A 115343-nucleotide genomic window follows, 5' to 3' on the forward strand; every position below is an offset into this window, starting at 1 on the left:
TCGCCGGCCTGGGCTTGCTGGGCTTCATGGCGCGCCGCCGCAAGTCCGGCGCCGCGTAAACCGGCAATAGCGGTATTGAGTTAGTAGTTTCTGCTGCGGCGCGTCCATCACGACGCGCCGCAGTTTTTCATTTTTACAACATCATTCTGAATAGCTGTTATTACTATGGCACAATGTTTCTGCAGGTTATCGCAGCGCGACCGTGACCATAGTCTCTTACTGTTTATTGCAACTGCCTGAGATAGGACTTGAGTTCCTCATGACGCCACCTTCTGACGCGCACGCCGCCGTCGATGCCTCCCCCTCCACGGCCCGTGCCGACACGCTTGCCGACGCCATCGTCTTCCTGGCCCGCTTTCTTGGCACCGGCGTGCAAGCCGAGCGCCTGCGCGCCAGCGTGACCGCGCATGGCGATCCGGCCGCCGCCGATTTTCTCGAGCAGGCGCTCAGCCATGCCAGCCTGGCCGGCACGCCGCTGCCGATGGACAAGCCGCGCCGCGCCACGGAAATGCCGGCCTTGCTGGTGAATGGCGCCGGCCAGGCGCTGGTGGTGCTGGGCATCGCCAATGAAAAATATGAATGCCATGTGCCGGGCATCGCCGGCACTTCCTGGCTCGATGCGGCGACGCTGGCGCAGGAAGTGCCGGACGGGCGCTGGGTGGCCGTGCGCCCGGTGATGTTTTTCGACCAGCGCAGCCTGCTCTACAACATGCCGGCGGCGGGGCGCTGGTTCTGGGACGTCTTCAACCGCAACCGCTGGGTCTTCCGCTGGGCCTTGCTGGGCACGCTGGTTTTGAATGTCATCAGCGCGCTGGTGCCGTTCTACGCGATGGCCGTCTACGACCGCGTGATCCCCAACAACGCCACGTCCAGCCTGTGGGTGCTGACCGTTGCCGTGGTGGCGCTGACGGGCTTCGAGCTGGCCATGCGATTGCTGCGCGGCGAGCTGGTGGAAACGGCGTCGCGGCGCATGGACGTGGCCCTGTCGTCGAATATCTTCGCCCAGTGCCTGCGCCTGCGCGCGGCCAGCCGGCCCGCCTCGGGCGGCGCCCTGGCCAATACCGTGCGCGATTTCGAATCGGTGCGCGAATTCTTCGCCTCGACCACCCTGACCACCCTGGGCGACTTGCCATTTTTGCTGCTGTTCCTGCTGGTCATCGCCCTGGTCGGCGGCTGGCTGGTGCTGGTGCCCCTGGCCGCCATCCCGATTCTGCTGCTGGTGGCCTTCGCCTCGCGCGCGGCGCTGGCGCGCCACGTGGCCGCCTCGATGCAGGAGAGCGGCCAGCGCACGGCGCACCTGTTTGAAACCATGAATGGCCTCGACACCATCAAGGCGCTGGGCGCCGAGGCGTGGAGCCGCCGCAAATGGGAAAGCCTGACGGTGGCCATCGCCGCCAACAGCGTCGAGACGCGCGAAATCGTCAGCCGGGTCAACTACATCAACACGGCCGTGCTGGCCCTGTCCGGCGTGGCCGTGGTGGCCGTCGGCGCGCTGCTGATGGGCGAACACCTGCTGACCCTGGGCCAGATCATCGCCGTCAGCATGCTGACGGGGCGCGCGCTGGCGCCCGTGAGCCAGATCGCCGGCCTGATCATGCGCTGGGAGCAGACCAAGCTGTCGTACGAGGCGCTCAACAAGATCATGGAAGCGCCCACCGACGACGATGCGGCCAGCCTGCAGGCGCCGCCGCTGTCCGGGCGCATCGAGTTCCGCGAGGTGGGCTTCGCCTACCCGAACTCGCCGCCGCTGCTCGATAAACTGAATCTGCAAATCCGTCCCGGCGAACGGGTGGGCGTGATCGGCAAGCTCGGTTCCGGCAAGAGCACCTTGCTGCGACTGCTGCTGAACCAGTATGGCCCGCAAAGCGGCAGCGTGCTGTTCGACGACCTCGCCAGCACCCAGCTGGAACCCCTGAGTCTGCGCCGCCAGATCGGCTACGTGCCGCAGGACGTGACCCTGTTCCATGGCACCCTGCGCGAAAACATCGAACTGGGCCGCAGCCAGGCGGACGACGCCGGCCTGCTCGACGCCATCCGCCTCGCCTGCCTGGACGACATCATCACCCAGCTGCCCAATGGCGTGGCGACGGAAGTGGGCGAGCGGGGCGAGCGCCTGTCCGGCGGCCAGCGCCAGGCCGTGGCCATGGCCCGCGCCCTGCTGGCGAAACCGCCGATGCTGCTGCTCGATGAGCCGAGCAGCATGTTCGATCCTGCCACCGAGCAGCGTCTGATCGCCCGCCTGCGCACCTTGCAGGACACCACCATCGTGCTCGTCACGCACCGCATGGCGATGCTGGCGCTGGTGGACCGGCTGATCGTCTTCGACAAGGGGCGCATCGTGGCCGATGGCCCGCGCGATGAAGTCCTGCGCGTGATCAATGGGCAAAGCAATGGACAAAGTAGTGGACAAAGCCCGGCTCAGAACCAGGCCGCCAGGCCTGCCGCCGTTGCCACCACGACGGGAGCACCGGTATGAGCGCCCTGAATGCCCGTCCGCTGCCGCAGGCGCACCCGGACCCGGAACGCGAGCCGCGCCGCATCATCATCCGCATGCTGGCCCTGACGGCCGTGCTGCTCGTGCTGACCCTGGCATGGGCCACGTTCGCCCAGCTTGACGTCTCCGTGAATGGCCGCGGCGCCATCACGCCGCCGTCGCATCTGCAGGAAGTGCAAAGCCTGGAAGGCGGCATCGTGCGCGAAATGCTGGTGAAACCGGGCCAGCAGGTGCGCCGCGGCGACTTGCTGCTGCGCCTCGATACGGCGCAGTACGACGCCAACCTGGGCGCCAGCCTGCAGAACCGCCTGGCCGCGCTGGCCGGCAGGGCGCGCCTGGACGCGCTGCTGACGGGCGGCACGCCCCGGTTCGCGCCGGAATGGCAGCGCGAGGCGCCCGAGCTGATCGCCAAGGAAACCCAGTTGTGGCGCGACGGCCAGCGCGAATTCGCGTCGGCCACGGCGGCCGCGCGCGAAGGCGTGACGCGCCGGCGCGGCGAACTGGCCGAGGCGCACAGCCGCATCGCCCAGCTGGACGCGGGCATGAAGCTGGCGCTGGAAAGCCTGTCCATCGAGGAGCGCTTGTTCAAGGAGGGGGCCGGTTCGCGCGGCGATTACCTGAACGCGCAGCAGCGCGTGCAGCAGCAGCGCACGGAACTCGACAGCCTGCGCAGCTCCGTGCCGCGCCTGGTGGCCACCCTGGCCGAGGCGCAGGCGCAGGCCGGCGAAGTGGAAGCGCGCATGCGCGGCCAGTGGGGCGCGCAGCGCAGCGAATACGAGACCAAGGCCGGTGCCCTGGCCAGCACCGTCAAGGGCCAGCAGGACCAGGTCAGCCGGCGCGACGTGACGGCGCCCGTCGACGGCGTCGTCAACCGCGTGCTGGTGGCCACCGTGGGCGGCGTGGCGCAGCCGGGCAAGCCGATCCTGGAAATCGTGCCGGCCGATTCCGAGGTGCTGATTTCCGTGCGGGTGAAGCCGTCCGACATCGGCTTCATCCACGTGGGGCAGGGCGCGTCGGCGAATGTGCTCGCGTATGACGCCACCACGTACGGCCGCATGAAGGCGCAGGTGGTGCGAGTGGGCGCCGACGCCATCCCCGACGAGCGCAACGAGCCGTATTTCGAGGTGCAGCTGAGTACCGACCGCAGCCAGCTGACGGCGCACGGCAAGGTGCTGCCGATTACGCCCGGCATGCCGGTCGACGTCGGCATCCTGACGGGACGCCGCTCGGTGCTGCAATATGTGTTCAAGCCTGTGCTGCGCGGCTTGCAGTCTTCCCTGCAGGAGCGTTGATGCGTGCCTTGCTGATATTTGTCATGCTGGCGTGCGCCGGCATCGTGGTGGAAGCGCAGGCCCAGCTGCCCGGCACCTTGTCCGTCCAGCCGGCGCCCATGCGTGGCTTGCCGGCCCTGCTGGCGCGCGCCGTGCCGCGCGACCCGCAGGTCATCGCGGCGCAGGCGGCGCTGGCCACCACTGAGGCGCGCTACAAGCAGGCCCGTTCGCGCCTGTTCCCGAATGCGGCGCTGCAGGCCAGGCGCGGGCGCAGCAACGACCTCGATGGCACGCTGGACGTGCAACGGCGCACCCACGAAGTGGAGGCGAGCCTGCGCTGGAATGTGTACAACGGCGGCGCCGACCGCGCCGAACTCGATGCGGCCGACCGCGAGATGGCGGGCGCCGCCTTCGACGTGGAGCGGGCGCGCGCGGAAAGCGCGGAAAAGCTGGCCGAAGCGTATTTCGACATGCAGCGCCTGGAACGCAGCCTGCTGCAGTCGCAGGAACGCCTGCGCGACGTGACGCAGCTGGTGAAGCAGGTGGCGCGCCAGGCGGAGCTGGGCAAATCGTCGGAAGTGGACCGCGAGCTGGCGCAAAGCTCGCAGCTGGACGCGGAACTGGTGCACGACGGCTTGCTGACGGACCGCCTGGCCGCGCAGATCAAGCTCGAGGCGCTGGCCTTCGAGCCGGTGGCGCAGTTTGCCGATTTTGTCTTTGCGCCGCTGCCGGCGCGGGCGCTGGAGGACGCCGACGCGCAGCAGGCGCAATTGCGCGCCGCGCGCGAGCGGGCGGCGGCGGCCCAGCTGCGCGTGCGCAGCGTGGCGGCCACCCTGGCGCCGAAAATCGACCTCGATGTCAGCCATCTGCTGAATAACAAGACGACGCCGCCGCCGTCGACGATCCAGCAGCGCGGCTGGTCGGTGGGCGTCAGCTGGGAATTCCCGCTCGGCGGCGGCAACCTGGCGCAGCGCGACGAGAGCATCAGCCGCGCCCAGGCGGCCGAGGCGGACGTGGCGCGCGCCGAGCAGGGCACGCGCGCCGACCTGGCCAGCATGCTGCCGCGTATCGCCAATGCGCAGCGCACCCTGGCCCTGCTCGACGAGCAGGAACGCAAAATGGCGTTTGTCGTGCGCGGCGGCACCATCCAGTACGAGGCGGGCCGGCGCAACCTGCAGCAGGTCATCCAGACGCGCGACAGCTACTTCACGATACAGCAGCGCCGGATCGACCAGCAGCACCGCCTGACCCTGGCGCAGATGCGCCAGTACGCGCTGGCGGGACAGTTGCTGCAGGTGTTCGGACTGGCGCAATAGGGCGCTGGCGCCGGATTTGGCGCCAGCGTGCGCTGTTTCACGCACAGTTTCATGCATGAAATGGCCATTGTGTGGCACACTGCGCGCTCGCATATCATCGTTGTCGCGGGAGCGCATGAGCATCATCAAACAATTTCCTTTTGAGTGGCAGGTCGGCGTGCGCTATACGCGCGCCGGGAAACGCAGCGGCCGCAACAGCTTCATTTCCTTCATCTCCCTCATTTCCGTGGCCGGCATCGGCCTGGGCGTGGCCGCCCTGATCGTCGTCCTTTCCGTCATGAACGGCTTCCAGAAGGAAGTCACCGACCGCCTGATGTCGGTGCTGGCGCACGTGGAGGTGTTCGACACGAGCGGCTCCATGCCGAACTGGCAGGCGCAGGAGCGCGCCGCCTACGCCAACCCGCAAGTCAAGGCCGTGGCGCCCTTCGTGGAAACCCAGGGCATGCTGCTCAATGACGAAACCATGCGCCCGTCCGTCGTGCGCGGCGTGCTGCCGCAGCAGGAAGCCACCGTTTCCAGCGTGGCCGCGCAGATGAAGCAGGGCAGTTTCCAGGAGCTGACCCCCGGTTCCTACCATATCGTGCTGGGCATCGACCTGGCCAAGGCGCTGGGCGTGCAGGTGGGCCAGAACGTCACCCTGATGCTGGAACGCGAGCCGAGGGCGGGCGATCCGGCCAATGGCCTGGTCATGCCGCGCATGCGCGCGCTGAAGGTGTCTGGCATCTTCGAAGCGGGCCATAACGAACTCGATGGCAGCCTGGCGTTCGTCAACATGCAGGACGCCGAGCAGCTGCTGCAGCTCGATGGCCCGTCCGGCCTGCGCCTGCGCCTGCACGACATGAACCAGGCGCCCCAGGTGGCGCGCGAACTGAAGGCCTCGATGCCGGGCCAGCTGTGGATGCGCGACTGGTCGCGCGCCAGTGCCAGCTGGTATGCGCTGGTGCAAAGCCAGAAGAACATGATGTTCATCATCCTCAGCATGATCATCGCCGTGGCCGCGTTCAACCTCGTCTCGACCCTGGTCATGTCGGTCACCGACAAGCAGGCCGATATCGCCATTCTGCGCACCCTGGGCGCTTCGCCGTTCTCCATCATGAAGATCTTCATGATCCAGGGCGCGCTGGTGGGCTTGCTGGGCAGCGCCCTGGGCGTGATCGGCGGCGTCGTGCTGGCGCTGAACGTGGGCGTGATCGTGCCTTTCATCGAAGGCATCTTCGGCCTGCATTTCATCTCGAAAGAGGTGTACCAGATCAGCGCCGTGCCGTCCGATGTGCACTGGTTTGACGTGGCGCAGATCGGCCTGATCGCCTTTGGCCTGGCGCTGGTCGCCACCATCTACCCGAGCTGGCGCGCCGCCCGCGTGAAACCCGCCGAGGCGCTGCGCTACGAATGATCGCCGCCGTTTGCAAGCTGAAACGAAACCTGAAACGATAAAGACCGCCGGAACAATGAGTATTTTCAAGAATTTGCCTTTCGAATGGCTGGTCGGCCTGCGCTACACGCGGGCCGGCAAGCGCAGTGGCCGCAACAGCTTCATCTCCTTCATCTCGCTCATTTCCATGGCCGGCATCGGCCTGGGCGTGGCCGCGCTGATCGTCGTGCTGTCCGTCATGAATGGCTTCCAGAAGGAAGTGACGGACCGCATGCTGTCCGTGCTGGCCCACGTGGAAGTGTTCGACAACAGCGGCAGCATGCCGGACTGGCGCGCCGAGAAGGCGCAGGCCTTCAAGAATCCGGCCGTCAGGGGCGCCGCGCCGTTCGTCGAAACGCAGGGCATGCTGCTGCGCGACGACGCGCTGCGCCCCGCCATCGTGCGCGGCGTGCTGCCCGAGGAAGAGCCGAACGTCTCCGACATCGCCGGCCAGACGCGCATGGGCAGCTTCAAGGCCCTGCAGCCGGGCACCTTCAATATCGTGCTGGGCATCGAGCTGGCGCGCGCACTGCGCGTCAACCTGGGCGACAAGGTCACCCTGATGCTGGCCCAGGGCCAGGTCACGCCGGCCGGCGTGCTGCCGCGCATGCGCAGCTTCACCGTCAGCGGCATCTTCCAGGCCGGCCACAATGAATTCGACGCCGGCCTGGCCTTCATCAATATCGAAGACGGCCAGCGCCTGTTGCGCCTCGACGGCCCGTCCGGCCTGCGCCTGCGCCTGGCCGACATGAACCAGGCGCCGCAAGTGGCGCAAGAGCTGAAGAAAACCATGCCGGGCGACCTGTGGCTGCGCGACTGGTCGAAGCTGAACGCCAACTGGTTCGCCGCCGTGCAGACGGAAAAGCGCATGATGTTCATCATCCTGACCCTGATCATCGCGGTGGCCGCCTTCAACCTGGTCTCGACGCTGGTGATGACGGTGACGGACAAGCAGGCCGATATCGCCATCCTGCGCACCCTGGGCGCTTCGCCGGCGTCCATCATGAAGATCTTCATGATCCAGGGCGCGCTGGTGGGCATCCTGGGCACGCTGCTGGGCGTGGGCGGCGGCGTGCTGGTGGCGCTGAACATCGACGTCATCGTGCCCTTCATCGAACACCTGCTGGGCGTGCAGTTCCTGTCGAAAGATATCTATTTCATCAGCACCGTGCCGTCCGACCTGCGCTGGCCCGACGTCAGCAAGATTGGCGTGCTGGCCGTGATCCTGGCCTTTTTGGCGACCCTGTACCCAAGCTGGTGGGCCGCGCGCGTGAAACCTGCGGAAGCCCTGCGCTATGAATAACCCACTGACTACGACCATGACCGATCTGAATAAACCTGCCTCCAACGGCGCTTCCGCTGATACTGCCGTCCTTTCCTGCCGTGGCCTCGGCAAGACGTTCACGCAGGGCAGCTACAAGGTACAGGTGCTGGCCGGCATCGACATCGACATCCATCGCGGCGAAAGAGTGGCCATCGTCGGCGCCTCGGGCTCGGGCAAATCGACCCTGCTGCACCTGCTGGGCGGCCTCGATACGCCGACCAGCGGCAAGGTGAGCCTGCTGGGCAGGGATTTCGCCACCCTCAGCGAAAAGGCGCGCGGCGACCTGCGCAACGCCTCGCTGGGCTTCGTCTACCAGTTCCACCACTTGCTGCCCGAGTTTTCCGCGCTGGACAACGTCGCCATGCCGCTGATGATACGGCGCATGCAGCGCGCGCCCGCCACCGACCTGGCGCAGCAGATCCTCGCGCGCGTCAACCTGGCCAAGCGCGTGACGCACACGCCGGGCGAGCTGTCCGGCGGCGAACGCCAGCGCGTGGCACTGGCGCGCGCGCTCGTCACGCAGCCGGCCTGCGTGCTGGCCGATGAGCCGACGGGCAACCTCGATCACGCCACGGCCGAACAGATTTTCGACCTGATGCTGGAACTGTCGCGCACCCTGGGCACGGCCTTCGTCATCGTCACGCACGATATCGAACTGGCCAAGCGCTGCGACCGCGTGCTGCGCCTGACGGACGAAGGGCTGCAGCCGTACCAATACTAAGGAGCCGCCATGCTGTGGATCGACACGCACTGCCACCTCGACGCGCATGAATTCGGCGATGAATCGCTGCAGGTGGCGGCGCGCGCGGGCGCTCAAGGCGTGGCGATGATCGTCCTGCCGGCCGTCGAACGGGCCAATTTCGCCATCGTGCGTGGCCTGGCCCATGCGGCGCCCAACGCCTGCTATGCGCTCGGCATCCACCCGATCTACGTGCCGCATGCCACGGAAGACGATTTGTCGGCCCTGCGCGCCGTCGTGGAGCTGGCCATGGCCGATCCGCGCTTTGTCGCCATCGGCGAGATCGGCCTCGATTTCTTCCTGCCCATGCTGTGCGAGCCGGCCATGCGCCTCAAGCAGGAGCACTTCCTGCGCGAACAGCTGAAAATCGCCCGCGATTTCGACTTGCCCGTGCTGACCCACGTGCGGCGCTCGCAGGACATCGTCCTCAAGCACGCGCGCCAGATCCGCCCGAACGGCGGCATCGCGCATGCGTTCAACGGCAGCTTCCAGCAGGCGCAGGGCTATATCGATCTGGGTTTCAAGCTCGGTTTCGGCGGCGCCATGACGTTTACGCGCGCGCTGCAGATACGCCGCCTGGCCGCCGACTTGCCGCTCGACGCCATCGTGCTGGAGACGGATGCGCCCGACATTTCCCCCAGCTGGCTGCATCCGGGCCGCAACAGCCCCGAAGAATTGCCGCGCATCGGCGCCGTGCTGGCCGAACTGCGCGGCCTGGATATTGCGCAAGTGGCGGCCGAGACCAGCGCCAACGCGCGCGCCGCGATGCCCCGATTACCCCTGATGGAATGAGACCATGAACAAGAAAATGCGCGCGGGCGCCCTGGCAGCCTGCCTTTCCGGCGCGTTGGCGCCCGCCATGGCGGCGGCCGGCGCCCAGTGCGACGGCTTGCCGCGCCTCGACGTCGCCACGCCGCCCGGCTTTTGCGTGGCCGTGCTGGCAGACGGCCTGAAATTTCCCCGTGGCGTGCTGCCGCTGACGAATGGCGACATCCTCGTCACGGACATGGCGGGCTGGACACCCAAGCAGGGCAAATTATGGCTGTTGCAGCGCAAGGCGGCTGGCCCCGGCTATGAACGCAAGTTGCTGCTTGACAAGCTGGACCGCCCGAACGGCATCGTGCAGGGACCGGATGGCATGGTGTACGTGGGCGTGGTGGGCCGCATCTTCCGTTTCGACTTGCGCGACCCGACCCGCGCCATCACCGACGTCATCGGCGGCACGGCCAGGACGCCGGGCTTGCCGGGCCTGGGCCTGCATTTGCTGACGAACATGCGCTTCAGCGCGCAGGGCGACCTGTACGTGAACGTGGGTTCCAGCACCGACCATTGCGAAGGCGCGGATGGCAAGGCGCCCGATCCGGCAAAGGCCTGTCCCTCGGCCGAAGGCGAGCAGGCGCTGGGCGCCATCCGCGAATACAAGATGGCCTGGCCGGCCGGCAGCGTGACGAGCTGGCGCACGCATGCGCGCGGCTTGCGCAATTCGATGGCGCTGGCCTTCCACCCGGCCACGGGCGAACTGTGGCAGGCGGAAAACGCGCGCGACGCCATCCAGGCCGCCATGCCGCAGCTGAAAAGCGATGAAAACCTGCCGCACGAGGAATTGAACCTGATCAAGGCCGACCGGCATTATGGCTGGCCCTATTGCTACGACGATAATGTGGCCAGCCCGGAATACCCGAAGACGGCCTGCGCCGCCCAGTATGCGGCGCCGCAGCGCTTGCTGCCGGGCCACGCGGCACCGCTGGGCATGACGTTCTATACGGCCAGCCGCTTCCCCGAGCTGTATAAAAACAGCCTGATCATCGGCTACCACGGCTACCGCAGCAACGGCCACCGCCTGGTGGCCTTGCTGCCGGATAAGGCCGGCGCGCCGCTGGGCAAGTCCGTCGAGTTGATCGGCAACTGGGAGCGCAAGGGCAAGCAGGGCCGCGGCGCCCCCGTGGACGTGAAGCAGGGCCAGGATGGCGACATCTACCTGGCCGACGACCACAACGGCCTGGTGCTCAAGCTGCACTACGAGGCGCCGGCCAAGCCCTAGCCAGCGCGCGCTACAGCGTGCGGAACGACACCGTCGGGCCAGGCGCGCCGATCTGCACCAGGTGCAGCCCCGACTGCGCGCCGCTCCACCACTGGCTGTCCGGCAAGGTGTCCGGCCCGAACTGGTTGTTGCCCGCAGCGGCAAACAGGTCGCCGGCGTCGCCGCGGTTCGATGAGTCGCGCTCCAGGTCGCACAAGCCGTCGGCCTGCACCAGCGAACATTCATAGTGGCGTTCGGCCGTCATCTGTTCATTCTGGTTGTCGCCCAGTTCATCGATGTGCCATATGGCCAGCCCTTGCGCGGGCAGGGCCAGGTCGCGTCCGCTCGCCTGGCGGTTTTCGATGATGAAGTACTCGGTGGCGCTCTTGCGGTGGATGTAGAACTGGTTTTTCTCGGCCGCCGCCGCCGCGCTCATGCCGGGATCGAGACGCACGGTGGAGGTGGCCCAGCCGGCGCGGTATTTCAGGTAGGCATTGACCTGGGTGGGATTCTTCTTGTCGACGTTGGCGCCCGTGCACATCAGGCAAAAGCTGCCCACGCCCGACGATTCGGCGCCGTAATCGTACAGGTCGGGGAAATCGCAGATCAGGTGGCCGTTTTCATGGCAAAACGTGCCCAACGACAATTCCTTGTCCATGTCCGTGATCTGGTAGTCGAAACTGCAGGTTTCCGGCCCCAGCTTGTATGGCGTGAGCAGGTGGAACGAGTGCGGCCACAAGCCCTTGGCCCAGTTGTTGACCCGCTTGCCCGCGTAGAAGACATTCGTCGCATACACATATTCCTGCTCATCCGTCGACAGGGTTGAGAAGTCGAAGCCCTGGGCCTTGAAATGGTCGAGCGCTTCCTTGATCAGTTCGCGCGCCCGTTGCGGCTGGCGTATTTTTTCATTCGTGTAGTAGTCGCGTGGCTGGCGCGCCGTGTAGTACGGCGTGACGAGGTTGGTGTAGCGCATGCGCCCGGCTGAATTATCGAAGAAGTAGTCGTAGACGGAGCCATGGTTGCCGAAACCGCTGTAGCCGGGCTGGTTGCAAAAGTCGCTGACCTGCTGCTGCGTGATGGTGCCGGGCACGTCGGGGAAATCGATCAGCAGGCACAGGCCGACAAAGTCGCCCACCGTTTCGCGCTTCGGCGGCGCCGGCATCATGGCGGGCGCCAGGCTGTGCGCGCGCAAGTCCGCCTTGTATTGCTTGCGCCGCTGTTCCCAGCGCGACGTGCCCGGCTTCAGGATGGCGTTGTCGCGCACGCTGGCCCTGGCCGCCTCGGGCTTGACGCGCAGGCCCGGATCCAGCCCCAGCGCCTGCACGGCCACCTGCCGTGGCCGCGCGCCCGCCGATTCCAGCTGCTCGGCATCCGCGCTCAGCTTGGCATACATATAGTAGTTGGTGGCCGGATTTTCCACCACCGTATAGCCATTCTGGGCTTCGAATACGGCGTGGTACTGGTTGCCCCAGCCGCGTACCGTCAGCGCGCTGCCGTCGGGCTGTCTGAAGGTGAACTCTTCCCCGTGAAATGGTGTAGACATGGCATGTTCCTGTTCTCTTTATCGTTTCGACACGGCCAGTCCGCTCCAAGCGGCGGACCAGCCTGACCTTGCCCGGCCAGCGGCTCGCAAATCGCTGGCGGGTCTTGATGGACAGGTGGTGGAGGGGAAGGTTCATTGATGGGTTGGCAAGACGGTCCAATCCGCAGTGCGCACGCGGACTTTCATCCAGCCCTGCGCTTGCGCCCGCTCATGGTCCGCCCATGGCGGCGTCCTACAATGGAGCATGCTCGTGTCCATCCCGGCACGGCGTTGCTTCGTTGCTACTCGAGCGGGAGGTTGACGTGAAACCTGCATTCATCACGCTGCGTGAGAATTACTCGAGCGTGGACGCCGTCGGCCAGGTGGCCCTGTTTGGCGAGATCGGCTGGGAAGACCTGATCGACCAGGAAAACTTCAGGAATACCTGCGCCATCCGCGTCAGCCTGGCCCTGATCAAGTCCGGCGTCCGGCTGAAGGGGCGCATGGCCATCCGCAAGGGGCCGTTCAAGGGCGCGCTGATCGAACCGGGGCAGGCCAGGCTGTCGCACATGCTGGCCAGTCCCGCGCTGTGTGGCGCGCCCGAAAAATTCTGCAGGGCGACGGCGCTTGCCGGCGTCGGCCAGCGCCAGGGCCTCGTCGCGTTCTTCCGCATCCCCGGCTACCTGGACGGTGCGGGAGGACATATCGACATCCTGCTGCCGTCGGCAGGCAGCAAGGAATGCGGTAGCGCATGCTACTGGGATTGCGGCGAGGTGTGGTTCTGGGAGCTGCGGTAGATTATTTGAACTTCTTGCCCGAACGTCCGCGCGAGGCCGCGTTGTGCGCGCGCAGGATGGAATCGACGCGCTCGGAGGCGTCGCGCGACAGGTTTTGCGCCACCGCGATATCGGGGAAGAATTCGGGCAGGCGGTAGCTGAGCCACGCATACGCCGAGTAATAGCGGCACGTGTCTTCCACCTGCTGCAGGTTTTGCGTGCCGCCGCCATACGCGTGCTGGCGCAAGGTGGAGGTCTTGCCCTGCGACAGATTCCTGGCCCAGTGTTCCCACGCCGTTTGCAGCGACGGCACCTTGCTGGAGATCGGCACCAGCGACAAGGTGAATTTGTCGGCCACGGACAGGGGCAGGGTATCGAGCCACAGCGCGCGCTCTTTCTGGTCTTCCGTGATGCGCGGGAAGAAGAAGCCGTCCGGCACGTCGATATTGTGGATGAAGCGGCGCAGCAGCTTTGACAGCGACAGCTCGCCCGTCACGGAGGAAATGCGGTGCAGATGCTCGAGCGATGGCGCCACGGCAAAGCCGCTGGTGTTCAGCGGATGCAGCTTCTCCTTGAGCAGGGCGCGCATCACTTCATGCGTCTCGTTGTCGTAGCCGGCCACGAGTCCCTCTTCGTGCACGCCGTAGCGGCCCGCGCGTCCGGCGATCTGGCGCGCCAGCGCGGCGGAAATCTCTTCCTCTTCGCGGCCGTTGTACTTGACGCAGGTGGTCATGACGATGCGTGCGATCGGCATGTTCAGGCCCATCGCCAGCGCATCGGTGCCGACGACGATATCGGCCGTGCCGTCGCGGAAGCGCTGCGCCTGCGCGCGCCGCACTTCGGGCGACAGGTTGCCGTAGACGGTGGCCACCGACAGCCCCGTTTCCGTGATCATGTCGCGCCACATCAGCACTTCGCGGCGCGAGAAAGCGATGACGGCGTCGCCGCGGCGCAGGTTGCGCACCTTGCGCACGGCGTTCGCCTCCATCGACAGGGGGGCCATGCGTTTCAATACATGCACTTCCAGCGGGCAGTCCAGGCGTTCGGCCAGCGCCTCGATGGCGCGCCGCGCTTCCGGCGCTCCCACCAGGTACACGGTGTGGGCCGGCGCGCCGCAGACGGCGGCCGTCCAGGCGGCGCCCCGGTCCGGGTCGGCCAGCATCTGGATTTCATCAATGACGGCCACCTCGACGACGGTTTTCGTGTCCAGCATTTCCACCGTGCTGGCCACGTGCGTGGCGCCGTCGACGACGCGCCGTTCCTCGCCCGTGATCAGGCTCACGGCCAGCGGCTTGCCATGCGGCGCGGCTTCCTGCAGGCGCTCGTAGTTTTCCAGGGCCAGCAGGCGCAGGGGGGCCAGGTAGATGCCGCTTTTCGCCTTCACCAGCGCTTCCATGGCGCGGTGCGTCTTGCCGGAATTCGTTGGTCCCAGCAGGGCGATGAAGCGGCGCGGCAAACGGCGCGCCATCTCGAACGAGGCCGGATATTCGGCCAGGTTGATGCTCTGGCGCGTGCGCGCCGCATGCTGTTCTTCCTGCTGGCGCTCGATGGCGTGGTTGAAGCGCTGGCGGATGCGGTCGAAGACCATGCCGGCCGGCTCCGACGTCTGCATGTCGCCCAGCGTATGCAGGAAGAGCATCGGGTCCGTGTCCACGTCCTCGCACTGGCCCGCGATATCGGCGACGAAATCCATCACGTGCTGGCGCAGTTCCTCGAAGATGGCGGCGCTGGCTCGTTCGCGTATCAGGGCCAGCTTGGCCTCGCGGTCCATCTTGCGCCACTTGGCCGGCCGCGCCAGTACGCCCTGCGCCGGCACCAGCGCATACGGCACGCGCAGGCCGCCCGCCTTGACCATGCCGGAAAAGCGCACGAAGACGCGGCCTTCCATCTTGACCAGGCGGATATGCTCGGCCAGTTCCCCCAGTTCCGCGACCAGGGTGGCGTCGTTATTGTCTTCGGTGCTGTCGGCGAGGTCGGTGGAAGTGTCGGGAGGAAGTGCGGAGGAAGTCATGTCGTGCCTGGGTGTTGAAGTAAGCGAGGCCGATTATACCGTCGATGGCGGACAGCTTGCTTCCAGGCATCCATTTTCAGGCAGCCTGCGCGCGCACCAGGCGCAAGCCCCAGCCCGTGGCGATGGTGCCGTCCGCGCGCTGCAGGCAGCGGACGGCGTCAAGAAAGGCTTGCCGCAGGCGCTGCCTGGCCACGTCGTCGAGCCGGTCGATGTCATAGGTGTCGAGCAGCGCGGCCCACAGTGCGTGCGGCGTCGGCGACCAGGGCACGTCGATGTCGTCGAACGCGACGTGCGCGAAACCGCCATCGAGCAGCTCGCGCCAGCCGGCTTCCGAGCCCGCGCGCCTGTCGCCAAAGCGCAGCGGCGGCAGCGCGTCGTTGGCGATCGGCTTGAAGACGTCCATGAAAGCGTCGTTCACTTCGCCCAGCAAAAAGGTCCTGCCGACGATGGCCGCAAACTGGCCGCCGGGGCGCAGCACGCGGCGTATTTCGCGCATCACCTGTTCCATGTCGTCCATCAGCATCAGCGCCATGTGCGACACGAGGCAATCGACGGAGGCGGGCGCCAGGTCCAGCGCCTGCGCGCGTCCCTGCTGCAGGCGCACGGATGGGGGCAGGGTGGCGCGCGCCGCGGCCAATTCGGCGGCGCTCATGTCGATGCCGATCAGCTGCAGCTGCGGCCTGGCAGCCAGCAAGCCCAGCAGGTGGCCGTCGCCGCAGCCGAGATCGAGCACTGTCAGTGGTGTATCCGTATCCGCTATGAGGCTGCTCAGCACGGCATAGGACGACGCATGGTGCGCGCTGGCCGAGCGGGCCGGCAAGTGGCCGAATGCGGCGCTGGTGACGCCTGGCTGGCGTTGATGGAAGTCCTGAAGATACTGCTCAGCAGTGGAAAGCTCGTTCATGCGCGATTCGATCAAGGGCACCCCGGGGCACTGACGGGCATCCTAGCATGAGGGCCAGAAAATGGACGAACGCTGTCGTAATTGCGATGGCGTCGCTATATCTTTTTAGTGGATATTTAGCGTAGAAGAAATATTTTTATTTTATCAATTTCCATATTGCATTATTTTTTATTCAATTGTAAACTTGTTGCAAATTTACAATTCGCCATCAGTACGTTCCCCTCACTTTCTTTCCCTAGAAATGCTAAAAATTTCCGCGGTTTCAAACCCTATGCGACAGCAAAAACAAGAATTCCTTGCCAAGTTGTGTTTCGTTTCCATTTATTCCCTCATTGCCTTTGCATTGCCGCATGCAGCCCATGCGACCGTGCATACGCCAGGGAAACTGAGTGTCAGTGATTTAGGGGCGGCAACCTATACTGTGCCAATTGCCGTGCCTCCCGGCACCGCCGGCATGGCGCCGGCACTGGCGCTGTCGTTTAATAGCCAGTCGAGTGGCGGCATCATGGGGAAGGGATGGTCGCTGAGTGGGTTGTCGAGCATAGCGCGCTGCGCGCAAACCCCGAACCAGGATGGTGGCGTCTTAGGCGCCGTGCAACTCGATGCGAATGACCGTTTTTGCCTTGACGGCCAACGCCTGATGGTGAGCAATGCCGGTGCATACGGTGGTGACGGCACGGAGTACCGCACGGAAAATGATGGATTCTCCAAAATCGTCTCGTATGGCGGCGCAGGTAACGGTCCGGCCTGGTTCAAGGTCTGGACCAAGGCCGGCAGGGTACTGGAATATGGCAACACGGCCGATTCCCGTATCGAAGCGCAGGGAACGGACACGGTACGCACCTGGGCCATCAACCGGGAGCAGGATGTCAAGAGCAATTATTTGACAGTGGCGTACACGGAAGACAATGCGAATGGTGATTTCTACCCGGTGCGTATCGACTATACGGGGAATGCGAATGTCGGCATGGCGCCCAATAATGTGGTGCGTTTTACCTATGAGGCCTTGCCGCGGGTAATTCCAGCCTATCAGGCCGGCAGGCTGGTGCAGTCCACGGTGCGCTTGAAACAGATTGCCCTCGACGGCGCCGGCGTGAACACGGCCAATTATCGGCTCAATTATCTGGAAGACGCATTGACGCAGCGCTCGCGTCTTAATGGAATCACGCAATGTGACGGTGGCCAGGCGAACTGCCTTCCACCTATCAATTTCGACTGGCAGGATCCTGGCACATTTGCGCAAAAGTACGGCACCTGGATGAATACGGGAGCGCCGATACATACCATGGCCGACATAAACAACTATGGTTTTCTTACGCTGGACTTGAATGGTGATGGTAAGACCGATCTGGTGCAGACGGTGGAAAGGGATGGCAGAACATGGTTGTTGCCCATGTATTCCAATGGTACGGGATTTACATTGGGTGCATGGTTTGATACGGGAATGGGCTCTCCCACCAGCCTGCTGGTTGCCGACGTGGATGGCGATGGCGTATCTGAACTGGTGCATATTAAATCGTATTACACCACGCCTGGAAACCAGCAGGACGTAACGCGCAAGATGATGATATTTTATCCGACCGCTTCCGGGTTTCGTATTGCCGACGCTGGAACTTATCGTACGGAACGAATCGGGAATGCCATTGCCATGGATGTTGATGGGGATGGGAAATCTGAAATAGTGGAGTATAAATACGATCAATATGACAATTTCAATCTCAGAATATCCATTTCTAAATTTGATGGCAATGCTTTTTCTCCGCCGGCATGGAAGATAAATAACTCGCGCCCTAGTCAGATCAGTATGCCGCCGAGCCGCTATCCAACGATGGTAAATGTGATACCGATGGATATCAATGGCGATGGCAAGATGGACCTGGTGCAGACGTGGACGGAAATATCGTCGCCAGACAATGTATGGCTGTTATCGATTATTTCCAATGGAACCGATCTTGTGCCTGGCGTATGGCTGAACACGGGACTGCAATGGCGCTTCCCCGATAGGGACGCTATGCCAGATGGCTTGGAAAGTATCATTCCCCTGGATATGAATGGCGATGGCATGACGGATTTGATGCTGTCGGGACATGCGCATGTTAGCGATCCCATCCCCGGTAAGCTGGTGAATCTGCATCCCTTCTATTCGAACGGCATCAGCTTTGTGGCTGGGAAGAAGGAAGTCTTGCGTGGGGTGACGAGTAATACGCCCTATGGAAAAGCAGGCCCTTCGCCAGGCAACATTATTTCAATCGATATCAACGGCGATGGGAAATCAGATTTGCTGCAAATATGGCAAGGCGATGGATCTGGATTCGAAGATCTGGAGCTTCTTTTGGAACCGGTGATTTCTCTTGGTAATGGTTTTTTGCTGAACCAACCTATTTACCATACAGGGCAAAAGTGGGGCACGGTGGATAAGTTAACGCCGGATGTGGATGAGGGATATGTGTCATACCCGGACGGTCCTGGACTCATTGTTCTCGATATCAATGGCGATGGAAAAATGGATTTGGTGCAACAAAAATACAAATTGAAGCCATTTAGCGCGCCTACTGATAATGTTTCCCTGCTGCCTTATCTCGCCGACAGCGGCATCGGCGACCTGCTGACGGGCGTGACGAATGGCCTCGGTGCGAAGACTAGCATCCGCTACGCACCGCTGACCGATCCCGCTACCTATGTGCGCGATACGACTACCAGCTATCCGTATATGAATATGCTGATGCCCCTGTATGTGGTGGCATCGGTCGACCATCCGAACGGCATCGGCAGCAGCGAAACGGTCAAGTACCGCTATGGCGGCTTGAAAAAAGACCTGAGTCGCGGCGAACTGGTCGGTTTCCGCTGGAAGGAAGAGCAGCAGGTCTCGACCGGCTTGACGAGCACGGTCGAGTACCGCCTGGACTGGCCCTACACGGGCATGGCCACGAAAACCAGCACGAGTCTGGCGGGCGCGGGTAGCGGTAATCTGTTGAGTCAGACGACCGCCACGTTTGGCTGCATGGATACGCTCGCGGCGGTGCCGTGCGCCGTGCGTCCTGGCCGCAGTTACTTTCCCTATGTCAGCGAAAGCGTTGTTCAGCAGTGGGATTTGAACGGCGCGGCTTTGCCGGTGAAGAAAACCACGGCGCAATATGACAGCTGGGGCAACCTGATCCGCAGCACCACCACGGCCAGCGATGGCGCCAAGACGTTTACCACGTATACGGAAAACGCGTTTTATCCGGTCGACCGCAGCCGCTGGCTGACGGGACAGCTGGCGCGCACCATGGTGAGCAATACAATCCCGGCGTATACAGGACCGGCCCTGCCGACGGGCGATGGCAGCACGCCGGGCAGCGGCAATGGCGGCACCGGCGGTACGCCGCCCGGCACCGGCACGCATATCAGTACGGTGGGCTGGGTGGCCGGTTATCCGCAACCGGCCCGGGTCAACGTGGGCCAGTCGACCACGCTGCAAGTGCAGGTGAACGGTACGGCGCCGCTGCGCGGTACGGTGACTTTTTTTAACGGCGACACGGCGCTGGCCGTCATTGCGCTGGACGGCGCTGGCAGGGCCGGGTTCAGCACGGTGCTGAGCGGTTTTGGCGGCCGCGCCATCCGGGCGGTCTATTCGGGCGACGCAAACAACGCACCCAGCGCCGCCAACGCGACGGTGGTGGTCGGTATGGATATGACGCCCATCTTCATGCTGATGATGGATGAGTAAGCCGAATGAATAGCACCATTGCCCCATCCACCACCATGACCCACACCTTGCAGAGAACTGGTATGCGCCACCGTATCCAACAGCTGATTTTTACGCTATTCCTTCCCATCGGGGCGATTGCCCAGGCGGCCACGCCGACGGCCGTCATCATCAATCCACCCACCACGACGGTCACGCGGACCGTGAGCTTTACTTACGATGCTGATGGCTTGCTGAATGGTGAAATTCGCGAGCCGAACGATGCCCAGCTCCGCCTGGAGACGGCCTATTCCTACGACGCCTGGGGTAACCGCAGCGAAACCAGGGTAGTGTCGCCGGCCAGCGGTACGGCAGCTATCGTCGCCACGCGCAACAGCGCTGCCTACGACGGTCGGGGCCAGTTCCCGGTAACGCAGAAAAATGCGCTCGGCCATACGGGCACGAGCACTTACCATCCCCAATACGGCACGCCGACGAGCGTGACCGACGCCAACCAGCTGTCCGTGCAATTTCAATATGACAGTTTTGGCCGCAAGATCCTGGAAATCAATCCAGATGGTACGCGTAAAAAATGGACCTATGCCTTGTGCGGGCCGTATACCTGCAGTGGCCGCGCCAAATATTTCATCAAAATGCAGCCGTATGCGAGCGATGGCGTCACGGTGATCGGGCCGTGGCAAACAAGCTATTTCGATGAATTAGACCGCGATATCTTGAGCGAAACGCAGGGGCTCGACAGTACTGTCATGATTTATACGGCAAGGGAGTATGACAGCCGCGGCAACCTCGCGCGCAGCAGTCGGCCGTATTCCGTCTATCAACCCAATGAGCAGTGGACCAGCAATCAATATGATGCCCTGAACCGCATTGCCTCGACCACAACAGCCGATGGGGCGGTGACGCGCTATGCCTACAATGGCTTGCGTACCAGTGTCAGCAATGCGCTGAACCAGACGACGAGCCGGGTGCTTGATGCCAATGGGAAGGTGGTGCAAGTGGTCGACAACCTGGGGCAGGCGATTAGCTATCAGTATGATGCGTTTGGTAATTTGTGGCTGACCACGGATCCCAAAGGTAACATGAACGTGATGGCGTACGACAGCCTGGGCCGCAAGACGAAGATGTACGAAGCCGATACGGGCGGCTCGCTGTATGCGTACGATGCCTTGGGCAGGATGGTGCGGCAAACGGACGCCAAGGGGCAGGTCACGACACTCGGCTACGATGTGCTGAACCGGATGACATCGCGCGGCGAGACCGACTTGATTTCCAGCTGGGTTTTCGACAGCTGCGTCAAGGGTATCGGCAAGCTGTGCCAGGTTTCGGCCGACAATGGCTACCGCGAAGTGGTGGCGTACGACGGCTATGGCCGGGTCGGCAGCAGCAGCACGACAATCGATGCCATTTATACGGCAAGCTCGGAATTCGACCAGCACGGACGGCTCGTCAGGCACACATATCCTACCGGGCTGGCGCTCAAATATGTCTATTCGAGTTTCGGTTTTCTGACGGAGGTGCGCAACCAGGCCAGCGATGCCCTGTACTGGCGCGTGAACCAGATGGATGCCGAAGGCCATGTGCTGGCGCAAACCTATGGCAACCAGATCGTCACGAATGCTGTTTACGACAATGCCACGGGCCAGGTCAAGGAGCAGTACGCGGGCGCCGGCAAGGGTGTGCAGAACCTGGCCTACCGTTTCGACCAGATCGGCAACCTGCAGTCGCGTAGCGACAGCAACCAGAACTTGTCTGAAACGTTCTTGTATGACGGCCTGAACCGGCTGAGCAGCGCTACCGTGAACTCCGGCAGCGCCGGCCTGGCGACACAGACCTATGGCTACGATGGCATCGGCAATGTCACGCAGCGTTCCGGCGTCGGTACCTATGCTTATCTGGAAACAAGTAACAAACCGCATGCCGTGTCGTCCATCGCATTGACGGGCGGCGGCAAACGGCATTACACATACGACCTGAACGGTAATCTGACCGATGAGCTGCAAACCACAGCGACAGGTGCCACCGTCGCGGCAATGGGGCGCAAGATCAGCTATACCAGCTTCAATATGCCGCTGATGATCGCCACGCCGTCGAGCAGCATGAACTATGTGTATGGACCCAGCCACCAGCGCACCAAGGCAATCGCCCCGGGACTGGCCACGGTATATCTGAACGGTACGCATAGCGGTAATCTACAGTACGAGAAAGATATCAAGGCCAATGGCGAGATCGAGCACCGCCAGTTCATCACTGCCAACGGCGTGGTGATCGCGGTCGTCAAGACCGTCGGCGGCAAGAATACGACACAATATTTCCACCGAGATTTCCTCGGCTCGCTGGTGGCCGTAAGCGACGAGACGGGCACGGTAATCGAGCGCTTTGCCTACGATGCGTCTGGCAAGCGCCGCTTCCCTGCTGGCGGACAGGATGCGCAGGGCACGCTGGTGGGCGACACAAGCAAGCGCGGCTTCACGAATCACGAGCACCTCGACACGCTGGGGCTGATCCACATGAACGGCCGCGTCTACGACCCGCTGGTGGCGCGCTTCATGAGCGCCGATCCGGGCGTGCCGCACCCCGATGATTTACAATCGTACAACCGCTATGCATATGCGCGCAACAATCCGCTGGCCTATGTCGACCTGAATGGTTTCGAGGATGACCGCTGGATGAATCTCGGCGAAGGGACGGGCGCGAGAAATAGAATTGCCAAGTTCGAGGCCGAGATGTTTGGTATGAACGCACATCTGTTTACTCCCTTGTTTGCTGCAGATAATTCATCGTCGTTAGTTAGCGTTGTCAGCAAGCCTTCCGCTAAAGTTACTGCAAGAAGTGTGTCGCAAGACAGTAACGAAGAAGAGAGTGGAATATGGAAGACAATTAAGGCTGGTGTGGCTGATATCTATAACACTCTTGGTTATATTTCGATTGAGAAAAATAATTTAAAATTATGTTCGGTGAACGGAGGCGGTTGTTTCGAGTCGTCTAATCCAAAGATGAACCAAGAGGCTGCCAATGGTATTTTTTCAGTAATGCAGACTGTTTTGATTGTGGCTCCTGCTGGAGCTCAACGGAAGGTGGTTACTATTGGTCAGAAATTTGAAAATGATCTTCTTTTTACCTTCGGAAGTAGACCAGTGGCACAGACTATAAATAGGCGGTTTGGGCCTTATCATAGAATAGGTGATTCACCGGCTTCAATTGAAAGTATCAAAAATTCTGGGCAACTTGTGGGGAATCCGGCAAGAAATTACATGCCGTCGCCTTGGGCAAAAGTAAAGGCATATGAAGGGCCGCTTCCGCAAGGGCGACAAGGCTTTGAGTTCTATACTAATGTAAAGCCAGATGCAGGACATGTACCAGGACAACCAGTTTGGATGGGGCCCCGGGAAGGTGTCTCGGAGGTTAATGGGCAAGCTGTAATTCAATGTTCCGTTGTTAGGATTGGATGTTAAATGAATACTGAGGTATCGTTAGTCTGGCCGAGTGGGGATTGTAAGCCTGTTTTGGCTACAAAAAAAACGCCCATGGATCTTGCTAGAGTTGTTGAGATTATACGATTCAGAGATAAAGATGATTTGGATTGGTTTGATGGTGCAAAATTAAAAATCGATGAGGTGGGTGATGTATTGATAATGAGACATGATAATAATCCTTTGGGAATTACCGTTTTTTATGTTGATGCTGGATGTGATTCATCGAGTGTAGAAGAGAAGATTGTTCAATATTTTAATTTTATAAATGACGATGTGGTATGGTGGTCGAGCAGGGGAATATAAATTATGAAGCCAGTTATAAAAAATTATTGGGAAAATTCCTAGATTGTCAAGCCATCCAAGGTTTTTATTCTTTTTCGAATTTTTATAGTTGTCACTAGTAATTTTTTTAACGACCAGATTGCACTGGAATGATAGTGGGAGCCTGGTTTAGGCTTGTTTATTTGGTGCTACTTTGCACCAAATCAAACTTGCAGCCCGCATTGCTATGCGCGCCGGCGTCGCGCCGTTGATAGTGGTGAACCTGAGTCAGCGCCGCTTCGGCCTGCCATGCGCTCCTTCATACTCGGCTTTTTCGCTGGCGCTTTCTGGCTGCAGACGCAGGCGGAACTGCCAGCGCATGCGGGCGCGGCGCTGCTGCTGGCCTGCTTACTATTTCTGGGGCTAGGCTACGCCGCACGTGGCCGGCATGCGGTCTTGCGTCTGTCTCTGGGATGTCTCTTCGGCGTCATCTTCGGTTATTTCTGGGCCGCCTTCCTGGCGCACGCGGCGTTCTCATTCCAACTGACATTGCAAGACGAGGGCGAGGACATGACCGTCGTCGGCTCCATCGCCAGTCTGCCATACCATTTCGAGCAGGGATTAGGTGAACAATTATGTTGAATAACATAGGTTTTTTTGCTGTTGACGAAGCCGCTGCCGACAAGATCATTCTCGATTCGCAGCGGGAAGGCATGCGAGTTTTTTGTCTTCCTGAGAAAATTTCGTCCAAGGACGAATTCTTTGATGGAGTACGTAATACATTGCCGTTGGACCCGCCATTACATAGCAATAGAAGTTGGGAGGCGCTCGCCGATTCATTATGGTCCGGACTGGATGGGCTGGAAGATGAAAACATTGTGATTGTGTGGCGAGATACTAAGTGCATGGAGACGCATGCCTCTGAGGATTTCTCCATCGCCATTGATATTTTGAATGATTTACCTGGCACACTTGCTGACCCGAAATTGACAGTGGGTATGCCAAAGAAATTGCTGGTACTTCATGTGGTGTAGTTGAACCATGGCGCAGTACCTGCTGTGAGTGAGCTATTCCGCTCTGTCCTGCGCCATATCAAACCTGCAGTCCGCATTGCCATGCGCGCCGGCGCAGCGCCGTTTATAGTGGTGAATCTGAGTCAGCGCCGCTTCGGCCTGCCATGCGCACCTTCATACTCGGCTTTTCCGCTGGCGCTTTCTGGCTGCAGACGCAGGCCGAACTGCCTGCGCATGCGGGTGCGGCGCTGCTGCTGGCCTGCTTGCTGTTCCTGGGGCTAGGCTACACCGCGCGTGGCGGGCATGTGGTCTTGCGCCTGTCCCTGGGATGCCTGTTCGGCGTCATCTTCGGTTATTTCTGGGCCGCGTTCCTGGCGCACGCGGCGCTCTCATCCCAGCTGGCATTGCAAGACGAGGGCGAGGACATCACCGTCGTCGGCACCATCGCCAGCCTGCCCTACCATTTCGAGCAGGGCGTGCGCTTCAACTTTGCCGTCGAAAAGGCGGTCAGTGCCAAGGTGCCGCCCCTGATCGCCCTGTCCTGGTATGCGGGCTTTCGCAATGCCGCGACGAATGAAGTGGGCAATGTGCAGCCGGGCGAACGCTGGCGGCTGACGGTGCGCCTGCAGCGCCCGCATGGCAATGCCAATCCCATGGGTTTTGACTACGAAGTGTGGCTGCTGGAGCAGGGCGTGCGCGCCACCGGCTACGTGCGGCCGCAGCCGCGCGCGGACATGCCGAACCGGCGCCTGGCTGCCTTCGTGCCCGGCTTCGGCAATGTGGTGGAAGCGAGCCGTGCGGCCCTGCGCGCACGCATCGTGCGCAGCCTGGAAGGCAAGCAGTACGCGGGCGTGATCGTGGCGCTGGTGGTGGGCGACCAGCGCGCCATCCCCCAGTCGGACTGGCAAGTGTTCAACCGCACGGGCGTCAGCCATCTGATTTCCATTTCGGGCTTGCACATCACCATGATCGCGGGATTGTTCGCCTTGGGTGCGGGCGCATTGTGGCGGCGCTCGTTTTTTATTGGCTGGCAACTGCCGTTGCGGCTGCCGGCGCAAAAGGTGGCGGCGCTGGCCGGCGCGCTGGCCGCGTTTTTATATGTGCTGCTGGCCGGCTTCGGCGTCCCGGCGCAGCGTACCTTATATATGTTGATGGTGGTGGCGCTGGCCTTGTGGCTGGGGCGCATCACCAGCATAGGCCACGTGCTGTGCCTGGCGCTGGGTGCGGTCGTGCTGCTCGACCCCTGGGCCGTGCTGTGGCCTGGTTTCTGGCTGTCGTTCGGTGCCGTCGCCACCATGCTGTACGCTGGCGTGGGACGCACCGCGGCGCCGATGTCGGCGCAGGCGAGCCGCTGGCGCCGCCTGCGCGCGGCCGTGGCGCTCGGTGCGCAGACGCAATATGTGGTGACGGTGGGACTGGTGCCGCTGACGATGCTGCTGTTCTCGCAAGTGTCGCTGGTGTCTCCTGTCGCCAATGCGCTGGCCATCCCCGTCATCAGCCTGATCGTGACGCCCTTGTCGTTGGCGGGCAGCCTGCTGCCGGCGCCGCTGTCCGATGGTTTGCTGTTGCTGGCGCATGCCATCGTGCAGATGCTGGCGCAGGTGCTCGATTGGCTGGGGGCGCGCCGCTTTGCCGTGTGGACGGCACCCGCGCCGCCGATGTGGAGCTTTTGCTGGGCGCTGTTCGGCACCCTGTGGCTGCTGGCGCCGCGCGGATGGCCGCACCGCTGGGCGGGCATGCTGGGCTGGCTGCCGCTGCTGACGGCCTTGCCGTCGAGCCCGCCGCCGGGTCGCTTGTGGGTGACGGCGTTTGACGTGGGACAAGGCATGGCCCTGCTGGTGGAAACGCACGGGCACCGCCTGCTGTACGACACGGGGCCAGCCTACGGCCCGGAATCGGACGGTGCCAGCCGCGTCATCGTGCCGTATCTGCGCGCGCGCGGTATTGCCAGTCTCGATGGCGCGATCATTTCGCACAGCGATCTTGACCATGCGGGCGGCGCCATGTCGCTGCTGGAAAATATCCACGTGGGCTGGCTCGCTTCGTCGCTGTCCGGCGGCCACCCGGCCATCGAGGCGCGGCGGCAGTCTGGCCGTCCCTACCTGCGCTGCGTCGCGGGCCAGAGCTGGACGTGGGAAGGCGTGCACTTCGCCATGCTGCATCCATTGCCCGCCAGCCACGACGACATCGCCTTGAAGCCGAACGCCCGCAGCTGCAGCGTGAAAATCACGGCCGGCCAGCACGCTATCCTGCTGGCCGGCGACATCGAGGCGGCGCAGGAGGCGCAGCTGGTGGCGCGCTCTGCAGAAGGTGAACTGGCGGCCGACGTGCTGCTGGCGCCGCATCACGGCAGCGGCACGTCTTCCACGCAGGCATTCCTGGACGCCGTGCATCCGACCCTGGCGATCTTTCAGGTGGGACACCGCAACCGCTATAAACATCCGAAGGCGCAGGTGTATGCCCGCTATGGCGCGATGGGGATCACGCGGCTGCGCACGGATGTGGAAGGGGCGCTGGTGCTGGAGTTTGGCGAAGGTATCGCCGTGACGCAGTACCGGGCCAGCCGGCCGCGGTATTGGCAGGGGCGGTAGGGCCAGGCGCGCATTGCCCAGCTTATTGAGTTAAATGCAATATCTCTCTATGATGGCGAGCGTAGCGGCGCGCGGCGCTGCCTGACGATGCTGAAAGGATAAGGATGGCGCTGTTTAACTGGTGGAAGAAGGAAGCGGCTATGCCGCAGCTCGGCTTCGAGGAGCGGATTCGTTCGCAGAGTACGCAGGCGACGTCCCGGCAGTTTGACTTGCGGGGGCGGCAGACTGACGCCGTTCGCCAGCAACATCCATATCTATTTCATGTGACCGACGTGGCAACGGCCGAGGCCATCGTGAACTCGCAGCAACTGCAGGGCATTTTTACCTACGTTACGCTTTCCCAAGAATTGCAAGGCGCGGCACAACAGGCCGAAAGAAAAGGTTGTGCGCTGATTTTTCAATTCCAGGGGCTGCCGATTGTCGGGGAAGCTCCGTCAACGAAAGCGAAGGAGGTGGCTTACCACCATGTCGGTTCCGACGGCTATGTGGAGACGTTTATTGCTCACGGCACATTGGCACAGCTTACCCTGGTTGCGATTTCATTTCGCGGCGAGGCGCCGCTCTACGATGTCGCCTGGGTGCTGCATGCGCCGCTGGCCGTTTACGTGAAAAAATAGCCGCCATGATTGGACGCGCCGGGCCAGCCGCCGCGATGAGCAAGGAGCATGAATGACTGACCCCGGCACAACTTACCTTGTCGGCCCGGCGCAGGCCGCCGACATCGACGCCATCACGGCCTTGCTGCAAGCCAACTCTCCCTCGCACGGCGGCAGCCTGACGGGCGAGTTTTCGCGCGACAAGGTGGCCGCCATGGCCGATGGCACGTCGCCCGTCATCGTGGCGCGGCGCGTGGCCGATGGGCCGGTCGTTGGCGTGCTGTTCAGTGCGGCGACAGCCACCGCGCAGGCGCCCGTAGTGCTGGCCATGCTGGCCGCGTATGCGGGAGGAAAGGGCGCCTATGTGTACGGCCCCGTCTGCATTGCGGAATCGGAACGGGGGCAGGGCTTGCTGGCGCTGCTGTATGCGGCCCTGCGCGAGCAGCAACAGGGTGCGGAGGCCGTGCTGTTCATCCGGCGCGACAATCTGGCGTCGCTGCGCGCGCATGCACGGCTGGGCATGCGCGAGGTGGCCGGGTTTGTCTGCGATGGCGCCGAGTTTGCCGTGTATAGCGATGCGATCGTCGCGGAATAGTCGCTAACTTATGCGTTCATCGGGTATGTCCAGTCCCCGCTGCCGCACGTATTCGAGGAACAGCCGCGCCCCCTTGGCCATGCGCGAGGTGCCGTAGACGGCGTGGATGCTGGGGTCCAGCTCCTTCGACGAGGTCAGCCGGTACGCCGTGCAGACGCGCTGCAGGGTGCCGGCGGCCACGGCGGGTTCGGCCAGCCAGCTGGCCAGGCGCACGATGCCGGCGCCTTCCAGGGCCGCCTGGAAAGTGGCGATGCCGGAGGTGAAGCGGAAGCGCGGCTGCACCTGGTAGCGCACGTTGCGTTCGCCGGAGACGAAGTGCCAGTCGCGCAGGATGCGCGGCGCCGAATGCATGATGACGTCATGGCCGGCCAGCTCTTCGGGCTCTTCGGGCGCGCCCATGCGGGCTATATAGTCGGGTGAGGCGTACATGTAGCGGCGGTAATTCCACAGGGGATAGCCGATCAGTTCGCTGGACTGGGGAAAGGCGCCGCGGATGGCGAAATCGAGCTTTTCCTGGATGGGGTCGATCGACTTGTCCGAAAAATGGATGTCCACCGACACGTTCGGGTAATCGCGCGAAAACTGCGCCACCACTTTCGGCAAAAAGCCCAGCGACAGAATTTCCGGCGCCGAGAGGCGCACCCAGCCCTGCGGCGAGTTGCTCAGCTCGGCCAGCTGATCTTCCGCCTCGGCCTGCGTTTCCAGCAAGTGCTTGGCCGATGCGTAATAGGTTTCGCCGGCCGTCGTCAGGGTGAACTGTTTTTGCGTGCGCAGGATCAGCTCGGCGCCGATGGCGTCCTCGAGAAACTGGATGGCGCGCGTGACGGCCGACGGCGAGCGTCCCAGCATGCGCGCCGCGTGGATGAAGCTGCGCTTCTCGACGACGGTGCAGAAGGCGCGGATTTCCCACATCAGTTTCATCGACATCGTACGGCCCCGGCAGCAAAAGAGGCCAGTAGACCGCACGGGGCGCATTCCGTCAAGCGTTACGCCTGATTGCGTTTTCCGCAATATGAAGTTGCATCCAGAAAAATGCCCTGCGCCTATACTGCCCCTGTTGCCCATTTCCTGCTGCCTATCATGCTGACCATTTCGCTGCTGTGTTTATTTGCCTTCTTTGCCGGCCTGATCGATGCCGCCGTGGGTGGGGGCGGACTGATCCAGCTGCCGGCCCTGTTCAACCTGATGCCGAACATGGCGTCCACCTCCTTGCTGGGCACCAATAAGCTGGCGTCGGCCTGCGGCACCACGTTCGCGGCCCGCTCCTTTGTCGGCAAGGTGCATATCCCGTGGCTGCTGGTGCTGCCGGCCGTGGCCAGCGCCTTCATCATGTCCTTCATCGGCGCGGCCGCCGTATCCTATGTGCCGCAGCAGGTGGTGCGTCCGATGGTGCTCGTATTGATCATCATCATGGCCATCTACACCTTCATCAAGAAGGATTTCGGCACCACGCGCGAGGCGCGTCCCATCGGCGGGCGCGAACGCATCCTGGCCATCGTCATCGGCGGCGCCATCGGCTTTTATGACGGCCTGTTCGGGCCGGGCACGGGCAGTTTCCTGATCTTCCTCTTCATCCGCGTCTTCGGCTTCGATTTCATCCTCGCTTCGGCCTGCTCGAAACTGGTGAATATCGCCACCAACGTGGCGGCGCTGGCCTTCTTCATTCCCGCCGGCCACGTGGTCTACGCCGTGGCCGCACCCATGGCCGTGTGCAATATCCTGGGCGCCCTGACGGGCACGTGGATCGCCGTGCGCCGTGGCGCCGCCTTCGTGCGCATCCTCTTCCTCGTGCTGCTGGTGTTGCTGATCGTGAAGCTGTCCTACGACATTTTCTTCAAGTAATCAGTTCAAGTAAGCATTTAAGCCGAACCTCGCCATGAAAACCATCCAGGGTGTGCTGTGGGACAACGATGGCGTGCTGGTCGATACTGAACAGCTGTTTTATGAAAGCAACCGCGACTTGCTGTTGCCCTACGGCATAGACCTGACGCCGAAGCAGTTCTTCGACTGGTTCCTGGACAATAACTATGGCGCCTGGCATGTACTGCTGGGGCAGGGCCACGATATCGCACTGGTCGACCGCCTGCGCCTGGAACGCAAGCGGCTGTTTGCCGACCGTTTGCGCCAGGCGCGCCGCTTGGCCCTGCCGGGCGTGCAACAGGTGCTGGCAGCCTTGCGTCCGCATGTCGCGATGGGCGTCGTCACGAGTGCATATGAACAACATTTCGAGATCAGCCATGCCGCCACGGGCTTGCGCGGGCATTTCGACTTCGTGCTGACGCGTGAAATGTACCTGGAAAGCAAGCCGGCGCCCGATGGCTATCTGCTGGGCTTGCAGCGCCTGGGCCTGGATGCCGCCCACTGCGTGGCCGTGGAAGACTCGCCGCGCGGTTTGCGCGCCGCCAACGCTGCCGGCCTGGAGTGCATCGTCCTGCGCAACCAGATGAACCGTCACCACGCTTTTGACGGCGCGTTTTGCGTGGTCGAGTCGATGGCCGAGCTGGGCGAAGTGCTGGCTTCGTTCGTGCCCGGCATGGCCGTGGCGCAGCGGCAATTAGAGGCCTTCCTCTGATACGTCTTGCCGGGCTGCCATTACAATTGCCTATCGCATTTACCGGCCCAGCCCCACGATGACACTCCCGCAGCTGCACTTTGCCCACGCCAACAGTTATCCCGCCGGCACTTACCGCAAGCTGTTCGGCTTGCTGGGCCAGTATTTCCAGGTACAGGCCCTCGACATGCACGCGCACGACCCCGCGTATCCCGTCAGCACGGGATGGCCCGAGCTGGTGCGCGAGTATATCGACGACCTCGAGCGCCGCTACACGGCCCCCGTGATCCTCGTCGGCCACTCGCTCGGCGGCATGCTCAGCGTGATGGTGGCCAAGCGGCGGCCCGATCTCGTGCGCTGCGTGGTCTTGCTCGATTCGCCCGTGGTGGCGGGCTGGCGCGCCTTGCTGGTGCGCCTGGCGCGCAACACGGCGCTCGGTGAACGCTTCTCGCCGGCACGCTTTTCCGCCAAGCGGCGCAAGCTGTGGCCCGATGCGCAGGCCGCGTATGAGCACTTTGCAGCCAAGGACATGTTCGCCATCTGGGCGCCGCAAGTCTTGCGCGACTACATCGCCAGCGGCCTGGCGCCGCATCCGGACGGGGTGCAGCTGCGCTTCACGCGCGAAGTGGAAACGGATGTATACCGCAGCTTGCCGCACCATATCGGCAGCCTCGTGCGCGATGGCTTGTCCGTACCGATCGGCTTTATCGGCGGCACGGCATCGGTGGAATGCCGCCAGGCGGGCTTGACGGCCACGCGCAAGCTGGTCGGTCCGTTTTTCCGCCAGGTGCCTGGCGGCCATTTGTTCCCGATGGAAAACCCCGAGTTGACGGCGCAGGTGGTGCGCGAGATGATCGCTGCGTTGCTGGCGAAACACTAGACTATTGGCAATGATTTTCAGGGGGCAATGGCCAACGGCGGTGGATTTTCGCGTAAAATCCTGCCATCCGGGCCGCGCCTGCTCAAGGCGTGCCGCCCCAGCCATTCCGATATTCTAGAAAGATGCCCCTGCGATGACGATTAAAAGCGATAAATGGATACGCCGCATGGCGGAAACAACCGGCATGATCGAGCCGTTCGAGCCGGGCCAGGTCAAGGAACGCGACGGCAACCGCATCGTGTCCTACGGCACGTCCAGCTATGGCTATGACATCCGCTGCGCCGACGAGTTCAAGCTGTTTACCAACATCAATACCACCATCGTCGATCCCAAGGATTTTGACGCGAACAACTTCGTCGACGTGTCGGGCAAGGGTTATTGCATCATCCCGCCGAACTCGTTCGCGCTGGCCCGTACGGTCGAGTATTTCCGCATTCCCCGTAATGTGCTGACGATTTGCCTGGGCAAGAGCACCTATGCGCGCTGCGGCATCATCGTCAACGTCACGCCGTTCGAACCGGAATGGGAAGGTTATGTGACCTTGGAGTTTTCCAACACGACACCGTTGCCGGCGAAGATCTACGCCAACGAAGGCGTGGCGCAAGTGCTGTTCTTTGAATCCGATGAAGTGTGCGAAACGTCGTACAAGGACCGTGGCGGCAAGTACCAGGGCCAGGTCGGCGTCACCTTGCCAAAAACCTGAGCGACGGCGGGCAGGCGCCAGTCCTGCCTTGTGTCTGCTTAAAGCTGTTTCAGCAGCCAGGCTTTCAGCGGCGGCGATGCCTGGTACAGCGGAACATGGCCGCGTAGCAAGATTTGCGTGCTGCGCCGGTAAGCCGCGCTGCGGATGGCCAGTGTATCGCCATCCTGGCGCGCCACGATGCCGGTGCCCAGGATGCCGGCCGGATTTTCTATGCCCACCGCGATTTCCGCCTCGTTCGCTCCCACGGCCGGCAAGCCGCGCGCCATGGCGTGCGCCACCGTGCCTGGTATCAGGCAGGCGGCCGCCAGGCAGCAGCCGCCCGAGACGGCCAGCGAAGCGTGGCCCGCCTGCGGCGTAAAGTAACGTACAGCAATATTTCCCTCTCCCGACGCCGGCCCCACGATGCAGAACTTGGGGATGGTTTCGCTGCGCCCGAGCTCATCCAGGCTCATCGGCTGGCCATCGCCCCGCCGCAAGCCCATCAGTTGCCCCGCCGCGCTCCACACCTGGCGGATGGCGTGCATGAAAGCCGCGTCCGCTTCCAGTTCCGCGATGGCCTCGCGCGCCGTCTTGCCGAACTGGCTGGCCAGCGCGATGACCATGGGCACGGCCACATCCACGCACGAGACGTCGTAGCCGAGCACCTTATCCTGCGCCTTGCCCGTCGGTAAGAGCTTGCCCGTCTTGGCGCCCACGGGTTGCTGCAGGAATAGATCGACGCGGGGAAAGCTGCCGGGCACGCCGGGTATGCCGGTCGCCGCAAAGCTGCCGTCCGGTTCGCGCGCCATGCGCGAGGTGGTGATGACGCCCGTGTTGGTGTTGCGGATGTCGATGGCGTGCGGGCCGATGGCCAGTGCCTCGATGACGCCGCTATCGAGGCCCCACAGTTGCAGGGCGGATGACATATTGCCGCAGTTCACGCTCCAGTCGATCCCGGCATGGCCGCCGGCCAGTTGCGCCAGGGTGCTGACGAGGCGCGCCTGGCCCGCATGCTGTTCCACTTCGACAAGAAAGACTTTATTGCTGGTCGGTGCGCCGCGCCCCAGCCCCGTGATTTGCCGGTTGCCCGGCAACTGGCCGGACATGGGCGCGCCCATCAGGTGGCGCAGCAATTCCTCGCGCAAGGCCAGGTCGGTCGGCACGGACGCCGCGTGCAAGACCAGGCCCGTCGAGGTACCGCCGCGCATGTGATGGACGGAAAACTCGATGACGCCGCAGCGCAGGCGGGGCAGGAAGTCGGGCAGGGCGGGCAGCAAGGATGTCGTCATCATTGATCAAGGCCAAGGAAGGGAAGTCCCAGTGTGCCAGCTTTGCATGCCGGGAGGCAAGCGTGCGTCGGAGCGGCGTCTTTACCTGGCTTTACACGCGCGCCACTACATGCGCACCTGCCCGTGCCGTTAACATTGGTATCGACACACACAGGAGGCATCATGGTAGCGGCAATCGGTACAGGCGGCGCGGTCAGCGCGGCCAGTGGCGGCAGTTCGGGCGGCAGCTCGCAAATCGCGGCGCTGCAAAAGCAGATCACGGCGGCGCAAAAGGAATTGACGGAGTCGCAGAAGGGTGAGCAGACGGAAACGTCGCAAAAGCTGCAGCAGCAGCTGGCGCAGCAGATCCAGGCCTTGCAGGCGCAAATTGCCCAGTTGCAGGCAGCCGCCGCGCAAAAGGCGGCCCAGCAAAGCACGCAGGCGGCCGGCAGCGCCGATACGGCCACCAGCCCGGCCGCATCGGCCTCGTCCACCCTGGGCAGCATCATCGATACGCAGGCGTAACAGGGCGGCTGGCCATCCCCTGCGCCAGGCTGGCCGTGATGGCTCAGCCTGGCGTTTTCACGGGCAGCAGCATTTCCACGCACAGCCCGCCGCCGTCGCGCAGGCTGGCCCCGATGCGGCCGCCATGGGCGCCGATCACGTGCCGGGCGATGGCCAGGCCCAGACCATGGCCATCCGTGCTGTGCCGGGTAGGGCTGGCGCGGAAGAACGGTTCGAAAATGCTGGCGAGGTCGGCCGTGGCCACGCCCGGCCCCCGGTCCAGCACGGCGATGCGCAGCATTGCCTGCCTGCCATCGTCTTGGCGCGACATCGCCACGTCCACCGTGCCGCCGTCCGGGCTGTGCTTGACGGCATTGCGCACGACATTTTCCACGGCGCGCGCCAGCAATTCCGGCTGGCCCGTGACCATGGCATCGGCGCTGGCCGCGTCGCCCGCCACGGCGATGGCCACCTGGCGCGCCCCGGCCTCGTAGCGGGCGTCTGCCACGATATCGTGCACGAGGTCGGCGATGGCGACGTCTTCGCTGTGCGGTTGCGCCGCGCCCCCCTGCGCGGCGCCCGCTTCCAGCCGGGACAGGGTCAGCAGTTCGCCGATCAGCTTGTCCATGCGCTCGCTTTCGCGTTCGATGCGCTGCATCGAGGCGGCCATCTTTTCCGGCTGCTGGTGGGCCAGGCCGATGGCCGCCTGCAGGCGCGCCAGCGGCGAGCGCAGCTCGTGCGAGACATCATGCAGCAAGCGCGTCTGGCTATCCATGAGGTGGCGCAAGCGTCCCGTCATGCGGTCGAAATCACGGCCCAGGTCCGTCAATTCGTCGCCGCGCTTGCCGCTGGCGTGGAAGCGCGGCGCCAGGTCGCCATGCGATGCGGCCTCGAACGCCTGCCGCAGGTCGCGGATGGGACGGGCAAAGTACCAGGCCAGCAGGAAGGCGAACAGCAGGCTGGCGGCGATGGCGGCGGCGAGGGGAATGAAGGTGCGGTAGGGACTGTCCAGGCGCGGGCCGGGCGGCGGGCCCCGTTCGAACTGCGGGCGGGGCGGCGCGGCGCCTGCTGCGCCTGACCGTGGCCCTGGCGGCATGCCGCGCGGACCGCTCATGGTGACGGCATTGAGGGTATCGCGCGCGGCGCCTGCCTCGGCATTGCGGAAGCGTTCGGAGGAGGGCAGGAACAGCAGGTAGCGCTTGCCGTCGCTACCGCCCGCCTCGCGCACCACGGGGTGCGACTGCGGCTGCGCCAGCAAGGTGCGCGCCTTGAGCAGCATGGCGGGGTGGACATTGCGTCCCATCAATTCGTGCCCTTGCGCATCGACGGCAAACACGCGCAGCCGCTCCATCTTGCCGAGAAACTGGCGCAGGGCCCCGCTGCCGCCCGCTTCCAGCGTGGCGCTGGCCGCTTCGATGGCCATTTGCGCGGGCGGGCTGGTGTCGATGTCGAGCGCCCGTTCCTGCAGGGCGGCGCGGTTTTTCAGCCAGAAGGTGCCGCCGATGCCGATGGTGGCCGTCACCTGGGCCAGCATGATGCACAGGAAAAACTTCCAGAACAATCGGCCCACGGCTTACTCCTTGATCAGCTGGTAGCCGAGCCGGTACACGGTTTGCAGGCAGGAACGGCCGTCGGCCAGGCTGCCCAGCTTGCGGCGCAGGCTGCTCAAATGCACGTCGATATTGCGGTCGAAGCGGGCCATGGGCCGCCCCAGGCCCAGTTCCGACAATTGATTCTTGCTCACGGGCTTGCCCGCGTGGCGCACCAGCACTTCCAGCAGGTTGAATTCCGTGCTCGTCAGTTCCAGGTGCGTGCCGGCCCAGGCGGCGCGGCGCTGCTCCGGCCACATCGTCAGCTGGCCCACGGTCAGCGGCGCCGTGCCCCCGTTGTCGTGCGGCGCCGCCTGCGCACGGCGCAGGATGGCGCGGATGCGCGCCGTCAGTTCGCGCGGCGTGCATGGTTTCGTCACGTAATCGTCGGCGCCCAGTTCCAGGCCCACGATGCGGTCCGTGTCGTCGCCGCGCGCCGTCAGCATCAGGATGGGCAGGGTGCTGCCGGCGCGGATGCGGCGCAGCGTTTCCAGGCCATTCATGCGCGGCATCATGACGTCGAGGATGGCGATCGCATATTTGCCCGACAGGGCTTCGGCCGCGCCGCTTTCGCCGTCGTGCACGGCCTTGGCGTCGAACCCTTCCTGCGTCAGGTACTCCTGGAACATGCCGACCAGCTCGACGTCGTCGTCGATTAACAAAACCTTGCTCATGCCTGTACTTTTTCGGTGGATATCGCCCGATGATAGCAGCCAAACGCGGGTGTTCACGGCCGTTTTACCCACTTTTACATGCCGGCGCGCCCGTTCCTGCGACCATTGCCGCCCACATGCCTGCTTACATTCCTTTACACGCTTTTACGCCGCCCTAACGCTGCTTTACATGGCGGACGCCGACAATCAAGGCTGATCGCCACGAAAGGAATGTCCCATGAAATACCTGAGCATAGTCGTCTCCCTGTTGCTGCTGTCGGCCTGCAGCATGCCGCTCGTCGCCCTGGCCCAGCAGGCGACGGCTTCCGACGGCCCGCCGCCGCATCCGATGGAGGGCGCGCCGCCGGGAGCCGGACGCGGTCCCGGTTCCGGCCCCGGTCCCGGTCCCGGTCCCGGCTTCGGCCACGGTCCCGGGGCGGGCTTGCCGCCATTCCTGCGCGGCGTCGAGCTGAGCGAAGCGCAGCAGGACAAGGTCTTCGCCGCCACTTATGCCCAGGCGCCGCTGCTGCGCGAACAGCACAAGATCGCCTTCAAGGCGCATGAGCAGCTGCGCGAACTGGCCGCCTCATCCGCCTATGACGATGCCAGGGCCGCCACGCTGGCGAACACGGCGGCCCAGGCGATGGCGCAGATCAGCTTGCAACAGGCGCGGCTGGACCAGCAATTGCTGGCCGTGCTGACGCCGGAACAGCGCCAGCAGCTGGCCCGGCAGCGCGAAGACGGCCCCGGACCACGCGGCCAGGCCGTTGAACGCGTCCAGCTGGCTGCGCGCCAGCGCTAAGCTGCCCGATACAGTGGCCTGAACCATGGAACGCCAGTTCGCCCTTGCTGTCAGGAAAGCGCTCGCGGAACGGGCCGTGCAAGCCCTGTTCCTGTGCGCCAGCCTGAACCCGGCATTGGCGGGCTTGCCCCACTTGATGGAGTATTTATGGACTTACATGACCACGGCCTGGCATCCGACCTCGAAATGATGGCTGCGCTGGCGGCCGAGCGGCGCCAGGTCTTGCGCTGGCTGCTGGCGGGCGCGGCCGGTTTGCCCCTGATCAGCTGCGGCGGCGGTTCCGACGCCGGCACGACGGCCGTGGCCGGCAGCGGCGCAGGCACGGTCGCGACGCCCACCGTCCCCGCCACGGGCGCCTGCGCGGTGATCCCCGAGGAAACGGGCGGGCCGTATCCGGCCGACGGCACGAACACGCATGGCGGCAGCATCGTCAACGTGCTGAACCTGTCGGGCGTCGTGCGCAGCGACATCCGTGCCAGCTTCAACGGCGCCACGGGCGTGGCGGCCGGCGTGCCTTTGACCATCAACTTGCAATTGCTCAACGCCAGCGGCGGCTGCGCCAGCCTGGCCGGCTACGCCATTTACCTGTGGCATTGCGACCGCGACGGCCTGTATTCGCTGTACTCGAGCGGCGTGACGGCGCAGAATTACTTGCGCGGCGTGCAGGAAACGGACAGCGCCGGCGCGCTGAGCTTTACAACCATCTTTCCCGGCTGCTACGCAGGACGCATGCCGCACGTGCATGTCGAGGTCTATCCCAGCCTGGCGAAGGCGGCCGGCGCCGCGAGCCGCATCAAGACGTCGCAGTTCACGTTCCCGATGGCAACATTGAACGAGGCCTATACGGCCAGCGGCTACACGGCCAGCGTGCGCAACCTGGCGCAGATCAGCTATGCCACCGACAACGTCTTCAGCGACGGTACCAGCCTGCAGATGGCCACGGTGACGGGCAGCGCCACGGATGGCTATGTCGTTACCCTGAGCATCGCCGTCAACGGCTAGGCGCCGAGTGCTCAGGTGGCCATGAAACCCAGGTCGCGCCGGCTGAAGTTGCCGATGTTGGGGAACACGCTGGCCAGCTGGCTGTCGGCCACGCCGAACCACCTGGCCAGGGTGGCGCCGTACTGGTCCACCGACGTGGTGGGCAGCAGGGCGCCGGAGCCGACGTCGAGTTCATGGCCCACGCCCGTGGCGGGGAAGGCACCGTAGATGTCGCGGCCCTTCACGGCGCCGCCTACGACGAAGTGGTGCGCGCCCCAGCCGTGGTCCGTGCCGTCGCCATTGCTGCTGAAGGTGCGGCCGAAGTCCGACGCCGTGAACGTCGTCACCTGGCGCCGCATGTCGGCGCCCTGCAGCGCGGCCAGGGCCGTGTCGAAATACGCGAGCGCATGCGCAACGCGCGCCATCAGGTCGGCATGCAGCGCCTTTTGCCGGTCATGCGTGTCGAAACTGCCCAAGGTCACGTAAAACACCTGGCGTTTCGCGCCCAGCGGGCCGCGCCCGCCGATGATGCGCGCCACCGTCTGCAATTGCACGGCCAGCGGATTGGCGCCGGACGCGCCCGTGTTCGGATTGACATAGGGCGGGGGATTGGGCACGCCGCCCGGGCCGGCCGGCAGCATGGCGCCGCTGAGGATGCTTTGACTGGAGATGGCGCGCTCGATCATGGCCACATGTTCCTGTTCCATCATGTCGCTGCCGGCCGTCGTGATGATTTCGCGCAAGGCGGCCGGTCCCTGCGCCGTGCCGAACAGGCTGCCGCCAAGGTTGATATTGCGAATCGGCACCGCACCGGACTGACCCACCTGGAACTGGCGCACCTGGCGCCCGCTCAGGAACAGCGCGTTCGATGCCGCGGACACGGCCGTGAACATGGCGTTGCTGTTGCCGGTGCCCACCAGGTCGCCCAGGCGACCGCCCCAGCCCACGCTGGCGCCTTCCGGCAAGCCCGACTGCCAGGTCGATTGCTGGTCGTTGTGCGAAAACAGCTTGGGCGGCAAGGCCACGCTTCCCGCCTTGTATTGCGCCAGGGTGACGGGCTGGATCAAGGTGCCCACATTGGCGACGACGGCGGCGCGGCCGTCATCGAACAGGCTTTTCAGCGGGCCGAGCGCAGGATGCAGGGCAAAGCTGCGCCCCGCTTGCGCGGTGGCCGGCACGATGGGCAGCACGCCACCGGCTGCGCCGACGGCGGGCAGGTGGATCGAATCATTGCTGCCCGTGTTGCGCAGGCGCAGGTATTCATTCCAGGAAGGCGTATCGGTCGCCAGCACCGTGTTGAAGGCATCGTTGCCGCCAGCCATGAACAGGCACACGAGCGCCTTGTAGTCATCGGCCGACTGGGCGGCGGCCTGGCCCATGGCGGCCAGGTTGAGGGCGAATGGCGCGGCCGTGCTGCCGGCCAGGCCCAGCATGGAACCGAGGAAGCGGCGGCGGGAAAAAGCGGGGAGTTGGGACATGCGGCTTCCTTATTTCTGGACCAGGTATTCAGGCGAGGCCATCGACAGGAAGATGGCCAGGCGTACGCGGTAGGTTCGTGCGAGATTGACTTGTGCGGCATTGCTGCCGTTGGCGGCCGGAATCGGCACGCTATTCACGGCGGACAGGATGGTGCCGCGCAGCTTGGCCGACATGTTGCCGGCCAACAGCAGCAGGTCAACGCGGTCGAGCAAGGCTGCCGGCTGGTCGGCCAGGGCCAGTTCGGCCGCATAGTCCGCCTTCACTTCGGCGCTTTCTCCCACGCCGCCGCTGATGGCATCCTGGATGAAGTTCAGATAGCCGGTGACGGACGGCTCCGCCGTGATCTGCATTTCCGGCGCCACCAGGCCCGCAGTGGCCAGCGGCGAATTGGGCGGCACATAGCTGGGACGGAAATAATTGAAGACGGATGGCGCATTCATGGGATTCTGGCCCAGGCCCGTGAGCGGATCGCTCAGATAATAGATGCGGTATTGCGAGGCGGCATCCTTGGCGTTAAAGGCGCGCATCCAGTTGCCCAGGCGTACCAGCGGTTCACGCAGCTTCCCCGTGCGCAAGGTCGTGCCGGCCGGGGCCAGCGCTTCCGGATCGAGCAGCACGGCGCGCAGCACGGCCTGCATGTCGCCGCGCACGCCCGCGCCATTGTTGGCAAATGCGGCGGCGACCCTGCCTACATAGGCGGGGCTGGGATTGCTGGTGACGAGGCGCTGGATCAGCTGGCGGCCGAAGAAGGGCCCCGTGTTCGGATGGTTGAACAGGGTGTCGAGGGCTTGCGCCAGGTCGGCTTCGCCGCTGGTGGCGCCCGAAATGCTGACTCCCAAGAAACGTTTTTCACCGGTGGAATGGAAGGCTGCGTAATTCTGCATCGGTTTCCAGTCGCGGTCCGGGTCGGCAACGCTGCCGTTGAAACGGGTGGCGCCCTGGTCCGGCCCGGCCCAGCTCCAACCCGTAAACACTTTCGCCAGGCCGCTCACGTCGTCGCGCGAGTAGGTGTCGATGGGCTTGCCTCCGGACAATTTCAAGCTGCCGTCCGCGTTCAGCTGGTACAGGCCGATGGTGAAGAGCTGCATGACTTCGCGGGCGAAATTTTCATCCGGCGTACGCGTCGCCGACTCCTTCTGATTGCGCAGGTGCGACAGGTACAGCCCCATCATCGGGTGCGTGGCGACGCCTTGCAGCAGCGCGCGGAAGTTGCCGAACGCATGTTGCCCCAGCATGTCGTAATAGCTGGCAACACCCCGCGTGTGCGGCCACACGGCTTCGTTTTGCGTGGAAATGACAAAAATTTCCGACAAGGCGAATGCCGTGCGTTGCCGCAGCTGGTCGTCGCCGCGCACGGCCTGCTGCCAGAACGTTTCATAGAAATCCGGCGGCAGGGCCTTGCCGGCCGTCGCGCCCGCCGGTGGAAACTTCGCATCGATATATTTGCGATGCAAGGTTTGTGGCCTGGAAAACTGGTATTTGAACCAGGCGTCGCTGTCGCTGGCGGCCAGCGCATCGATGGCCGCCATATTCGGGCCGAACGTGGCCCGGCCCAGGAAACGCGACGCCTGCTGGCGCGTGAAGGTCGTCGCCTGCCCGGCGGGCGGGATCGTCAACGGTGGTGGCGGGACGGTTTCCCCGGGGACTGCCGGCTCGCCCGGCGTCACATCCGGGGGCGCCACCGTGGCGGGCGGTTCCACCGTTGCCGGTGGCACCACCGAGACATCGGGTTTCTGTACCGGGGTGGCCGGACTGTCGCCACCACCGCCGCAGGCGGCAAGCAAACTCAGGAGTGTTACGGCTGCGAATAAGCGGCGCAAAGTAGGGAAGGTCATTTAGTTTCTTTATGGCAATCAAATTCTGACCTCGTAATTGTAGAGCTTACTTACTGGAAGTGCGTTCTCAAAAGAATATTTATGTCTTGTCCATCTTTTAAATTGATAAGTTTTTTGACGAAGTTGCCGGATGATAGCTTCAATTTGAAGGAACTTTATTTTTTGCAAATGGAAAAATATTTTTGCGTGCACGCCTACTTGTGGTCGATGCATGACGTAAAAATTCCCTCGCATTAAGCTTGTTTAAAAATTCATGGACACAGCGAAAATAGCTTCGCCGGAAACCATGGTTTTTACGCCATCGGCGAAATGCCGTTCGCCGCCGCGCCCTCCATTCCCCCGACTCCCTGCTGGCACGGCCCTTGCAATAACAGGGCATGGGCCGCGTGCCTTCCTTGTGTTTTGCCGGAGCCTGCCATGACCAGCCGCCTGCTTGCCTACCGTCCCGAAATGGAATTGCCCGAATCGCCGGACACGCTGCCCTTGCAGCACGAGGATGAACTGGCGCTGGCCGCGCAGCTGCTGGAAGTGCAGGCACCGGGGCGCTTCGACGCTTTCCTCGCGCGCCAGCTGGCGGGCACGGTGGCGGGGCGGCAGGTGCGCGGCACGCCGCTGGAAAGACCGCTGCGCCAGCTGCTGGGCAGGGTGGTGGCGCCCATGCTGCCCCTGCATGGCGGTTCCGCGCAGGCGCTCAAGCAGCGTGCCGCGCACATCTTCGGCATGGAACTGGAAGGACTGAGTCCGGAAGACAAGGAATTCGAACTGGCGCGCCATGTCGTGCATCTGATCGACGCCGTCAATACGGAGCTGGCGCAGCAAGGGCGCGCCGCCGCCGCGCGCACGCCGGCGGCGCGGGTGGAAGCGGCAGTGCTGCAAGCGGCGCGCACCCTGGCGCCAGGCTTGCTCAAGCATGCGGCGCAAACGCCAGGGCCGGGACGGGACGGTGGCTACTGGCGCCGCGAAGGCGGGCACATCGTCGTGCTCGATGGTTAGCCGGGTGGTCATGCCATCCGGCACGGTAGGGTCAACTGAGGTTTCAACTTTTAGGAGTTCATCATGCATGACATAGATCGTACGACCCTGGAATATGGGCAGGAGATGTCGGGCTTTGAGGCGGAACAGTTCGAATTTGGCCAGGGCGAGTGGAGCGGCGAGGGCGGCTCGAACGCCATGTTTTCCGAGGCGGAAGAAATGGAGCTGGCCAATGAATTGTTGTCGGTCAGTAATGAGGCCGAACTCGAGCAGTTTCTCGGCAATTTCCTGCGCAAGGCCGCCTCCGTGGCGGGCGGCATCATCAAGTCGCCCGTGGGCCAGGCCATCGGCGGCGTGCTCAAGGGTGTGGCGAAGAAAGCCATTCCGCTGGCTGGCGGCGCCATCGGCGGTTATTTCGGCGGCCCGCTGGGCGCCAAGATCGGCAGCGGCCTGGCTTCGGCCGCCGGCAGCGCGCTGGGCCTGGAGGCGGAAGCGTCATCGAACGAGGACCGCGAATTCGAGGGCGCCAAGCAATTCGTGCGCCTGGCCGCCGATACCGTCAACCGCGCGGCCCAGGCACGCGGTTCGGGCGATCCGCGCGCCATCGCCCAGGCGGCGGCCAGCGCCGCGGCGCGCCAGTTCGCGCCCGGACTGCTGGCGCGTCCGGGCAGCCAGGTCGCCACGCAGAACGGCGCCGGCAGCCAGGCGCCGGGCGCCGCGCGCAGCCAGGCCGGCATGCGTCCGGCCAGCGGCCGCTGGGCGCGGCAGGGCCACAAGATCGTCCTCTACGGCGTCTGAGATCATGGCCATCGGCGCTTACGCTGCCTGGATGCTGGCGCAGGAGGCGCGCTCGCTGCTGACGCGGCTGGCGCGGCTGGAGCCGTTCGCGCTGATCGAGCCGACGGTGCTGGCGGCCGCCCTGATGCCCAGCGCCCAGTCGGCCATCGAAAGCCAGCTGGTGCAGGGCCGGCGCGAATTGCGGCGCATGGTGGCCCAGTTCCAGTGGTGGCTGCGGCGCGAGCAGGCCGACGGCGCCAGCATGGCCACGGCCGCCGAGGCGCAGCGCCGGTTTATCTTCCTGCGCCTGAAATTCAATGCCGCGCTGACCCAGTTCGACCTGTTCAATGAGGTCATCACGCAGCGCAGCGAACACAAGACGGGCGTGTGGCTGGCCGGCCTCGACATCGTCGCCGCCGACGCGCTGGCGCTGCCTGGCGACGTGTATCAGGCGCCGCCCGTGATCTGCTACCTGGACCGGGGGCCGGGGGCGGCCATCCGCCGCGCGCGCACGCGCCTGCCAGGTGGCGGCGACAATCCCGTCGCCATCATCCGCCTGCCGCGCGAACGCATGATCGGCAGCAGCATCGCTTCGTCGCTGGTGCACGAGGTAGGGCACCAGGGCGCGGCGCTGCTGGACCTGGTGGCTTCGCTGCGGCCCGTGCTGCAAGCGATGCAGCATGGCGGCAGCGGCGCCGTGCACGTGTGGCAGCTGTGGGAACGGTGGATATCCGAGATCGTGGCCGATTTCTGGTCGCTGGCGCGCGTCGGCGTGGCCGCCACCCTGGGCCTGATCGGCGTCGTCAGCCTGCCGCGCGTGTTTGTCTTCCGCCTCAACGTGGACGATCCCCACCCGGTGCCGTGGCTGCGGGTCAGGCTCAGCTGCGCCATGGGCCGGGCCCTGTATCCGCACCCGCAATGGAGCCGCCTGGAGCAGCTGTGGCTGTCGTACTACCCGCTGGCGGGCCTGCCCTTGTTCCAGCAGCGGCTGCTGGAACAGCTGCAAGCGAGCATGGCGGCCCTGGTCGGCCTGCTGGTGCAGCACCGGCCACCGGCCCTGCGCGGCGCCTCGCTGGCCGAAAGCATGGCCGTGCAGGCACGCCAGCCGGCCAGGCTGGGCCATTTGTTTCGCAGCTGGAACCTGGCGCCCGGGCAGATGTACGAGGCCGCCCCCACCCTGGTGTTTGCCGTGCTGGGCCAGGCGCGCGCCAGCGGCAGCCTGAGTCCCGAAGACGAAAGCGAGCTGCTGGGACGCCTGCTGACGCACTGGGCCTTGCGCAGCACCCTGGACACGTCGGAACTGTGCGCCGATGTCGTGCGGCATGGCCGCCAGGCTGGCGGGACGGTGCCGCCCCCGGCATCCCGTTTGATTATCCATTGAGGAGAATGACATGAGCAGCAAGATGAGCAGCAAAATGAGCGGCAAGGGCGGGGGGGCGGGCCAGGCGGGCCCGAAAAACCGGGGCGGCAGCATCGCCGTCACCGTGCACGAGCACGATAGCGGGGGGCGGGTCGTCAACGCGGCCGTCAGCCTGTACCGGGGGCTGGATGCCGATTGCCATAATTTCAATGCCGCCACGTGGGTGGCCGATCCGGCCATGCTGGTCGGCGTGCGCTGGACCGATGGCAATGGCTGCACCGTGTTTTCCGACCTGGCGACGGGCAGTTACGTGGGGCGGTACGGCAATTTTCCGGCCACGGCGCCCCAGTGCGTGACGGTGCAGTCCGGCTGCAGCGCCGTGCTGTGCTTCAAGCCCCAGCTCAACCCGCAGGTGGGGCTGACGTTTGAAACGGCCGACTGCCATCCCAGCGACTGCAATTTCGGCCGCGTGGGCGACCGCGCCATCGCCAGCGTGTCGTTTGACGGCGATCAAAGCGCCGATGGGCGCGACCTGGTGCAGGTGCTGGCCGCCTCGCCGTGGGTGCCCATGCGCGGCACGCCAAATGCGTTTTCCACGCCCGTGCGGCGCGCCGGCATGCACCGCTTCGGCGCGCAGATGATGCTGTCGCAGCGGCCGGAGCTGCTTGGTGCGCTGCCCGTGCCGGAGGGCCTCAGCCCGAATGCCATGCTGGCCGTGGATGCCGATTACGAGACGGAAGAGCGCCAGCCATCGCCGATCACGGGCAATGTGGGGGTGTCGCTGACGCGCACGGAAACGGAGCCGACCGAGGATTTGCCGCTGTGGACCCTGATACGCAACAGTACCGAGGCCATGTCGTTTACGAACTACCTGCATTTCATGGACAGCCTGTTCTGCGGCGACCTGGCGAGCGTGCGCGGCTTCGAGCAGGAACGCTTCGTCAAGAAGGCCGACATGTTCCAGCAGCTCAAGCAGCGCCGCGCGCTGCCGTTTTCCGATTCCGATTCCTACCGCGTGCTGAAAGTGGCGACGGAAGCGTTCGTAATGGTCAATTGCGGCGTGCTGAACCAGCCGCTGGCCTTCAATCCGGCCGAGGACAACGCCTACCTGGACCGGCGCGACATTCCTCAGGGACGCGACCTGGAAACCGTGCTGCGCAACGACTACCTGGAAAACATCGACGGCTTCCAGACCTTGCCGTATCTGGCCGTGATCCGCCGCAAGCTGCCCGACATCCCGATCAGCATCCCGCGCGGCCAGGAAGGCGAAGTGGACCTGTGCTTTGGCATCATCCAGGAAAAGCTGGCCAATCCCTGCCTGCTGGAACTGATCTGGTCGTACTGGCATGAAGAGGGCATGCTGGTGCAGACCATGAATGCCATCACGCAGCGCTTCCAGAACCTGCGCGCGCCCGGCGGCGGCCTCGACCCGCTGTCGAATACGGAAATCGACATGTTGCGGCCCCTGAATAACTTGCTGTGGGGATACACGCAAGATGAGCAGCACCGGCTGACCGTGGTGCGCCGCAATTACGAGTACGACCACCATTACGGCGTGCGTCTCGACGGCAAGGCGGTCCAGCACTTCCGGCCAGCCGACAGCCGCTCGAAGTTCCTGGAAGCGTTCCACCACCTGCTGCGCCTGCTCACCTCGTTCTACAAGCAGGACGACGACACCACCGTCAAGGCGGACGCCTTCCCCGTGCTGAATGCGCTCAAGGAAATCCATTTGATCCTGTCGCAGGGCGCGCACAACCAGTTCGGCGACTTGCCGTCGACGGCGCGCATCGAGATGCTGATGCAGCAATGGATGCTGGCGCGGCCCGAATTCCGCGAATTCCTGCCCACGCGCGTGATGGTGGCGTATCCGGAACCGTGGATGGACCGCGTCGACGCCATGAAGAAACTGCAAGGCTGGACCGATACGAGCGTGATGCACTTCCGCAACCTGGCCATCTTCGGCGAACAGTTGCTGCTGTCTGTGCGCTATGGCAACTGGAGCGACATCTATGAACCGACGCAGGCGTTCAACTGGGCACGCTTCTGGCGTCCGCAAGTGCAGGGCTACATCCACGGCTACCGTGCCGCCACCGGGGTCGACCTGTCCGTCGACAGCAGCGACCCGGTGGTCGAAGCGACCATGCCCTCGGTGCTGCTGCGCCAGCGTTTGAGCCAGCAGCTGCGCAGCGTCTAGGGTGGGAGCGGGGCGGGTGCATGCTCGACTTTACCAGCGCCCTCTACCTGGGCATGCGCCACCCCTCGGCCCAGCTGGCGCCGTGGAGTTGCCTGACCCTGGGCCAGCCGGCGGCCCTGCGGGAGCCGCCGGGCGCGCAGGCGGTGGCGGCCGACCTAGCGGCGCTGCAGGGGTGCGAGGCGGCTTGCGTGCTGCCGTCGACGCTGCACCTGTTCTGGGACCTGTTCGGCATGCTGGCGGCCGAACGGCTGGTGATCCTCGTCGACGGCGGCAGTTATGCCATCGCGCGCTGGGGCGCCGAGCGGGCGCAGGCGCTGGGCTTGCCGCTGCAGGTGTTTCCGGCCGGCGACGTGGTGGCGCTGCGCCGGCTGGCGGCGGCCTGGGGCAATGGCGGGCCGGTCGCCAGGCGCGGCGGCCGGCGGCCCCTGATCCTGGCCGATGGCTATGTGCCCGGCAGCGACGCGGCGCCGCCGCTGGCCAGCTACGCGGCCATCGCGCGGCACGGTGGCGGCTACCTGCTGCTGGACGATACGCAGGTGCTGGGCGTCTCGGGGCCGCACGGCGGCGGGTCGGCACGGCAACATGGTTTGCGGGACGGACACGACGGCAATGGCGGTCACCTGCTCGTCGGCGCTTCGCTGGCCAAGGGCTTCGGCGTGCCGCTGGCCGTGCTGGCGGGCAGCGCCAGCCTGCTGCGGCGCTTTGCGGCGCAGAGCCAGACGCGCGTGCATGCCAGTCCGCCATCGGCGGCCGTGCTGGCGGCGGCGCGGCGGGCGCTGGCGCTCAATGCGCGGCATGGCGATGCCCTGCGCGCCAGGCTGGCGGCCAATGTGGCGCAATGGCGGGCCGCGATGGCGGCGGCCGGTATCGCTTGCCGTGGCGGCAGCTTTCCCGTGCAGCGCCTGCCAGGCCGCGCCAGCCTGCAGGACGCCTTGCGCGAGGCCGGCGTGCTGGCGCTGGCGCAAGCGGGGGGCGGCAGCGGAGCACTGACTTTTTTGTTGCGGGCGGACCATGCACCGGCGCAGTTGGTGCAGGCCATGGCGCTACTTGAACATCACACGAGGAGGCGATATGAACGAGGCATTTGAAATGCTGTCCTTTATGGGGCAGCCTCAGGCAGCTGGCGGGCAGGAGCAGGAGTGGGCCGGCGAATGGGCGACAGAGTGGGAAGGGGAGTGGACCGGGGAGGACGAAGGCGAGTGGGAAGGCGAGCGCCCGCGCCCTGGTGGCGGGCGCGGCGGCATGCGTGGCGGCGGCCTGCGCGCGCGCCCGCCGCTGCGCGGACAGCGCCGTCCCGTGCCGCCGCGCTACCAGGGGCGCCGTCCGCCGCGCCCGCCGCCGCCCTTGCCCTACCTGCCGCCGCGCTTCCGGGGCTGGGGCGGTTACGCGCCGATCTACCCGGCCATCTATCCGGCGGCCTATCCCGTGCCGGAGCCTGCATTTGGCGACCGGCAGGGGCCGGATCAGGCGCTCGACCCGGACCAGGGACAGGACCAGGGCGGCGCGGACGATGACCAGCAACAGGGCGAAATCCCGCCCACCCTGGCCGGCACCCTGGGCCGGGTACCGGAAGCGGCTGCCTTGCGCTACCAGGCGCTGGGACCGCTCGCCGATGCCTTGCGCGATCCGAATGGCCGCGGCCCCGGGCTGTATGTGATCGAATTCGATGCGGGCGGGCGCCGCCGCGCCTACAGCGGGCAGACGGATGACCTGCACCGGCGCCTGCTGCAGCACCGCCTGTGCGGCCAGATGATGGGCGTCGACCTGAGCACGCATCAGGTGTACGTGGCGGCCCTGTCCTCGGCAGCGCAGCGGCGCCGCATCGAGCAGCGCATCCACGACGACATGTTTGCCAACCGGCGCGGCGTGCTGACCAACCAGCGGCGCGAGCTGGAACTGGCCGTGCTCGGTGAATTGTGGACTTGAAGCGCCCTAACTCAGCGAAGGAGAGCATCATGCACCGACTCGAATGTGAATGCGCGCAATGCCGGCAACGTGCCGGCGCCGCGTTTGAAGTGCTGGAATTCGGCCAGGACTGGCCCGGCAAGGGCAGCGCTGCGGCCATCATGAGCGAAGAGGAAGAGCTGCAACTGGCCATGGAGTTGCTGGAAGTGTCCAGCGAGGATGAACTCGACCAGTTCCTCGGCAAGGTCTTCAAGAGCGTGTGGAAAGGCGTCAAGAAGGTGGGCTCGACCATCGCCAAGGTGGCCAAGCCCCTGGGCGGCGCCTTGAAAGCCGTGGCCAAGACGGCCTTGCCCTTTGTCGGCGGCGCGCTCGGCTCGATGATCCCCATACCGGGCGTGGGCACGGCGCTGGGCTCGGCCCTGGGGCGGGCCGCCAGCAATGCGCTGGAGCTGGAAATGGCGGCCGGGGCGCCAGCCGACCGCGAACTGGAGATGGCGCGCCGCTTCGTGCGCATCGCGGGGCAGGCGGCGCGCCTGGCCACCGAAGGCGATGGCAGTCCGCGCGCCGTGGAAAGCGCGCTGACGCGGGCCCTGCACCAGCAATTGCCGCATTTCCGTTCGGCCGCGCCAGACAGCGAGGACGAGAGCGGGCGCTGGCGCCGGCGCGGCAACCGCATCGTCGTGATGGGCGACTGGAATTGAGCGGCCAGCGGCCGGGGAGGGCGGCGTGGTTCCCGTCATCGACTGCCATTGCCATGCCGGTCCCGGCGACGGCTTGAGCGGACCGTGGGACAGCGATGCGCCGCTGCAAGCGTACCTGCGCCGCGCGCGGGCGGCCGGCATCGCCCGCAGCGTGCTGTTTGCCACCTTCCATTCCGATTACGCCATCGCCAACCACGGCGTGGCGCGCATCGTGGCCAGCGCTCCGCAGCGCTACTACGGTTTTGCCTTCGTGCATGCGCGGCGCGACCGGGGGCGCATCCTGGACCTGGTGCGCACGGCCGTCGAGCGCTACGGCTTTGTCGGCATCAAGGCGCACCGCCTGGACGCGCGCATCAGCGGCGAGCTCTGCGATGCGGCGCGCGCCTTCGGCTTGCCCGTGCTGTACGACCCGGCCGGCGAGGTGGCCGTGGCCGAATTGCTGGCGCAACAGTATCCCGACGTCAATTTCATCCTGCCCCACCTGGGCAGCTTCGGCGACGACTGGGCGGCGCAGCTGGCCTTGATCGATCACCTGGCGCGGCACGCGAACATCTACACGGACAGCTCGGGCGTGCGCCGCTTCGACTTGCTGGAGCAGGCCGTGCGGCGCGCCGGGGCGCACAAGGTCCTGTTCGGCTCGGACGGCCCCTGGCTGCATCCGGGCCTGGAGCTGCACAAGATCCACTTGCTGAACCTGCCGCCGCTGGACGCGGCTCTGATCACGGGCGGCAATTTCTTGCGCCTGGCAGGGCTGGCTTGAGGTGGATCAAGGGAGCATCAAGGGGCGGCCGGCGTGGCCGATGTCGCAGCCGCCTGCGCCGCGCAGGCGGCTGCCTTGCGGCGTATCTGCAGGGCGCGGTCGGTCACGCCCAGGCGGGCGGCGGCGCGCTGGTTGTTGCCGTGCTCTTCCGCCAGCACGAGGCGGATGGCCATGTCGGTGGCGCAGCGCGTGATGCACGACAGGTTCAGGCCCAGGCTCAGGGCGCGCCGGATGGCCGCTTCGAAATGCGGGTCGGGCCAGGGCGGCGCCAGCAGCCGCTCTTCGGGCGGCAGGGCACCGATGGTGATGGGGCCGGGACCGCAATGGCGGTGCCAGATGCGCGTGACCGTCTGGCGCAGTTCGCGCACATTGCCCGGGTAGTCGCGCAGCAGCAGGTATTCGCGCACGGCGGCGTCGAGCGGGGGCGGCGACTGTTGCGCCAGTTCCGCCAGGAAATGCCGGGCCAGCGGCAGGATGTCGTCCTGGCGCTCGCGCAGCGGCGGTGTCTGGCAATGCCAGCCCGCGATGCGGTAATACAGGTCGGCGCGAAAGGCGCCGCGCGCCACTTCGCCTTCCAGCTCGCGGTTGGTGGCGCAGACGAGGCGAAACTGCGTCGGCTGCCAGCTGCTGCCGCCCACGCGCTTGTATTTGCGTTCCTGGATGGCGCGCAGCAGCTGTGCCTGCAGGGGTAGGGGCAGTTCGCCCACTTCGTCGAGGAACAGCACGCCGCCGTCGGCCAGGGCGAAGGCGCCGTCGCGCGCGCCGGCCGCGCCCGTGAAGGCGCCCCGTTCATGCCCGAACAGCTCGCTGCCGGCCAGTTCCGGCGACAGCGTGGTGCAGTCGAGGATGGTCAGCTCGCCCCTGCAGTTGCTGAGGCGATGGATCAGTTGCGCCAGTAGATCCTTGCCCGTGCCCGTCTCGCCCGTGATCAGCATCGACGCCTGGCTGAACGCGGCCATTTCCACCACATGGTGCAGCAAGGCATTCCAGGCGGCGCTGTCGCCCACCAGGTGCCGGCGCACGGCGCTCGATGCCAGCAACTGCGTCACCGCCTGCCAGCGCTGCAGCCGCGCCAGCACCTGGCCCGCATCGACGCTGCCGGGCGGCCACAGCAGCACGTCGAGCGCGCCGGCCGCCATCACGGCCCGCTGTTGCGCGCAGCTCAGGGACTGGCCGCAGGCGGCAATCGCCAGCACGCGCGCCCGTTGGCACAAGGCGGGCAGCGTTTGCAGCAAGGTCGCATCGGCGTGCGAAAACAGGACGATGCCATGGCCGTCGCGCTCGCTGTCGCGGTGCTGCACGATAGTTACCTGAGCCTGCTTCAAGGCTGCAGCCAGCAAGGCGCCACTGCCAGCCGCCGCCTGCTGCACGATTTCCAGCCACACCTTGAGCGCCATAGCCATCCCTCCACGAGGGCAGGAGTCGCCCATCTTAGGAGCACGTCACCCCAGCCGTTTGATCTGGCGCAAGCGTGCGCGGTAGCCGGAAATGAAAAACGCCACCTGAAAGGTGGCGCTGATGCGTGCAGTTCAATGAACGTCACAACGGGTCATCCGATCGTAGCGGGCGGCAGCGAGGCCCGGCGCCCCCTCGTGGCCAGGAAGCGCAGCCGTACTTTCGTACGGTGAGCATCGCCGGCCGCAAAGCGCGGCAGGCTAGACTGGATGAGCCGTCACTAGTCGTCCATCTTGACGCAGTCGACGAAGTAACCGCGCTTGCCGTCGACTTCGCGTTTCACGAGGCCATGCACGTCCGTCTCGAAGCCAGGGAAGCGCTCGTTGAAGTCGCGCGCGAAGCGCAGGTAGTCGACGATGGTCTTGTTGAAGCGTTCGCCCGGGATCAAGAGCGGGATGCCCGGTGGATACGGCGTCAGCAGGATGGACGTGATGCGGCCTTCCAGGTCGTCGATGGCGACGCGCTCGATTTCACGGTGCGCCATCTTGGCGAAGGCGTCCGACGGCTTCATGGCCGGGATCATGTCCGACAGATACATTTCCGTCGTCAGGCGCGCCACGTCGTAGGCCTTGTAGAAGTCGTGGATCTGCTGGCACAGGTCGCGCAAGCCCATCTTCTCGTAGCGCGGGTTGGCCGCCGCGAATTCCGGCAGGATGCGCCACATCGGCTGGTTCTTGTCGTAATCGTCCTTGAACTGCTGCAGCGCCGTCAGCAGGGTATTCCAGCGGCCCTTGGTGATGCCGATGGTAAACATGATGAAGAACGAATACAGGCCGCATTTTTCAATGATGACGCCATGCTCGGCCAGGTACTTGGTGACGATGGACGCGGGAATGCCCGTGTCGCCGAACTGGCCGTCCAGCGACAGGCCCGGGTTGACGATGGTCGCCTTGATCGGGTCGAGCATGTTGAAGCCGGGAGCCAGGTCGCCGAAACCGTGCCAGTCGTCCTCGGCGCGTATCATCCAGTCGGCCTGTTCGCCCATGCCTTCGTCGTTGAAGTTGTCCGGTCCCCACACCTGGAACCACCAGTCCTGGCCCCATTCCTGGTCGATCTTCTTCATGGCGCGACGGAAATCGAGCGCTTCCATGATCGATTCTTCCACCAGGGCCGTGCCGCCCGGCGCTTCCATCATGGCCGCGGCCACGTCGAGCGACGCGATGATGGAATACTGCGGCGAGGTCGAGGTGTGCATCAGGTAAGCCTCGTTGAAGGCATCCTGGTCCAGCTTGACCGTATCCGATTCGCGCACGAGGATCTGCGAGGCCTGCGACAGGCCGGCCAGCAATTTGTGCGTGGACTGGGTCGAGAAGATCATCGATTCCTTGGCGCGCGGACGGTCCTTGCCGATGGCGTGCATGTTCTTGTAGAAATCGTGGAAGGTGGCGTGCGGCAGCCATGCTTCGTCGAAGTGCAGGGTGTCGATCTTGCCGTCCAGCATCTCGCGCAGGGTTTCCACGTTGTAGATCACGCCGTCGTAGGTCGATTGCGTGATGGTCAGGATGCGCGGCTTCTTGTTTTTCGCTTCGCGCGCGAACGGATTCGCCTCGATCTTGCGGGCAATGCTTTCCGGCGTGAATTCGTGCAGCGGGATGGGGCCGATGATGCCCAGGTGATTGCGCGTCGGCATCAGGAACACGGGAATCGCGCCGCACATGATGATCGAATGCAAGATCGACTTGTGGCAGTTGCGGTCGACGACGACGATGTCGCCCGGCGCCACGGTCGAGTGCCACACCATCTTGTTCGAGGTGGACGTGCCGTTCGTGACGAAATAGCAATGGTCGGCATTGAAGATGCGCGCCGCATTGCGCTCGGAGGCGGCGACCGGGCCGGTATGGTCGAGCAGCTGGCCCAGTTCCTCGACGGCGTTGCAGACGTCGGCGCGCAGCATGTTTTCACCGAAGAACTGGTGGAACATCTGGCCGATCGGCGACTTCAGGAAGGCCACGCCGCCCGAGTGGCCGGGGCAGTGCCACGAGTAGGAGCCGTCGTTGGCGTAATGTACGAGCGCGCGGAAGAACGGCGGCGACAGGCCGTCCAGGTAGGATTTCGCTTCGCGGATGATGTGGCGCGCGACGAATTCCGGCGTATCTTCGAACATGTGGATGAAACCATGCAGTTCGCGCAGGATGTCGTTGGGAATATGGCGCGAGGTGCGCGTTTCGCCATACATATAAATAGGGATGTCGGCGTTCTTGTAGCGGATTTCCTCGACGAAGGCGCGCAGCGACTTCAGGGCGATATCGGTGTCTTCGACGGAACCGGAACCGAATTCCTCATCGTCGATCGACAGCACGAAGGCCGACGCGCGCGATTGCTGCTGGGCAAATTGCGACAAATCGCCGTAGCTGGTCACGCCCAGCACTTCCATGCCTTCTTTTTCCATTGCGGCGGCAAGGGCGCGAATACCCAGGCCGGACGTATTTTCAGAACGGAAATCCTCGTCAATGATGACGATAGGGAAACGAAATTTCATGCATGTCTCCAAAAAAGCAAGCCGCCCCTGACGTAATGGAGGGGCGGACTAGGGCGCGTCAGCCTGGCGGTATGGGGCCGGCAGTCGCAGAAAAAAAATAAGAACGGGATTCTCGCAGAAATGCGGCGTCTGCGGGAAAAAAATATCATACAAAAAACACTTCAAGCGTGCGCTAGCGTGACGCAACGGTGTGACAGGGGTATTACAGCCATACCTTGCCGCTGGATATATGGCCCTCCAGCACGTTCAGCACCTTATCAGGCTTTGCGTTCCAGCGTGACAAAGGCATACGGCAAGCCGGATGTCTCCGACACATGCGCTTCGCGCGCGGTTTCTTGCCACACAGCATGGTCAATCGCGGGGAAAAAGGCGTCGCAGGCAAACGTCTGGCCGATTTCCGTGACGACCAGGCGCTGGGCCAGGGCCAGCGACTGCCTGTAGATCTCGGCGCCGCCGATGACATAGCCTTGCGCGCCGTCCAGCAGGGCGATGGCTTCCTCCAGCGAGCCGACGGCTTCCACGCCGTCATGGCGCCATGCGGCGTTGCGCGTGATGACGATGTTGCGGCGGTTCGGCAGCGGGCGGCCGATCGAATCGAAGGTCTTGCGCCCCATGAGGATGGGGTGGCCCGTGGTCAGGCGCTTGAAGTGCGCCAGGTCTTCCGGCAGCTTCCACGGCAAGGTGTTGTCGATGCCGATGCCGCCTTGCTGGTCCGTGGCGACGACGATGGTGAGTATGCTCATTGGTTCTGTGAAATAGGTGGGGGCAGGGCCCGATGCCCGTTATTATCGTTGAAATTGCGTTCGGGCTCCACCGGCGTCCGCAAATGCGGACGCGGCCAGGAAGGCGCGCATGGCGTCGGCCAGCGCGTCCGGCGCTTCCAGCGGGAGCATGTGGCCGCAATGGTCTGCGATCATGTGCAAGGTTGCGTCAGGGAAATGCTCCGCCATTTCCCGCAGATCGGCCGGCTTGACCAGCTTGTCGTTCTGCGCGCCCACGATCAGCACGGGAAACGGCAGTTCCGCCAGGCGCCCCATCAAGTCCGGGCGGTGGATGGTGGTGATGAACTGCGCCAGCAGCACTTCCTTGCCCAGGTCCAGTCCCATCTGCTGGATCAGGCCCGTGATGGCCGCATCGTCCAGGTGCGATGGGTGCAGCAGTTCGCGCAGGCGCTGGCGCGTGATGCCCGTATACGCATGGTGTTCGAGGATGGCGACGATGCGCTGGCGCGCCGCGATTTCCGTCGGCAGCAAACCTTTCGCGGAATTGGCGATCAAAGTCAGCGACTGGACGCGTTCGGGGTGGGCCAGCGCGTGTTCGATGGCCAGGTAGGCGCCCAGCGAAAAGCCCACCAGATGCGAGCGCGGCGCGCTGTGGCTGGCGATCAGCGCCTGCATGTCCGCGCGCGTGCGGCCCTGGTGCAAGGGGACGGCGTGCAGCTGGAAGCGCTCGCCCAGGGCGGCAGCCAGGCGCGACCACATGCGTTCATCGCACAAGGTACCGGGGATGCAATCGAGGCGCGTGATGGTTTGCTGTAAATCGGTATGGCTGTTGAAATCGGTCATGATGATGGATGCGTGCACTTGTCGAGCGGCATTATCGGTCATTTTGCCGTGCTGCTGTCCATTGCTGCGGTCCCGTGCCCGGGTGTCGGGCGGCAGATGCGATGGCATTATTTTCAATAGTGCGGCTATGGCATGCATTTACTTTATGGTAGGCTCATGGCTCGTCCGGCCATTGCGCCGGCGTCGTGTTCCGTAGCACCGAATGCAACCTACTAATTAAAAAGGAAATACCATGGCGATCAGTCTGCAAAAAGGCGGCAATGTCAACCTGAGCAAGGAAGCTCCTGGCTTGAAGAAAATCGTGATTGGCCTGGGTTGGGACCCGCGCGCCACCGATGGCGCCGCATTCGACCTGGACGGCAGCGCCTTCCTGTTGAAAACGGACGGCAAGGTCCGCTCCGATGCTGATTTCATTTTCTATAACAACCTGAAGTCGGCCGATGGCTCCATCGTCCACGCGGGCGACAACACGACCGGCGGCGGCGATGGCGACGACGAGAAAGTGGCCGTCGACCTGGCCAACGTGCCGGCCGATATCGACAAGATCGCCGTGGCCGTCACCATCCACGACGCGGAAGCCCGCAAGCAGAACTTCGGCATGGTCGGCAAGGCCTACATCCGTTGCCTGAATGGCGACAATGGCGCGGAAATCGCCCGCTACGACCTGTCGGAAGACGGTTCGACGGAAGCGGCCATGATCTTCGGCGAAATCTACCGCGCCGGCAGCGAATGGAAATTCAAGGCCATCGGCCAGGGCTTCAAGGGTGGTCTGGGGCCTCTCGCACGCTCGTTCGGCATCAACGCTTAAGAGCTACGGAAAACGGTCCATGGCGGCGTTGCGCCGCCTCGCCGTACTATGCGTACTGTCTTCGGCGACGCGCCTTGCCCTGAACCGTTGTCCGCAGCTCTTTTGGCCTTGTATCCGTACATGGAACAGCGGTCCATGGCGGCGTTGCGCAGCCATGGACTTACTGTACTCGTACTGCCTTCGACAACCCGCCTTGCCCTGGGCTGCTGTTCGAAGCTTTCACACCTGAATAAACAATCCCATGGAAAATCTGATCAAGGGGCAGCGTCTGGCGCTGTCAGGCCTCGTCACGGGCAACGCTTTGCAGCTGGGCATCAGCAGCGCCGGCCTGGCGCTGGACTTTGCCTGTTTCGGCCTCGACGCCAATGGCAAGCTGTCCGACGACCGCTACATGACCTTCTTCAACCAGCCGCGCACGCCATGCGGCGGCGTGGAGGCGGCCGCGCCGTCCGGTGACGCGGCCGGTTTCAGTTACCAGCTCGATCGCTTGCCGGCGTCCATCGAGCGCCTCGTCGTGACGGCTGCCATCGATGGTGCGGCCACCATGGCCCAGCTGGGCAGCGGCTGCCTGCGCCTGCTCGACGGCGCGCGCGAGCTGGCCCGTTTCGCGTATGCGGGCACGGATTTTGCGCAGGAAAAAGCCGTCATGCTGGGCGAGTTTTACCGCAAGGATGGCGCCTGGCGCTTCATGGCCGTGGGACAGGGTTTCAATGGCGGCCTCGACGCGCTGGTCGCGCATTTCGGCGGCGAAGTGGCGCAGGCCGCTCCCGCTCCCGTGGCGCCGAAGATTTCCTTGTCGAAAATCTCGCTGACCAAGGCGGGCCAGACGCACAGGGTGTCGCTGGAGAAGGGCGCGGGCGCGCCGAAAAAGCTCACCGTCAAGGCCACATGGACGGACAACGGCGATGGCGACGACGATAACGACGACCTCGACCTGCGTGTGGGCGTGCTCTTGCCGAACGGCCAGATGCGCTTCATCCAGGCGCCCGATACGGCGGGCAGCTTCGACAGCATGCCCTACGTGCGCCACCTGGGCGACGTGGCGGGCGCGTCGGGCAAGGAGCCGGCCACGGAAACGGTGGAAGTCAACCCGGCGCTGGCGCAGCATTATGGCGGCACCGTCGGCCTCGTCTTCAGCGTGTATTCGGCGCTGGCCAACGGCGCCGTGTCGGTGGCGTCCATGCGGCCGAAGATGGTCATGCAGTATGGCGAACAGATCGTCGAGTGCGCGTTCGACTTCCGCCTGTCCAAGGCGGCCGAGGACGATTCCGTCTACACCTATGTGATCGGCCTGGCGCGCATCACGCCCGACAGCATCATCCTCGAGCCGTCCGGCAGGACGTCGCCGCCGGACAGCGAAGCGACGCCGTGGCTGAGCTGGCAGGGCGAAGGCTTGCAGCTGGCCTTCAACGGTCCCGTCGTCTTCAAGGGCGAGGACAAGGATGATGAAGACGATTTCAACGCCGACAATCCACGCCGCTACATCGCCTGAGGCCGTGCAACTTCACATAACGCAGTATCGATACCGGAGAAACTGATGGAAACCTTGTCCAAGGGCCAGCGCTTGCCGCTGGCCAATCTTGTCCCCGATGGCGTGCTGGACGTTGGCGTCGCCGCGCAGGGGCTGGCGCTCGATTTTGCCTGCTTCGGCCTCGACGCCAACGGCAAGCTGTCCGACGAGCGCTACATGACCTTTTTCAACCAGCCGCGCACGCCGTGCGGCGGCGTGGAAGCGCGCGCGGCCAGCCATGGCGACAATGCCGCGTTCGCCTTCCAGCTGGCGCGCCTGCCGGCCGGCGTGGAGCGCCTGGTGCTGACGGCCTCGATCGATGGCGGCGGCGTCATGTCGCAGCTGCAGGCGGGCCATGTGCGCCTGCAGGCGGGCGGACGCGAGCTGGCCCGCTTCGCCTTTGCCGGCGCTGATTTTGCGCAAGAGAAGGCCGTCATGCTGGCCGAGCTGTACCGCAAGGACGGCGCCTGGCGCTGCATGGCCGTGGGCCAGGGCTTCAATGGGGGCCTCGATGCGCTGGTGCGCCATTTTGGCGGCGAAGTCGCTCAATCGGCCCCGGCCGCCCCGGCTGCGGCGTCGGCCGTCATGCAGGCCAAGATCGACCTGGAAAAGCGGGTCGAACGCGAAGCGCCGCAACTGGTGAGCCTGGTCAAGCAGGCGGGCGTGTCGCTGCAAAAGGTGGGCCTGTCGGCGCACCGCGCCAAGGTCTGTCTGTGCCTCGATATTTCCGGCTCCATGGGCCGGCTGTACAAGGAAGGCCTGGTGCAGCGCTTTGCCGAGCGCATCCTGGCGCTCGGCTGCAAGTTCGATGACGATGGCGAGATCGACGTTTTTCTTTTTGGCAAGAACGTCCACCACCCGGCGCCGATGGCCTTGAGCAACTGCAATACCTACGTGGGCCAGGCCATCACCCGCCACCCGCTGGAAGGCGACACGCGCTATGGCGCCGCCATGCAGGCGATCCGCGCGTTTTACTTCCCTGATGCGCGTGGCGGCGAGCGCACGCGGCCCATCGCGGCCGAGCTGCCCGTGTACGTGATGTTCGTCACCGATGGCGGCACCAGCGACCAGGCGACGACGGAGAAACAGTTGCGCTGGGCCAGCAACGAACCGATTTTCTGGCAATTCATGGGCATCGGCAAGGGACGCAAGTCGAAGAGCAAGTTCCTCGCCGCCTTTGCCGATTCGGATTTCCCCTTCCTGGAAAAGCTCGACGAGTTGCAGGGCCGCCTGGTCGACAACGCCAATTACTTTTCCGTCAGCTCGCCCGACGAGCACAGCGATGCGGAACTGTATGACTTGCTGATGACGGAATATCCAGGCTGGCTGAAGCTGGCGCGGGGGCAGGGCTTGCTGCGTTAGCATCAGGCGCATCGGGTGAGGCTGGAATGCCACAAGGGCAAGAGATTTGTAAATTGAAGTAAATTGCCATGCTGCGCATTTGCCTTGGCCTGGCGACTCGTGGCATGCTTTCAATGTGCCCTCACGCTGCGGCGTAGCGCCTCATCCGTAGCGTTTCCATTATTCATTACCTCATGCATAAAATCCTCTTTCACTGTCTGGCGGGCGGCAGCCTGCTGGTCGCCGGCGCCGCCCAGGCGCAAACCGCTGCCACCGCTGCCACTGGCGACGCCGTCGTCAAGCCGGCGCCGCCGGCCAAGGTCCCGGCCGTCGATGCGCCCGCTACCGTCAGCGTCACGGCCGAGCGCCCCACGGGCCGCATCGACCGGCAAGTCTACGACGTCAAGTCCGACGTGGGCAGCACCAACGGCACGGCGGCCGACGCACTGAATAACGTGCCGTCGGTGGCCGTCGATCCCGATGGTTCCGTGTCCCTGCGCGGCAGCAGCAACGTGCAGATCCTGATCGACGGCAAGCCGTCGGCCATGCTGCAGGGCGACTCGCGCGGCGCCACCCTGAACGCCATGGCGGCCGACGATATCGAGTCGGTGGAAGTGATCAACAATCCCGGCGCCCAGTTCGGTAACGAGGCCGGCGGCGGCCCGATCCTGAATCTGGTGATGCGCCGCAACCGCAAGCCGGGCGGCTTTGCCACCGTCAACGCGAATACGGGCATCGGCGGGCGCTACAACACGGCTGTTTCGGGCAGCTACAACGAGGGGCCATGGGGTTACCAGGGCGGCATCAACTTCCGTCACGATGGCCGCAATTCCGTGGGCGAGGTCAGCCGCGAGCGCCTGGACCGCGATACGGGCGCGTTTGCCCCCAGCAGCCAGCGCTCCACCAGCAATGGCTTGAATGATTCGCTGGGCTTGAACGGCACCGTCAATTACAACCTGAACGCCAATGACACGCTGGCCGCCAGCGTTTCCTACAACGGCCGCAGCAACGACCAGCGTTCGCTCGATCGCTACATCAATGGCGACAGCGCGGGCAACACCATCGGCGACTATGTGCGCAGCACCGTGCGCAATGGCGACAGCCGCAACTACAGCTGGGGCGCGCGCTACGACCACAAGGGCGAACTGCCGGGCGAGACATTGAAGATCGACCTGCGCGTGTCGTCGTCGAACAACGAGAGCGACAGCGATTACGCCAACGCCTACACGGTGGCGCCCCCGAATGCCTTCGACACGCGCGCGCGCCAGCACAGCGAGACGGGCAACCGCATCGTCGACTTCAGCGGCGACTACGAGCGTCCGCTGGCGGGCGGCACGGCCAAGCTCGGCTACAAGGTGGCCGACAACAAGAGCAGCTTCGATACCCTGTACACGGACATCAACCCCGGCAGCCTGGCGGAAACTGTCAATCCCATGCGCAGCAACCGTTTCGAGCTCGACGAGCGCACCATCGCGCTGTACGGCTCCTACCAGATGCGCATCAACGAGCGCTGGGGCGCGCTGGCCGGTTTGCGCGCCGAATACACGGACTTGAATGTGCGCCAGATCACGGGCGGCATCGAGGCCAGCAACAATTACGTCAACTACATACCGAGCCTGTTTGCCACGTATAAAGTCAGCGACGAGAGCAATCTGCGCTTCAGCTATGCGCACCGCATCCGCCGCCCGAACGCCGGCGACCTGAACCCGTACGTGGTGTACCGCGACGAGTTCAATGTGTCGTCCGGCAATCCCAAGCTGAAGCCCACGCAGACGGATTCGTTCGAAATCGGCTATGAAACCAAGCTGTTCGGCCTGGAAAGCAGCTTGCGCGCCTATCATCGCCGCGACACGGATGCCATCGTCGATTACCGTTATTTCATCAGCGATAACGTCTTGCTGACCACGCGCGAAAATGGCGAGGGCAGCCATTCCAGCGGCATGGAGTTCAGCGTCAGCGGCAAGCTGACGCCATCCCTGACCCTGAACACGAGCGGCAACCTGGCGCGCAGCCAGCAGACCAGCTCCGACGACCTGGGCAACCGCAGCACGCGCACGGCCAACTCGCTCAGCGGCAGGGCGCGCCTGAATTACCAGATCAATGCGGACAATCAGCTGCAACTGGCCCTGCAAATGCAGGGCAAGACCCTGTCCGGCCAAGGCTACCGCTCGCCGAACAACACGCTGAACCTCAGTTTGCGCCATACGGTGACGCCGCAATTGAGCCTGGTCATGAATGTGACCGATGTTTTCAGCAGCAACAAGATGGAAACCGTCATCAACAGCGCCTCGCTGCGCGAGACGAGCACGCGCCGCTTCGATGGCCGGATGATTTATGTGGGATTGTCGTACCGCCTCGGCGGCGCCGGCACGGCGGCGAAGGATGGCGAGCGCGAGCCGCGCTTCGGTCCACCGGGCGGACGGGGCCCCGGTGGTCCGGGCGGTCCGGGCGGTCCCGGCCCCGGCTGATGCCGGAGCTCAGGCGGCGGCGATTTCCAGCAGGAAGTCGATAAAGCTGTCAGCGTGGCGCTCGAAACGCCAGGCGCCGGCGCCATGCCGGGCCGTGTACACGGGCGCGTCGCCGTTGGCGATGGCGCCCAGGTCCAGGCAATACGGATCGCCGCCCGCATCGGCGATCACCAGATAGTGTTCGGGCCAGCCGGCAATGGCTGCATCGCTGGCGGGATTCCAGGCGTAACCGTGCTGGGCCTTGACCAGTTCCACCGCGCCGTACAGGTTCAAGCCCTGGAAATACTGCTCGCTGTCAATCAACACCCGCAGCGGCGAATGGCAGGCCAGGAAGCGCCGGTAATGCTCCGGCAAGGCCCAGCGCTGCGCGATGGCGGCCATGTCGGCGGCGCTGGCGATCGTCAGCCAGTTCGATGGCTGCGCCAGGTCCTGTTCCTGTTTGCGCCTGGCCGCCAGTTTTTTCTCCAGCCTGGCCGCGGCTTTTTCCAGCGCCGTGCGCGGCTCGTCCAGCGATGCATGGGTGGCCGGCGCCGCATGGCCGGCGCCATCCGGGCAGCCATCGCGCTGCCAGGCCAGCACGGCATCGAGCTTCAAACTGTCTTGCCGCCAATGGCCGGGGTCTGTCGGCAAGCCCGCATCGAAGGGCTGGCGGCTGAAGACGGCCAGGCTTTTCACGGCCTTGGCCCGCACTTCCAGGCTGGCAGTGCCGGACGCGGCCAGCGCCACCAGCGGCACATAGGCATCCTTGCCTGCGCTTTTCAGCAAGCCATCGACACTCCAGTACGCCAGCGTGGGTTGCGCCAGGGCCCAGGCGAAAAATGCCGCATGCTCATCTGCTTCCACCAGGCGCGCGATATCGCTCATGAGGAAGTTGCGCCAGTGTAGCAACTGCCCCTCCTTGGCGTAGCCGATGAGGATATCGAGCACGGCCAGCCGGTCGCTGGCGCCGTGCTTTGCCAGCAGCCGGTCTTTTAGTTTGGAAAACTTGACGCCATCGGTCTCGTCAAACAGCTTGCGGTGCAGGGCGGCCAGCGCAGTCACCGCCATCAGACGGCCATCGCCGCCTTGATGGGCGCATGGTGTTCATAGCCTTCCAGCGAGAAGTCGGACGGTTCGATCTTTTCCAGCCACTCGGGTTCGTACTTGCCCGTCTTGGCGTAAGCGGGCACGCGGTCGGCAATGACGAATCTCGGGGCCGGGAACGGCGTGCGCTTCAATTGCTCTTCCACCATGTCGAGGTGGTTTTCATAGATGTGCGCGTCGCCGATGAAATAGGTGAACCAGCGTGGCGTGTAGCCCGTCAGGCGCGCCACCAGGTGCAGCAGGGCCGCGCCTTCGGCGATATTGAACGGCGTGCCCAGTCCGATGTCGTTGCTGCGCACATACAGACACAGCGACAGCTCGCGTGTGCCGGCGTTCGGGATGAACTGGTACAGCAAGTGGCAGGCGGGCAGGGCGACGGCGTCCAGCACGGCCGGGTTCCAGCCGTGGAACAGGATGCGGCGGCTGCCGGGGTTGTGCATGATGGTGTCCAGGCATTCGCGCAGCTGGTCGACGGCCTTGTACAGCAAGACTTTCTGTACGCCCGCTTCGACGATGGGGGCGATCAGCGTAAACCCGTTGGCCTGCGCATCGGCGATCTGCGCCGGCTGGTCGGCGTCGAGCAGTTTATACGCGGGCCATTGGCGCCATTGCACGCCGTACACGGGGCCGAGGTCATCCTCGCCTTCGCGGTAGGGGTTGGCCAGCCACTGCGCATTCTCATTGGCGTTCTGGTCCCACACTTTACAGCCGAGCGCGCGGAATTCGGCCGCGTTGCGCGAGGCGCGCAGGAAGGCGCACAATTCGCCGATCACGGATTTGAAAGCCAGTTTCTTGGTCGTCACGGCAGGGAAGTTGCCGTTGGCCAAGTCGAAACGCATCATGGCGCCCGGCACGCTCAGGGTGCGGATGCCCGTGCGGTTGTCTTGCCAGCTGCCCGTTTCGAGGACGGTCTTGATCAAATCTTGATATTGCTGCATGTATTTCTCCAACGGTAAGGATGGTGATTGTAACGCAGGCGCGACAGGCGGGCCGCCGCCCGCACAGATAATTACACTACCTTATCACCTGCAAACATGACTCTGTGGTAATTTGTGTGTCCCTAAGGAAATATAGAAACGGCAGATGCTGGCACCATGTTTTTGCGACAATTTGTAAATAATAATAACGCCGCCGTGGTGGAAATGAGCAGGGCCGATTTTCTCAAGGCCAACCTGCGCCTGATCCTGGCCTGGCCCCTGCTGGGCGTGGCCCTGTGCGCCGTGCTGTGGACGGCCACCATGCTGCAGCTGGAAGCGGAAAAGAAGGTGGCGCAGCAGCAGGCGCTCGACAGCGTCTCCTCGCAGTCGAAGGCGTATGGCCAGTATCTGCTGCGCACGCTCGAGCAGATGGACCAGCTGACCCTGCAGCTCAAGTATGAATGGGAAAACTCGCGCGGCCACTTGCGCCTCGACCAGTTGAAGACGCAGGGCATGTATGCCTTGCCGCAATTTGCCATCGTCGCCATCCTCGACCGCAAGGGCCAGGCCGTGACGGCCACGGCGCCCTTGACGCGCCTGCGCACGAACGAGCGCAGCGATTTCCTGCTGCGTCACTGGCGCAGCAATTCCAGCGCCCTGCGCATCGCGCTGGGACGCGCCAACGAGGCGGCCCCGGCAGCCACGGCCACGGGCATCGACGAGACGCTCGTGCATTTCACGCGGCGGCTGGAAGACGAGGACGGCAATTTCGACGGCGTGCTGCTGATCTCCATCCATTCCAGCTATTTTTCCGAATTCTACGACAGCGTCAATTTCGGCAAGCTGGGCATGTCCGCCATGGTCGGCGAGGAGGGCGAGCTGTTCAGCACGCGCCTCGGCGCGCGCGTCCTGCCTGTCCATGCGGGCCAGGGCACGGCGTTCCTCGACACGAGTTTCCTGGAAACGGACAGCGGCGCCATGGAGTCGGGCAGCCGCGTGGCGTTTTCCGACAAGCAAAACCGCTATGTGGGCTGGCAGGCGCTGAAGGCGTATCCGTTTACGGCCGTGGTGGGTTTTGCCGACAGCGAAATGCTGCATCCCTACCAGGAAACGCGCACCATCTACATGGGGATCGCCTTTGCCGTGACCTTGCTGCTGCTGGCGTTTACCGTCATCGCCACCGTGCTGTCGTTGCGCCTGGCCTGGCGCCACCACCAGTCCGAGGGCGTGCGCAACGCCTACCGCATGGCCACGGAAGGCACGAGCGACGGCTTTTTCATCATCTCCGCCCTGCGTGGCGACGATGGCGGCATCGTCGACTTCGAGATCGTCGATTGCAACGAGCCGGGCGCCGGCTACTTCGGCGTGCGCCGCGAGCAGTTGCTGGGCATGCGGCTGCAGTCGCGCGCCCACGAGCCGTATTTCCGCGACCTGATCCATAATTACCGGGCCGCCATGGTTTCCGGTTTTTCCGAGGAAGAGATCGAATTGCCGGATGGCAATCCATTCAAGCTGCGCTGGATACGCCGGCGCCTGGTGCGCAGCGGCGACCGCCTGGCCGTCACCCTGCAGGACATCAGCACGGCGAAGGAGCACGAGCGCGACCTGCGCCGCCTGGCCAACGAGGATGGCTTGACGGGTTTGCCCAACCGCTACTGGCTGCAGCAATTCCTGCCCGGGGCGCTGGCGCGCGCGGCGATCACGCGCCACATGCTGGCGCTGCTGTTCATCGACCTCGACGGTTTCAAGGATATCAACGATACGCAGGGCCACGCGGAAGGCGACAAGGTGCTGCGCGCCGCCTCGCTGCGCCTGAAGGCCGTGCTGCGCCCGGGCGACCATGTGGTGCGCCTGGGCGGCGACGAATTCGTCGTCGTGCTCGACCCGGTGGAGGACGACAGCCGCGCCGAGCAGGTGGCGCAGCGCATCGCCATCGCCTTCGACGAACCGTTCTACCTGGGCAGCGAACGCCACAAGATGGGCGCCTCGATCGGCATCAGCCTGTATCCGCGCGATGGCGCCGAGACGGAAGTGCTGCTGAAGAACGCCGATATCGCCATGTATGCCGTGAAGGTGGCGGGGAAGGGCCATCACCGCTTCTTCCAGCCCGAATTGTTCGAAACCATCCGCAGCCGCCGCGAACTCGAGCAAAGCCTGGTGGCGGCGCTGGAACAGGACCAGTTCCTCGTCGTCTACCAGCCGCGCGTCGACGCCATGAGCGGGCAGCTGTGCAGCATGGAGGCGCTGGTGCGCTGGCGCCATCCGCAGCACGGCATGGTGCCGCCGCTGGAATTCATCCCCGTGGCCGAAAGCAGCGGCCTGATTTCGCAGCTGGGCGAAGTCGTCATCGAAAAGGTGTGCCAGCAGATGGCGCACTGGCAGGCCAGCGGCCTGGAGCTGGTGCCCGTCTCGATCAACGTCTCGGCGCGCCAGTTCGGCCGCGGCGACGTGCACCAGGTGCTGGCGTCGGCGCTGGCGCGCCATCGCATCGATGCGCGCCTGATCGAGGTGGAAATCACGGAATCGGCCATGATGGATGAACAGAACCGCGCCGTCGAGCAGCTGTCGGCCATCCGCGCGCTGGGCGTGCGCCTGCTGGTCGACGATTTCGGCACCGGCTATTCCTCGCTGTCGCAGCTGCAGAAGTTCGCCATGGACGGCTTGAAGATCGACCGCGCCTTCACCATGGAGCTGGGGCGCTCGGAGCAGGGCGAGGTTTTCGTGCGGGCCATCCTGTCGATGGCCCATGCGCTGGGCATGAGCGTGGTGGCCGAAGGGGTGGAAACGCGCGAGCAGCTCGACATCCTGCGCGCGTTGCAGTGCAACGAGGTGCAGGGCTATTTCATCTCGCGGCCCGTGCCGGCCGAACAGATGCAGGTGCTGATGCGCAAGCGCTTCCTGATACCGCTTCCCGTTCCCGTATCGCCACCGTACAGTCCTGTGCAAGGAGAGGAAAACAACACCGTTTCATAAAAAGAGCGAACGTTCGCTTTTTATTTCAAAATATTATATGCTTCGCTCATGCCGTCAGTGAATTGGAGTTCACGGCGGCAAGAAAAGTGCAAGACGGGCCAGGTTGAGACGCCCGAGACAGTGCGCCGAAGAAACTAAACACGGCAGACAAAACGCGACGCACAGCAGGTTTTGTCCAGTGTTTTTATTCATATAATAAAGAGAGACCAACTTGAAACATAAATATCTGCCCCTCCTGATCGTCGCCGCATTCGCCGGCATTTCCTCCACCGCACAAGCATCGGGTTACCGTTTCGGTTCGCAAAGCGTGTCCGGCCAGGGTTCGGCCGATGCGAACGGCGCCGAAGCGGCCGACGCCTCGACCATTTTCTACAATCCGGCCGGCCTGTCGCGCCTGGAAGGCACGCAGTTCGTCGGCGGCGGTACCCTGGTGGTGCCGCATTCGACGTATGAAGACACGGGTTCGAAGACCTTCACCGGCCGCACCCCGGGCGGCACGACCAAGGATTACGCGCCGGACGCGGTCTTTGCACCAGCCCTGTACGCGAGCAAGAAGGTCAATGAGCAATGGACCGTCGGCATGGGCCTGTTCGTGCCGTACGGCGCCAAGCTCGATTACGGCAATGACTGGAGCGGCCGCTATGCGATCACCAACATCAAGCTCGAAGCCATCGCCCTGAATCCTTCCGTTTCCTTCAAGGTCAATGAGCACCATTCCTTCGGTTTCGGCGTCACCGCCGAACACATGAAGGCGGAACTGGGCCAGGCGGTCGACGTGCCGGGTTCCGTGGCCTTCCTGGCCCAGCACGCGCCAGCCGCGTCGCAAGCCTTCCTGGCGAATATCGCCAAGACGCAGGGCCTGGCCGCCGCACAGGCAGCCGGCGCCGCCCTGAAGGGCGCGAAGGATGGCCATGCCTCGATGGATGGCGACGACTGGGGCTTCGGCTTCAACCTGGGCTACCTGTACCAGATGAATGAAGGCACGCGTTTCGGCATCTCCTACCGTTCGTCGATTTCGCACAAGCTGAAAGGCGACACGATCTGGGACTTCTCGCAAGTGTCGAACAACGCGGATGTGAATGGCTTCATCGCCAAGGCATCGAACAAGGTCAATTCCAAGGCGCTGGTGGAAGTGCGCACGCCGGAAACCCTGTCGGTCAACGCCTTCCATCAAATGGATGATCGTTGGGCCCTGATGGGCGACGTCACCTGGACCCGCACCTCGCGCCTGCAGAACCTGGACATCCAGTTCCCGCCGACGGCCGAAGGCCCGGAACGCATCCGCCAGCAGTGGAAGAACACCTACCGCGTCTCGCTGGGCACCAACTACAAGTACAGCGAAAACCTGCTGCTGCGCGCCGGTATCGCGCATGACCAGGCGCCAGTGCGCAGCGCCGAGCTGCGTCACCCGGCGCTGCCGGACAGCGACCGCATGCAGTACTCGATCGGCGCGAACTGGAAGCTGAACGCCAATTCCTCGCTCGACCTGGCTTACAGCTACATCGACTTCAAGGATGCCACGGTCAACTACAAGAATGACTGCTCGCCGGTGACCCCTGGCTGCACCGGCAACGGTGAAACCACCAAGGGCCTGTTCAAGACCCGCATGCAGTTGATTGGTCTCGCTTACAACTACAAGTTCTAAGCAAGCGATGGCGGCCGATCCGGCCGCCGGAATGTGAAAAAGGCGCCTTCGGGCGCCTTTTTTGTGCCATGCACAACTAAACTTGCTTTTCGAAAATGTTGTTTCATTATTATAATGAAGCTTGATGGACCTCTTTCATGCAGCGAAAACCGGCGAGGACGAGACATGCGTATGGATACAGATCAGCGCGAAAGTAGCGCGGAAAACACCGGGGCGATTACAGCAGGTGCAGGCGCCAGGCGGCTGGCCCAACCTGGCGTCTTCCACGGCGGCGGGCGGGCATCATGAGCGCCGCCTCACCTGTCCCGTCGCCGTTCTACACGCCGCCCGGCTTTGGCGACACGCCCGTCGGCGCGGTGATCGCCTTTGCGGGGACCATCGCCGATACCGGCATCGAAGCCTGGGGCTGGATGGTGTGCGACGGCCGCCTGCTGGGCGTCAGCCAGTATCCGGAATTGTTCGCCACGCTCGGCTATCTGTATGGGGGCGCGAACGATACCTTTCGATTGCCCGACTATCGGGGCTGCTTCCTGCGCGGCCGCGCTGCCGGCACGGATACTGATGCCGGCCAGGGCGCCGGCCCGGTACGGCAGGAGGCGGGGCCGAACAGCGCCGATGTCAGCTATCTGATCAAATTCACCTCTGGCATGCGCATGCGGATGCCGCCGCCACTGTCGGCATAGTTACGACAGGGGCGCCGCGCGCCTGCCGCGCGGCGTCATTCATTCCCCTTACCAGGAGCGCAGCATGGCAGATTTTTTGCAAGGCATGGACGTATCGGAACACAACGGATACATCGACTGGGCCAGTGTCGCCAGCCGCATGGGCGCGCCGCGGTTCGTCTATCTGAAAGCCACCGAAGGCGGCAACCGGATTGACCGCCAGTACGCCAGCAACCGTGCGGGCGCCACGGCGCAGGAGCTGTTGTGCGGCGCCTGCCATTTCTTCCTGCCCTCCACGCCGGTGGCGCAGCAGGTCGCCAACTTCTGCAATGTGGTGGGCAGCGTCCAGGGCGAATTGCCGCCCATGCTCGATGTCGAACAGGCCGGGCTGGAGCAGCCTGCCTATGCGGCCGCTGTCGCACAGTGGCTGCAGCAGGTGGGCGAGAGGCTCGGCTGCGTGCCCGGCATCTACACCCAGACCAGTTTCTGGGACGGCAGCGTGGGCTCGTTTGCGCCTTTCCTCGCCCATCCGCTGTGGATCGCCCAGTACGGCTCCAGGCCCGGTCCCGCATTGCCGTCCGGCGCCAGCGGCTACACGTTCTGGCAGTATACGAATACGGGCGTCGTCAACGGCATTGCCGGACCGGTCGACATGAGCCGCTTTGCCGGCTCGCCGGAGCAGCTGCAGGCGCTGCGCTGCGGCTAGCGCCCGCTCAGCGGGCAGCCAGCGTCTTGCCGCGCATCGCCTGGTCGAGCAGCGTCAGGGCCAGCCGCACGGTATCGTCGGGCATTTCCAGCAGCTGATCGCCCACATACCACTCCACCACGCTGTGCCCGGGCAGGGCGGCGTGGCTGGCGCGGCCGAACAGCCAGATGCCGTGGTCTTCGGCCACCTGGTTGCGGATGGCGATGGCCCGCTCGCGCGAGACGGGCAGGTGCAGGTGCAGCATGTTGGCCTGCGGGCTGGCCGGGTTGACGGCGATGGCCGGGAAGTCGCGCAGCAGCGCATACAGCCATTGCGTGCGTTCAAAGTAGCGCGGCATGGCGGCGATGCGTGCATCGAACTGCATGGCGGCGGCCACCACGTACGGCGTGCGGTGCACGATATTGCCGCCCTGGCGGCGGAACCATTCGCGCGCGCGTTCGACGAACGGCCGGCTGCCGGCCAGCATGGCGCCACCGAGGCCGCCGATACCCTTGTACAGCGAAACATATACGGAATCGAAACCGGCGCAGATGGCGGGCAGGGGCTGCTTGAAACCCGCTTGCGCTTCCCACAGGCGCGCGCCATCCATGTGCAGGTGGATGTTGCGGTCGCGGCAGTGCCGCTTGATGTCGCTCAACTCATCCCATGACGGACACTGGCCGCCGATTTCGCGCATCGGCAGTTCGACTTGCACGGCGCCCAGCGCATCGGGCACGGCGCGCAAGTCATCCACCGTCCACGGGCGGTGCGGGTCGCCGATCGTCAGGCCCTTGAAGTGCTCGAGCAATTCATGGTTGCCCCGTTCGTGGCGCAGGATGTGCGACGTCGGGTGCAGCGCCACGAGCGGGGAGCCGCGGTCCTGGCAGGCCAGGCGCAGGGCGGTCACTTGCGTCATGGTGCCCGTGATGCAGAACACGGCCGCCTCGAAACCGAGCAGGCTGCCGACCTTGTTCTCGAACTGTTCGATCAGCGCGCCTTCGCCGTAGGTATCGTGCGCGATGTCGTTGGCATCGCACCAGGCGGCCATGGCGGCGAAGGTGGCGGCCGGGGTGGGCTGGCGGTGGCCCGGCACGATGGTGTGGCAGCGCTGGCGCAGTTCGGCGTCGGTCAAGGGGCGTCTCCGTTACGGTTACAGGGTGGCCGTGGCCAGTTTTGCGCCAAAGCCGATGAACATGGCGCCCACGCCGCCGCCCATGCCGGCCGACAGGCGCCGGCGGCGGCGGAAGGTCTCGGCCAGGCGCGCGCCGACGAAAATGATGGCCGTCAAATAGGTAAAGCTGATCACCTGGCAGATCAGGCCCAGGCCGATGAACGACAGCACGGGATTCGGGAAGGCCGGATCGACGAACTGGATGAAAAACGAGATGAAGAACAAAATGGCTTTCGGATTCATCAGGCTGATGATCAGCGCCTTGCGGAAGGGATCGCTTTCCTTGACGGCGACGGGCGTCGCGGGCGTTTCGCCGTCGGCCGGCGCGGGCGCGCGCAGCTTGCGCCAGCAGCCTATCAGCATCTGCAGGCCGATCCAGCCCAGGTAGGCCGCGCCGATGTATTTCACCACGTAGAACAGGGCCGGGCTGGCCTTCAGCAGCGAAGCGACGCCGCAGGCCGACAGCACCATCAGTATCAGGTCGCCGGCGAAAATGCCGAAGGCGCCCTGGTAGGCGGGCCGCACGCCGCGCTGCGCGGCCACCGACAGCACGTACATGGAATTGGGGCCGGGCAGGATGACGATGAAGATGGTCCCCAGCAAGAAGGTCCAGAAATCGGTGATGCCCAGGTTGGCGTGGAAGATGGCGTTCATGGCGGGTCGTGTCTAGTTGATTTGTACGTGATGGAATTGCAGGGCCGCCAGGTTGGCGTAAATGCCGCCTAACGCGACCAGCGATGCGTGCGTGCCCGTTTCGACGATCTTGCCGTCTTCCATGACGACGATGCGGTCGGCGCGCTGCACGGTGGCCAGGCGGTGCGCGATGATGACGGTGGTGCGGCCCACCATGGCCGCTTCCAGCGCCTTTTGCACCAGGCGTTCCGATTCCGCGTCGAGCGCGCTGGTCGCTTCGTCGAGCAGCAGCAGCGGCGGGTTTTTCAGCAGGGCGCGGGCGATGGCGATGCGCTGGCGCTGGCCGCCGGACAGGCGCACGCCCCGTTCGCCGAGGAAGGATTTGTAGCCGTTCGGCAGGCGCTCGATGAATTCGTGGGCCGCCGCCATCTTCGCCGCGGCAATGACTTCCTCGTCGCTGGCGCCGGCGCGGCCGTAGCGGATGTTTTCCATGGCGTCGGCCGAGAAGATCACGGTATCCTGCGGCACGATGCCGATGGCGTCGCGCAGGGTGTGCAGGTCGAGCTGCTTGATGTCGACGCCGTCGAGGCGGATGCTGCCGCCCTGCGGGTCGTAGAAGCGCAGGAACAGCTGGAACAGGGTGGTCTTGCCGGCGCCGGACGGGCCCACCACGGCCACCGTTTCGCCGGCGCGGATATCGAGGCTGACATGGTCGAGCGCATGCGTGTCGGGACGCGACGGGTACGAGAACATGACATTGTCCAATGTCAGCGCGGCGCCGCTCGCGGCGCGCGCGGGCAGCGGCAATGGCGCGGCCGGCGATGTGATTTCCGATTTGACGGCCATCAGTTCCAGCAGGCGCTCGGTGGCGCCGGCGGCGCGCTGCGCTTCGCCCATCACTTCGGACAGGGCGCCGATGGCGCCGGCGACGATGGAGGCGTACAGGATGAACTGCCCCAGGTCGCCGCCCGTCATCGAGCCCTCCAGCACGGCGCGCGCGCCCAGCCACAGCACGAAGACGATGGTGCCGAACACCAGCAGGATGGCGATCACGGTCAGCAGCGCGCGCGCGCGGATGCGGCGCATGGCCGTCATGAAGGCACCTTCGACGGAGTCGCCGAAGCGTTTCGATTCGATTTTTTCGTGCGTGAACGCCTGCACGGTGGGCATGGCGTTGAGGATTTCGCCGGCCATGGCCGAGGCGTCGGCGATGCGGTCCTGCGAATCGCGCGACAGCTTGCGCACCTTGCGGCCAAACACGACGATGGGCACGACGACGAGGATCAGCAGGCCGATGATGATGCCCGACAGCTTGGGGCTGGTGACGAACAGCATCACCAGGCCGCCGAGGAACAGCAGCACATTGCGCAGGGCCATGGAGATGCTGGTGCCGACCACGGCCTGGATCAGGGTGGTGTCGGTGGTGATGCGCGACAGGACTTCGCCCGTCTGCGTGGTCTCAAAGAATTCGGGGCTTTGCGTGACGACGTGGCGGTACACGGCGCTGCGGATATCGGCCGTGACGCGCTCGCCCAGCCACGACACCGTGTAAAAGCGCGCCGCCGTCGCCAGCGCCAGGATCGAGGCGACGCCGAACAGGGCGAGGAACACCAGGTCCACATGCTGGATGCTTTTCGAGCCGGCCGCGCCGCCGAAACCGAGGTCGATCATCTGCTTGAAGGCGGCGGGAATGGCCAGCGTCGAGGCGGCGGCCACCACCAGCGCGATACCGGCCAGGAAAAACTGCTTGCGGTAGGGCGTCAGGAAGGGCATCAAACCCTTGAAGGCGGCCAGGCTGCCTTTTTTCAGTTCGCGGCTGCTGCCGCTATCGGGAGACGGTGTTGCGCTTGCGGCGGTTGCTGTACTCGTGCTGCTTGTTTCTGTGCTGGTTGTCATTGTTTTTCGCTTTGATTTACATATTCGGTACTGTTTACAACTTCATCGGCTGCACGTAGCCCGTCATTTCCAGGTAGGCGCGGCCCGCCGGCTGGCCATCGCGCTCCACCGTGACGGCGCCTTCCCAGTATACGGCGCCGGTGGACCTGCTCGAATCGAGTTCCTGGTCCGGCTGCAATGGCTTGATCTGCCAGCGCGTGGCGCCCGTGCGGATCTCCGTGGCGACCGGGTACTCGGCCTGCGTGCGGGGCGAGCGCCACAGCTGCGTGGGGGTGAAATCGACGTCGCCGGGCGCAAACTGCGTCACCTTGCCGGCGGCGTCGCGCCATGCCGCGTGCGCCCATAGTTTAGCACCTGTCTTGCTGCGGATCTGGAAGGCCATCAGGGCGCCGCCGTCATCGAGGTTGGCGCCGACCCAGTTCCAGCCGCTGGCGTCCGCGTCGAGCACCTGGCTCGACCACTCGTGATCGAGCCAGGTGGCGCCCGTCACGGCTTCCGGCTTGCCGCCCGCGCGGGCGATCGTGCCCGTGGTGCGCAATTGCGGCACGCTGTAGTAATAGCTGGCCTGCGCCGGCCGCGCGCCCTTGCGCGAGTAGCCGCCGTCGCCCTGCAGCAGCACCGGCTGCGAGGGGGCCAGGGTCAGCTGCAGGTTGAAGTCGCGGGCGGCCAGGCTGACCTGGTAGCTGCCGTCGGCTTGCCGCCGCATGCGCCAGTCGTCGAGCTTTACGTCCGTGTCGCCGACCTTGGCGTAGGCCAGGCCGAAGCCCTCGCGCGCGCTTCTTTCATCGTGCAGCAGCTTGCCCAGCTTCGGATCGGACAGGGCCGCATGGCCGATGATCAGCTGTTTCGGCGCAAACGCGCTGGGGTTGTCGGCATCGGCGGCCGTGGCGCTGCGGAAGAAGGTCACCTGGTAGCCCAGCTGTTCCCCGGCGCCGGTCTTGACCCACCCGGTGGCGTACCACCATTCCGTCTTGTAGGCCGGATGGGCGCCGAAATCGTGCGGCAGGCGCAGGGTCTGGCCCGGCGCCAGCGGCGTGACGGGGGCGAAGGCGGGTGGCGCGGCCAGCGCGGTGGCGCTGCAGAACATGAGCAAAACAGTCAAACGGCGCATTACCAGTCCTCCCTGACGGCGCGGATGGGGTCAGCGGACAGCGCCTGGCGCCCCGCGATGAGGGCCGTGGCGGCGGCTGCCGTCAGCAGGGCGCCGGCCACGGTGGCGATCAATGGCCAGGGCAGGTGCAGCTGCATGGTCCAGTGGAACGATTGCGGATTGACGATGAAGACCAGTACAAAGCTGATCAACAGGCCGAGGACAAAACCGGTGGCGATGCCCAGCGCCGTCAGCGCGCCGCCCTCGAACGCCAGGATGGCGAGGATCTGTCCGCGCGTCACGCCCACATGGCGCAGCATGCCGAATTCGCGCGCGCGGGCCAGGGTCTGGGCCGAGAACGTGGCGGCCACGCCAAACAGGCCGATGACGATGGCGATGGCTTCCAGCAGATACGTGACGGCGAAGCTGCGGTCGAAGATCTGCAGGCTCAGGGCGCGGATGGCCGACGGATTCGATACTTCCAGGCTGGCGCCGAACGGCAGGGCCTTCAGGCGCTGCTGCAGCTGTTCGCCCGTGGCGTTCTTGTCCAGCCACAGGGCCGCATCGCTGACATCCATGTCGGCGCTCAGGGCGCGGTAGTCGGCCAGCGGCATCTGGATCGCCCCGGACGAGCGCGCATAGTCGCGCCAGATGCCGGCGACAAAAAAGCCGTGCAGGCCGCCGGCCAGCGGCAGCGCGATCGGCTGTCCCGGCTTGACGCTGTACAGGTCGGCCGCCGCCTCGGACAGCCAGACGGGCCGGCTGCCAGCCGGCACGGGCAGGGAGTCGCCCACCAGTACCATGCTCTTGCCCGGGTCCTGCAAGTTGATGGGGCGCGCCAGCAGCGCCACGTTGGGCCGGTCCGGTGCCAGCGACAGCGAGCGCACGCGCTGGAAGTCGGCCCTCGCCACGCCGGGCAGGGCGGCGATGGCGGCCTGTTCGCGCGGATTCAGGCCACCGGTGCCGCCGCTGGCGGCCGTGCGCGCATACACGTCGGCCGGCAGCACTTGCAGCAGCCAGTCGTCGACGGAAACGCGGAAGCTCGACACCATGATGGCCATGGCCACCATCAGGCTAAAGCTCGACAGCACGCCGCCGAGGGCGATGCCGGCTTGGCCCGAGGCATTCGCCAGGCGCGCCAGGGTCAGGCTGCGCACGGGCGCATGCTGGCTCGTTTCCGTGCGCAGCCATGCCGCCTGCGCGGCGCGGAAGACGACGGCGGCCAGCTGCGGCATCAGGGCGATGGCGCCGATCAGCAGCAGGGCGATGGACAGGTAGCCGAACAGCGGCAGCTCGAACACGGGCGGCAGCAACGTCAGGGCGCCGGCCAGCAGCAAACAGGCCAGCGCGGGCCAGGTTTTCGCCAGGCGCGTCGTGACGACTTCCTCGCTGCCCGATTTCAGGGCGATGGCGGGGGCGGCGCGCGCCGCTTCCAGCGCGGGCGCGGCGCAGCCCAGCAAGGCCACGCCGAGACCCAGCGCGAAATACACGAAGGCGGCAACGGGCGTGAACTGGACCTGCGGCTGCACGCCGGCGAAATAGCCGGCGCCCAGGTCGCCGCCAAAGAAGCGCAGGGCCACGGCCGCCATCGCGTAGCCGCCGGCGATGCCCAGCGCGGCGCCCACGATGCCGAGGCTGGCGCCTTCCAGCAGCACCTGGCGCAGCAGCTGGCCCCGTTCCATGCCCAGCACGCGCAGCAGCGCGAACTGGCTGCGGCGGCGGATGACGGACAGCGCCTGCGTGGAAAAGACGAGGAAGGCGCCCGTAAACAGGGCGACGAGCGCCAGCACGGTCAGGTTGACGCGGTAGGCGCGGCTCAGGTTATTGTTGCGGCTATTTTCGTTCTCGTCGTTGGGCTGGCCCACGTGGAAGCGCCCCGGATACTGCGTTTCCAGCGCGCGCGTCAGGTCCGCCAGGAAGGCGTCGCGGTTGACACCCTGGCGCAGTTTCAAGTCGATGCGCGACAGCTTGCCCAGCCTGTCGAAGCGCCACTGCGCCGCGCCGATATCCATCACGGCGATGCGCTGGCCGGCGCGTGCGCGCTGCAGCGAGCCGGCCACGCGCAGCGGCACCTTGCCCGTGCCCGATTGCAGCGCGAGCGTGTCGCCCTGCGCCAGACCGAGCCAGCGCAAGGCGGCGGGGGACAGGAAGATGGCGTCGTCGGCCAGGGTGTCGAAAGGCTGGCCTTCGGCGGGCGCGCCGATCAGGTCGGGAGAGATATGGCCGGCGCGGAAGACGTCGAGCGCGAGGATATGCAGCGGACCGCCATCCTTGCCGGCTTTTCCTGCCACGCCAGCCTGCAATTCCAGCACGGGCGAAGCGACGGCCACGCCGTCGCGCTGCGCCAGCCATGGATAGATGCTTTCGTCGAACAGCGCTTCGCGCCCGGCCACCTGCACGTCGGCCTGGCCGGACAGGCTTTTCACGGCCGTGGAGAATTCATTGAAGGCGGCCGCGTTAATCAGGTGGATGGCAAAGCCCAGCGACACGCCGATGGCGATGGCCAGGATGGCGACGAGGGCGCGCACGGGATGGGCGCGCCATTCGCCCAGCAGCAGCCAGCGCGACAGCAGGCGCGGGGACGCGGGCGGGCCCGGCTGCCGGGTCAATTCAGGCACTCGATGGCCAGGCGCTCGCCGGCGCGCCGCGCCTTGAGCTGCGCCGCATCGCGGGTTTTGTCGCCGGCGCCGACGGCGTCCTGCGCCGCCCATTTCTGGTCGAGGCGCAGCTGGGCGCAGTGCTTGTCGCGCGCCTCGAGCTGCCTGGCGGCCCGTTCGCGGGCCTGGTCTTCGACCTTCTCGCGCTGCTTGCGCGCCGCTTCCATCTGGCTGGCCACCCGTTCCTGGCGCGTGGCCGCGCCCTTGTCGACGGCAGGCGGCGGCGCGGGTACCTCGAGGATTTGCAGCTGGCCCCCCGTGCACGGTGTTTCGCCATAGCTGGTCTGGCCATCCTTCACGCATTTGTACACGCCCTGCGCGCCAGCCTGGCCGGCCACGCTGGCCAGACAGGCGAACAGCATCGGCACGATAGACGACGACTTCACAATATCTTCCCAGGATTCATGATGTTTTGCGGGTCCAGCGCCTGCTTGACGGCGCGCATCAGCTGCAGTTCCAGCGGCGACTTGTAGTGCGCCAGGTCCGCCTTTTTCAGGGCACCGATGCCGTGTTCGGCCGAGATGGAACCGCCAAAGCCGTCCACCCGGTCGTGCACGATGCGGTTGATGGCATCCTGGTTGGCAAGGAAGTCGCCATCGGTCATGCCGGCTGGCGGCGCCACGTTGTAATGCAGGTTGCCGTCGCCCAGGTGGCCGAAGCATACGAGCTGGCAGCCGGGGAAGGCCGCTGCCAGGGCCGCATCCGTGACGGTGATGAAATCGGCGATGCGCGAAATCGGCAGCGAGATGTCGTGCTTGATGTTCTTGCCGGCTTGCGCCTGCGCCAGCGGAATGTGCTCGCGCAGCTGCCACAGGCCTTCGGATTGCGCCACGGAGCTGGCGACGACGGCGTCGTCGATCAAGCCGTCTTCGAGGGCCGCGCCGATGCTCGCTTCCAGCAATTCCACGGCGTGCGCCTCGGACTGGCTGCTGGACAGTTCGAGCAGCACGTACTGGCCGTGCGCTTCGGCAAAGGGGCGCGGCAGCTGCGGGAACTGCTCGGCCACCAGCTGCAGGCAGTACTGCGACATCAGTTCAAAACCCGTCAGGCTGGCGCCGCAATGGTCCTGCATCAGGCTTAACAGACGCAGGGCGTGGGCGGGCGAGGGCATGGCGGCCAGCGCCGTGATGCAGGCTTTCGGTTGCGGGTAGAGCTTCATCACCGCGCCCGTGATCACGCCCAAGGTCCCCTCGGCGCCGATGTACAGGTCGCGCAAATCGTAGCCGGTATTGTCCTTGCGCAAACCGCGCAAGCCGCTCCAGATCTCGCCTTGCGGCGTGACCACTTCCAGGCCCAGGCACAGCTCGCGCGTGTTGCCGTAGCGCAGCACGGCCGTGCCGCCCGCGTTGGTGGCCAGATTGCCGCCGATGGTGCAGCTGCCCTCGGCCGCCAGCGACAGGGGAAACAGGCAGCCGGCGGCGGTGGCCGCTTCCTGGATGGTTTGCAGGATGCAGCCTGCGTCAACCGTGATGGTGCGGTTGACGGGATCGAGCGCGCGGATGCCGTTCAGGCGCGCCAGCGACAGCACGATGGCCGTGCCGGCCGCGTCGGGGATGCTGCCCAGGACCAGGCCCGTGTTGCCGCCTTGCGGCACGACGGGAATCCGCCATTGCGCGCAGGCGCGCAGCACGCCGGCCACCTGTTCCACCGTGGCGGGACGCAGCACGGCCAGGGCCTTGCCGGTGAACCTGTCGCGCCAGTCGGTGAGGAAGGGCGCCGTGTCGGCGTCGCCGGTCAGTACGTAGGCGTCGCCCAGCAGGTCGCGGCAGGCGGCGAGGAAGTCGGTCTGGTCTGTCATTTTTTGATGCTCACTTTATTCACTTTTTCCAGCAGTTCCCTGGCCATGCGCTTGGCGGCCTTTTTATACGGGCGCAGATACAGTATGGCGCAGAAGAAGTAGATGCAGACGATGGCCGCCTCGCTCCAGGCCATCAGGGCCGACATGCGGTTCGTGTCGCTGTAGCCGCGCACCACGCCCTCGGTAAAGTACAGCAGGATCACCATCGACGACCATTGCAGGGTGTAGACGTCGCGCTTGATGACGCCATACAGGGGAATGAGCAGCGGGACGGCTTTCAGCACGACCCAGGAGCCGCCCGGCTGCAGCGGGGCGACGACGGTTTCCCACAGCACGCACCAGACGATCAGGGTGACGAGGCTGGCGATGGCGCCCCAGTGAAAATACTTGTGCAGCGCGCCGTGCATCAGGCGCCCGCCAGTTTCGCGGCGTTTTCCGCCAGGCGCCGGCCCAGGGCGATGGCCAGGCGCTTTTCATCGTCGCTGAGCGCCTTGTCGCCGTCTATGCCCGACCAGTGCGTGGCGCCGTAGGGCGAGCCGCCCGTGGCCGTCGTCATCAGTTCAGGGTGGGTGTAGGGCAGGCCCATGACCAGCATGCCGTGGTGGAAGAGGGGGATCATCATCGACAGCAGCGTCGATTCCTGGCCGCCATGCAGGCTGCCCGTGGACGTGAACACGCAAGCGGGCTTGCCGGCCAGGCTGCCGGCCAGCCAGTCGCTGGCCGTGCCATCCCAGAAGTACTTCATGGCGGCGGCCATGTTGCCGAAGCGCGTGGGCGAACCGAGGGCCAGGCCCGCGCACTCCTGCAAGTCTTCCAGCTCCACGTAGGGCGCGCCATCGGGCGGCACCTCGGGCGCCGTCGCCTCGGCCACCGTCGAGACGGCGGGCACGGTACGCAGGCGCGCATCGCAGCCAGGCACGCTTTCCACCCCCTGGGCAATCAATTCGGCCAATTGGCGCGTGGCGCCATGGCGTGAATAAAACAATACAAGAATAATCAGATTGGTTGGCTTCATCATTGGTATTATAGGGCGCTTTACAGCCTGATACGACTGCTGTCATGGCGCCGTTCTGATTTCGAACATGTTTTTAAAATATATACTTCCATTCTTTCAATACCTGTGGCGTACCCTGGGCATCGGGCTTGACGTCGTGCGCGGCCTGACCTGGTCCGAAACGCGCGACCTGCTGCAGTTCGCGCGCCGCCGCGTGCGCGAGGAAAGCCTGCCGCAAGTGGCGGGCAGCCTGACGTTTGCCACCGTGTTCGCGCTGGTGCCGCTGCTGACCCTGGCCCTGGCGATCTTCACCACCTTTCCGCTGTTTAATACCTTCCGCCACGCGCTGGAAGATTATTTCGTGCAAAGCGTGATGCCCAAGGGTATTTCGAACACCATTCTCGACTACCTGACGACGTTTGCCTCGAAGGCCACGCGATTGTCGGCCATCGGCGCGGGTGCCCTGATCGTCACCTCGGTGGGCATGATGAGCTTGATCGAGCGCGTCTTCAACCGCATCTGGCGCGTGCGCCAGGAACGCCGCTGGACCAAGCGTCTGCTCGTGTACTGGGCCATCGTCACCCTGGGGCCGCTGCTGGTGGGCGTGTCGCTGACGGTGACGTCGCGCGTCTTCATCGCCACCAGCGGCGTGGTGGGCGCCGTGCCTTTCCTCGGCACCGTGTTCTACACGCTGGTGTCGATCGGCCTGACCATGCTGGCGTTCACGCTGTTGTACATCACGGTGCCGAACCGCGACGTGGACTGGCGCGACGCGGCGTGGGGCGGCTTGCTGGCGGCGCTGGCGTTCGAGGCGGCCAAGCGCGGTTTCGGCGAATTCATCCAGGAATTTCCCACGTATTCGCGCATCTATGGCGCGCTGGCCGCCTTGCCGCTGTTCCTCGTGTGGATCTACCTGAGCTGGATGATCACCCTGGTGGGCGCCTTGCTGGTGGCCGCCTTGCCCGTGGTGAAATACGAGCGCTGGTGGTACGAGGCGGCGCCCGGCAGCGAATTCGTCGACGCCGTCGCCATCCTGAAGGTGCTGCACCAGGCTTGCCATTGCGCCGATTCGGCCCTGGTGGGCGCGGCCGAGATCCGCCGCAGCACGCGCCTGGGTTTCGAGGAAATGGAAACCCTGCTCGACAAGATGGTGCTGCAGGGCTGGGTGGGCCGGGTCAACGTGGACGGCGCCGTGCGCGTGCAGTGGGGCAAGCGCGTGGCCGACAGTTCCGACCACTGGGTCTTGCTGGGCAACGTCAACCGCATCACCCTGGCCGACGTCTACCGTCTATTCGTCTTCGGCGGCATGCGCGTCAATTCCGGCTACCCGGCCGGCTCCACCAACGAGCGCGACATCAAGGCGGCCGAAGAGGCAGCCGCGCTGGCCGCGCAGGTGGAAAATGCCGTGGAGGAGGGCCTTGGCATGAGCTTGGCCCAGCATTTCGGCGAAGTGCGCTGCGCCTGAGGGGCAGTCAGGTATTGAGCCTGTCGTACAGCAGGCTGTCGAGCGCGCCCGTCAGCGTATTGCCCTCTTCATCGAGCAGCGTGTAATCCTGCTGGCTGTCGCCGAGCGATGCGCTGCCCTCGATGCCGCACACGAGCTGGTAGGTGGTGTCGTCGATCGCCAGCTTGATCATCGCCAGGACTTGCTGGCGCTGGCCGTCGGCCAGTGCCAGCGCGTCGAGCATGGCGCCCAGCCGGGTTTGTCCCTGCCGTCCCTGCGCATACAGGGCCAGCAGCGAGGCATTGGATGCGCTGACATCATCGATGAACTTTTTCGCCTGCATGGGAACCTGGTCTTGAAGTGGCGCGGCCTGGCCGCCGCCGGGGCGAAAACTCACAGCAGCACTGGCCGCAGGGCCGCCTGCAGCGCCACCTTGCCGAATGCCGCCGTATCGCACGCGCGCACCACGCCCAGATAATACGTGTCCTCGCCGCCGTGCATGTTGACCAGGCGCAGCTGATGCGGCGCCAGGTGGGCGGCGATGGCGGCCAGGCCGTCGGCCATGGCGTCGCCATCGTGCTGGTCGGCCCAGGTGAAATCGCGCAGCGCGGGCAGGTCGATATGCCGGGCGATGCGCGGCACTTCATCGACCGCTTTCCAGTCCAGCGTGGTGCCGTGGCCCAGCACGTGGGCGGCCGTCGACCAGAGCAGGAAGAAACAGGCGGCTGCCGGCGTGTCGCCTTCGTATTCCTCCTCCGGGTCGTCTTCCGCCAGTTCTTCCAGCGTCACCTCCACGCAGCGCTGTGCCAGCGCCGCATCGCCCAGCAAGAGCAGCGCGGCCATGGCGCGCAGCTGTTCGCGGTCGGCTTGCGCGAGGATCTGCGCCGGCGTAAAGCTGTTGCGCGGCGGCGCTTTCTTCTTGCCCAGTCCCATGGCCTCGCTCAGCTGGGCCGTGATGGCCGCCTTGAAGTTGTCCACGGTGTCGAGCTGCTCCAGCAACTGGCCCGTGAAATCCATGGTCCACGCCATGCCATCCTTGACCACATATAGAAAATCGCTTTGCACGGCCACGCCGCGCAAATGGTGGGCGGGCGGGTACAGGGGCGTGAATGCCTGTTTTCCATCGGGCGTCAGCATGCACGCCAGCCCTTGCGCGTCGATGGCGAAGATCAGGTTCTTGCGCAGCCTGGGCGGCGACGAGGTGGTGGCGCAATCGATGGCTTCATACCGGCACGGTGCCAGCAGCTCGCCCTTGGCGTTGGCCAGGCCGAACAGGTAGCGCCCGGCTATGCGCTGGCTGACGATGGCGATCTTCTTTTTCGTGCCGAAGTCCTGCACGGAGCTGTAGGCGGTCGGCAGCAGCACCTTGCCCGTGGCGTCGATCACGCCGCAGACATTGCGCTCGTCGTCATCCTTCGTCTGGCGTTCGATGTCGATATGGCCATCGTCGCGCTGGCCGATATTGTCCACGCCGTCGATCAGCAGCGCGCCATCGGGCAGGCGCAGCAGACGGCTGGCGCCGTCCGGCGCGATCTGCTGCAGCAGGTGGGGGGAGATCACGTACAGGGCGCCGGGGGCGGGCGGCAGCACCACCGTGCCGTTCAGGTCCAGCACGCCGTGCGCATCGGGCTGGGCGGCCGTGGCGTAGGTGATCCAGCCATCGTCCGCGTCGTGGCTGTCCAGCGCAACCGCGTTCAGCGACAGCGGCACGATCCAGCGGCCGTACGGCGTGACCATGCCCAGCAGTTCGGGCTGTCCGGCCCTGGCCACTTCGTAGCACAGCGCGTCCTCAATCCACTTGCGCACTTCCAGGCCCTGCAGGAAGGGTAGTTCGTCCGTGTCGAGTTCCTCGACATCGGCCAGCTGCGCGCTGGTCGTGGCCGACCAGTAGCCGGTCGCGGGCGATGCGGCGCCGGCGGCCAGCAGCGGCGCCAGCGCTTCCCGGTCGCCGCGCAGCAGGGCCGAGTGCAACGCTTGCGCTTCGGCGCGCAGGGCCTCGAGCGCGGCCGCGTATGCCGGCGTGTCGATATCGTGCGGGATCAGCTGCACGCAATCGAGCACCAGCCACGGCTGGCCGCCGGCCAGCAGGGCGCCGATGGCGCTGCGCGCGACGATGGCGGCCGCGTCGCGCGGCTTGTCCATCAGTGCGGACAAGGCTTGCCAGCTGGCCTGCGCCTGCGCCATCGGCGCGGCCAGCACGCAGGCGCAGTCCTCGCCATCGCCGTAGACGGGCCAGGCGACGGCTTGTGCACCGTCGCCGATGAGCAGCTTGAACAGCATGGGCGTGTCCAGCCGCCATTCGGCCAGGCCGGTAATCGTGTCGGTGTCGAAATCGGCTTGGCCGGGCAGGACGGCGGTGCCGAACAGGGCTGCGGTATTGATCATGGATCTGTCTGAAAATGAAGGGTAGGGACGGTTCAGGGGGCGGGCGGCATGAGCCAGTGCGCGAGCGCGCCGCGATCGAGTCCCAGGCGTTGCGCCACGGCGGCCGCCTCGAAGGCCCACAGGCCGTAATAGCCGCCCAGGCCCTGCGCGCGCAGATGGCCGTTGAACCAGTCTTCCTGCACCAGCGCGCCGTGCCAGCTGGCCAGGTAGTCTTGCAGGTATTCCAGCTGCAGCGTTGCATCGTCCGCGTGCAGGCAGTCGTACAGGGCCGAGTAGGGTTCGGCGAAATACCACTCCTCGACGGCGGGACGCCGCGGATCGATGGCAGACAGCAGCGCCTCATACACGCCATCCTCGCCATCGAAGGCCGTTTGCAGCGCGGCCAGGCGCGCGGCCAGGTCGTGGCGGCCGAACAGCAGGCTGGCCCCCAGCAGTTGCAGGGTGCGCGCATAGTCGGTCAGCTGTTCGAAATCAAAGGCGGGCAAGGCGTCGTCATCGTAGGCTGCGGCCAGGGCCGCGCGCGCCGATTCGCAGGCGGCGATGGCCGCTTCCAGCGCCGTTTCCACCTCGGGCAAGGGCAAGCCTGCCGTGTAGCGCAGCGAAAACGCCTGGTAAGCGGCGCTGGCGGCCGCACAGGCCCAGTAGCCGTCATCGCCGCCATCGTCCAGCGCCTGCGCCCGTGCATACGCTGCCAGCAGGGCGTCGAGGTAGGCCAGGTTGCGCGCGAAATCAAACGGAGTGCCGAACGGCGCGGGCGGCGCCTGGCGCGGCGTACAGTGCCACGGCGCGGAGGACGGCGCGCAGGCGTTGGCGCAGTCGCGCTGGATGGCCCAGTCGGCAAAGATTTGCCGCATATACTGCGCCGTCTCGTCGTCGTGGGCGATGGCCCCGGCGCCCACCATGGTCGTGCCCAGCAGGGTATAGCCGGGAAAGCGGCTGCTCTCGTAGGCGATGGTGGTGACGCTCTGGATGGCCTTGCCGTCGCTCAGGTCGCGCACGCGGAAGTACACGTCGTCCCAGCCCGCCAGCGGCATGCCCTGCCGGGCGGCGGGCACAGTGGTCCAGCCGCCATCGGCCTGTTCCGCATAGGCGTCGAGCAGTTCGTCGAGGCCGCCGGGCCGGTCGATGCGGTTATTGGCGTCGTATTGCAGGCCCAGTGCGGCCGCGAACGCGGGCGCATGGCGGCCTTCGAAGACCAGGTATTGGGCGTTCAGGGTGCCGACCAGCAGGTCGCTGCGGCAGCCCGCCACGGTGACGGCTTGCGGCAGGCGGTACCAGTGGTAGCCCGGTATGCCGGCCATGGGGCCGCCTTCGGCCGCTTGCGGGTTATCGCAGCGCAGCTGTTCCAGCCAGGTGTAGCGTTCGTGCCGCGCCGCTTCCGTGCCGCTGCCGCGGCCAGTCAGTTCGTCCAGCAGGGTGTCCAACAACATCATGCATCTATCCTAAAAATGGGCGTGGCAAGCTGCCGCCGCCACGCGGGTACCAGTGTCCAGCGCCTCACGCGGGCGCTGTTTGCGCAAACGCAAACAGCGCGTCGAGCACGGCGTCCGGCTGCTCGGCCATCAACTCATGCCCGCTGTCGACCTGCACCGCCTGGCCATGCGCGATGCCTGAGGTCAGCAGCCGGGTCGATTTGGGCGGCGTCATCATGTCGCGCGCGCCGAAAATGAATAAAGTCGGGCAGTGTACCGAAGCGGCGGCGATTTCGCCGTTCGCGTACGCATTGCAGGCATAAAAGTCCGTATGGAACACGTGCTGCGGGTTGATGGCGGCGATGCGCTGCTTCAGGCGCCGCGCGCCGCCCATGGCATAGAAGCCCGGGCCGGGGAACGACGGCTTTTGCGCGATCGACGAATGCGACCAGATATTGACCATGTCGATGGCCGCCTGTTCATCGTGCAGCGAGGTTTCCAGCAGCGCCGGCGACACCTTCATCGGGTAGGTCGAGCCGAGCATGGCGAGCCGGCTGACCCGCTGCGGCGCCTGGAAGGCCGCTTCCAGCGCGATCAATGAGCCCATGCTGTGGCCGGCCAGCATGGCCTTGTCTGCGCCGGCCGCGTCCAGCACGGCCAGTATCCAGCGCGCCAGTTCCTCGACGCTGGCTTTCGCCGCGCCCAGGCTGCGGCCATGGCCGGGCAGGTCGACGGCCAGCACGTTCCAGCCATGGTGGGCGAAATAGCGCGTCTGCAGGGCCCACACGGAATGGTCGTTCTGCGCGCCGTGGATGAAGACGGCCGTCGGCTGATTTGGGTCAAAAGCCTTGCCGCCCGTGTAGCAGTAGGCGACGGTATGGTCGATGGTGAACAGCATTTCAGGCGCCTTTCTGCGACAGTTTCAGGCCACGGGCCAGGTCTTCGATCAAATCGTCCGCGTCTTCCAGTCCCACGGACAAGCGCATGGTGCCCTGCGTGATGCCGGCCTGCGCCAGCTGTTCGTTGGGCACGCGGAAGTGCGTGGTGGAGGCGGGATGGATGACGAGCGACTTGGCGTCGCCCACGTTGGCCAGGTGCGAGAAGATTTTCAGGCTGTCGACGAAGCGCTGGCCGGCCGCGCGGTCGCCGCGCAGGCTGAAGGTGAAGACGGCGCCGGCGCCTTTCGGCAGCAGGGTCTTGGCCAGTGCGTAATCGGGATGCGAGGGCAGTTCGGGGTAGGACACGGACTCCACGGCGGGATTGGCCAGCAGGAAGTCGATCACCTTGCGCGTGTTGGCCACGTGGCGGTCCATGCGCAAGCCCAGGGTTTCCACGCCTTGCAGCACGGCGAAGGCGTTGTGCGGGCTCATGACGGCGCCGAAGTCGCGCAAGCCCTCGCGCCGCGCGCGCAGGGCGAACGGCGCCACCGTCGATTCCTCGGCGAAGACCATGCCGTGGAAGCCGTCATACGGTTCGCACAGTTCGGCAAAGCGGCCCATCCTGTCGTAGGCCGCCTGCCAGTCGAAGGTGCCGCCGTCGACGAGCAAGCCGCCGATGGCCGTGCCATGGCCGCATAAAAACTTGGTGGCAGAATGGAACACCAGGTCGGCGCCATGCTCGAAGGGACGCAGCAGATACGGCGTGGTGAAGGTGGAGTCGAGCATCAGCGGCAGATGATGCTCGTGCGCGAGCGCGGCGACCGTCGGGATGTCCAGCACGTCGAGGCCGGGATTGCCCAGGGTTTCCGCGAACAGCACCTTGGTGTTCGGACGGATCGCGGCGCGCCAGGCATCCGGATCGCGCGGATCGACGAACGTCGTCTCGATGCCGAAGCGTTTTAATGTATAGGACAGCAGGTTGTGCGAGCCGCCGTACAGGGCGCGCGAGGCGACGATGTGCGAGCCGGCGCCGGCGATGGTGGACAGGCCCAGGTGCATGGCGGCCTGGCCGCTGGCCGTGGCGATGCCGGCCACGCCGCCTTCGAGGGCGGCGATGCGCTCTTCCAGCACGGCATTGGTGGGATTCGAGATGCGCGAGTACACATGGCCGGCGCGCTCCATGTTGAACAGCGAAGCCGCGTGATCCGAACTCTTGAAGGCAAACGAGGACGTGAAGTGGATCGGCGTGGCGCGCGCGCCCGTGGCCGGGTCGGGCGCGGCGCCCGCGTGCAGGGATAGGGTATCGAAACCGGGGTATTTCGGGCCGCTCATGGTGGTGTCTCCGCCAAATATTAGTGTGGCCAGATCGTACCCGGATTTGCCGCCGAGCAAAAGGGCATGCGTGCAGGGCGCATGGCGCCGTGCTGGCGGCTAAGTGGTGTAACTTGAAGTCGAAAAAAAGTGACCGGCGCGGGGCGGCGGTGGTAGCATATCGGGTCAGCGATATTCGGGTTGTTTCACCCTCGCGCGTGCGCCGCGCCGTGGGGAAGGCGGCTGCATGCAAGCGAAATCCTGGGCTTCAGGCGCACTCTCATTGCATGTTCACCAGGAAAGATTTTATGCCCGCACCATCGTTCGACGGCGCCCTCGCCGTACCCGGACCATCTGTCGCCGACGGCCTGTGCCACGCAGGCTGGGTCATGCAAGAGCATTTCATTCCTCCTGAACTCAGTCGCCAGCTGGCCGCCGAGTGCGTGCAATCCATGCTCAACGGCAACATGAAGGGCGCCGGCGTGGGCAGCGGCCACGCGCCCTTGCTGCAGCCGGATATCCGCGGCGACCATATCGAATGGCTGGAAGCGGGGCGTTCCGCCGCCTGCGACCGTTACCTCGAGCATATGGAAGCGCTGCGCCTGACCCTGAACCGCGAGCTGTTCCTGGGACTGGACGAGTATGAAAGCCATTTCGCCCTGTATGCGCCGGGCGCCTTTTACCGCGCCCATCTGGACCGCTTCCGCGACGACGACAAGCGCACCGTTTCCGTCGTGCTGTACCTCAACGATGACTGGCTGCCCGCGCACGGCGGCGCGCTGCGCCTGCACCCGCAGGGCGCGCCCGTGGTGGACGTGGCGCCGGTAGCGGGGCGCATGGCCATGTTCCTGTCGGGCGAGATGCTGCACGAGGTACTGCCGACGGCGCGGGAGCGCCTGTCGATAGCCGGCTGGTTCCGCCGCCGCGCGTGACGCAATGTTGCGCGCAATCCCCCTCGATTTGATTGTGCGCAAGGCTGGATTTTTCCGCAGGCATAGGCTACAGTCGCAGTAAGGGCTTAGAATAACTAAAATACCAATCACGCGGACAGGACGGCCAATATGAAAGTATCTGAAATTCTCCAAGTCAAGGGCAATATTCTCTACACGGTCACGCCTGACCAGCCCTTGCTTGACGCGGCCAATACCATGGCTGAAAAAGACATCGGTTCGCTGGTGGTCATGGAATTTGGCGACCTGGTCGGCATGCTGACCTTCCGCGAAGTGTTGAACGCGCTGCACGAAAACGCGGGCCAGATCGGCGGCGGCACCGTGCGCAAGCACATGGATGACCACCCGATCACCGTCACTCCCGATACGGAAGTGAACGAAGTGCGCCGCATCATGCTGGAAAAGCACGCGCGCTACCTGCCCGTGATGAACGCCAAGACCTTGCTGGGCGTCATCTCCTTCTACGACGTGGCGCGCGCCGTGCTGGAAGCGCAAAGCTTTGAAAACCAGATGCTCAAGGCGTATATCCGCGACTGGCCGGCCGAAACTACCGACTGAATTCATTCCTTGCAGTTAAAGCAACGCCGGCATCGCCGGCGTTTTGCATTCCAGGGGCAAGATGCGGCGTTTACGCCGCGCCCTGCAGCGCCTCATTGTTCAGCCAGCTGCCCAGCGCCGCAGCCGTCATGGGACGGGCAAACAGGAAGCCTTGCGCCATCGGGCAGCCCAGCGCCTGCAAGATCTGCGCCTGGCGCTCGTCTTCCACGCCTTCCGCGATGACGGCCAGGCCCAGGTTGCGGCCCAGCTGTATCACCATCTCGGCGATGCTGCTGCCGCGCGCGGAGCCCGTGATTTCCGTGACGAAGGCGCGGTCGATCTTCAGACGGTCGACCTGCAGGCGCTGCAGGTAGGACAGCGACGAGAAGCCCGTGCCGAAGTCGTCGATGGCGATGCTCACGCCCGTCTGCTTGATCTGCCACAACATCTTGATCAATAAATCCGGCTCTTCCATGGCCATCGATTCCGTGATTTCCAGCTCGATGAATTCGGGCGGCGCCTGCGTCTCTTCCAGCGCCGCGCGCAGCATTTCCAGGAACAGCGGATGGCGGAATTGCACCTGCGACACGTTGACGGACATGACGAAGTTGCGGTGGCCCTGTTCGCGCAGCAGCACCAGTTCGCGGCAGGCCGTGCGCAACACCCATTCGCCGAGGTCGATGATGATGCCCGAATACTCGGCGATGGGGATGAAGCGGTCGGGCGAGATGAACTTGCCGTCCGGCGTCTGCCAGCGCAGCAGCGCTTCCGCGCCGACGGGGCGGCGCGTGGTCAGGTCGATCTGCGGCTGGTACACGACAAACAGCTGGCCCTGGCTGAAGGCCGTGCGCAGCGCGTGCATCATGCGCACGCGTTCGCGGATTTCGATGCCCATGCTGCGCGAGAAATAGAAGTGCCCGGCCCGCTGCTGGCTTTTCGCCCGCTTCAGCGCGATGTCGGCATCCTTCAGCGCGTCCGCGCCCGTGCCCGCATGTTCGCCCAGGCGCACCAGGCCCAGGGTGGCGGACAGTTGCACGTCCTGGCCGTCGATGCAGAACGGCGCCTGGAACAGGGCCAGGATGTTGGCGGGATTGACTTGCGACGAGTCGCCGAGCACGCAGAAGATGTCGCCGCCCAGGCGCGCCACGGTCAGCTGCGACCCCAGTTCCGTTTGCAGGCGGCCCGCCACGGCGACGAGCAGCAGGTCGCCGAACTGGTGGCCCAGCGCATCGTTGGTTTCGGCAAAGTGGTCGAGGTCGACCAGCGACAGGGTGGCGTCGTCGCGCGCGGGGCCGGCCAGGGTGGCGTCGAGGATTTCCACCAGGCGCGTGCGGTTGGGCAGCTTCGACAGGTTGTCGTAGAAGGCCGCGTTATGCAGGTGCGACACGAGCTCGACATTGTCCAGGCCGACGGCGACATTGCTGCAGAATACTTCCAGCAGACTTTCATCGATGGCCGAGAGGGGGCGCGGCAGCAGCAGGTAGGCGGCCGCGTCGCGGCTCGACTTGCCGGCGAAGTACAGGGTGGCGTAATCGTGCGCGTACACATTGCGCCGCTGTGCCAGCGTGTGTTCGATGGCGGCCATCACGCGCGGGTTTTGCAGGCCGCACAGGGCGCTGTGCGGCAGGCCGGAAAAGCTGCCCGTGCAGGCCGAGACGAGCAATTCCTTGGCGCCGCTGTCGAGCAGTTCCTGCACGCACAGCACGCCGTCGGCGCGGATGCCCAGCAGGTCGGCGATCTGCGCCAGCACGCCGGCCGAGAAATTCTGCACACCATGCAGGGCCATCAGCTGCGTGCTGGCGTGCACGATCTGGTCCAGGCCGCGCCGGCTGCTGCTGATCGAGCGGATCTGTTCGTACGAGCGGATGGCGGCCGTCACCGTGGTAAACAGTTTGATGCGCGTCAATTCCGACTTGGTCTTGTAGTCGTTGATGTCGAAATCGCGGATGGCGTCGATTTCCGGCGCATAACCGGGCTGGCCCGTGCGCAGGATGATGCGCACGTCCGTCATCTTCAGGGTTTCGCGGATGTAGCGCACCAGGTGCAGGCCGGCGTCGTCCTGTTCCATCACCACGTCGAGCAGGATGACGGCGATGTCGTTCTCGTGCTTGAGCAGTTCGCGCGCCTGGCCGGCCGAGTAGGCATGCACGAATTCCAGCGGACGGTGCTGCATTTCCAGGTTGCCCAGCGCGAAAGTGGTGGTGGAGTGGACGTCTTCATCGTCGTCGATGATCATCACCCGCCAGACGCTGCGCGGCGCGGCGGCCAGCGGCAGCGCTGGTTGCTCATCGAGAAATACCAGGTCGTCGTGATCGTCCTTGTTGGCGTCAAGGGGGATGATCGGTGCGGGCATGTATAGCTTCTCCTGGATGACTCAGTACGGAATGTGAGCACATCAGAAATGTCCATGGCGTTGTTGCGCTGCCTCGCCGTACTCGCGTACTGACTTCGGCAGCGCGCCTAGCCCTGGGCATTTCTGATGCACTCAGGGGCAGCCAAAACAGCACTCAATTGCCGTGGCGCTTTGCCTCGCCGTACTCGCGTACTCTCTTTGGCAACGACGCCTGGCCCTGGGCATTTTGTGACGCGCTCTCGGCGCTGCACAAATCTGGTTTGGCAACCAGTATTGTGTAGCGCGCTTTGATCCAAGTATATAGCTATTTAATAAGCAAAATGTTTTTTTAAGCCTATTCTGTGGGGCAATATTTATTGTTTTGCATGATTGCAACTCATATCTGGCATTTTTCATACGAAAAAAAACGCGGGATTTAAAAATGGCGATTCCTGCGCGGCAAATGGCGGCAGCGAGGGCGGACACGCGCGCGAATATCGGGCGCTGGCGTGGCATTAGCGGCATGGCATGCCCCGCGGCTGGTAGAATTGAGTTTTCCAGTCCTCACATCTCCCTACTATGTCCGGCAACTCTTTTGGCAAGCTGTTTACTGTTACCACTTTCGGCGAATCGCATGGCCCGGCCATCGGTTGCGTGATCGACGGCTGTCCGCCGGGCCTGGTCCTGTCGGAAGCCGATATCCAGCCCGAGCTGGACCGCCGCAAACCGGGCACTTCGCGCCACGTGACGCAGCGCCAGGAATCGGATACGGTGGAAATCCTCTCCGGCGTGTACCAGGGCGTGACGACGGGCACGCCCATCGCGCTGCTGATCCGCAATGAAGACCAGCGCAGCAAGGATTACGGCAATATCGCGGAAAGCTTCCGTCCCGGCCACGCCGATTACACCTACTGGCATAAATACGGCGTGCGCGACCCGCGCGGCGGCGGACGCTCGTCGGCGCGCCTGACGGCGCCCGTCGTGGGCGCGGCGGCGATCGCCAAGAAATGGCTGCTGCAGCAGTACGGCACCACGTTCAAGGGCTGCATGAGCCAGCTGGGCGACATTGCCGTGCCGTTCCAGTCGTGGGAACACGTGCATGCGAACCCCTTCTTTGCCGCCAGCGCCGACGCGGACCTGATCGCGCGCATGGAAGACGCCATGGACCAGCTGCGCCGCGACGGCGATTCGATCGGCGCGCGCATCGACGTGATCGCGCAAAACGTGCCCGTCGGCCTGGGCCAGCCCATCTACGACAAGCTCGACGCCGACATCGCCTACGCCATGATGGGCATCAATGCCGTCAAGGGCGTGGAAATCGGCGCCGGCTTCGATTCGGTGGCGCAAAAGGGCTCGGAACACGGCGATGAACTGACGCCCGAAGGTTTCATCGGCAATAACGCCGGCGGCGTGCTCGGCGGTATCTCGACGGGGCAGGATATCAGCGTGTCGATCGCCATCAAGCCGACGTCGTCGATCCGCACGCCGCGCCGCTCGATCGATAAAGAGGGCAATCCCGTGATGGTGGAAACGTTCGGCCGCCACGACCCCTGCGTGGGCATCCGCGCCACGCCGATCGCCGAAGCCATGCTGGCGCTGGTGCTGATCGACCACGCCCTGATGCACCGCGCGCAATGCGGCGATGTGTCTGTTTCTACGCCGAAGTTGAAGTAAGTGAGGGTTGTCGGATTACGGGCCTGCGGCCCTAATCCGACCTACGACCAGATCCGACCTACGACCTTGATGGTTGCTTTCTCGTTTAAGAACGACGCTTGCGACACCTGACAAAACCGTAACGAGCGGAAGGGAGAGGTGGCTGAGAAGGGCAACCGTATTTGAGTACGGTGAGCATCGCAGCCATGCAGGTCGGCTTAGCGTGTAGGTCGGATTAGCGCCTGCGCGTAATCCGACACCATTGCCGGCGTTTCCTGTCACGCCACCTTGTTTGCCACCAACTCCAATTGGTGGCGCATTTCCACCGACTGCACCAGCAACGCCCGGATATCGTTGATCAGGTTGAATTCCGTCTGGTTCAGCTGGATCGGCGGGAAGCTGTCGTCCCAGTCGCCGTACAGGAATCCCGTCGGGTGGCCGTTGGCCGACAGCGGCAGCACGACGAAGCTGCGCGCTTCCGACAGCGTGGCCTTCCACCATTGCGGCAGCTTGGCGGCGAATTTCGGGTCGCGCGCATTGTCGATGAAGATCACGCGGTCGCTATTGAGGGCCGCGTGGAAGACGTTCGGTTCATACGTGTCGCCAAACACCATCAAATCCTGCAGGTCGGCCATGCCTTCGCCCATGCTGATGCGCGCCGAATACAAGTGGTCCTTGTGGTTGCGCACGAACGCCACCGAGCGCGAAAAATCAAAGCCCTGGTGCAGCGTTTCCAGCGCCATCGAGACCATTTGCCCGGGACTGGCGCTGCCGATGGCGCCGCGCAGGTCGGCCAGGCCGCTGATCAGCACGCGGTTGCCCTCGGCGCGCATGCGCGTGGACGCCAGCTGGCGCGCGCGCCGTTCGGCCGGCTTCGACAGCGGCGCGATCGACAGGTCGGCCGCCGCCATCATCTTGGCCTTGTCCACCGCCACGCCCAGGTCGTTGGCGGCGATGCCCAGCGTGCCCGCATAATTGTCGATCAGCGCGTGCACCTGGGCCGCGCCGGCCGCATCGTCATGCCACAGCGAGTCGGCGCAGCGCGCCGCCATCGTCGACAGGCCCGCCATCCAGTCGGCGCCGCTGACGGGGGAATTGTCGGGCGACGGATCCATCGGGCGCATGCCGTTGATCAGGTGCTGCGGCAAGCCCCAGTGGGCGGCCGTGGCATAGCCCACTTCCGGCAGCGACAGGCCGAGGATCTCGCGCGCGGCGGCCGCCTCGTTGCCGGGCCCGGCGTGCGCCTGCATGCGGGCCCAGAAGTCCGTCATGTAGAACGTCACCATCATGCGGCCCAGGGTGTGCAGCATCGAGCAGACGACGGCCTGTTCGGCCTGCAGGCTGCCGGCGCTGGTGGCCACCTGCTGCGCCACCATGCCGGCCAGCACGGCCTTTTCCATTTCCACGTGGGCGCTGACGGAGTCCGGCGAGGCCTGCGACAGTTCCTCGATCAGTTTCAGGCCCAGCGCCAGGTGGCCGATGGCGTCGATGCCGAGCACCAGCACGGCTTTCGACACCGTGTTGACCCGCTGGCCGAAGGCCGAATACATGCCGCTGTTGGCCAGGCGCAGCACCTTGTGCGTGAGGACAGGGTCCGACAGCACCGTTTGCGTGATGTCGAATTCGTGGTCATCCTCGCCGCGCATGGCGCCGAGGATGGCGCTGATGGCCTTGGCGAAGCCGGGCATGTCGCCCTGCTGGCGCGTGCGCGCCCACAGCAGTTCCAGGGTGTTTTTGCCGAGCTGGGTCGGCGCCGTGAAATGGCCAGGGTTCATTGCACACCTCCGCGCAGCTCATTGGCAGGCGGCGTGGGCACCAGCGCCGCATAGGTTTTGTCGCTCAAGGCCGATAGCGCCGCGTGGGCCGGCATCGGTTTGCCCGTCAGGTAGCCTTGCACATAGTGGCAGCCGCGCGATTCCATGAAGTGCATCTGCTCCTCCGTTTCCACGCCCTCGGCCACCACGGACAAATTCAAATGCTTGGCCAGGTCGAGAATCGTGTTGCAGATGGCCGCATCCTTGCTCGATTCCGGCAAGTCCTTGATGAAGGTGCGGTCGATCTTCAGCACGGAAATGGGAAAGCGCTTCAGGTAGGCCAGCGAGGAATAGCCGGTGCCGAAATCGTCGATGGCGATGCGCGCGCGGCGCTCCGTCATCTTGCCGAGGATGGTTTCCGCGTGCACGGGGTCGATCATCAGCGTGCCTTCCGTGATTTCCAGCACCAGGTGTTCGCCGGAGAGGCCCGAAAAGGCGATGGCGTCGTCCAGCACGTCGAGGAATTTGTCGTTGCGGAACTGGCGCGGACTGATATTGACGGAGATGTACAGCGCCCGCCTGGCCACTTCCTGGAACTGCTTGAGCTGCACGCAGGCCGCCTTCAGGGCCCAGGCGCCCAGCAGGTTGATCAGGCCATTCGCCTCGGCGATGGGGATGAAGCGCACGGGCGGCACCAGGCCCAGGGTGGGGTGCTTCCAGCGCATCAGGGTTTCAAAGCCCTGGATCTGGCGCGTGTGGGCGTCGACGATGGGCTGGTAGAAGAGCAGGAATTCGCCTTCGCGCACGGCGTGGAACATGGCCGCTTCCAGCGAGATATCGTGTTCCGACGGGCCGTTCAGGCGCGGGCTGTAGACCAGGCAGCGGGCCTTGCCCGTTTCCTTGGCGCGCGACATGGCCGCATCGGCCAGCGCCACCAGCCGCACTTCGTCTTCCGCGTGCAGCGGATAGATCGCCACGCCGACGGATGCGCCAATGTAAATCGTGTGGCCATCGACCTCGAACGGCGCCTGCAGGGTGGCCAGCAGGCGGCCCGTCACCAGCTTGATCTGCGCGTCGGTGGCGCTGCCGGGCAGCACGGCGACGAATTCATCGCCGCCCACGCGCGCCAGGGTGTCGCTGTCGCGCAGGGTCTTGCGCAGGCGCGCGGCGGCCAGGCGCAGCACGGCGTCGCCGACCGGATGGCCGAGGCCATCGTTGACCTTCTTGAAGCCATCGAGGCCGATGGTGGCGACGGAAAAGCCCTGGCCCGAGCGCGCGGCCTGGGCGATCACCATGCGGATGCGGTCCGACAGCAGCAGGCGGTTCGGCAAGCCGGTCAGGGCATCGTGCGTGGCCATGTGGCGCAGCCGTTCTTCCGTGCTGTGCTGGGCCGAGGTGTCGCGCCCGACCACCAGCAATTCGGCGACGCCGGCCGCGTTCATATAGGAAGACAGGCGCAGTTCGAACCAGATTTCCTGGTCCGGCGTTTGCAGCCGCACTTCCAGGCGTCCCGGTTCGGCCAGGGCGTCTTCCAGTGCCGCTTGCAGCGCGGCGCGCGACGCTTCGGCCGCCAGCGGCAGCAGCAAATGGCCGCCCAGGCCATTGGCCGCGCCGAACAGGGTGGCCGCGCGTTTGCTGGCGAACAGGATCAGGCCGTCCGCATCGAGCCGGAACACGACGTCGCCTGCCTCTTCCATGAGGTTGTCCAACTCGTGGCGAGCCTCGCGGTGGGCGGCGGATGGGGTACTGGAAAACATCGTGCTGGCTTTTACCTTCTTTATCAGTGCCGGCTTCCGGCGCATTGCCGGGAGCCAACGGGAGTAGTGCGTAGGGCAGCTTGCCGCAATAGCAGGCTAGAGTGACTATGGGAACGCGATCCACACGAAATGTATCATTGAAAAGCACCCGAATACATGAAATAGAGCAACATTGCTTCAGGTTTTATAAATAATCCTGTCTTCCCTGAAAAAAATCAGGAAGCTTTTTGCGTGGCCCCGTTTCACCCCTCATCGCACCGCTGCGGCGCGCTTGCCCCGCCCGCGCGTTTGCGCTAGTCTGGCTGGCAGACGGGATGCACGGTGCGCCAGCGGCGGCGAGGGCGCCATGATAACAAATCGCGGGAGACAGCCATGAATGCCTTTGACACGCATGAAGTTTTCAACCAGGCGACGCCGTTCGAGAACGTCAACCTGTTCGCCTGCGATCCGGCGCTGATCGAGGCGCTGCTGCGCGAGGGCGGCGGCGCCGCGCTGCAGGAACTCGATGCGCTGGGCGAAAGGCTGGGCCGCGCCGAGACGATCGCGCTGGCGCGCCTGGCGAATATCCATACGCCGGAGCTGCAGCAGTTCGACCGCGCCGGGCGCCGCATCGACGAAGTGCTGTTCCACCCGGCCTGGCATGAGCTGATGGCCATCCTCGTCGGCGCCGGCGCGCATGCCTCGCCATGGGCCGCGCCCGGTCCGGGCGCCCAGGTGGCGCGCGCGGCCGCCTATCTATTAGTGGGGCAGCTGGAAAACGGCACGCAATGTCCGGTGACGATGACGTATGCCTCGGTGCCGGCCCTGCGCCAGGCCCTTGATCTGCCGCAAATTGCCGAGCGCTGGCTGCCGAAGATATTGTCGCGCCACTACGACCCCCGCTCGCTGCCCGTGGAGCAGAAGCGCGGCGCCCTGGTCGGCATGGGCATGACGGAAAAGCAGGGCGGCTCCGACGTGCGCAGCAACACGACGCGGGCCACGCGCGTGCCGCCGGCCGAGGCGCGCACCCTGTTTGGCGGGCAGGCGGACGGCGCCTGGCGCATCGTCGGCCATAAGTGGTTTTTTTCGGCGCCGCAAAGCGATGCCCATCTGATCCTGGCGCAGGCGGACGAGGAGGGGCTGTCGTGCTTTTTCCTGCCCCGCTTCCTGCCCGACGGCAGCCGCAACGCCATCCGCGTGCAGCGCCTGAAGGACAAGCTGGGCAACCGCTCGAATGCGTCGTCGGAAGTGGAGTTCGCCAACGCCTACGGCTGGCTGGTGGGCCAGCCGGGGCGGGGGATCCCCACGATACTGGAAATGGCCAGCCACACGCGCCTCGATTGCGTGCTGGGCAGCACCGGCATCATGCGCGCCGCCTTGAGCCAGGCGCTGCACCATGCGCGCCAGCGGGCCGCGTTCGGCAAGCCGCTCGTCGAGCAGCCGCTGATGCAGAACGTGCTGGCCGACCTGGCGCTGGAATCGGAAGCGGCCACCGCGCTCGCGCTGCGCCTGGCGCGTTGCTTCGATGAAAAGGACGATCCGCAGCAAGCCATGCTGGCGCGCGTGCTGACGCCGGCCGGCAAGTACTGGATCTGCAAGCGCGGCCCCGGCTTCGGCGCGGAAGCCATGGAAGTGCTGGGCGGCACCGGCTACGTGGAAGACGCGCCGCTGGCGCGCCTGTACCGCGAGCTGCCCGTCAACTCGATCTGGGAAGGCTCGGGCAACGTCATGTGTCTCGATGTCTTGCGCGCGTTCGGCAAGTCGCCGGCCGCGCGCGATGCCCTGGCGGCCGAGCTGGCGCTGGCCGGCGATGACGATGCCACGTTCGCCGGCTACCGCGCGCGCCTGCTGGCCGACCTGGACGGGGCGCAAACGGATGAATTTGGCGCCAGGCGGCTGGCCGAACGCATCGTGCTGGCCGTGCAGGGCGGCTTGCTGCTGCGCCACGCGCCGCCATGCGTCGCGCAAGCTTTCCTGGACTCGCGTCTGGCGCAGGCGCCGGGCGGCGCGTATGGCCGCTTGCCGGCCGGCACCGATTGCGCGGCCATCCTGGCGCGCGCGCTGCGCGAGTATTGAGGAGGGCGGGGCAGGACGCCGCGCTGGCCCCGCGCGGCGCGGAAAGCGGATTTTTGTATGCAATGTCGAAAATTCCGGCCACAGGCGGGCTGTGGGCTGGGATAATGCTGGAATCCATCATTTTATCGACGCACAGCGCGTTTGCGGCCATGCATGCCGCCGCGCCAGAGAGTAGAGAAAGAAAAATAACATGAAACAAGATCCACGCTTCCCCAATCTGTTCATTACCGACCATCCCTTGATCCAGCACAAACTGAGCCACATGCGCGAGCACGACACGTCGACGCGCACCTTCCGCGAATTGCTCAAGGAAATCACCTTGCTGATGGGTTATGAAATCACGCGCGACTTGCCGCTGACGACGCGCGAAATCAAGACGCCGCTGGTGACCATCGACGCGCCCGTCATTGCGGGCAAGAAACTGGCCATCGTGCCCATCCTGCGCGCCGGCATCGGCATGAGCGATGGCCTGCTGAACCTGGTGCCGTCGGCGCGCGTGGGCCACATCGGCGTGTACCGCGACCCGGCCACCCACATGCCCGTGGAATACCTGGTGCGCCTGCCGGACTTGAACGAGCGCACCTTCATCCTGTGCGATCCGATGGTGGCGACCGGCAATTCGGCCGTGTACGCCGTCGACGTGCTGAAGAAACGCGGCGTGACCGACGAGCAGATCATCTTCCTGGCGCTGGTGGCCGCACCGGAAGGCGTCACCGTGTTCCAGAACGCGCACCCGAACGTCAAGATGTTCTGCGCCGCGCTCGATTCGCACCTCGACGACCACGCCTACATCGTGCCGGGCCTGGGCGACGCCGGCGACCGTATCTTCGGTACCAAGTAAGCGTTTTCAGGCGAGTATCGCGATGGCAACCTTGATCGACCCGGATTTTCGCGCTCGTTTGCGCGCCTTGAACGACAAATATGCGGCTGGCGTGCCAGCCCTGATGCAAACGATTGCCCAAGCGCAAGCACGTTGCGATGGCGAGGGGCCGCGCCTGGAGCCGCTGACGGAGCTGCACCGTGCGCTGCACGCGGTGGCCGGCTCGGCCGCCACCTTTGGTTTCGCCGCGCTGGGCCAGGAATGCAGGCGCATCGAGCAGCTGGTGCGCGTGCTGCTCAACGAGCCGGGGCCGGTGCTGACCGAGTGGCCGGTGCTGAGCGCGCAGGTGGGGGCGCTATTGCGCTGGGCGGAGCGCGATGCGGCCGCCACCCACTTCACTGCCTGAACGACCGCGTCATAGTGGGTGTGGTTGCAATGATTCATTTGATACAACGCAAAGCCCCCGCGTCGTAGATTAGGATATAGTGTGTCCATGCCGCTGGTACAGGGCGCCGCAAGACGGGGATTTGGCTATCAAAGTAGTGTTCGCAAGTTTATTTTGCGAAAGAATGGTTTTTCTCAGTTTTGTTGGTATAATTGGGCATCGTTGGATTCGAGGTAGTAGTGCAGTTTGTCTGTCATTTCTTTCTTGCTTCAAACGATATAACGGGCGCAAGCCCAACTTAACTGAAATAGGAAATTGTAATGGCAACTGGCATCGTAAAATGGTTCAATGATTCGAAGGGTTTCGGCTTTATTACCCCTGACGAAGGCGGCGAAGATCTGTTCGCTCACTTCTCGGCTATCCAGTCGAACGGCTTCAAGTCCCTGCAAGAGAACCAACGCGTTTCTTTTGAAGTGACCGCTGGCCCTAAAGGCAAGCAAGCTTCGAACATTCAGCCAATCTAATACGCTGGATCAAACGAAATAAAGAAATCCTCGGTCTCCGAGGATTTTTTTTCGCCTGAATTTCCGTAAGGCATGGGTTTTATGTGTTTTACGCGGACATTTTGCCCGTGCGCAGTCATTTGTCGGGCGGCTGCGCTGCAGCGTCGGGCGGGCAGGTCGGCCTGGCGCTTATGCGTATGCCTGCCTGCCCGCATTTCCCTGTCGTCACTGGGCTGGGAGGCGTCGGCTTAGGCTGCGCCATGCCGACCTGCGCCGCTGCTTGTCGCCGCTTTGTCTCATTGCTGACGGGCAAGCCTGCCTGGTCAGCGCAACTCTCCAAGCCGAGCTCTACGGCTTCTCCCGCTGACGTCTCGGCGCCGGACAAAGCCGTCGCGAGCGGAAGACAGGGGGGGCGAGAAGCGCAACGTAGTAAAGACCGGTGAGCATCGCCGGCCGCCTATGCCGATGCGCAGCAGGTTTGGTCTCGCATCCTCAGAAAGCCGGTTCGCGCCAGTAATCGGCTTGCGAGTACGCATGCCGCAAAAAATCCACGAATGCCCGTATGCGCAGCGGCAAATGGCGGCGCTGGGCAAACACGGCGTAAATGTCGTTGCCCGGCGCGGCGAACTGGTCCAGTACCGTCACCAGCTGGCCAGAAGCGATCTCGGCACCCACTTCCCACATCGAGCGCCACGCCAGTCCCTTGCCCGCCAGCGCCCAGTCGTGCAGCACTTCGCCATCGTTGCACACCATGTTGCCCGCCACCTTTAAAATCACATTCTTGCCGTTTTCGCGGAAGGTCCAGCCGCGCTGGCTGCCTTCGCTGCTGATTGCCAGGCAATTGTGTTTCGCCAGGTCGGCCGGGATGCGCGGCGTGCCCGCCCGTTTCAGGTAGGCGGGCGAGCCGACCAGCACGCGCTGGTTGTCGGCCAGCTTGGTGCTCACGAGCGAGGAATCGGACAGGCTGGCGATGCGGATGGCCACGTCGATGCCTTCGCCGATCAGGTCGACGAGGCGGTCGTTCAGGTTCAGCGATACCGTCACGTCGCGGTGCTCGGCCACGAATGAGGGGATCAGCGGCGCCACGTGCTGGCGGCCGAAGCCGGCCGGCGCGGAAATGAGCAGATGGCCGCTGGCTTTCACGCTGCGCTCGGCCACGGCCGCTTCCGCCTCTTGCAGCTCGCCGAGGATGCGCTGGCAATCCTCGAGGAAGGCGGCACCTTCATTCGTCAGCGCCAGCTTGCGCGTCGTGCGCTGCAGCAATTTGACGCCCAGACGCTGTTCCAGGGCATCGAGGCGGCGGCCTATCATGGCCGGGGCGATGCCTTCCGCGCGCGCGGCGGCCGACAGGCTGCCCTTGGCGACGACTTCCACGAACGTCGATATTTGTCTGAACTGGCCCATGCTTGTTCTCGTTATGTCGTCACTTGTGATAAAAACGCATAGATGAAGTGATTTTTAGTCTCGTTTCCATGCCTTATAGTGCAATACTATAGAACAAAAGCGCCGCCCGGCAGAGTGTTTTCGCGTCTCTGTCCAGCTTGCCCGCACAGTCGTTCGGCTTATACTTGGATCACCAGATTACCTTTGCTTATATTTACTAAAAACCGGAGAACTTCATGACGCAGAGCACAATCCCCCTTCCCGAAGGCATGCAAATCACGGGCGCCATCGCCCCCGGCTACGAACAGATCCTGACGCCCGATGCGCTGGCGCTGGTGGCCAAGCTGACGCGCGCGTTCGAGCCGCGCCGCCAGGAATTGCTGGCCGTGCGCGTGGAGCGCGCCAAGCGTCTCGATGCGGGCGAGCGTCCCGATTTCCTGCCAGAAACCGCACACATCCGCGACGGCGACTGGAAGATTGCGCCGATCCCGAAGGCGCTGGAATGCCGCCGTGTGGAAATTACCGGTCCCGTCGAGCGCAAGATGGTCATCAACGCGTTCAATTCCGGCGCCGACAGCTACATGACGGACTTCGAGGATTCGAACACGCCGAACTGGGACAACCAGCTGACGGGCCAGATCAATATGTTTGACGCCGTGCGCAAGACGATTTCGCTCGAGCAAAATGGCAAGTCGTACAAGCTGAACGACAAGATCGCCACCCTGGTCGTGCGTCCGCGCGGCTGGCACCTCGATGAAAAACACGTGCTGGTCGATGGCAAGCGCATTTCGGGCGGCATCTTCGATTTCGCCCTGTTCATGTTCCATAACGCCAAGGAGCAACTGGCGCGCGGTGCCGGCCCGTATTTCTACCTGCCGAAGATGGAATCGCACCTGGAAGCGCGCCTGTGGAACGACATCTTCGTCATGACGCAAAATGAGCTGGGCTTGCCACAGGGCACGATCAAGGCCACCGTGCTGATCGAAACCATCCTCGCCGCCTTCGAAATGGATGAAATCCTGTACGAACTGAAGGAGCACAGCTCGGGCCTGAACGCGGGCCGCTGGGATTACATCTTCTCGTGCATCAAGAAATTCAAGCTGGACAAGGATTTCTGCCTGGCCGACCGCGCCAAGGTCACCATGACGGCGCCATTCATGCGCGCCTACGCCTTGCTGCTGCTGAAAACCTGCCACAAGCGCGGCGCACCGGCCATCGGCGGCATGGCGGCCTTGATCCCGATCAAGAATGATCCGGAAAAGAACGACATCGCCATGGGCGGCGTGCGCAACGACAAGGCACGCGATGCCACCGACGGCTACGACGGCGGCTGGGTCGCCCATCCTGGCCTGGTAGAACTGGCCATGGGCGAGTTCACGAAAGTGCTGGGCGACAAGCCGAACCAGATCGAAAAGCAGCGTCCCGACATCGACGTCAAGGCGTCGGACTTGCTGAATTTCCAGCCGGAAGCGCCGATCACGGAAGCGGGCTTGCGCTACAACATCAACGTGGGCATCCACTACCTGGGCAGCTGGCTGGCCGGCAATGGTTGCGTGCCTATCCACAATCTGATGGAAGACGCGGCCACGGCCGAGATCAGCCGCTCGCAAGTGTGGCAGTGGATCCGTTCGAGCAAGGGCGTGCTGGAAGATGGCCGCAAGGTGACGGCCGAGATGGTGCGCGCCATGATTCCGGAAGAGCTGGCGAAGGTGCAGCGCGATGCGCCAGGCGGCGACGGCCCGACTTACGTGCGCGCCGGCCAGATTTTCGAGGAAATGTCGACGTCGGAGTCGTTTGCTGAATTCCTGACCTTGCCGCTGTACGAAGAAATCTGATCCTGATCAAGAGCTATGTAAAAAAATCCCGGCAGATGCTTTTGGCGCTGTCGGGATTTTTGTATTGATGTCTGCGCGCCTGACAACACCGTCGCGACGTGCGGCAGGTTTGCTCAGGTGTCCTCAGAAATTATTCTTCCACATGCGCAGTGCGGCAAACGCTTCCACCGGCGAGGCGTCGGCGGCCAGCTTGCCTTCCACCTTCAGGCTGGTCAGGATGGCCGGTTCGCGGTAGCGCAGGAAGGGGTTCGTCGCTTTCTCCAGTGCAATGGTCGACGGCACGGTGGCCAGGCCTTGCTGGCGCTTTTCCGTGTCGATGGCGACGCGCTCCTGCAGGGCCAGGTTGCCCGGCTCGACGGCGCTGGCGAAGCGCAGATTGGACAAGGTGTACTCATGCGCGCAAAATACCTCGGTATCGTCGGGCAGGGCGGCCAGCTTGCCCAGCGAATCGGCCATCTGACCCGGCGTGCCTTCGAACAGGCGGCCGCAGCCGCCGGCAAACAGCGTGTCGCCGGAAAACAGCCATGGGGCGCTACCGCGCTCGTCGCGCTGGCGCACATAGGCGATATGGCCCTTGGTGTGGCCGGGCACGTCGATGACCGTCAGCTGCAAGCCCAGCTCGGGCACATAGGCGACATCGCCTTCGGCAAGCGGTTCCGTGATGGCTGTGATAGCCTCATTGCGTGGGCCGAAGACGGGCACGGCGAAATGCTGCAACAATTCAGGTACGCCGCCCGTGTGGTCGGCATGGTGGTGCGTGAGTAAAATGGCGGACAGGGTCAACTGATGGGTTTTAAGCGCATCGAGGATGGCCATCGCATCGCCGGGGTCGACGACGGCGGCATGGCGGCCATCATGGATCAGCCACAGGTAGTTGTCGGCAAAGGCGGGCACGGCAAGTACCGATAAAGCGTGTTCAGGGGAATGGGTCATGAGTCAAAGAGAAAACTGAATGGACAGTGTGGCATCCGAAAAATCCATTATAGCGCTTGACGGCTGGCTGCAGACGCCGGCCGGTCTGTACGTGCGTGCCTGGGAGCAGCAATGCCTCGACAGCCTGACGGTCGACATCTTCGGTTTTAACGCGGTGCAGATCGGCTTGCCCCAGCTCGACGCGCTGGCCGCCAGCCGCATGCCGAACAAATGGCTGCTCGATTCGCGGCTGCCGTCGCGCCCGCCGCAAGAGAGCCGTTTGACCCTGGTGGCCGCTTTCGACGAGCTGCCGTTCGACTCGCAAAGCCTGGACCTGGTGGTGCTGCCGCACGTGCTCGAGTTTGCCGCCGAGCCGCACCAGGTTCTGCGCGAAGTCGAGCGCGTGCTGATACCGGAAGGGCGCGTGATCGTCTGCGGCTTCAATCCGGCCAGCCTGTGGGGCGCGCGCCAGGGCTTGAGCCGCGTGACGGGCCGCCATTACCTGCCGCAGGCGGGCGAGCTGATCTCTATGCCGCGCATGAAAGACTGGTTAAAATTGCTGAACATGGGCGTCAGCCAAAGCCATTTCGGCTGCTACGCGCCCGCCTGCAAGACGGAAAAATGGCTGCGCCGCAACGCCTTCATGGACAAGGCCGGTGCGCGCTGGTGGCCATATCTGGGCGCAGTGTATATAGTGCAGGCGATCAAGCGCGTCAAAGGGATGCGTTTGATCGGTCCGGCGTGGACCAAGAAACCGGCGACGGCGCCCGCAGGCGCACCGGTCACGAATAAAAGGCGGGAACAGCAAGATGGATAAGGTAGAAATTTACGCCGATGGCGCATGCAAGGGCAATCCCGGCACGGGCGGCTGGGGCGCGCTGATGGTCGCCGATGGCGCCAAGAAAGAAATTTACGGCGGGGAACTGAATACGACGAATAACCGCATGGAATTGAAGGCCGTGATCGAAGCCTTGACGGCGCTCAAACGCCCCTGCCAGGTCGTGATGTATACCGATAGCCAGTATGTCCAGAAGGGCATCAGCGAATGGATCCACGGCTGGAAGGCGCGCGGTTGGAAAACCGCGGCCAAGGCGCCCGTGAAAAACGTCGACCTGTGGCAGGCGCTGGACACGGCCCAGGCCGTCCATGAGGTCGAATGGCGCTGGGTGCGCGGCCACAATGGCCATCCGGGCAATGAGCGGGCCGATGCGCTGGCCAACCTGGGCGTGGAAACCGTACGCGCCTGAGAACGTCCTGCCAAACCTGCTGCGCGTCGCGCCTTGCGGCCTGTGATGCTGACCGTAGCTGCGTACGGTTGCGCTTCTCGACCACAAATCACTGCCGCTTGCTACGGTTTGTAGGACGTTCAAGCACACTGTGATTCGATTACGATACGCAGGTTTGTTATACTGTGCGCTTCGCTTTTTGCTTTTAAGACTGAATCCCCCATGCGTCAAATTGTTCTCGATACTGAAACCACCGGCCTGAACCCACGTACGGGCGACCGCATCCTGGAGATCGGGGGGGTCGAGATGAACAACCGTATGTTGACGGGGAATAATTTCCACCATTACATCAATCCCGAGCGCGATTCGGAAGAGGGTGCGCTGGCCGTCCACGGCTTGACGACCGAATTTTTGAGCGACAAACCGAAATTCGCGGAAATCGCCGAGGAATTCCGTGCCTATATTGCCGGCGCCGAACTGATCATCCATAACGCGCCGTTCGATATCGGCTTCCTCAACGCCGAATTCAAGCGCCTGAACCTGCCGCCCGTCCACGAGCAAGTGCATGGCGTGATCGATACCCTGGTGCAGGCGAAGGAAATGCATCCGGGCAAGCGCAATTCGCTCGACGCCCTGTGCGACCGCTACGGCGTCTCGAACGCCCACCGCAAGCTGCACGGCGCGCTGCTCGACTCGGAATTGCTGGCCGACGTCTACCTGGCCATGACGCGCGGGCAAAACAGCCTCAGCATGGAAGAGGAAGTGGAAGTGGCGGCCGACGGCGCCGCCCTGGAAATCGTGCCTCTGGCCGAAGTCATCTTCCAGAGCGCCAGCGCCGACGAACTGGCCGCCCACGAAGCCACCATCGCCGGCCTGGACAAGGCCGCGAAAGGCCAGTGCATCTGGACCGCCGTCACGGCGCCGCCAGCAGCCGCCTGAGAAAAATGTGGGCCGCGACAAATTTCCTGCCGCCAGCCCTTGCAGATGCCGCAACACCTATGCGATAATTCGCCTCGCTTCGGGAGGTTAGCTCAGGGGTAGAGCACTGCATTCACACTGCAGGGGTCGCAAGTTCGAAACTTGCACTTCCCACCAGATTTTTCGTTTGTATTCAATGGCTTAGGATTTTACATCCTATCGAAATGCGAACTTGGGGCAAACTTGGGGCATGGGATTTTTCTTCCACCGCCTAGCCTCAACGATACGGCCGCTTCCTGCGGCCGTTTTCACATCAAGCTGGCGTAGACCGCCTGACATTCTTCGCATTTTCTTTCTCAGCAACGTCTCGTACACTGCGCTATTCTGATTGTCCTCTATCGGCCTATTGTGTTGAAAAACTCTTGGTCAAGACTTGTCACAATGCAATAAATGTACAGGAAAATTGTACGCAGTGAAGGATGCGTTTGAGGTGGGCAAATAGTATCTCGACCTTTTTCCGATCTTTAGAAGATGAAATCGGTACGGCTGAACGTGCCGTCGCGATGCTCGGAGTTATCCCATGCAAGGACTTGCAGGGCGATCTTCTTTTCATCGACCAGCCATCCCAGCATTGCAGCCACGCCGTAATTCGTATCGCCCACCAATCGCTGCGGCTTGATAGCGAATTTTTCCTCAACCCGGTTGATCATCGTTTTGGTCGCTTCGACCTCTGCGAGCTTGTTCATGGCTGGTGCCTCGACATCGACAATCATTCCCGCTTTCAAATCGATCAGGTAATTTGTTGAGTAAGCAAAAATAGCCGGCCCTGCAGCGGCAGTCCAGGTTGCAGACGGATCCGTCAGCGAGATTCTTTTGGGCAGCACTGGATTAGCTTGCTCCAGAGCTCCAGATATTCTCGCACCGGTCGACTTGCCTGCTCAGGGTCATCCCAATCGATAGCGGAATCGCCTGAACAGGAACGTTGCCGCTGGGCGTCAGCCTTGATCATGCTGGCGTCGCTTGCAAACCCTTCGCCCTGTACCAGGCCTGCTGCCATGCAACGTCGAAGAACCGCATCGAATAGCTGGCGAAATGCATCGTGATCGCGAAAGCGGCCGTGTCTATTTTGGGAAAAACTTGAGTCATCCGGCACCTTATCCTGCAGACCCAACCGCCGGAACCAGCGGTAAGCCAGATTCATGCCGACTTCTTCGCACAGCCTCCGCTCAGAACGTATGCCATCGAGCGCGGAATCGTTTTGTATTGTCGCGCTTGCGGTAGCCTTGCTTATGCAACCGATGGAACGATCATCGCTGACGACTCATCTTCTAGCAAAGGTGTGCGGCCTGCTCCGTCTTCGCGGTGTCAAATGCGCTAACCCCTAGCTATACAACGTCCGCTTCGAGTGTGGCGCGGACACTACTATAGTTCCGCAATCGACCAGAAGCAGTCGTTGTTGTGTATCGCTGTCAGTCCTATTTATCGTGCATTAAGCAGTATCCATCACTCTTAAGTGTGCAGCGGACTCCTGGGTTAGATTGCAACAGCTCATATTCAGCGTAGGAACGTTGAAGCTGTCGCAAAACAGCAATCACCTGGGGATCAGTGCTTTTGGACAGGTCATCCAATTTTCCCCAAGCTACTAACTTAGGGGAAATACCAACAAAGACCATGGAAAATGGCGCCAATTTGTACTCAGGGAAATAACTGGTCACGCAACCAGTGCCGTTTTTCTCGCATTTGTAACTTGATGCCACCCGACCGGTTGGCTCGCTAATTTCGTAATGCCGCAACGTATAAGTCGCTCCCTCTACTTCAAATATTCTTGACGCAAGAACACTTGACCGACCCAACACCTTATCGACCTCAGAAATTGTGAGTCCTTTCCCTTTCTTGTCGAGCGTCGCAACGTCGCTCTCCCATACGGGAACAGAGACACATCCTGTAAGCATAACCAAAAGAGTGACAATAGTGAGTTTGGAAACAAGAGGCATAGATTTTAGGGGGAATATTTTTAATGTAACCACTTTCCGAGACGATCATGGTTTTTTATCACGTTGGATATAAACAATGATAGCATTTCCCCTTCGCAAGTTTTCGATATCTGATGACTATAATGCGTTGCACCGATGACCTGGCACGCGAGCCATGCGCCGCAGACGGTACTCGCCTAATGGCCGTGGCGATATATTCTTCTGCTTTGGGGTGGAAGCTGTCGCACATGAACACCGGCAACCGGCCAGAAGCAGTCATTGGAGAGATAATGGATTGGGAACCGATTTCAGAGACAGAATGATGGGATAAGATCATCAGTGCGGAAGGCCGAATGGGTCCTCAGGTACTCCGCCTGTGGGAATCCATCAAAATTCCTCCTGAGAAGTGGGCCGAGCAAACCTATGGCACAGTTGGCGGCGGCTTTTGGGTTGTGGCGGTCATCGGCAGCAGGGTAATCTGGTTCCACGATATCGAAGATGGTTTTAACTGTTCTTCATATGTAGTCGCCGGTAAGCTTTCCGAGTATTTTTGCAACCAAGATGAACTTGAGATAGCCGTTCAAAATATGCTAGCGATCATCGAGACCGGCAGAGATTCAATCGCGCGACGCTCCGTCCCGATCCCAAGGGAATGGAAGTCTAGATAAGTCTAGTATCAAAGGTCCGGTCTGGAGCGGAACCTACCAACAGCGGCAATCGGCCAAGAGGAGCCACTACAATATACTCGGGTCCAACCCTCCGGCGTACGTCGCTCATCATCGAGATAAACCGTCATTCCATCGTGCCCTTAGATAATTTGATGAATATTTCTTCCCTTCCAATAATACCCTGATACCCTGCGCGAATGCTCCGAAGCTAGGACAACCTTTGGCTTGAGCGCGACAGGAGCCTCTGCAGGGCAGGGGGCTAGGCAGGTCATACCCGATTCGTCGTTGCATCAGCTGACGCCGAGAAGGCACACCAGGTGCCAGGCAGGATACCCAGGCCCCTAACACGATCCATCGGTTTTTCATCTTTCAAAAACTATGGATCGGGCGAGTTTAAGCGACTGGTGGTGATTCAATGGAACGGTCCGCTTCCACTCCCTTGCGGACGCTCGGAAGTAGCGGCCTTAGGCAAAAAGATAGCTGGCTATCGCAGACCGCAACGGTCCGCTTTGATTTCCTGATCAAGCGCTTGCAGATCCCGGTCAAGCGGATCACATTGATCTCCTTCACCCAAGGCAACCAGCTTAATTTTGATGACACGGTTCCAGCCCTTGCAACGGATGCAGCCAATATCTTGAACTTCAAATGCTCGAATCATTTGATAAATTTCCTTTCCGTCAGATGGCTGCTTACTTACATAACAATGACCAGCATTGGAGTACGAGAAAAGGCCAGGTGCCACGGTAGACGGCATCCCACAGGAAGTGCAGCATCCATCTTCGACGTAGAAGGGGCCTGGCGAATTTTCAGGAAAAGGAATTTTTTTCTCATCATTTATGATGACCGCATAAAAGCGCCGATGTCGACCGGCAGCTTCTGGCCGGTTGTCGTAGTAGATAGAATGAGAAATATTTAATTCATATTTTTATGAAATATATTCATATGATGCTTGATATAAAACAGAAATTCACAAAAAACATGGAGTAATTGCATGGCAATATATATTGCTTTGGTGCCCAGATACCTATAATTGGCCGCTATGAACTACGACGACTTCCAACGACACATCGGCAAGGCGGGGCCGAAGCTCCACGAGTTTGCCATGCTCATGGACATGAGCCACTTATTCCCCTCAGTTTCAGCGGATGCACTTGCCGCTACCCTTGAGTGTGCAGCGATATCGCTGGGTGAGAAGTATTCCCTTTCCCCATCGGGTCAGAAGTTTTCACCCGCAGAGCTCAGCTCCGGACAATGGCAATTGCTCTTTTCCTTGCTGTTCGTTTCGCTGGCAGTCGAGGACGATACGTTGATGCGCTTCCCTGTAAAAAATCGCCCAATTCGATAAGGAGTAAAAATGGCGAAGATACTCGATACACGCGGCCTCAAATGGCAATTCCAGAAAACGAACGGTATCGATACCATCGTTCTCGTCAATGACTCGCCGCAAGACGTGGCCATCTCGGCGCTCTGGTTCGAGGCGAATATTTCCATCGGCGTCGGGCTCGGCCAGCAGCGCAATCTGACGGACGACGCGACTGCCGAAGTCAGGAAAGGGCAAACGCGCCAGGAAGACAGGGACAAGCCGATAGAGGAAAAGCGCCTCAGCGACATGAAGGTCCATCTTTTCCGGGAAAGGATGTGGGACCTTACCTACAAGAAAAAAATGGACGCTGGCATGGCCTTTTGGACAGTCGCCGATGTGTATCTGAATCCCTGGGGGACGCTGTGTGTGACGAGCCAGGACGATGGGGTGTTCAGCCGAACCTCCTTCTCCGCAAGTCCGGTCTACCTTTACCAGTTTGAGTACAAGAAACCAAGATCGATTGCCGCCAATCTGCAGAAGTCGCTCTCGTATGTCAGCAGTTTCGCGTGCCTGGAATATGGTTCCTACATCAAGAACCTGAGCACGCTACCCAAGGTCTGGGTCCGCTTCCCAGATCAGAGTGATCCTGTGCAAGTTCCCCTGGACCTGATCGACCTTCAGATGAGCGGCAAGCGGCGTCGCACGATAGACAGCTCCAGCCGGAACATCATCAAGTCCGCGGCTTTTTCGCGGCGGGCTCTGGGGTACTACGCAAATTACTTCGGCTACGGCCGCGATGTTTTCATCCGCGATCTGCCGTTCGAGCATATCAACGAAATTTCCTACGGCATGTTCAGCATGGACCTGAACGGGAACCCCGTCAGTTCCGATCCCTGGGGCGACGACTGGCAGCTCAGTTCCCTGCAATTCATGAAGCAGTTGAATCCCGAGCTGAAAGTCCATCTGATCGTCGGCGGGTGGCCGAAGGAATTGCCGTTCGAAGTCCTCACAGTGAACGACAGGGAAGAGGCGAAGCGTATCGGACGGCACAATCCGGCGGCGCAATTCACGATCTATCTGCCTCCCGCCGCCGCCACTGGCGCGCTGACTCAGAATGAATTTTATGTGCGGCGTTGGGTTGACGCGCCGGATGGAAATGGCGGCATCATGCCGCCGGATAGCGAGCCGCAAGGCCATCCCGCAGGTGTCTACCCGGAACTTTATCAGCAACTGCTGCCGGGCTGGTACAAGGACATGGATCAGCACAGGCAGTTGTTCATACAGGACTGGTTGTCCACGCAGTTCAATATCAAGATCCTGCCTGCGGCCGATCTGTTTTCCTACATCGGCAAGACCCCGAAGGCGGTGCAGAATTTTGCCCGTTCCCTGGTGCGCGCCGTCATGGTGCTCGGCTTCGACGGCATCGAGCTGGACTGGGAATACCCGTCCGAAGCGGATGGTCCCGGCTTTGTCGCCATCCTGGAGGCATTGCGTCAGGCGGAAAAGGACCTGCAAGACCCGAGCCAGAAACAGTTTCTGCGTGATGCGTGGATCGAGGTTCCGGACGACAAAAAACTCCTGCTCTCCATTGCGGCCCCGGCCGACCCGAAAAAGATCAAGAGGCTGGACAAGTATTGGCTCAAGATCGGCAGCCTGGTCGATACCATCAATGTCATGACCTACGACTATGGCGGTACGTGGCTCCAGAATTCAGATTTCAACGCGCCCATGCGTCCGGTTTCCACGGCAACGCCGGCAAGCGGGTATGAAGCGCCGAGCGGCGTGCGAGAGACGATGACGGCAATGCTGGGGTACGCGGACAAGCTCTGCTTCACGCGGCGGCAGTTGTCGCTGGGGCTCGCCATCTATGGCCGGGGGCTGGAAGTCGACGGTGTCACGCGCCCGGCGACGGTTTCCGAGGCCGACTGGAACAGCGGCATCAACCGGCCGGTCCGGAAGGCTGCGGACGGGCAGTTCAACGACGGCACCGGCACTTATCTTTACAATTACATCGCGACCGAAGTCCGCAAGGGCAGCGCCTCCGACAAGCTCCCCGGCCTGGTCGCCTCGTCCTACCTGCACCCGGTGGCGCGCGCGCCTTACCTGTTCGTGAAGGGCGAAGGCGGGCGTCAAGATACCCTGATCACCTACGACAACCCCAATTCCGTCCGTGAAAAAATCCGCTACGCCAAGCAGGAATGCCTGGGCGGCGTCATGGCCTGGGACCTGTCGGGCGATCTGCCGCCAGACGATCCGCAATCGATCCTGCGCGCCATCGGCGATGAAATGCGGCAGGAGCGCCCGGCCTCGCGCGCCGAGGTGCGGAAGCAGAAGGAAGCAACCCTGATGGCTGCGACAGCGCGCGACGGCGGTTCCTTGCCGAACCAGCGGCTGTGGGGTGTCGCGCGCGACTATGCGGGCACTTCCGTATTGCGCGAAATGCCGCAGGGCGACCGGCTGTGCGCCGTCGCCGCCTTGCCCGGCGGACGCATGGTCGTGGGCCGCGCCAGTGGCGTGATGCAGTTGCTGACGCCCGATTACAGCCAGACGCCGTGGCAGTGGCAAGTGACGGCTGCCTGGAAACATGCGAACAGGGCGATTTCCCTGCTCGACCTGCCGTCGGGACGCATTCTTGCTCTGCTTGCGGACGGTACGCTGCTCTGCCTGAGCGCCGATGTGGATGGGCAGGCGCGAGAGCATCTGGTCAAGAAACTCCCCGAGGCGCAGGATGCCCGGCTGATCCCGGCCAAGGGCGAACAGGCCTTCCTGGTGCAGAACAATTCTCTGCTGGTCGTCAACATGGGCGCAGACGACAATGCGCAGGATCGCGTGGGCGGTTACGGATTGACCGGACCGGATGGCGCGCGGGCAAATATAGCGTGCGCGCTTGCGCTGCCGGGCGGAATGATCCTCACGGGCGGCGCGCGGACCGATGGTATTCCGACCGTCGGCGTCTGGGCAATCGAGACGGGCACGCCGGTCTTCAAGGGCTCGCCGCCGCGCAGCCAGAACGAGGATTGGGGCGACATCGTTTTTCTGGCCAATCTGTCGGACGGCTCCGTCGCCGCCCTTACAGCCAATGGCAATTATCAGGTCTATGGACCGTCGGCCTTCACGCCCGGCCATCTGCAACCGGCGCAGTGGAGCGTCTTCGCGCCAGATCCGCTGGCCGGGCGTGCGCTGACGGCGCTGCCGCAAGGCGGCTTCCTCAGCATCACCGACGGCGTCTACATGTTGTGGAACAGCCTGCCGAGCGGCGGCTATATGCTGGCCCAGCGCTTGCCTGCCGAGGGCGTATTCCAGGGCGTGGCCGTGCTGGACGACGGTACGGTGATCATCGCGCGCGACGCGGAAAGCTTCCTGCATATCGAGGCGCGCGGCTGGCCGCGTCCGGAAGCCCTGCTGCGTTCAAGCTGGGACTGGCGCGAGCAGGAAAGCGGCTATTCGTGGCTCCACCATCTCGCCGCCAACGGCAACGCCGGCGCGCTGGCACAGGCCCTGGCGGCTGGCGCGCCGCCGGAACTGGCTGACGATACCGGCGCTCAGGCGATCAGCCTGATCCGCACGGCGCTGGAGAAAGACCAGTTGAAGAGCCTGCCGCCGCTGCTGGCAGCCGGCGCGCCGCTCTGGTCCGTGCCGGACATCGCCGACGGCAACTTCTTCAATGATGACACCCTGGCCGGCTTGCTGCCGGCCTCGCTGCTCGCGGCCTATCCGCATTTCGTGCCCGAACTGCCGCCGGAAACGCCGGCAGTCATTCCGGCCGAGACAGCCAGCTTTCTTTCCGATAATCCACGGCTAGCCGCTACCATCGTCAGCACGCTCGTGCCTATCCTGCCGGCGATGGCGAAGGCGGTCCAGCGTGTGATCCAGGACTTCGCCGTCGATGACGAACTGCTCAAGACAGCGGCGGGCGGCGGCTCCGACCAATTGATGCATCTGATTGTGGACGAGTTGAAGAAATCCACCGAAGCGCAGGAAGCCGAGGGCGTCGGCGAGGATTTACGCCGCGTGCTGGACACACTCAAAGGCAAGCGTTTCGAGGACGGCGACGCGTTGCGCAAAGCCATCGACGACAATTGGAGTGCCGCCGACAAGACCCGGCCGTGGCGCGTGTCCGAGTGCGATCAGGTCATCAATGCCGCCGCGCGCCCCAAGCGTCCGGACCGTTACAAGATCGATGGCGATATCGCCCTGAACGAACAGGCCCTGGCGCATTTCGCCAAACTGGTGGAGGCCGGATGGCCGATCCAGCAGGATGGCAAGCCGGTTTCCCTGATGGCGCACGCGCCGGCGCATTACCGCATCGTGATGGAAGCGGGGCGCAGCGCGCTGACGCCGGATGGCTATGACGCTCCGCTCCTGCGCGCCGACAAGGAGACGTTCACGATGCCGCCGACCGCGGCCAGCCTGCTGCAAATGGCCCCCTTCATGGCCTACTCGCTCGCTGCTGTCGCCAATAGCCTGGTATCCGGCCTCGGTGCGCTGGTGCATGCCTATGTCGGGAACGAGCGAAGGGAAGGGCGTCTCGCCGTTGCCGATGTCGCCGCCGTTCAGGACCCCTATGCGGCCCTGGCCGACTTCGACGGCGGCTCCGCGCTGGCTGGAACGGCGATGCAGGAATTGATCATCGAGGGCACGGTGTCGCCGCGCGGCGGACGGCTGTCGGCAAAAGCGGCTGTGGCCTTCCTCGCCCGGCATGCGGCCGATCCCTGGATTCCCCAGGGCAGCTGCAACGCCTTCAGCCAGGCCTGGACTGCATGGTCGGCAGACTCGCTCTGGCTGCCGCTCGACCCCAGGGGCTTGCCGGAACAGACCGGCAACGGCGTCCTGCCCCCCGAGCGTGGTATCGCGCAGGCGAAGTCGGGCCGGAGCTTCGACGGCCCGCCTGATGCGCCCGATCTCGACGACAGCCGCAACCGCCAAAGCATGGCGCTGCTGCGTGCGACCCAGATGAAGCTGAAGTTCCAGGCGTGGCAGAACGGCATCCGCTTCGACAGTACGGTCGAGGATAGGGAAATCCAGCGCCGGAAAGACAGTCCTTTTGTGCAGAGGATGGACAATCTGGCCGAGGACATCGCCATGAAGGATATGGTCCTCAACCGGTCGCGTTCGCTGCGCAGCATCCTGGACGATCTGGGCCAGAAACCTCAGGACAACATGTCGATCAACGACCTGAAAAAGCTGGGCTTCTTCGGATTGAAGCCGCCGGAAGGTTTCG

At 63.9% G+C, this 115343-nt stretch carries 93 protein-coding genes, 1 tRNA gene and 1 pseudogene (2 of these 95 cut by a window edge); 59 read left to right on the plus strand and 36 right to left on the minus strand.

Going from position 1 to position 115343, the window contains the following annotated elements:
• The 9 genes from YQ44_RS10005 to YQ44_RS10045 all read left to right on the plus strand — a co-directional run.
• Positions 1 to 59, plus strand: the 3' end of a protein-coding gene (locus YQ44_RS10005; RefSeq protein ID WP_071323249.1) for a PEP-CTERM sorting domain-containing protein. The gene continues 607 nt to the left of window position 1, outside the view; the window shows 59 of its 666 coding nt (coding positions 608-666); its start codon lies beyond the left edge, outside the window; its stop codon occupies positions 57 to 59.
• 200 nt (positions 60 to 259) lie between these two features.
• On the plus strand, positions 260 to 2476 hold the full coding sequence (locus YQ44_RS10010) for a type I secretion system permease/ATPase (RefSeq protein WP_232251230.1): 2217 nt from the start codon (positions 260 to 262) through the stop codon (positions 2474 to 2476).
• Complete coding sequence (locus YQ44_RS10015; protein WP_071323251.1) at positions 2473 to 3786, plus strand: HlyD family type I secretion periplasmic adaptor subunit; 1314 nt, start codon at positions 2473 to 2475, stop codon at positions 3784 to 3786. Before YQ44_RS10010 ends, YQ44_RS10015 begins: the two co-directional genes overlap by 4 nt.
• On the plus strand, positions 3786 to 5081 hold the full coding sequence (locus tag YQ44_RS10020) for a TolC family protein (protein ID WP_232251232.1): 1296 nt from the start codon (positions 3786 to 3788) through the stop codon (positions 5079 to 5081). Before YQ44_RS10015 ends, YQ44_RS10020 begins: the two co-directional genes overlap by 1 nt.
• A gap of 115 nt (positions 5082 to 5196) precedes the next feature.
• Entirely contained in the window at positions 5197 to 6474 is a 1278-nt protein-coding gene (locus YQ44_RS10025; RefSeq protein ID WP_071323252.1) for a lipoprotein-releasing ABC transporter permease subunit, read from the plus strand.
• Positions 6475 to 6529: 55 nt separating this feature from the next.
• Entirely contained in the window at positions 6530 to 7795 is a 1266-nt protein-coding gene (locus tag YQ44_RS10030) for a lipoprotein-releasing ABC transporter permease subunit (protein ID WP_071323253.1), read from the plus strand.
• 16 nt (positions 7796 to 7811) lie between these two features.
• Entirely contained in the window at positions 7812 to 8537 is a 726-nt protein-coding gene (lolD, locus tag YQ44_RS10035; protein WP_071323254.1) for a lipoprotein-releasing ABC transporter ATP-binding protein LolD, read from the plus strand.
• A 12-nt stretch (positions 8538 to 8549) separates the two neighbouring features.
• Positions 8550 to 9347, plus strand: a complete 798-nt coding sequence (locus tag YQ44_RS10040; RefSeq protein WP_071326382.1) for a TatD family hydrolase — start codon at positions 8550 to 8552, stop codon at positions 9345 to 9347.
• Between the two features lie 4 nt (positions 9348 to 9351).
• The gene (locus tag YQ44_RS10045; protein WP_071323255.1) at positions 9352 to 10596 is read left to right on the plus strand and encodes a PQQ-dependent sugar dehydrogenase; all 1245 of its coding nucleotides are present in this window, start codon (positions 9352 to 9354) and stop codon (positions 10594 to 10596) included.
• 10 nt (positions 10597 to 10606) lie between these two features.
• On the opposite strand, the gene YQ44_RS10050 is transcribed toward YQ44_RS10045, so the two are convergent.
• Positions 10607 to 12118: a M6 family metalloprotease domain-containing protein gene (locus YQ44_RS10050; protein ID WP_071323256.1), complete on the minus strand. Its 1512-nt coding sequence runs from the start codon at positions 12116 to 12118 to the stop codon at positions 10607 to 10609.
• A gap of 302 nt (positions 12119 to 12420) precedes the next feature.
• Between YQ44_RS10050 and YQ44_RS10055 the strand changes: the two genes are divergently transcribed.
• The gene (locus YQ44_RS10055; RefSeq protein ID WP_071323257.1) at positions 12421 to 12894 is read left to right on the plus strand and encodes a T6SS effector amidase Tae4 family protein; all 474 of its coding nucleotides are present in this window, start codon (positions 12421 to 12423) and stop codon (positions 12892 to 12894) included.
• 1 nt (position 12895) lies between these two features.
• Here the strand turns inward: YQ44_RS10055 and YQ44_RS10060 are convergent, their stop codons facing one another.
• Positions 12896 to 14884, minus strand: coding sequence for a helicase-related protein (locus tag YQ44_RS10060; protein ID WP_071323258.1), 1989 nt, complete (start codon positions 14882 to 14884; stop codon positions 12896 to 12898).
• Positions 14885 to 14960: 76 nt separating this feature from the next.
• Positions 14961 to 15788 (minus strand): class I SAM-dependent methyltransferase, encoded by an 828-nt coding sequence (locus tag YQ44_RS10065; protein WP_071326383.1) that lies wholly within the window; start codon positions 15786 to 15788, stop codon positions 14961 to 14963.
• Between the two features lie 184 nt (positions 15789 to 15972).
• Between YQ44_RS10065 and YQ44_RS28185 the strand changes: the two genes are divergently transcribed.
• The 8 genes from YQ44_RS28185 to YQ44_RS10100 all read left to right on the plus strand — a co-directional run bounded on the left by YQ44_RS28185 (position 15973) and on the right by YQ44_RS10100 (position 28005).
• The gene (locus YQ44_RS28185; protein WP_198043903.1) at positions 15973 to 19497 is read left to right on the plus strand and encodes an FG-GAP-like repeat-containing protein; all 3525 of its coding nucleotides are present in this window, start codon (positions 15973 to 15975) and stop codon (positions 19495 to 19497) included.
• 5 nt (positions 19498 to 19502) lie between these two features.
• Positions 19503 to 22928 (plus strand): RHS repeat domain-containing protein, encoded by a 3426-nt coding sequence (locus YQ44_RS10080; protein WP_071323261.1) that lies wholly within the window; start codon positions 19503 to 19505, stop codon positions 22926 to 22928.
• Complete coding sequence (locus tag YQ44_RS28805; protein WP_156894763.1) at positions 22929 to 23252, plus strand: hypothetical protein; 324 nt, start codon at positions 22929 to 22931, stop codon at positions 23250 to 23252.
• A gap of 267 nt (positions 23253 to 23519) precedes the next feature.
• A complete protein-coding gene (locus tag YQ44_RS10085) occupies positions 23520 to 23852 on the plus strand; it encodes a DUF4131 domain-containing protein (RefSeq protein WP_071323262.1) in 333 nt (110 codons plus the stop codon).
• Positions 23846 to 24244, plus strand: a complete 399-nt coding sequence (locus YQ44_RS28190; protein ID WP_083411748.1) for a barstar family protein — start codon at positions 23846 to 23848, stop codon at positions 24242 to 24244. The genes YQ44_RS10085 and YQ44_RS28190 overlap by 7 nt, the downstream gene beginning before the upstream one ends.
• Positions 24245 to 24387: 143 nt before the next feature.
• A complete protein-coding gene (locus tag YQ44_RS10090) occupies positions 24388 to 26814 on the plus strand; it encodes a DNA internalization-related competence protein ComEC/Rec2 (RefSeq protein WP_071323263.1) in 2427 nt (808 codons plus the stop codon).
• 104 nt (positions 26815 to 26918) lie between these two features.
• Complete coding sequence (locus tag YQ44_RS10095) at positions 26919 to 27431, plus strand: hypothetical protein (protein WP_071323264.1); 513 nt, start codon at positions 26919 to 26921, stop codon at positions 27429 to 27431.
• A gap of 52 nt (positions 27432 to 27483) precedes the next feature.
• Complete coding sequence (locus tag YQ44_RS10100) at positions 27484 to 28005, plus strand: N-acetyltransferase (RefSeq protein ID WP_071323265.1); 522 nt, start codon at positions 27484 to 27486, stop codon at positions 28003 to 28005.
• Positions 28006 to 28008: 3 nt separating this feature from the next.
• On the opposite strand, the gene YQ44_RS10105 is transcribed toward YQ44_RS10100, so the two are convergent.
• On the minus strand, positions 28009 to 28932 hold the full coding sequence (locus YQ44_RS10105; protein ID WP_071323266.1) for a LysR family transcriptional regulator: 924 nt from the start codon (positions 28930 to 28932) through the stop codon (positions 28009 to 28011).
• A 153-nt stretch (positions 28933 to 29085) separates the two neighbouring features.
• On the opposite strand from YQ44_RS10105, the gene YQ44_RS10110 reads away from it, so the two are divergent.
• The 4 genes from YQ44_RS10110 to dcd all read left to right on the plus strand — a co-directional run bounded on the left by YQ44_RS10110 (position 29086) and on the right by dcd (position 32139).
• Positions 29086 to 29847: a sulfite exporter TauE/SafE family protein gene (locus YQ44_RS10110; protein WP_071326384.1), complete on the plus strand. Its 762-nt coding sequence runs from the start codon at positions 29086 to 29088 to the stop codon at positions 29845 to 29847.
• A 34-nt stretch (positions 29848 to 29881) separates the two neighbouring features.
• Positions 29882 to 30577, plus strand: coding sequence for an HAD family hydrolase (locus YQ44_RS10115; protein ID WP_071323267.1), 696 nt, complete (start codon positions 29882 to 29884; stop codon positions 30575 to 30577).
• A gap of 58 nt (positions 30578 to 30635) precedes the next feature.
• Complete coding sequence (locus YQ44_RS10120; RefSeq protein WP_071323268.1) at positions 30636 to 31436, plus strand: alpha/beta fold hydrolase; 801 nt, start codon at positions 30636 to 30638, stop codon at positions 31434 to 31436.
• 133 nt (positions 31437 to 31569) lie between these two features.
• A complete protein-coding gene (gene dcd, locus YQ44_RS10125; RefSeq protein WP_034755486.1) occupies positions 31570 to 32139 on the plus strand; it encodes a dCTP deaminase in 570 nt (189 codons plus the stop codon).
• Positions 32140 to 32177: 38 nt separating this feature from the next.
• Here dcd and YQ44_RS10130 read toward each other — a convergent pair whose 3' ends face one another.
• A complete protein-coding gene (locus YQ44_RS10130) occupies positions 32178 to 33410 on the minus strand; it encodes a PrpF domain-containing protein (RefSeq protein ID WP_232251234.1) in 1233 nt (410 codons plus the stop codon).
• Positions 33411 to 33569: 159 nt separating this feature from the next.
• On the opposite strand from YQ44_RS10130, the gene YQ44_RS10135 reads away from it, so the two are divergent.
• Positions 33570 to 33911, plus strand: coding sequence for a FlxA-like family protein (locus YQ44_RS10135; RefSeq protein WP_071323269.1), 342 nt, complete (start codon positions 33570 to 33572; stop codon positions 33909 to 33911).
• A gap of 43 nt (positions 33912 to 33954) precedes the next feature.
• Here the strand turns inward: YQ44_RS10135 and YQ44_RS10140 are convergent, their stop codons facing one another.
• A complete protein-coding gene (locus tag YQ44_RS10140) occupies positions 33955 to 35460 on the minus strand; it encodes a sensor histidine kinase (RefSeq protein WP_071323270.1) in 1506 nt (501 codons plus the stop codon).
• A 3-nt stretch (positions 35461 to 35463) separates the two neighbouring features.
• Positions 35464 to 36153: a response regulator transcription factor gene (locus YQ44_RS10145; protein WP_071323271.1), complete on the minus strand. Its 690-nt coding sequence runs from the start codon at positions 36151 to 36153 to the stop codon at positions 35464 to 35466.
• 217 nt (positions 36154 to 36370) lie between these two features.
• Here YQ44_RS10145 and YQ44_RS10150 point away from each other — a divergent pair, with 217 nt between their 5' ends.
• Genes YQ44_RS10150 through YQ44_RS10155 form a run of 3 tightly spaced genes read left to right on the plus strand, consistent with a single transcriptional unit; the run spans position 36371 to position 37936 of the window.
• A complete protein-coding gene (locus YQ44_RS10150; RefSeq protein ID WP_071323272.1) occupies positions 36371 to 36934 on the plus strand; it encodes a Spy/CpxP family protein refolding chaperone in 564 nt (187 codons plus the stop codon).
• A 25-nt stretch (positions 36935 to 36959) separates the two neighbouring features.
• Positions 36960 to 37124 carry a hypothetical protein gene (locus YQ44_RS28810; protein ID WP_156894764.1) on the plus strand — a complete coding sequence of 55 codons (165 nt, stop codon included), beginning with the start codon at positions 36960 to 36962 and terminating at the stop codon, positions 37122 to 37124.
• Complete coding sequence (locus tag YQ44_RS10155; RefSeq protein WP_071323273.1) at positions 37082 to 37936, plus strand: dioxygenase family protein; 855 nt, start codon at positions 37082 to 37084, stop codon at positions 37934 to 37936. Before YQ44_RS28810 ends, YQ44_RS10155 begins: the two co-directional genes overlap by 43 nt.
• A gap of 11 nt (positions 37937 to 37947) precedes the next feature.
• Here the strand turns inward: YQ44_RS10155 and YQ44_RS10160 are convergent, their stop codons facing one another.
• Both YQ44_RS10160 and YQ44_RS10165 read right to left on the minus strand, forming a co-directional pair.
• Positions 37948 to 39393, minus strand: coding sequence for a DUF1501 domain-containing protein (locus YQ44_RS10160; RefSeq protein WP_071323274.1), 1446 nt, complete (start codon positions 39391 to 39393; stop codon positions 37948 to 37950).
• Between the two features lie 9 nt (positions 39394 to 39402).
• Positions 39403 to 41229: a DUF1800 domain-containing protein gene (locus tag YQ44_RS10165; protein ID WP_071323275.1), complete on the minus strand. Its 1827-nt coding sequence runs from the start codon at positions 41227 to 41229 to the stop codon at positions 39403 to 39405.
• A 417-nt stretch (positions 41230 to 41646) separates the two neighbouring features.
• Here YQ44_RS10165 and YQ44_RS10170 point away from each other — a divergent pair, with 417 nt between their 5' ends.
• The 8 genes from YQ44_RS10170 to YQ44_RS10205 all read left to right on the plus strand — a co-directional run bounded on the left by YQ44_RS10170 (position 41647) and on the right by YQ44_RS10205 (position 49898).
• Positions 41647 to 42222, plus strand: coding sequence for a hypothetical protein (locus tag YQ44_RS10170; protein WP_156894765.1), 576 nt, complete (start codon positions 41647 to 41649; stop codon positions 42220 to 42222).
• A 63-nt stretch (positions 42223 to 42285) separates the two neighbouring features.
• Positions 42286 to 42999, plus strand: a complete 714-nt coding sequence (locus tag YQ44_RS10175) for a hypothetical protein (RefSeq protein ID WP_083411749.1) — start codon at positions 42286 to 42288, stop codon at positions 42997 to 42999.
• A gap of 4 nt (positions 43000 to 43003) precedes the next feature.
• Positions 43004 to 44359, plus strand: a complete 1356-nt coding sequence (locus YQ44_RS10180) for a hypothetical protein (RefSeq protein WP_071323278.1) — start codon at positions 43004 to 43006, stop codon at positions 44357 to 44359.
• A gap of 10 nt (positions 44360 to 44369) precedes the next feature.
• The gene (locus YQ44_RS10185) at positions 44370 to 46532 is read left to right on the plus strand and encodes a hypothetical protein (protein WP_071323279.1); all 2163 of its coding nucleotides are present in this window, start codon (positions 44370 to 44372) and stop codon (positions 46530 to 46532) included.
• 20 nt (positions 46533 to 46552) lie between these two features.
• Entirely contained in the window at positions 46553 to 47620 is a 1068-nt protein-coding gene (locus YQ44_RS10190; protein ID WP_071323280.1) for an aminotransferase class I/II-fold pyridoxal phosphate-dependent enzyme, read from the plus strand.
• Positions 47604 to 48458, plus strand: a complete 855-nt coding sequence (locus tag YQ44_RS10195) for a hypothetical protein (protein ID WP_156894766.1) — start codon at positions 47604 to 47606, stop codon at positions 48456 to 48458. The genes YQ44_RS10190 and YQ44_RS10195 overlap by 17 nt, the downstream gene beginning before the upstream one ends.
• Positions 48459 to 48487: 29 nt before the next feature.
• The gene (locus YQ44_RS10200; protein WP_071323282.1) at positions 48488 to 49138 is read left to right on the plus strand and encodes a hypothetical protein; all 651 of its coding nucleotides are present in this window, start codon (positions 48488 to 48490) and stop codon (positions 49136 to 49138) included.
• A gap of 25 nt (positions 49139 to 49163) precedes the next feature.
• Entirely contained in the window at positions 49164 to 49898 is a 735-nt protein-coding gene (locus YQ44_RS10205) for an amidohydrolase family protein (protein WP_083411750.1), read from the plus strand.
• 17 nt (positions 49899 to 49915) lie between these two features.
• Here the strand turns inward: YQ44_RS10205 and YQ44_RS10210 are convergent, their stop codons facing one another.
• The 4 genes from YQ44_RS10210 to YQ44_RS10225 form a co-directional block, all read right to left on the minus strand.
• Positions 49916 to 51295 carry a sigma-54-dependent transcriptional regulator gene (locus YQ44_RS10210; protein ID WP_232251243.1) on the minus strand — a complete coding sequence of 460 codons (1380 nt, stop codon included), beginning with the start codon at positions 51293 to 51295 and terminating at the stop codon, positions 49916 to 49918.
• A gap of 278 nt (positions 51296 to 51573) precedes the next feature.
• Positions 51574 to 53832 (minus strand): arginine/lysine/ornithine decarboxylase, encoded by a 2259-nt coding sequence (locus tag YQ44_RS10215; protein ID WP_071323284.1) that lies wholly within the window; start codon positions 53830 to 53832, stop codon positions 51574 to 51576.
• Between the two features lie 257 nt (positions 53833 to 54089).
• A complete protein-coding gene (locus YQ44_RS10220; protein ID WP_071323285.1) occupies positions 54090 to 54575 on the minus strand; it encodes a dihydrofolate reductase in 486 nt (161 codons plus the stop codon).
• 42 nt (positions 54576 to 54617) lie between these two features.
• The gene (locus YQ44_RS10225; protein WP_232251245.1) at positions 54618 to 55439 is read right to left on the minus strand and encodes an alpha/beta fold hydrolase; all 822 of its coding nucleotides are present in this window, start codon (positions 55437 to 55439) and stop codon (positions 54618 to 54620) included.
• 190 nt (positions 55440 to 55629) lie between these two features.
• Between YQ44_RS10225 and YQ44_RS10230 the strand changes: the two genes are divergently transcribed.
• The 4 genes from YQ44_RS10230 to YQ44_RS10245 all read left to right on the plus strand — a co-directional run bounded on the left by YQ44_RS10230 (position 55630) and on the right by YQ44_RS10245 (position 61524).
• Complete coding sequence (locus tag YQ44_RS10230; RefSeq protein WP_071323286.1) at positions 55630 to 56205, plus strand: TerD family protein; 576 nt, start codon at positions 55630 to 55632, stop codon at positions 56203 to 56205.
• 241 nt (positions 56206 to 56446) lie between these two features.
• Positions 56447 to 57697: a TerD family protein gene (locus YQ44_RS10235; protein ID WP_071323287.1), complete on the plus strand. Its 1251-nt coding sequence runs from the start codon at positions 56447 to 56449 to the stop codon at positions 57695 to 57697.
• 45 nt (positions 57698 to 57742) lie between these two features.
• Entirely contained in the window at positions 57743 to 59077 is a 1335-nt protein-coding gene (locus tag YQ44_RS10240; protein WP_071323288.1) for a VWA domain-containing protein, read from the plus strand.
• 173 nt (positions 59078 to 59250) lie between these two features.
• Entirely contained in the window at positions 59251 to 61524 is a 2274-nt protein-coding gene (locus tag YQ44_RS10245) for an outer membrane beta-barrel family protein (protein WP_071323289.1), read from the plus strand.
• Positions 61525 to 61533: 9 nt separating this feature from the next.
• Here YQ44_RS10245 and YQ44_RS10250 read toward each other — a convergent pair whose 3' ends face one another.
• Both YQ44_RS10250 and YQ44_RS10255 read right to left on the minus strand, forming a co-directional pair.
• Complete coding sequence (locus YQ44_RS10250) at positions 61534 to 62571, minus strand: SMI1/KNR4 family protein (protein ID WP_071323290.1); 1038 nt, start codon at positions 62569 to 62571, stop codon at positions 61534 to 61536.
• Positions 62571 to 63545, minus strand: coding sequence for a thymidylate synthase (locus YQ44_RS10255; RefSeq protein ID WP_071323291.1), 975 nt, complete (start codon positions 63543 to 63545; stop codon positions 62571 to 62573). Before YQ44_RS10255 ends, YQ44_RS10250 begins: the two co-directional genes overlap by 1 nt.
• 156 nt (positions 63546 to 63701) lie before the next feature.
• Here YQ44_RS10255 and YQ44_RS10260 point away from each other — a divergent pair, with 156 nt between their 5' ends.
• From YQ44_RS10260 to YQ44_RS10275, 4 genes are all read left to right on the plus strand, one after another.
• Positions 63702 to 66497, plus strand: coding sequence for a bifunctional diguanylate cyclase/phosphodiesterase (locus YQ44_RS10260; RefSeq protein ID WP_083411751.1), 2796 nt, complete (start codon positions 63702 to 63704; stop codon positions 66495 to 66497).
• Positions 66498 to 66708: 211 nt separating this feature from the next.
• Complete coding sequence (locus YQ44_RS10265; protein ID WP_071323292.1) at positions 66709 to 68142, plus strand: OmpP1/FadL family transporter; 1434 nt, start codon at positions 66709 to 66711, stop codon at positions 68140 to 68142.
• Between the two features lie 284 nt (positions 68143 to 68426).
• Positions 68427 to 68825, plus strand: a complete 399-nt coding sequence (locus YQ44_RS10270; protein ID WP_071323293.1) for a phage tail protein — start codon at positions 68427 to 68429, stop codon at positions 68823 to 68825.
• Positions 68826 to 68889: 64 nt separating this feature from the next.
• The gene (locus YQ44_RS10275) at positions 68890 to 69510 is read left to right on the plus strand and encodes a glycoside hydrolase family 25 protein (protein WP_071323294.1); all 621 of its coding nucleotides are present in this window, start codon (positions 68890 to 68892) and stop codon (positions 69508 to 69510) included.
• A gap of 7 nt (positions 69511 to 69517) precedes the next feature.
• Here YQ44_RS10275 and YQ44_RS10280 read toward each other — a convergent pair whose 3' ends face one another.
• The 9 genes from YQ44_RS10280 to wrbA are packed head-to-tail and all read right to left on the minus strand — an operon-like array spanning position 69518 to position 79749.
• Entirely contained in the window at positions 69518 to 70621 is a 1104-nt protein-coding gene (locus tag YQ44_RS10280) for a threonine aldolase family protein (RefSeq protein WP_071323295.1), read from the minus strand.
• 18 nt (positions 70622 to 70639) lie between these two features.
• Positions 70640 to 71314: a leucine efflux protein LeuE gene (gene leuE, locus YQ44_RS10285; RefSeq protein ID WP_071323296.1), complete on the minus strand. Its 675-nt coding sequence runs from the start codon at positions 71312 to 71314 to the stop codon at positions 70640 to 70642.
• 12 nt (positions 71315 to 71326) lie between these two features.
• A complete protein-coding gene (locus YQ44_RS10290) occupies positions 71327 to 73189 on the minus strand; it encodes an ABC transporter transmembrane domain-containing protein (RefSeq protein ID WP_071323297.1) in 1863 nt (620 codons plus the stop codon).
• Between the two features lie 34 nt (positions 73190 to 73223).
• Positions 73224 to 74300: a lipocalin-like domain-containing protein gene (locus YQ44_RS10295; protein WP_071323298.1), complete on the minus strand. Its 1077-nt coding sequence runs from the start codon at positions 74298 to 74300 to the stop codon at positions 73224 to 73226.
• Entirely contained in the window at positions 74300 to 76897 is a 2598-nt protein-coding gene (locus YQ44_RS10300; RefSeq protein WP_071323299.1) for an FtsX-like permease family protein, read from the minus strand. Before YQ44_RS10300 ends, YQ44_RS10295 begins: the two co-directional genes overlap by 1 nt.
• Positions 76885 to 77322: a DUF4124 domain-containing protein gene (locus YQ44_RS10305; RefSeq protein WP_083411752.1), complete on the minus strand. Its 438-nt coding sequence runs from the start codon at positions 77320 to 77322 to the stop codon at positions 76885 to 76887. The genes YQ44_RS10300 and YQ44_RS10305 overlap by 13 nt, the downstream gene beginning before the upstream one ends.
• The gene (locus YQ44_RS10310; protein WP_071323300.1) at positions 77319 to 78734 is read right to left on the minus strand and encodes an FAD-binding oxidoreductase; all 1416 of its coding nucleotides are present in this window, start codon (positions 78732 to 78734) and stop codon (positions 77319 to 77321) included. Before YQ44_RS10310 ends, YQ44_RS10305 begins: the two co-directional genes overlap by 4 nt.
• Complete coding sequence (locus YQ44_RS10315; protein WP_071323301.1) at positions 78731 to 79141, minus strand: DUF2069 domain-containing protein; 411 nt, start codon at positions 79139 to 79141, stop codon at positions 78731 to 78733. The genes YQ44_RS10310 and YQ44_RS10315 overlap by 4 nt, the downstream gene beginning before the upstream one ends.
• The gene (gene wrbA / locus YQ44_RS10320; protein ID WP_071326390.1) at positions 79141 to 79749 is read right to left on the minus strand and encodes an NAD(P)H:quinone oxidoreductase; all 609 of its coding nucleotides are present in this window, start codon (positions 79747 to 79749) and stop codon (positions 79141 to 79143) included. The genes YQ44_RS10315 and wrbA overlap by 1 nt, the downstream gene beginning before the upstream one ends.
• Before the next feature lie 67 nt (positions 79750 to 79816).
• Here wrbA and YQ44_RS10325 point away from each other — a divergent pair, with 67 nt between their 5' ends.
• A complete protein-coding gene (locus tag YQ44_RS10325; RefSeq protein WP_071323302.1) occupies positions 79817 to 81193 on the plus strand; it encodes a YihY family inner membrane protein in 1377 nt (458 codons plus the stop codon).
• 7 nt (positions 81194 to 81200) lie between these two features.
• Here YQ44_RS10325 and YQ44_RS10330 read toward each other — a convergent pair whose 3' ends face one another.
• From YQ44_RS10330 to YQ44_RS10350, 5 genes are all read right to left on the minus strand, one after another.
• The gene (locus YQ44_RS10330; protein WP_071323303.1) at positions 81201 to 81515 is read right to left on the minus strand and encodes a hypothetical protein; all 315 of its coding nucleotides are present in this window, start codon (positions 81513 to 81515) and stop codon (positions 81201 to 81203) included.
• Between the two features lie 50 nt (positions 81516 to 81565).
• A complete protein-coding gene (locus YQ44_RS10335; RefSeq protein ID WP_071323304.1) occupies positions 81566 to 83557 on the minus strand; it encodes a DUF6630 family protein in 1992 nt (663 codons plus the stop codon).
• Positions 83558 to 83589: 32 nt separating this feature from the next.
• Positions 83590 to 84990, minus strand: coding sequence for a PoNe immunity protein domain-containing protein (locus YQ44_RS10340; RefSeq protein WP_071323305.1), 1401 nt, complete (start codon positions 84988 to 84990; stop codon positions 83590 to 83592).
• A 64-nt stretch (positions 84991 to 85054) separates the two neighbouring features.
• Positions 85055 to 85867, minus strand: a complete 813-nt coding sequence (locus YQ44_RS10345; RefSeq protein WP_071323306.1) for an alpha/beta fold hydrolase — start codon at positions 85865 to 85867, stop codon at positions 85055 to 85057.
• A gap of 1 nt (position 85868) precedes the next feature.
• Positions 85869 to 87179, minus strand: coding sequence for an O-acetylhomoserine aminocarboxypropyltransferase (locus YQ44_RS10350; RefSeq protein ID WP_071323307.1), 1311 nt, complete (start codon positions 87177 to 87179; stop codon positions 85869 to 85871).
• Positions 87180 to 87466: 287 nt separating this feature from the next.
• Here YQ44_RS10350 and YQ44_RS10355 point away from each other — a divergent pair, with 287 nt between their 5' ends.
• Entirely contained in the window at positions 87467 to 88090 is a 624-nt protein-coding gene (locus tag YQ44_RS10355) for a 2OG-Fe(II) oxygenase (protein WP_071323308.1), read from the plus strand.
• Positions 88091 to 88219: 129 nt separating this feature from the next.
• Positions 88220 to 88666, plus strand: coding sequence for a CBS domain-containing protein (locus tag YQ44_RS10360; protein WP_010398828.1), 447 nt, complete (start codon positions 88220 to 88222; stop codon positions 88664 to 88666).
• Positions 88667 to 88736: 70 nt separating this feature from the next.
• Here YQ44_RS10360 and YQ44_RS10365 read toward each other — a convergent pair whose 3' ends face one another.
• The gene (locus YQ44_RS10365; protein ID WP_071323309.1) at positions 88737 to 90998 is read right to left on the minus strand and encodes a GGDEF/EAL domain-containing response regulator; all 2262 of its coding nucleotides are present in this window, start codon (positions 90996 to 90998) and stop codon (positions 88737 to 88739) included.
• A gap of 558 nt (positions 90999 to 91556) precedes the next feature.
• On the opposite strand from YQ44_RS10365, the gene aroC reads away from it, so the two are divergent.
• The gene (gene aroC / locus YQ44_RS10370; protein ID WP_071323310.1) at positions 91557 to 92651 is read left to right on the plus strand and encodes a chorismate synthase; all 1095 of its coding nucleotides are present in this window, start codon (positions 91557 to 91559) and stop codon (positions 92649 to 92651) included.
• Positions 92652 to 92908: 257 nt separating this feature from the next.
• Here aroC and YQ44_RS10375 read toward each other — a convergent pair whose 3' ends face one another.
• Together YQ44_RS10375 and YQ44_RS10380 are read right to left on the minus strand one after the other, a co-directional pair.
• The gene (locus YQ44_RS10375; RefSeq protein WP_071323311.1) at positions 92909 to 94405 is read right to left on the minus strand and encodes an HDOD domain-containing protein; all 1497 of its coding nucleotides are present in this window, start codon (positions 94403 to 94405) and stop codon (positions 92909 to 92911) included.
• Positions 94402 to 96081 (minus strand): putative bifunctional diguanylate cyclase/phosphodiesterase, encoded by a 1680-nt coding sequence (locus YQ44_RS10380; RefSeq protein ID WP_232251247.1) that lies wholly within the window; start codon positions 96079 to 96081, stop codon positions 94402 to 94404. The genes YQ44_RS10375 and YQ44_RS10380 overlap by 4 nt, the downstream gene beginning before the upstream one ends.
• A gap of 432 nt (positions 96082 to 96513) precedes the next feature.
• Between YQ44_RS10380 and YQ44_RS10385 the strand changes: the two genes are divergently transcribed.
• The 4 genes from YQ44_RS10385 to YQ44_RS10400 all read left to right on the plus strand — a co-directional run bounded on the left by YQ44_RS10385 (position 96514) and on the right by YQ44_RS10400 (position 99925).
• The gene (locus YQ44_RS10385) at positions 96514 to 98196 is read left to right on the plus strand and encodes an isovaleryl-CoA dehydrogenase (RefSeq protein WP_071323313.1); all 1683 of its coding nucleotides are present in this window, start codon (positions 96514 to 96516) and stop codon (positions 98194 to 98196) included.
• Positions 98197 to 98386: 190 nt separating this feature from the next.
• A complete protein-coding gene (upp, locus tag YQ44_RS10390; protein WP_046682928.1) occupies positions 98387 to 99037 on the plus strand; it encodes a uracil phosphoribosyltransferase in 651 nt (216 codons plus the stop codon).
• Positions 99038 to 99059: 22 nt separating this feature from the next.
• A complete protein-coding gene (locus YQ44_RS10395) occupies positions 99060 to 99422 on the plus strand; it encodes an Hpt domain-containing protein (protein WP_071323314.1) in 363 nt (120 codons plus the stop codon).
• 299 nt (positions 99423 to 99721) lie between these two features.
• On the plus strand, positions 99722 to 99925 hold the full coding sequence (locus YQ44_RS10400; protein WP_010398811.1) for a cold-shock protein: 204 nt from the start codon (positions 99722 to 99724) through the stop codon (positions 99923 to 99925).
• A 471-nt stretch (positions 99926 to 100396) separates the two neighbouring features.
• On the opposite strand, the gene YQ44_RS10405 is transcribed toward YQ44_RS10400, so the two are convergent.
• The gene (locus YQ44_RS10405) at positions 100397 to 101308 is read right to left on the minus strand and encodes a LysR family transcriptional regulator (RefSeq protein ID WP_071323315.1); all 912 of its coding nucleotides are present in this window, start codon (positions 101306 to 101308) and stop codon (positions 100397 to 100399) included.
• Positions 101309 to 101523: 215 nt separating this feature from the next.
• Between YQ44_RS10405 and aceB the strand changes: the two genes are divergently transcribed.
• Entirely contained in the window at positions 101524 to 103122 is a 1599-nt protein-coding gene (aceB, locus tag YQ44_RS10410; protein ID WP_071323316.1) for a malate synthase A, read from the plus strand.
• A 123-nt stretch (positions 103123 to 103245) separates the two neighbouring features.
• Here the strand turns inward: aceB and gloB are convergent, their stop codons facing one another.
• A complete protein-coding gene (gloB, locus tag YQ44_RS10415; RefSeq protein WP_071323317.1) occupies positions 103246 to 104055 on the minus strand; it encodes a hydroxyacylglutathione hydrolase in 810 nt (269 codons plus the stop codon).
• Between the two features lie 19 nt (positions 104056 to 104074).
• On the opposite strand from gloB, the gene YQ44_RS10420 reads away from it, so the two are divergent.
• The 4 genes from YQ44_RS10420 to YQ44_RS10435 all read left to right on the plus strand — a co-directional run bounded on the left by YQ44_RS10420 (position 104075) and on the right by YQ44_RS10435 (position 106355).
• On the plus strand, positions 104075 to 104851 hold the full coding sequence (locus YQ44_RS10420) for a class I SAM-dependent methyltransferase (RefSeq protein ID WP_071323318.1): 777 nt from the start codon (positions 104075 to 104077) through the stop codon (positions 104849 to 104851).
• Positions 104844 to 105281, plus strand: coding sequence for a ribonuclease HI (gene rnhA / locus YQ44_RS10425; RefSeq protein ID WP_071323319.1), 438 nt, complete (start codon positions 104844 to 104846; stop codon positions 105279 to 105281). The genes YQ44_RS10420 and rnhA overlap by 8 nt, the downstream gene beginning before the upstream one ends.
• A 201-nt stretch (positions 105282 to 105482) precedes the next feature.
• On the plus strand, positions 105483 to 106199 hold the full coding sequence (dnaQ, locus tag YQ44_RS10430) for a DNA polymerase III subunit epsilon (RefSeq protein WP_071323320.1): 717 nt from the start codon (positions 105483 to 105485) through the stop codon (positions 106197 to 106199).
• Positions 106200 to 106280: 81 nt separating this feature from the next.
• Positions 106281 to 106355: transfer RNA gene (locus tag YQ44_RS10435), tRNA-Val, on the plus strand.
• 356 nt (positions 106356 to 106711) lie between these two features.
• Here YQ44_RS10435 and YQ44_RS29520 read toward each other — a convergent pair.
• Positions 106712 to 107418 (minus strand): annotated as a pseudogene (locus YQ44_RS29520) (transposase); the annotation flags it as partial.
• A 235-nt stretch (positions 107419 to 107653) separates the two neighbouring features.
• Positions 107654 to 108205 (minus strand): hypothetical protein, encoded by a 552-nt coding sequence (locus YQ44_RS28815; protein ID WP_156894767.1) that lies wholly within the window; start codon positions 108203 to 108205, stop codon positions 107654 to 107656.
• 299 nt (positions 108206 to 108504) lie between these two features.
• Here YQ44_RS28815 and YQ44_RS28195 point away from each other — a divergent pair, with 299 nt between their 5' ends.
• From YQ44_RS28195 to YQ44_RS10460, 4 genes are all read left to right on the plus strand, one after another.
• On the plus strand, positions 108505 to 108819 hold the full coding sequence (locus YQ44_RS28195) for a hypothetical protein (RefSeq protein WP_198043905.1): 315 nt from the start codon (positions 108505 to 108507) through the stop codon (positions 108817 to 108819).
• Between the two features lie 415 nt (positions 108820 to 109234).
• Entirely contained in the window at positions 109235 to 109735 is a 501-nt protein-coding gene (locus tag YQ44_RS10450; RefSeq protein ID WP_156894768.1) for a hypothetical protein, read from the plus strand.
• A 123-nt stretch (positions 109736 to 109858) separates the two neighbouring features.
• Positions 109859 to 110164, plus strand: a complete 306-nt coding sequence (locus tag YQ44_RS10455) for a hypothetical protein (protein ID WP_156894769.1) — start codon at positions 109859 to 109861, stop codon at positions 110162 to 110164.
• 9 nt (positions 110165 to 110173) lie between these two features.
• Positions 110174 to 115343, plus strand: the 5' portion of a protein-coding gene (locus tag YQ44_RS10460; RefSeq protein WP_071323323.1) for a glycosyl hydrolase family 18 protein. Its footprint extends 2411 nt past the window's final position; 5170 of the gene's 7581 nt are visible here — the first part of the coding sequence; its start codon is at positions 110174 to 110176; its stop codon lies beyond the right edge, outside the window.

It is taken from the genome of Janthinobacterium sp. 1_2014MBL_MicDiv (assembly GCF_001865675.1).
GTDB lineage: Bacteria > Pseudomonadota > Gammaproteobacteria > Burkholderiales > Burkholderiaceae_D > Janthinobacterium.

Bases quoted from the DNA above. Each gene is read 5' to 3' on its own strand.
- YQ44_RS10165 (WP_071323275.1), bottom strand. From the start codon at position 41,229: ATGACCTTCCCTACTTTGCGCCGCTTATTCGCAGCCGTAACACTCCTG.
- YQ44_RS10060 (WP_071323258.1), bottom strand. From the start codon at position 14,884: ATGACTTCCTCCGCACTTCCTCCCGACACTTCCACCGACCTCGCCGAC.
- YQ44_RS10020 (WP_232251232.1), top strand. From the start codon at position 3,786: ATGCGTGCCTTGCTGATATTTGTCATGCTGGCGTGCGCCGGCATCGTG.
- YQ44_RS10120 (WP_071323268.1), top strand. From the start codon at position 30,636: ATGACACTCCCGCAGCTGCACTTTGCCCACGCCAACAGTTATCCCGCC.
- YQ44_RS10385 (WP_071323313.1), top strand. From the start codon at position 96,514: ATGAATGCCTTTGACACGCATGAAGTTTTCAACCAGGCGACGCCGTTC.
- YQ44_RS10275 (WP_071323294.1), top strand. From the start codon at position 68,890: ATGGCAGATTTTTTGCAAGGCATGGACGTATCGGAACACAACGGATAC.
- YQ44_RS10290 (WP_071323297.1), bottom strand. From the start codon at position 73,189: ATGACAACCAGCACAGAAACAAGCAGCACGAGTACAGCAACCGCCGCA.
- YQ44_RS10110 (WP_071326384.1), top strand. From the start codon at position 29,086: ATGCTGACCATTTCGCTGCTGTGTTTATTTGCCTTCTTTGCCGGCCTG.
- YQ44_RS10230 (WP_071323286.1), top strand. From the start codon at position 55,630: ATGGCGATCAGTCTGCAAAAAGGCGGCAATGTCAACCTGAGCAAGGAA.
- YQ44_RS10210 (WP_232251243.1), bottom strand. From the start codon at position 51,295: ATGGCGCTCAAGGTGTGGCTGGAAATCGTGCAGCAGGCGGCGGCTGGC.
- YQ44_RS10260 (WP_083411751.1), top strand. From the start codon at position 63,702: ATGTTTTTGCGACAATTTGTAAATAATAATAACGCCGCCGTGGTGGAA.
- YQ44_RS10345 (WP_071323306.1), bottom strand. From the start codon at position 85,867: ATGCTGTTCACCATCGACCATACCGTCGCCTACTGCTACACGGGCGGC.
- YQ44_RS10130 (WP_232251234.1), bottom strand. From the start codon at position 33,410: ATGATGACGACATCCTTGCTGCCCGCCCTGCCCGACTTCCTGCCCCGC.
- YQ44_RS10115 (WP_071323267.1), top strand. From the start codon at position 29,882: ATGAAAACCATCCAGGGTGTGCTGTGGGACAACGATGGCGTGCTGGTC.
- YQ44_RS10175 (WP_083411749.1), top strand. From the start codon at position 42,286: ATGCATGACATAGATCGTACGACCCTGGAATATGGGCAGGAGATGTCG.
- YQ44_RS10295 (WP_071323298.1), bottom strand. From the start codon at position 74,300: ATGCGCCGTTTGACTGTTTTGCTCATGTTCTGCAGCGCCACCGCGCTG.
- YQ44_RS10030 (WP_071323253.1), top strand. From the start codon at position 6,530: ATGAGTATTTTCAAGAATTTGCCTTTCGAATGGCTGGTCGGCCTGCGC.
- YQ44_RS10135 (WP_071323269.1), top strand. From the start codon at position 33,570: ATGGTAGCGGCAATCGGTACAGGCGGCGCGGTCAGCGCGGCCAGTGGC.
- YQ44_RS10255 (WP_071323291.1), bottom strand. From the start codon at position 63,545: ATGCAGCAATATCAAGATTTGATCAAGACCGTCCTCGAAACGGGCAGC.
- YQ44_RS10190 (WP_071323280.1), top strand. From the start codon at position 46,553: ATGCTCGACTTTACCAGCGCCCTCTACCTGGGCATGCGCCACCCCTCG.
- YQ44_RS10080 (WP_071323261.1), top strand. From the start codon at position 19,503: ATGAATAGCACCATTGCCCCATCCACCACCATGACCCACACCTTGCAG.
- YQ44_RS10045 (WP_071323255.1), top strand. From the start codon at position 9,352: ATGAACAAGAAAATGCGCGCGGGCGCCCTGGCAGCCTGCCTTTCCGGC.
- leuE (WP_071323296.1), bottom strand. From the start codon at position 71,314: ATGAACGCCATCTTCCACGCCAACCTGGGCATCACCGATTTCTGGACC.
- YQ44_RS10155 (WP_071323273.1), top strand. From the start codon at position 37,082: ATGGACTTACATGACCACGGCCTGGCATCCGACCTCGAAATGATGGCT.
- aroC (WP_071323310.1), top strand. From the start codon at position 91,557: ATGTCCGGCAACTCTTTTGGCAAGCTGTTTACTGTTACCACTTTCGGC.
- YQ44_RS28190 (WP_083411748.1), top strand. From the start codon at position 23,846: ATGTTGAATAACATAGGTTTTTTTGCTGTTGACGAAGCCGCTGCCGAC.
- YQ44_RS10350 (WP_071323307.1), bottom strand. From the start codon at position 87,179: ATGAGCGGCCCGAAATACCCCGGTTTCGATACCCTATCCCTGCACGCG.
- YQ44_RS10150 (WP_071323272.1), top strand. From the start codon at position 36,371: ATGAAATACCTGAGCATAGTCGTCTCCCTGTTGCTGCTGTCGGCCTGC.
- dnaQ (WP_071323320.1), top strand. From the start codon at position 105,483: ATGCGTCAAATTGTTCTCGATACTGAAACCACCGGCCTGAACCCACGT.
- YQ44_RS10145 (WP_071323271.1), bottom strand. From the start codon at position 36,153: ATGAGCAAGGTTTTGTTAATCGACGACGACGTCGAGCTGGTCGGCATG.
- upp (WP_046682928.1), top strand. From the start codon at position 98,387: ATGAAACAAGATCCACGCTTCCCCAATCTGTTCATTACCGACCATCCC.
- YQ44_RS10420 (WP_071323318.1), top strand. From the start codon at position 104,075: ATGGACAGTGTGGCATCCGAAAAATCCATTATAGCGCTTGACGGCTGG.
- YQ44_RS10065 (WP_071326383.1), bottom strand. From the start codon at position 15,788: ATGAACGAGCTTTCCACTGCTGAGCAGTATCTTCAGGACTTCCATCAA.
- YQ44_RS10340 (WP_071323305.1), bottom strand. From the start codon at position 84,990: ATGATGTTGTTGGACACCCTGCTGGACGAACTGACTGGCCGCGGCAGC.
- aceB (WP_071323316.1), top strand. From the start codon at position 101,524: ATGACGCAGAGCACAATCCCCCTTCCCGAAGGCATGCAAATCACGGGC.
- YQ44_RS10365 (WP_071323309.1), bottom strand. From the start codon at position 90,998: ATGCCCGCACCGATCATCCCCCTTGACGCCAACAAGGACGATCACGAC.
- YQ44_RS10010 (WP_232251230.1), top strand. From the start codon at position 260: ATGACGCCACCTTCTGACGCGCACGCCGCCGTCGATGCCTCCCCCTCC.
- YQ44_RS10180 (WP_071323278.1), top strand. From the start codon at position 43,004: ATGGCCATCGGCGCTTACGCTGCCTGGATGCTGGCGCAGGAGGCGCGC.
- YQ44_RS10200 (WP_071323282.1), top strand. From the start codon at position 48,488: ATGCACCGACTCGAATGTGAATGCGCGCAATGCCGGCAACGTGCCGGC.
- YQ44_RS10325 (WP_071323302.1), top strand. From the start codon at position 79,817: ATGTTTTTAAAATATATACTTCCATTCTTTCAATACCTGTGGCGTACC.
- YQ44_RS10095 (WP_071323264.1), top strand. From the start codon at position 26,919: ATGGCGCTGTTTAACTGGTGGAAGAAGGAAGCGGCTATGCCGCAGCTC.
- YQ44_RS10085 (WP_071323262.1), top strand. From the start codon at position 23,520: ATGCGCTCCTTCATACTCGGCTTTTTCGCTGGCGCTTTCTGGCTGCAG.
- YQ44_RS10160 (WP_071323274.1), bottom strand. From the start codon at position 39,393: ATGTCCCAACTCCCCGCTTTTTCCCGCCGCCGCTTCCTCGGTTCCATG.
- YQ44_RS10250 (WP_071323290.1), bottom strand. From the start codon at position 62,571: ATGGCGGTGACTGCGCTGGCCGCCCTGCACCGCAAGCTGTTTGACGAG.
- gloB (WP_071323317.1), bottom strand. From the start codon at position 104,055: ATGACCCATTCCCCTGAACACGCTTTATCGGTACTTGCCGTGCCCGCC.
- YQ44_RS10050 (WP_071323256.1), bottom strand. From the start codon at position 12,118: ATGTCTACACCATTTCACGGGGAAGAGTTCACCTTCAGACAGCCCGAC.
- YQ44_RS10025 (WP_071323252.1), top strand. From the start codon at position 5,197: ATGAGCATCATCAAACAATTTCCTTTTGAGTGGCAGGTCGGCGTGCGC.
- dcd (WP_034755486.1), top strand. From the start codon at position 31,570: ATGACGATTAAAAGCGATAAATGGATACGCCGCATGGCGGAAACAACC.
- YQ44_RS10335 (WP_071323304.1), bottom strand. From the start codon at position 83,557: ATGATCAATACCGCAGCCCTGTTCGGCACCGCCGTCCTGCCCGGCCAA.
- YQ44_RS10245 (WP_071323289.1), top strand. From the start codon at position 59,251: ATGCATAAAATCCTCTTTCACTGTCTGGCGGGCGGCAGCCTGCTGGTC.
- YQ44_RS10405 (WP_071323315.1), bottom strand. From the start codon at position 101,308: ATGGGCCAGTTCAGACAAATATCGACGTTCGTGGAAGTCGTCGCCAAG.
- YQ44_RS10310 (WP_071323300.1), bottom strand. From the start codon at position 78,734: ATGACAGACCAGACCGACTTCCTCGCCGCCTGCCGCGACCTGCTGGGC.
- YQ44_RS10380 (WP_232251247.1), bottom strand. From the start codon at position 96,081: ATGGAAGAGGCAGGCGACGTCGTGTTCCGGCTCGATGCGGACGGCCTG.
- YQ44_RS10315 (WP_071323301.1), bottom strand. From the start codon at position 79,141: ATGCACGGCGCGCTGCACAAGTATTTTCACTGGGGCGCCATCGCCAGC.
- YQ44_RS10360 (WP_010398828.1), top strand. From the start codon at position 88,220: ATGAAAGTATCTGAAATTCTCCAAGTCAAGGGCAATATTCTCTACACG.
- YQ44_RS10450 (WP_156894768.1), top strand. From the start codon at position 109,235: ATGGAACGGTCCGCTTCCACTCCCTTGCGGACGCTCGGAAGTAGCGGC.
- YQ44_RS28195 (WP_198043905.1), top strand. From the start codon at position 108,505: ATGGGTCCTCAGGTACTCCGCCTGTGGGAATCCATCAAAATTCCTCCT.
- YQ44_RS10105 (WP_071323266.1), bottom strand. From the start codon at position 28,932: ATGTCGATGAAACTGATGTGGGAAATCCGCGCCTTCTGCACCGTCGTC.
- YQ44_RS10215 (WP_071323284.1), bottom strand. From the start codon at position 53,832: ATGAAATTTCGTTTCCCTATCGTCATCATTGACGAGGATTTCCGTTCT.
- YQ44_RS10240 (WP_071323288.1), top strand. From the start codon at position 57,743: ATGGAAACCTTGTCCAAGGGCCAGCGCTTGCCGCTGGCCAATCTTGTC.
- YQ44_RS10015 (WP_071323251.1), top strand. From the start codon at position 2,473: ATGAGCGCCCTGAATGCCCGTCCGCTGCCGCAGGCGCACCCGGACCCG.
- YQ44_RS10330 (WP_071323303.1), bottom strand. From the start codon at position 81,515: ATGCAGGCGAAAAAGTTCATCGATGATGTCAGCGCATCCAATGCCTCG.
- YQ44_RS28805 (WP_156894763.1), top strand. From the start codon at position 22,929: ATGAATACTGAGGTATCGTTAGTCTGGCCGAGTGGGGATTGTAAGCCT.
- YQ44_RS28810 (WP_156894764.1), top strand. From the start codon at position 36,960: ATGGAACGCCAGTTCGCCCTTGCTGTCAGGAAAGCGCTCGCGGAACGG.
- lolD (WP_071323254.1), top strand. From the start codon at position 7,812: ATGACCGATCTGAATAAACCTGCCTCCAACGGCGCTTCCGCTGATACT.
- YQ44_RS10195 (WP_156894766.1), top strand. From the start codon at position 47,604: ATGAACGAGGCATTTGAAATGCTGTCCTTTATGGGGCAGCCTCAGGCA.
- YQ44_RS10235 (WP_071323287.1), top strand. From the start codon at position 56,447: ATGGAAAATCTGATCAAGGGGCAGCGTCTGGCGCTGTCAGGCCTCGTC.
- YQ44_RS10375 (WP_071323311.1), bottom strand. From the start codon at position 94,405: ATGAACCCTGGCCATTTCACGGCGCCGACCCAGCTCGGCAAAAACACC.
- YQ44_RS10395 (WP_071323314.1), top strand. From the start codon at position 99,060: ATGGCAACCTTGATCGACCCGGATTTTCGCGCTCGTTTGCGCGCCTTG.
- YQ44_RS10220 (WP_071323285.1), bottom strand. From the start codon at position 54,575: ATGAGCATACTCACCATCGTCGTCGCCACGGACCAGCAAGGCGGCATC.
- YQ44_RS10355 (WP_071323308.1), top strand. From the start codon at position 87,467: ATGCCCGCACCATCGTTCGACGGCGCCCTCGCCGTACCCGGACCATCT.
- YQ44_RS10090 (WP_071323263.1), top strand. From the start codon at position 24,388: ATGCGCACCTTCATACTCGGCTTTTCCGCTGGCGCTTTCTGGCTGCAG.
- YQ44_RS10225 (WP_232251245.1), bottom strand. From the start codon at position 55,439: ATGACCGATAATGCCGCTCGACAAGTGCACGCATCCATCATCATGACC.
- YQ44_RS10100 (WP_071323265.1), top strand. From the start codon at position 27,484: ATGACTGACCCCGGCACAACTTACCTTGTCGGCCCGGCGCAGGCCGCC.
- YQ44_RS10185 (WP_071323279.1), top strand. From the start codon at position 44,370: ATGAGCAGCAAGATGAGCAGCAAAATGAGCGGCAAGGGCGGGGGGGCG.
- wrbA (WP_071326390.1), bottom strand. From the start codon at position 79,749: ATGAAGCCAACCAATCTGATTATTCTTGTATTGTTTTATTCACGCCAT.
- YQ44_RS10455 (WP_156894769.1), top strand. From the start codon at position 109,859: ATGAACTACGACGACTTCCAACGACACATCGGCAAGGCGGGGCCGAAG.
- YQ44_RS10170 (WP_156894765.1), top strand. From the start codon at position 41,647: ATGACCAGCCGCCTGCTTGCCTACCGTCCCGAAATGGAATTGCCCGAA.
- rnhA (WP_071323319.1), top strand. From the start codon at position 104,844: ATGGATAAGGTAGAAATTTACGCCGATGGCGCATGCAAGGGCAATCCC.
- YQ44_RS10270 (WP_071323293.1), top strand. From the start codon at position 68,427: ATGAGCGCCGCCTCACCTGTCCCGTCGCCGTTCTACACGCCGCCCGGC.
- YQ44_RS10400 (WP_010398811.1), top strand. From the start codon at position 99,722: ATGGCAACTGGCATCGTAAAATGGTTCAATGATTCGAAGGGTTTCGGC.